The following is a 114,788-nucleotide window of genomic DNA, read 5'->3' on the forward strand; positions in this document are numbered from 1 at the left end:
GCCGGGCCGCTCGCCCGCGGGCGTGGCCGCAGGCGGCGAGCCGGGTGTGTCGGACATCACTGCACCTGCTCCATCAGCGTGAAGATCGGCAGGTACATCAACACCACGATGCCGCCGATCAGCACGCCCATCACCAACATCAGCAGCGGGTTCACCAGCCGCGTCACCAGGTCGGCCAGCTGCGCGATCTCTTCGTCATGAAACGCCGCGGCGCGCTGCAGCATCACCGGCAGCGTGCCGCTGGACTCGCCCACCCGCAGCATGCGCTGGGCCACCGGCGTGGACAGGCCGGCGGCATCAAAGGCCTGCGACAGGCGCTGGCCGCTCAGCACCTGGGTCAGGGCCTGCGCGCCCGCGGCACGCAGCGGCGCGGCCAGCACACCGTCCAGCAAACGCAAGGCGGCCGGCGCCGGCACGCCGGCGCCCAGCAGCAGCCCCAGGCAGCGGTACAGCCGCGCCAGCGCAATGACCTGCAGCCGCGGCCCCAGTACCGGGCTGCGCCACATCAGCCGATCGAGCCAGCGCCGGGCGGCAGCGCTGCGCCACACCAGCAGGCCGCCCAGCGGCAGCGCCGCCGCCAGCGCGAGCGTGAGCGCAGGGTAGGCCGCGGCGTGCACGCCAAGCGCCATCAGCCAGCGCGAGGCCGCCGGCACATCGCCCGCGAGACTGTCAAACACCCCGGCAAAACGCGGCAGCACAAACAGCAGCAGGAACACGATCACCGCCAGCCCGGCCGCCAGCAGCATGGCGGGGTACACCAGCGCCGCGCGCAGCCGCGCCTGCAGCGCGCTGCTCCAGCCCAGAAACGCGGCATGGTCGCGCAGCGTGGCCGCCAGCTGGCCACTGCGCTCGCTGGCGGCCACCAGGGCGATGAACAGCGCGTCGAAGGCCTCGGGCACGCGCGCCAGCGCCGCCGACACCGGCTGGCCCTCGCGCAGCGCGGCCATCACGCTGTCCAGCGTGCGCCGGCCGCGCCCGGCGCTGTCCTTCTCGCGCAGCGTGGCCAGCGCATCCAGCAGCGGGATGCCGGCATCCAGCAGCACCGCCAGCTCCTGGCTGAACAGGCGCAGGTCAAAGGCCGGCCCACGCCGCCGCCACGGCCGGCCTGCCGTGGCCGTGGCCCCGGCCGTGGCCTCGGCCTGCACCGACAGCAGGCGCATCGGCGGCACGCCCAGCGCGGCGCTGACGCCGGCCGCATCGGCGGCCACCACGCGCACCTGGCGCACGCCACCGTCCAACTCGGCCAGCCTGACCCTGAACGCGGGCATGCCTGCGCTCACCAGCTGGTGATGTCGGCGTCTTCGCCGTCGCCACCGGGGCGGCCATCGCGGCCGTAGCTTTGCAGGTCGTAGTCGCCGTGTTCACCCGGCGCGCGATAGGCATAGGGCCGGCCCCAGGGATCGGCCGGCACCGTCTTGGCCAGATAGGGGCCTTGCCAGCGCGGCTCGTTGGCCGGCTGGGCCACCAGCGCGCCCAGGCCCGGCTCGCTGGCCGGGTAGCGGCCGGTGTCGATGCGGTAGTGGTCGAGCGCCTTGCCCAGCGCGTCAAGCTGTGCGCGGGCCACCTTTACTTCGCTCTTGCCGATCTGGCCAAACAGCTTGGGGCCCACATAGCCGGCCAGCAGCCCGATGATGACCATCACCACCAGCAACTCCAGCAGCGTGAAGCCGCGCCGCCGCTGCGTGCCGGCTGAAAGGACATTCGGGACACGCACGACAGCTGGCGACACAGGGAGCTCGGTTCATGATGACAACCGGCTCAGACTACGTGCCGCTGATGACTGGGGCGTGAAGAACCGTGATCGGGCCATGGCAAACATGAGCCGAACGGCTCACAGGCGGCGCCTGGTCAGGCAGCGGCCGCCTGCGCCAAGCACACGGCTTGGCCATGGCCCGGAAACGACAACGCCCGCGGGCCTGGCGGCTGCGGGCGTTGTCTGCGGCAGCCGGTTGAACCGGCTGCCAGGTCGCGCGGCTCAGGCCAGGCGACGGAACACGAAGTCGACGATCAAGCTTTCTTCGCTGGCGAGGGTGCGTTCCTCGATCACCTCGAGTTCACCGAACTCGCTGCCCGCAAACTTGATTTCGCGGGCCACCGAGTCGAACACGTAGGGGTTCTCGAGCGCGGTGCCGGCCTGGGGCAGGCGCACCGCTTCGCCCACCGGCGCTTGCGAGAAGATTTGTCGGGCGATGGAATGGTCATGCCACTGCATAAAGCCTCCGGACTGGGTACAACGAACGACTCGGAGTTTACCCGTAGCCCCGGCGTTGACCGCCATACCCCACGGCCATGTCGAACCGGCTTGACATCCGTGGTGTCCGGCTCATCCGGCCCGCTGAATGGGCGGCTTGGCTTGATCTGGCGCATGGCACGCCGCTGCTCGCCTGTCGCGTCACCGAAGCGTCACGAACGCGGCCAACACTGGGCCGGGTACCTACTCGCGCCACCCGCTGCGCCTGCGCCACCATGGAAAAGTCCGACGCCATTGAATCACTGGGCCAGACCTCGCTGCTGCAGCCCACACGCGTGCGCGCGGCGCTGCAGGCCAATGACCGGCTGAAGCTCTACCTCACCGTGCTGCAGGCCGCAGCCGCACAGGCCGGGCAAGCCGAACCCAGCCCGCTGGACCTGAGCCGCGAGATTGCAGCGGCCGGCGTGACGGCCGCCGCCGACGCCGACTGGCTGCACGACCTGCCGGCCACCGCCCGCAGCCGCGGCCAGGCCGTGCACCTGCCCGATCTGCCGCGCCTGGCCCGGGGCCTGCACGACGACCTGCTGACCATGGCCCGCCCGCTGCTCGACGACGCCACCGAGCAGGCGGTGTTTGCCCAGCGCGTGCAGCACTGGGCGCAGCGGCTGGCGGCCATCGACCGCCCGACCCTGGACGCCGAACTGCTCAAGGCCCTGACCCACGGCCACCGCGGCGGCCATGGTCAGCCCGGCAGCGACAGCCTGCACCTCACGGTGATGGACCTGCACAAGGCGCTCAACCGCCTGGCCGCGCGCCTGGCCGCCGAGACGGTGGACGGCGCGCATGTGTGGCAGCTCGATGCCGACGGCCCCGACCATGGCCGCGTGGCTGCCTTCATGCGCGGCCTGAACCGCACGCGCGGTCTCAAGCTCGAGCACCCGGGCCTCGACACCGCCGCCACGCGCGACGGTGAGCGGCTGCTGATCCAGAACGACATCGGCACCAACGACGCGCATGTGCTGGTGCTGCAGGTGCAGGGGCTGCACATCACGCTCACCTACTCCGACCTGCACCGCCAGCGCTTTGCGTTCTTCCAGAAGCTGCTGGCCGAGGTGGGCGCGCAGTGGAGCGGCGTGACCTCGCGCACCACCGAAGGCCTGAACCGTGGCGAGGCCTACCACCTGGGCACCGCCAGCTTCGAGGCGCCCGACGAGGCCGGCCTGCAGCAGCAGCTGGACGGCATTGGCGCGCGCATCGTGTTCCTCATCGACTGGAACCGCGCGCGCAAGCGCCTGCTGGCCTTTGTGGACGGCGAGGCCGCCGTGGCCGTGCTGACCGAAGGCGCGCGCCGCGAATGCGGCCACATGGCCTGGCTGCAGGCCGGTGGCGAGCGCCTGGTGTGGAACGCCATGAGTGCGCAGGGTGAAGGCGTGTTCCGCCTGGGCGACCGGCTCGACGACGTGATGGGCGCAGCGGCCGCCCAGGCCCTGCTGGTGGATCTGCTGGCCCTGGCCTGGCAGGCCGCGCAGCGCCGGCAGCCGGTGGCCCTGGTGGCCGACGAGGCGCGCTGGATGCTGGCGCGCAGACTGCAAGGCCGGCTGGGCCAGATGGACCTGCTGGAAGAGCATGCCGCGCTGTGCCACGCGCTGGCCCAGGCCGTGCGCGACGGCCTGACCCACGGCGTGCACCACGATGCCGACGCCGCGGCGCAACTGGCCGCGCGTGCCAAGACCTGGGAGCGCCAGGCCGACCACCTGGTGATGCGCGCACGCGCGCTGGCCGAGCGCCAGCCGCAGTGGCAGCCGCTGGCGCGCCTGCTGGAACGATCGGACGACGTGGCCGATGCGCTGGAAGAGGCCGCGTTCGTGTTGGGCATGGTGGCCGACGGCCATCACCATGGCTGGGGCGGGCCGGTGCTGGCCGAGCTGCAGGCGCTGGCCGGCGCGGTGCTCACCGCCACACAAGACCATGTGAAGGCGCTGGCCGTGGTGCGCAGCCTGGGCGGCCCTGCCGGGGCCGGCGATGGCGGCGAGGCCGCCGACCGCGACGAGTTTCTGGCCGCCTCATGGCGCGTGCTGCAGGCCGAACGCCAGTGCGACACCCTGCTGCGCAGCGTGCGCCGCGCACTGGCCCGCGAGGTGCGCGACGCCGCCTCGCTGCTGCTGGGCAACGAACTGGCCACCGCGCTCGAGCAGGCCAGCGATGCCCTGCTGGCGCTGGTGTACGGCCTGCGCGAGCAGGCCTTCCAGCGCGCGGGGGTGCCGGCATGAACGCCCCGGCCCATCCCGCGGCCCTGGCCGGCTCGCCCCCGGTGCTGCTGGGCTGCGGCCCGCAATCGGCCGCCAGCGTGCCACCGCCCGAGGCCATCGGCTTCAAGGCCCACAACCTGGCGCGCATGGCCGCGCTGGGCCTGCCGGTGCCACCGGCTTTTGTCATCGGCACCGACTGGTGCGCCCAGGCCCGGCAGCTGGGCCGCGCGCACTGGCGCGACGCGCTGGCCGCGCTCGCACAGGCCAGCGGCCTGCGCTTTGGTGATGCGCGGCGGCCGTTGCTGCTCTCGGTGCGCTCGGGTGCGCCGGTGTCCATGCCCGGCATGATGGAAACGCTGCTCAACATCGGCCTGTGTGATGCCACGCTGCCCGGCCTGGTGCGCCAGACCGGCAATCCGCGCCTGGCCTGGGACGCCTACCGCCGCCTGGTGGCCAGCTGGGGCGAGGTGGTGTGGGGCCTGCCCGCGGCGCTGTTCGAGGCCGATCTGGCGGCCGTGGCTGGCACCGACGCCGCGCAGGCCAGCGGCGCGGCCGAACGCGGGCTCGACTACGCCGAGTTGCGCGAGCTCACCCACCGCCATCTGGCCACGCTGCAGCGCCAGGCGGGCCGAGCGTTTCCGCAAGACCCGATGGCCCAGCTCGACGGTGCGATCCAGGCCGTGTTTGCCTCGTGGCAGGGCGACAAGGCCCGCCAGTACCGCCAGATCAAGGGCCTGCCCGAGACCCTGGGCACCGCAGTGACGGTGCAGCGCATGGTCTTCGGCAACGCTGGCGGCACCTCGGGCGCGGGCGTGGGCTTCACGCGGCATCCGTCCACCGGCGCGCCCGAGCCCTGGGTGGACTTTCTGTTCAACGCCCAGGGCGAGGATGTGGTCTCGGGCCGCCGCAGCGCCCGCGGCCACGATCAGCTGGCCAGCGTGGCCCCGCAGGTGTGGGCGAGCCTGGTCGAGGCCACGCAGGTGCTCGAGACCGAGTTCACCGACATGCAGGACTTCGAGTTCACGGTGGAGGAGGGCTGCCTGTACCTGCTGCAGACCCGCGCCGGCAAACGCACGCCGCAGGCCGCGGCGCGCATCGCGCTCGACCTGTTCGACGATGGCCGCCTGCCGCTGGCCACCGCGCTGCAACGCACCGAGGGCCTGGACGCCGACAGCCTGGCGCTGGCGCGCGTGGTCGGCGACGCAGGTGCCACGGCCGAGCCGCTGGCCCAGGCCGCCAGCGCCTGCACCGGCGTGGCCTGCGGCGAGATCGCGCTCGACGAGGCGCGCGCCCGCCAGCGCCAGGCGCAGGGCGTGCCGGTGCTGCTGCTGCGCGCCGAGGCCGAGACGGGCGACATCGCCGCGCTCGAGGTGGCGCAGGGCCTGCTCACGCAGCGCGGCGCGCGCACCTCGCATGCCGCGGTGGTGGCCCGTCAGCTGGGCAAGGTGTGCCTGGTGGGCTGCGAGGCCCTGCAGATCGACCTGCCACACCGGCGGGTGCTGATTGCCGGCCAGCACTTCGCCGAAGGCGATCCGCTCACGCTCGACGGCAACACGGGCCTGGTCTACGCCGGCACGCAGCGCACGGTGCGCGAGGCCGATGCCCTGCTGCTGGCGCGCCTGGCGGCACTGCGCGCCGCGGCACTGCGCCACTAGTCCAGTGAAACGGAGAAATCGGATGTGCGTGGGTACCTGTCAGGGGCGCCATCTAGGCGCCGGGCGCAGCCGGGTTGGTCACCCGGCGAGCACCGGCAACGACGAGGGCGCCCCTGACAGGTGCCCACCCTGCGGGCAGGGTCTGGCAGGGCATGCGCCGGCGTTGCAACCCTTGCCCAGGCGTTCAGCCTGGGCTGCGGGCCGCGCCTTGTCGCCTGCCCTGCCAAACCCCTGCGCACATCCGATTTCTCCGTTTCACTGGACTAGTTACAGCCCGGCTGCCGACATTCACGCGGGCGTCATGCCGGGGCGCCACCATACCCGGCCATGCACCCCGAGCAAGCGCGCATGCTGATCGATCCACAGGACGCCGCATCCGCCGGCGCCGGGGTGGGCGAGGACGAGCCGACGCTGCGCGTGCGCACCGTCTGGATCTCCGACCTGCACCTGGGCACGCCGGGCTGTCAGGCGCAGGCCCTGCTGGAGTTCCTGCGCACCACCGAATGCCAGACGCTGTACCTGGTGGGCGACATCATCGACGGCTGGCAGCTGCGGCGCAGCTGGTACTGGCCGCAGGCCCACAACGATGTGGTGCAGAAGCTGCTGCGCAAGGCGCGCAAGGGCACGCATGTGATCTTCGTGCCGGGCAACCACGACGAGTTCGCGCGCAAGTACGTGGCGCACAACTTCGGCGGAGTGGACGTGATGGACGAGTGCATCCACACCACGGCCGATGGCCGGCGCCTGTGGGTCACGCATGGCGACATGTTCGACGGCGTGATCCAGTGCGCCAAGTGGCTGGCCTATGTGGGCGATGCGGCCTACGAGTTCACGCTCAAGGTCAACCATTGGTTCAACAGTGCGCGGGCCCGGCTGGGCCTGCCGTACTGGAGCCTGTCGAAGTACCTCAAGCTCAAGGTCAAGCGCGCGGTCAGCTTCATCAGCGACTTCGAGCAGGCCGTCGCCCGCGAGGCGCGCAAACGCGGCGTGCACGGCGTGGTCTGCGGCCACATCCACCATGCCGAGATCCGCAGCATCGACGGCGTGCTGTACTGCAACGACGGCGACTGGGTTGAGAGCCTCACCGCGCTGGTGGAGCACCACGACGGCCGGCTCGAGATCATCGACCGCAGCGCCCAGCTGATGACGCAAGCGCTGGCACAACCGCTGCCGCAGCCGCAGCAGCTTGGCGGCACGCGCCCCGGGGTCACCCGTCCCGCGCCGGCACCCATGCCGACCCCGCTGCCGCAACCACAGCCCGGCGGCCTGGCGGCGCGCCGGTAGGCCGGCGCCCCCTCCCATTCGACGCTCCTCGACGCGCCGGCCGGCATGGCAGGCGGGGGCCTGACCGCCGGCCTGCGGCCTCAGGCCGGCAGACGCAGCAGCGCCTGGCCCATGCGCACGCGCGCGCCCGGCGCCACACCTTCGGCCAGCGTGAAGCCGGGCGGCACGAACACGATGATGGTCGAGCCATGCTCGAACCAGCCCATCTCCTGGCCCTTGCTGAAGACCTCCTGGCAGGCGATCTCGTTGGGGCCGCGGTAGCGCAGGTGCAGGCGCACGTCCAGGCAGTGCAGGCGGATGCTGGCCACCAGGATGGCCGCCACCGGCACCAGCGCCACGCGGTGCCCGCCCTGCTGCAGGCGCAGGTTCAGCACCGCGCGCTCGTTGCGACAGTAGAGCTTTTCCACCCGCTGCAGCGCCACCGGGTTGACGTTCCAGGTGTCGCCGCTGAGGTAGGTCACATGCTCCAGCGTGGCGTCCTGCGGCGCGTGAAAGCGGTGGTACATGGCCGAGGTCAGGCGCAGCGTCACGTAGTGGCCATCGTGGAAGGGCGTGGTGTCCTGGCTGGGCCCGAACAGCTCGCCCAGCTGGTACGCAAACCCCTTGGCCTGGAACACCTGCGTGCCCTGCACCGGGCCGCAGGCGCCCACGATGGCGTCGCAGGGGCTGGCAAACACCTCGGGGCGCACGTCCACATGCCGCGCGCCGGGCTTGAGCTCGCGGGTAAAGCAGTCGTGCAGGCTGTCGAACTGCGGCTTGCGCGCGTCGCGCAGGTCCAGCTCGGTGAAGCGCCGCCACAACCAGATCGACGCACGGGTCAGGCGCCGGCTGCGGATGCGGCTGTACCAGCCCACCAGGTGGGTCAGTGCCTGGCGCGGCACCCGGTTGGTGAGCAGGAAGTTCAGCTCCTCGTTGTGCACGAGGCGCTGCAGCAGACTGGGTTTCAGGGGGGGGCTGGTCGGGCTGGCTTTCATGGGCTTGTCTTGTGGGTCTGGTATCTCTTGGGGGTGTCTCAAACGCTGCCACCATGGACGAAACTCTGACGATCTCTGCCCTCGCCGCACTCGGCGCCCTGGGCCTGGCGCTGCCGCGCATCAAGCGCCGGCTCGAGCTCTCGCGGGCCAAGCACCGCTCGCTGGCCGGGCACTCGCGCATGGCCAAGCGCGTGGCCTCGCTGATTCCGGGTTATGCCTATGACGAGGCCCGCTTTTTCGACTCGGACGGCGCGCCGGCCGAGGTGCAGGCGCGGCGCCGCGCCGGCTTTGCCGCGCTGTGCGATCTGTACACGCGGCGCTACCCCAAGAGCGCGGCGCTCACCGCCCAGGCACGCGAGGGCATCTCCGACCTGCAGTTCACCGGCAGCTACCGTGTGCCCTTCCAGTACAGCCCCTACCTGCGCGCCCACCTCAAGCTGGGCGGCTTTGTGCAGGCCTCGTCGGGCGTGACGGTGCAAGACCTGGACGGCAACCACTTCTACGACCTCACCGGCTCCTACGGCGTCAACCTGCTGGGCTACGACGCCTACAAGGCATGCATTGCCGAGGGCGCCGCCCGCGTGGCCGAGCTGGGCCCGGTGCTGGGCGCCTACCACCCCTGCGTGGTGGACAACGTGCGCCGGCTCAAGGCCCTCTCGGGCCTCGACGAGGTGTCGTTCCACATGTCGGGCACCGAGGCTGTGATGCAGGCCGTGCGTCTGGCGCGTTATCACACCAAAAAGAAGTACCTGGTGCGCTTTTGCGGCGCCTATCACGGCTGGTGGGAGGACGTGCAGCCCGGCCCCGGAAACCCGCTGCCGCCGCGCGAGACCTACACCCTCAAGGAGATGGACGAGCGCACGCTGCAGGTGCTGCGCACCCGCCGCGACATCGCCTGCGTGCTGGTCAATCCGCTGCAGGCCCTGCACCCCAACAGCGGCGCACCGGGCGACACCAGCCTGGTGGACAGCGGCCGCAAGGCGCACTTCAACCGCGAGGCCTACAGCCGCTGGCTGCAGCGCCTGCGCGAGGTGTGCACCGAGCGCGGCATCGTGCTGATCCTCGACGAGATCTTTGTCGGCTTTCGCCTGGCCCCGGGCGGTGCGCAGCAGTACTTCAGCGTGCAGGCCGACATGGTGACCTATGGCAAGACCCTGGGCGGCGGCCTGCCGGTGGGCGTGGTGTGCGGCAAGGCGGCGCTGATGAAGCGCTGGCGCGACGACCGCCCGGCCGACATCTGCTTTGCGCGCGGCACCTTCAACGCCCACCCCTATGTGATGGGCGCGATGGCGGCGTTTCTCGACCGGCTCGAGCGGCCCGAGGTGCAGGCCCTGTACGAGGGGCTCGACGAGCGCTGGAACGCCCGTGCAGCGCAGCTCAACCAGCGCCTGCGCGGTGCCGGCGTGCCGGTGCAGGTGGCCAACCTCTCCAGCATCTGGACGGTGCTGTACACCCAGCCTTCGCGCTACAACTGGATGCTGCAGTTCTACCTGCGCGCGCATGGGCTGGCCTTGAGCTGGGTGGGCACGGGGCGCTTCATCTTCAGCCTGAACTATTCGGACGCCGACTTCGAGGCGGTGGTCGAGCGCTTTGTGGCCGCGGCGCAGCAGATGGCCACCGAAGGCTGGTGGTGGGACGATGTCTCGCTGACCAACCAGTCGATCCGGCGGGGGATCTTGCGGGAGATGCTGGCGCAGAGGTTCTGAGGGCCGGGGCGGGGGGTCAGTCTCCGGCTCCTGCGGATTGCGCGGCGTTTCTCTGGTGATCGGGTTCTTGTTCGGCTCGTGAGAGCGCGCCGGGGTTTCGCCCCGGCGGGCGACCTACTTTCTTTTCGCGAAAAGAAAGTAGGCAAAGAAAGCGCATTGAACTTTCCGACACCGCACTGCTGCTTCTCCAGCATCGGGGCGGGCGCCTCGCCCGCCCGGCGGGCTCGAACAGGCTGCCGACATGGGGCTTGGCAAGGGATACGTTGCCGCCGATGGCATGGACGCTCATCTGTGAAGGCTCTGGCAGCGGGCGTGCCGTGCCATTGCCGGAACGACTGGGCCATGAACACGAACACGAACACGAACACGAACACATGCACATGCACATGCACATGCACATGCACATGCACATGCACAGGCGCAGGCGCAGGCACAGGCACAGACCGGCCACACCACCCTGAGCCCGCAAGTCTTGACCGGGGGCCCGCGCGCGTGGACCGGCTACACCTGCATCCGGCTGGCTATGTTCGAGCCCGCGGGGCGGGCGAGGCGCCCGCCTCGATGCACCAAACAAAATGCTCAGTGGTGTCGGAAAGTCTGGAAGGCGCTTCTCTTTGCCTACTTTCTCTTTCGCCTGAAAGAGAAAGTAGGTCGCCCGCCGGGGCGAAATCCCGGCGCGGTACACCGATAGGTCAGCAAGGCCGGCAAACCGCACGGCGGCGCTTGAACACGAGCCCCCGGCCGCTGGAGCAATCAGTGCGACTGCACATGCTCCATCGGATCCAGCAGCTCTCCGCGCAGCAGGTGAAAAGGCGCGCGCCAGTACAGCATGATGTCGTGGAACGGGTCGGTGAGGATCTTGGTCATCCAGGCCACGCCGACGATCAGGCTCTCCTGCATCCACAGTTGAAGCACCCGAAACAGCATGCCGGTCACGCCCAGTGCCAGCCAGGCCATGCCCACATCGTGCAGCCAGGCGTCAAAGCCAAGGGCCGGCTCGATCAGGCCGCCCAGCGACGGCACGAACCACAGCACCAGGGGGATCGAGGCCCACACCGCCAGCAGCACCGTCTTGCGGTGCATGTTGTAGCCCACCTTGATCTCTTCCTTGTGCTCGTCGGAGACCTGGTTGACCTGGTCAAAGCCGCGCGGCTCGAAGAAGAAGTGGCCCGACTGGCGCGTGACCATCGAGATGCCCCAGCCGATCAGGGCCGAGATGGCCGGATCGATGAACAGCCACACATAGGCCACCAGAAAGCTGATCGCACTGACCAGATGCAGGCTCTGGTTGATGCGGCTCTGGTGGTAGAAGCGGTGGTCGTCCCAGCGCTGGGTGGCAAGCAGTTGCAGGAATCCCTTCACGGCGGTCCTCGGTGTGATGGTGACGGAAGAAGTGGCGCACAGGTGCACGGCAGCAGGCCGCAGCCCCCACGCGTGACCGGATGGTGACCGCGGCGCATGAAAAAGCCGTGACGTAGTCCGATTTGCCACGGCGCTTGCCGCACTGTCACATCACTGTTGCGCAGCACGCGCACATTGCCTGCATGGAACCCGCCGCGCTGCAGCAACTGCTCGTCGACGACTACCCGGCTGCGCGCCGTTCACTGCGCGTGGCCTGCGTCACCGAGACCTATCCGCCCGAGGTCAATGGCGTGGCCATGACCCTGGCCCGCGTGGTCGACGGCCTGCACCGCCGCAACCACGATGTGCAGCTGGTGCGCCCGCGGCAGGACAAGGCGCAGGCGCCCGAGGAAGGCGCGCGCTTTCACGAGGTGCTGATGCGCGGCCTGCCCATTCCGCGCTACCCCGATCTGCGCATGGGCGTGCCCAGCAAGCGCGCGCTGGTGCAGCTGTGGTCGACCCGCCGGCCCGATGTGGTGCACATCGCCACAGAAGGCCCGCTGGGCTGGTCGGCGCTGCAGGCCGCGCAGCACCTGAAGCTGCCGGTCAGCTCGGACTTCCGCACCAACTTCCATGCCTACAGCCGGCACTACGGCATCGGCTGGCTGCACAAGCCGATCATGGCCTACCTGCGCAAGTTTCATAACCGCACGCGCTGCACCATGGTGCCCACCGAGGCCCTGCGCCGCGATCTGGCCGCCGCGGGCTTCCAGCGCCTGGTGGTGGTGACCCGTGGCGTCGACACCCAGCTGTTCAACCCGCTGCGCCGCAGCCCCGCGCTGCGTGCCCAATGGGGCGTTGCGCCGCGCCAGCTGGTGGTGACCTGCGTGGGCCGGCTGGCCGCCGAGAAGAACCTCGGTGTGCTGCTCAGCGCCTTCGAGGCCATCCGCCAGCGCCAGCCCGACGCGCGCCTGCTGCTGGTGGGCCAGGGCCCGATGCAGGCCGAGCTGCAGCAGCGCTGCCCCGACGCCTTGTTTGCCGGCCAGCGCAGCGGCGACGACCTGGCCGCGCACTACGCCTCGGCCGACCTGTTCCTGTTTCCGAGCATGACCGAGACCTTTGGCAACGTCACTACCGAGGCCATGGCCAGCGGCCTGCCGGTGGTGGCCTTTGACCATGCCGGTGCCGGCCAGCTGATCAAGAGCGGCGACAACGGCCTGCTGGCGCCCTTTGGCGATGCCGAGTCCTTCGTGCGCCAGGCCGTGGCCCTGGCCGACGATGCGGCGCGCCGCCAGGCCATGGGCGCCCAGGCCTGCGCCACCGCCAGCGCACTCGACTGGCGCGACATCGTGGGCCGCTTCGAGGGCGTGCTGGAATCGGTGATGCGCGACACCGGCCCGCTGCTGCGCCAGCCGCTGGCCGGCGCGCTGGAGCGGCCGGCAGCCTGAGCCGGCCTCAGGCCGGCGCCAGATAGCGCTCCACCAGCCGCGTCCAGAACGCCGCGCCGGTGGTCAGGATGGCGTCGTTGAAGTCGTAGCGCGGGTTGTGCAGCATGGCGCCTTCTTCGCCATTGCCCAGGCGGAAGAAGCAGCCGGGCTTGTGCAGCAGGTAGTAGGCGAAGTCTTCGCTGCCGGTCACGGGCGGGAAGGGCGCGATCACGCGCTCGGGGCCCACCAGCTCCTCGGCCACCTGGCGCGCGAACTGGGTTTCGGCCTCGCTGTTGACCACCACCGGGTAGCCACGCTCGTAGTCGATGTCCACCGTGCCGCCGTAGCCGGCCACATGCGCGGTCACCAGCGCGCGGATGCGCTGCTCGAGCAGCTCGCGCACCTCGGGCGTGAAGCTGCGGATGCTCATCGCCAGCGTGGCCTCGTCGGGGATCACGTTGGGCGCTGATCCGGCGTGGATGGCGCCGATGGTGATGATGGCCGTTTGCCGCGGATCGATGTTGCGCGCCACGATGCTTTGCAGCGCCACCACCAGGCTGCCGGCAATCAGCACCGGATCCACCGCCTGGTGCGGGCGCGCGGCATGGCCGCCCTTGCCGTGGATGGTGACGCGCGCAGTGTCGGATGCCGACATGAACGGCCCGCTGCCAAAGCCGAAGTGCCCGGCCGCCACGCCCGGCGTGTTGTGCAGGCCGAAGATCGCGTCGCACGGAAAGCGCTCGAACAGGCCGTCGTCGATCATGCGCTGCGCGCCGCTCTTGCCGCCGCTGCCGCCATTGCTTTCTTCTGCCGGCTGGAACACCAGGTGCACCGTGCCGCTGAAGTTGCGCGTGGCCGCCAACTGCTGCGCGGCGCCCAGCAGCATGGTGGTGTGGCCGTCGTGGCCGCAGGCATGCATCACGCCGGCCCGGCGGCTTTGCCAGGGGCGGCCGCCGGCGTCGGCGATCTCGGTGATCGGCAGGGCGTCCATGTCGGCGCGCACCGCCACGCTGCGCGGGCCGTCGCCCACCTTGAGCGTGGCCACCACGCCATGGCCGCCGACATCGCGTGTCACCTGCCAGCCCCACTCACCCAGGTGGCCGGCCACCAGCGCGGCGGTCTCGGCCTCTTCGAACGACAGCTCGGGGTGGCGGTGCAGGTGCTGGCGCGTGCTGGCCAGAAAGCCGGCAGCGCCGTCCAGGTCAGCCAGCTGGCAGAAGCAGCGCAGGCGGTCGTTCATGGCATGGATCTCCTGGAAAGGTGGGGGCAGTGGAAGCAGGCGCAGTGCAATGGCCGATTCTGCCGGTGCGCGCCGAGGTGGCCGCCATCTTCCAGCAGTTCAACCTGGTGCCGCGCCTGGCAGGCGCTGCTGCGCGTGGGCATCGGCCACTGCGCCTGGCAGCGGGCCTGCACGCTGCCAGGCGGGCGGCAGCAGCGTGCGGCCAGCTCGCGCGCCCTGGTGCAGGGCGCGCGCCTGATCCTGGCCGATGAGCCCGTGGCCTCGCGCGACCCCGCCTCCAGCCGCCGCGTGATGGAGCTGCAGGCCGCCTGACGCTTCACCCTTTCCCTTCAAGCGACCGACCGCAAGGACACCCGAATTATGATCAAGCCCTGAATCCCCACCCTCGGCCCAGGTCAAGAAGCTGAACTTCAGCTTCATCGCCACCGAGTCGTCGTCCATCCTCAAGAACGCCTGGCAGCCGGTGCTGGACGACCTGGCCAAGGCCACCGGCATCCAGGTGAACGCCGTGTTCGTGCCCGATTACGCCGGCGTCATCGAGGCCCTGCGCTTCAACAAGGTGCAGGTGGCCTGGATGGGCAACAAGTCGGCCATGGAGGCGGTGGACCGCGCCGCTGCCGAGGTGTTTGCCAAGGTGTTTGCCAAGGTGGTGGGCAAGGACGGCACCGAGGGCTACTGCTCGCTGCGGGTGGTGCACAAGGACAGCCCGGTCAAGACCCTGGACGATGTGCTCAAGCAACGCGCCAGCCTGACCCCGGGCTTTGGCGACCCCAACTCCACCAGCGGCACCGCGGTGCCGGGCCTGTACGCCTTTGCGCAGAACGGCGTCGATGCCACCAAGGACTTCAAGCGCACCGTGCGCGCCAACCACGAGACCAAGCTGCTGGCCGTGGTGAACAAGCAGGAGGACGTGGCCACCAACAACACCGAGAACGTGCACCGCTTCAGCCAGACCCCTGCCGAGCAGGCCAAGAACTTGCGCGAAGTGTGGCAAGACCGCGCGCGAGCAGCAGAACCTGCCGGTCATCGGCTACAGCGCGTTCCGCCCGTCGAGCAACGCGCTACTGGTGCCAGTGCGCCAGATCGAGCTGACGCGCGAGCACGCCACGGTGAAGGCCAACACCGCGCTGGCCGAGATCGCCTTTGGCGTGATCCCGCAGGTGATGCCGCTGTGGATCTTGTACGGCCTGTACCGGCTGGAGTCGAACGTACGCTCGGCCTCGGTGGTGGTCATGGTGGGCATGGTGGGCGCCGGCGGCATCGGCATCGTGTAGTGGCACGTGATCCGCGGCTTCCAGTACGGCCCAACCGCCGCCGTGCTGCTGATGCTGGTGGTGACCGTGCGCTGATCGCCGTGCTGTCGTCGCAGATCCGCAAACGCCTGATCTGAGCGTACGGCGCGTCAGTAGTGATAGCGCAGCTGGGCGATCAGCAGCGCATCGCCATCCACGCGGTACACCATCCGATGTTCATCGGTGATCCGCCGTGACCAGAAGCCGGCCAGCGCGTGCTTCAGCGGCTCGGGCTTGCCCACGCCGGCAAAGGGCTCACGCTTCACCTCCTGGATCAGCCGGTTGATGCGCTCCACCCTCTTGCGATCGGGCTTCTGCCAGTGCAGATAGTCGTCCCAGGCTTCGTCGGCAAACACCAGCTTCATGGCTGAAGCTCAGAGCAGCTCGCGCTCCACGCCCTGGCCCGAGGCAAGCTGCGCTGCCGCCGACAGCAAGCGCCTGGCATTGGCCGGGTTGCGCAGCAGATAGGCCGTTTCTTCCAGCGCCTTGTAATCTTCGAGCGAGAGCATGACCACCGATTGCTGATCGCCATTGCGGGTGATGATCAGCGGCTCATGGTCATCGCACACCCGGTCCATGGTCTTGGCCAGATTGGCCCGTGCTGCGCTGTAGGTGATGGCGTCCATGGTGGGCTCCGTTTTGTACGGCTTTTTTGTACAACTTCGGCAGCGCTGTCAAGGCATCGCCACGCCGGGCGGTTCACCCTGGCGCAGCCACCGAAGCGCTACCGCCGATCCTGGGCTCGATCAACGGCCCGACGTATCAGGTGCAGATGACACTGCGCGACGGGCCTGGTCGAAGCCCGCTGGCGTTGGCCTTGTGGCTGGCGCAGACACCACTGAGCGAAATCGAATACTCATCACCGGATCGGGTGACGGTGACGGCGTTTGAGGCGAGGCGGGCATACAGGGGATGGTTGGGCGCTGAGTGACGTCGGGGCCTCAATGAATGACGGTATCGGCCTCTGTTTAGGCTTGTACGACACCTGCCCTCAGGTCGCAGCCGCTCGTTGCTGCGTTGCTTGCCCCAGCAAGATGTCCCACAACCCACACAGTGGCCGGCGGCCTGCAGCACAGGCGGGCCTCGCTGGAGCAGGCCGGGGCCTGTTTCGGACCTGCGGTGCCCCTCGGATTTGGCATTCAACACTTAAAATTCACTGCGGGTGAACTTTTACTTGCATTGCTCGCGAAATGAGCGTCCAATACGGTCACGGCGGAGCGACTCGCTCCGGTTGTTCTTTAAGACTGATGCGTTCCTGTACTCACAGAACTGGCTTGGGTAGTACCTGGCTTCGCTCTTGGGCGAGCCGCTTTGCAGGCACCTGTAGCAAAGCTCCTTAAGTCGGCAGTGCCCGAGGCGAAGGCCGGAGGCGCAGAGCATGGACCTCCGCGGGCCCCTGTCACAGGGAGGGCTGGGGGAGGGCTGAGCGGCCGGCACGACTGGTGATGAGCTTGGGGTATCGATTGGCTCCTTTTTCGGCCATTGCTTGTGAGGGCTGGGCAACGTCGCCCGGAAACAGGAGCTCCTATGGAGACGCACTCTCTTGAGAACTGCATCCGTGCCTTGAAAAAGGTACGCGATGCGTATAGCAGCCAATTCGATACCAGTGTCATGGCCGAACTGGATTTGGTGATTGAAGATCTTGAACGGGTCAACAACCAACAGATCAGCGGCGAAAAGTGGAAGGAACTCTCTATGAGGTCACTCCAAATGATTGCCACCATCCTGCGCCTGATCAGCGATGTTCGGGACTGGATGAAGTGAACACTGCCACGGTACACCAAGCTCATTCATTGTTCTTATGAACATCGGAAACGCAATTCAACTTTGCCGCGTCAAGCGGAAGCTCACTCAAGGGCAGCTCGCTAAGCGCGTAGGCTGCTCAGTTTCCTATCTGTCGATGCTCGAAAACTCCGCGCGGACAGATCCCACATTGTCCAAGATCGGCAAGATCGCAGAGGCGCTTAGTGTGCCGATGGAGATCCTGTTCTTCTTGGCCGCCGACAAGGGTCAGTTGGCTTCCGTTGACCGCGACCTGGCAGGGAAGTTGGCAATCGCCGCATTGGAACTGCTGGATGCTCCCGCCGCTGCTCAGGCCGACCTACCCCTTTAAGCCCATCGGCACGCTTGCGCTTCTTGCGCAGACGCTCGGCGTGTCTGTTGAGTATTTGCAATTGTTGGCGACCCAGGCAAATTCCCTCTATCGTCTGGCCAAACCCATCGTCAAGCCTGACGGCTCCATTCGGCAGCCACTGGATGCCAAGCCGCCTCTCAAGGAACTCCATCGGCGAATCACCGAGCGGATCTTGCTCAGAGTTGAATATCCGCCGTACCTGACGGGCAGCTTGAAGGGAACTGAAGCGAAGAAGAACGCAGAGATGCACACCGGAAAGTGCATCGTCATCTGCGAAGACATCAAGTCCTTCTTCCCGTCAATCACGCCTCAAGCCGTAAACGATGTTTGGCGTGGCTTCTTCGGATTCCCACCCCCAGTCGCCAGCTTGCTGACGTCGTTGACCACAAAGGACGGGCAGCTTCCTCAGGGCGCGATTCCAAGCTCGTATTTGGCAAATCTGATTCTCTGGCGACACGAGCCCGAGTTGCACTCACAGCTTGCCGTCCAGGGAATCACCTACTCTCGATATGTCGATGACATTTCTGTTTCGTCGGCGGTCTTCATGAGCAAAGCGGTACAGACCGAGGTCATCGGAAGGGTGTACGGGATGCTCGCCAAGGTGGGCCTCAAGCCAAAACGTGCCAAGCACGAGACCTACAGCCGTTCGATGCGCATGGTGACAACCAAGCTGGTGGTCAACAAAAAGCCAGCCTTGCCTCAGAAGAAGCGCTCTCAAATCCGCGCCGCCGTGCATCACCTTGAGACTGAAATTGCGTGAGCGGCTCGCCGTCCCACCTTGCTTACCGGGAACAGGCGCCTGAGGATGGTGTCCACCTATTCATTGGTGGACACCTATGCATCCCAATTCAAAGTCTCGGCGGCGCCACAGTACCGAGCTCAAGGCCAAGGTTCTGGCCGCCTGTGCCGAACCGGGTGCGTCGATATCCGGGGTCGCGCTGGCGCATGGGCTGAACGCCAATCTCGTTCGCAAGTGGCGCTCGGGTCGCGGCACCAAGCGTGACAGCATGCCCGCTACATCGGCGACGAGCGGCGCAGTGACCCCGGCACCGTCAGGCGCGGCCGCCGAATTCGTTGCCGTCGAGATGCCCGCACCGTCCAAGGCCGTGTCGCGTACCGCGGTCGCACCCAGGGAGCCGGCGCCGATCGCCGAGCCGTTGATCCTGGTCGAGCTTCGCCGCGGTCCGCTGCACCTGAACGTGCGCTGGCCGACCGCTGCGGCCGAGGACTGTCGGTCCTGGTTGCGCGAGCTGAGCTCGAGCCTGCTCAAGTGATCCGCATCGATCAGCTCTGGCTGTGCACGGCCCCGATGGACATGCGCGCTGGCGCCGAGCGGCTGATGAGCTGCGTCGTGCAGACCACCGGCGCGGCCCGCGCCCATCACGGCTACCTCTTCGCGAACGCGCGCGCCACGCGCATCAAGCTGCTGGTCCATGACGGCTTCGGCGTGTGGTGCGCAGCGCGGCGACTGAACGCAGGTCACTTCGCCTGGCCGCGCGAGGCGACGGCGGCGCCGCTGTCGTTGACGCAGAGCCAGTTCGACGCCTTGATCGTGGGCCTGCCCTGGCAGCGTCTGCCAGAGATGAGCGTGATCACGCGGATGTGAGGCTCGGGGCCCGGCGTTGACAGGACATCCGCCAGTGGCGCGGGCTCGCGCGTCTTGGCAAGATGCCTCGCATGCTCGGCATGCGTGACCTCAAGCCTCAGGACCTGCGGGACCTGTCCCCAGAGGCCCTCACGACACTGGCCGTGCAGATGCTGGGGCACATCCAGCAGCAGGCACAAGACCTCCAGGCCCAGCAAACGCTGATCCAGCGCAAGGACCGCGACATCGCCTGGCGCGACGCGAAGATCGAGAAGATCACGTTCGAGCTGGCACGGCTGAAGCGCTGGAAGTTCGGCGCCAAGAGCGAGGCGATGACCGCCGAGCAGCGTCAGATGTTCCAGGACACGCTGCTGGAGGACGAAGCCGACCTGGAGGCGCAACTCGCCGCCCTGCAGGCCGCGCTGCCCAAGACGCAGCCCAAGCCCAAGGACGCGCCCCGTCGTCCGCGGCGTCAGGCGCTGCCCGAGCATCTGCGGCGTGTCGAGCACCACCACGAGCCCGAGGACACGACCTGCACGACACCGGACTGCGGCCGGCCAATGACGCGCGTGGGCGAGGACGTGAGTGAACGCCTGGACATCGTGCCGGCGGAGTTCTTCGTGCACCGGCACATCTACGGCAAGTGGACCTGCCGCTGCTGCCAGCGTCAAGGCATCGAGCACCTGGTGCAGGAGCCGGCCGAGCCGCAGATCATCGACGGCGGCATCGCTGCCAGCGGGTTCGCGGCTCACATCCTCATCAGCCGCTTCGTCGACCACCTGCCGTACTACCGCCAGGAGACCATCAACGCCCGGTCCGGCGTGCACACGCCGCGCTCGACGCTGGCGCGCACCGCCGGCAATGCCGGTGCCGCGCTGTTCCCGCTGTTCGAAGCCCTCAAGCGCTTCGTGTTGAGCTGCCCCGTGCTGCATGCCGACGAGACGCCGGTGGCGATGCTGGACCCCGGCGCGGGCAAGACCAAGCGGGCCTACATCTGGGCCTACGCGCGCGGCGAATTCGATGCCCAGCAAGGTGTGGTCTACGAGTTCTGCCTGGGTCGAGGGTCGCAGTACCCGGTGGCCTTCCTGGGCCCATCGACACGACAGCAAGGTCCGCCGGGCTCGATGAAGGAGGACCAGCCGGCGTGGCAAGGCACGCTGGTGTGCGACCAGTACGGCGGGTACGACGCCGTGCTCGACAGGCGCGTGTACCCGCAGCGCATGGCTGCTCATTGCGCGGCGCATGCCAGGCGCAAGTTCGACGAGCTGATCGGCACCAGCGAGGTGGCCAAGGAGGCGATCAAGCGCATCGGCTGGATCTACCACGTCGAAGGCCAGTTCGAGGGGATGGACGCGCAGCAGCGCCAGGCAGCGCGGGAACAACTGACCCGGCCGCTGTGGAAGGAACTGCACGTCTGGCTCAGGCTGGAGCGCGGCCGCGTGCCCGACGGCGGCTCCATCGCCGCGGCGATCGACTACAGCCTGAACGCCTGGGATGCGCTGACGCGGCACCTCGAAGACGGTGCGGTGCCGATAGACAACAACTTCATCGAACGGCAGATCAAACCCTGGGCCATGGGCCGCAAGGCATGGCTGTTTTGCGGCAGCGAATTGGCCGGCCAACGCGCAGCGATCGTCATGAGCCTGGTGCAGTCCGCCAAGCTCAATGGGCATGACCCATGGGCCTACCTGCGCGCCGTGCTGGAGCGGCTTCCCAGGCATCAGAACAGCCGCATCGAAGAGTTGCTGCCGCACCGGTGGCGAAAACCAAACACATGATCGCTGGTCGGCGAGAACGCTGTCAGCTCAGCGGCTTGTCGTCACGGGGGACGGCGGGTCGCTCACGAAATTGCCGCTGCCGGCCATCTCGACGACCTGCCTAGGCTCGCAAGCGTGTCGGTGCAGGTGGGGCAGATGAATCGCCTCCATCCAACCCAAGCCGAGGCCTTAAAAGTCCGACTGAAGGATCTCCGCGCAATCAGATCCGAGGGCAATCCGCAAGGCCTGATTGCCCCAACCCAGGCGCTAGGCAAGTCGCGCGAAGAACTCGACTCCGCCGAGTTTCCGCCTTGGGAATAGAAGCGCCATCGGTTGTATGCAATAGCGCGTGCGTCTCTGATGTGGTCCCCCATTCCATCCGCGGCGAATGCCAACCGCAGCGGGCAAGCGCCGGCCAGCATGGGATTTCACAATGTGCGGTCGGTTCGGTCTGCCAGTATTAATCAATGGATACCGGCCCCGATTCGGCCGAATGGCAAACACAGTAGTGATGTCGCGCTCATCAACACGGTGCCCACGGCGTGGAGCGCCAGGCCGTAGACGGCGGCGCCCAGCGCACCATGCCGCATGATCACGCCCCGAGAACACCACCTGCTCCCCGAGCGCACCCATGACCGCCCCCCTTGAACCCACCGCCGCAGCCGACCGTTGCCTGGCCACCGACAAGATCGTGGCCGATGGCCAGCCGGTGCGATTCATGTACCGCGAGGCACCGATGTTCGCTGGCGACAGTGGCTGGCGCTTTCTGGCGGGCACCGAGACGGATGCCTACATGGAAGACCCGGGCCACCAGCGCGTGCACGCGCTGACGCGGGTGATGGAGCTCGATCCGACGGTGGCGCCGCTGCTGGATTCGCCGGTGGGGGCGGCCTTTCAGAGGCCGGAGCGCGGCGCGCCTTTCGAGGACGCGGGCGATTGGACGCCCGACGAAGACTGAGCCTGGCCGTGGCCGGATGCACCGGCGCCGAGCGGCCTCACGCCACGCGCCGGCCGCCCACAAACACCTCGCGCACAAACACCTCGCGCACCGCCGGGTGCGCGTGCGTCCACCTCACGCACGCACACCAGGTCAGCGCGCAAGCCGGGGGCGATCTCGCCGCGGTCGTGCAGGCCGGCGGCCTGGGCCGGGCCGCGGCTGGCCGCGCGCACGGCCTGGGGCAGGCTGAAGCCGCCGTCGCGGTGCAGCATCCAGGCGGCCTGCAGCAGGCTGCCGGGCACGTCGTCGGACGACAGGCCGCTCAGCACGCCCTGGCGCGCCAGATCGATGGCCGCCACGTTGCCTGAGTGCGAGCCGCTGCGCACCACGTTGGGCGCGCCGGCAATGGTGCTCCGGCCCTGGGCATGGGCGTGGCAGGCGGCGGCCAGGGTGGTGGGACATTCGCTCATCGTGGCGCCCAGGCCGCGGGCCTCGTCCACATGGGCCGGCGTGGTGTCGTCGTGGGTGGCCAGGGCCACGCCGTGGCTGCGGGCCAAGTCGGCAAACCAGCGGCGGTTGGGCTCGGCGAGGGCGGCCTGGCGCTGCGGGGCGATGGGCACCTCGTCGTCAAACTGCGCGCCGCTCCAGCCCTTCTTGCCGGTGTAGTCGGTGCGGGCCTGCTCGGGATGAGGTGCTGGCTGCGCAGCACCTGGGTCTGCTCCAGGGCGTCCAGCACGGTGGTGATGCCGGCGGCGGCAATCTCGGCGTCGTGCGCCTGCACGGCGGCGCGCCCTTTGAATGCCACGCCCGCGTGGCGCTGACACCATGACCCCACCGGCTTCCCATCCGTCCCGCCCGCGCATCCTGGTCACCTGGCCGGTGCATGCCGATGTGGCCCAGCGCCTGCAGGCCCTGGGCGACGTGGACATGCACCCCGGCCCCGCGCGGCTGAGCGCCGGCAACGCGCCGTTCAGGCCTGTCTCAGCGCCCCAGGCCCAGCTGCGCCCACAGCGCCGGCCCGGCCAGCGCCAGCCAGGCGCCGGCCAGCATCAGCAGGCTGATGAACACCGCCGCGCTGCCGCAGTCCTTGGCCTTGGCGGCCAGCACATGGATGTCGGGCGAGACCTTGTCAACGATGGCCTCCAGGCCCGAGTTCAGCAGCTCGGCCACCAGCACCAAGCCCATCAGGGCCAGCAGCAGCACGGTGTCGATGCGCGGCAGCGGCAGCCACAGCGTGAGCGGGGCCAGCAGCAGCACCAGCAGCAGCTCTTGCCGGAACGCGGCCTCGTCGCGCCAGGCGCTGCGGATGCCCTGCTCGGAATACTGCGCGGCGCGAAACACGCGCAGCAGGCTGAAGGCGGTGGTCGATTTCATGGTGTCGGCTTTCGGTCAGGCCGGTTCGAGGCGGCGCGCGGCTTGCGGTTGCGCGACCGCACGCGGGTGCAGCAGCCGCGCCGGCACGTGGATCAGGCCGATGCTCAGCCACACGGCCACGCTGAAGTAGGCCGTCATCCACACCACCTCCGATTGCCAGTGGGCCCAATCGTGCGTCACGACCCAGCGGCGTGAAGCGTCGAACAGCCCCTCGGCCAGCGACAGCGGCGCGTGGCCCTGCGCGCTTTCGGCCAGCCAGCGTGTCCAGTACATGGGCACATCGACCTGGAACATGTAGGCCACGTAGCACACGCCGATGGCGGCCACGGTGGCCAGCACCGGGCGCAGCCCGCGCTGGCAGCGCGGCCACATCAGCACCAGGCTGGCCACCAGCGCGGCGGCGCACAGGCCCCACAGCGTTTCTTCGATCACGTGGCCGAGGTTGGAGGTGGTGAGCACCGCATGCCAGGAGCAGATCTCGGCGGTGACGATCATCGGCATCACCATCTGCGCCACGCGCAGGCCCGGCCGGTGGCCGTTGGCGCGCGCCAGGTGGTGCATCAGCAGTGCCCACTGGGCGGCAAAGCACAGCTCGGCCACCGTGGCCACCGAGCGGCCGACCAGCACGCTGGACCACCACGAGTCCACCAGCACCTGGCGCGCCACGTCGTAGACCGGAAAGGCCGAGCGGTAGGCGCAACCCAGCACGTAGCCGGCCGACAGCAGCATCTGCAGCTGGATGGCACGCCGCGTGTGCTGCGGCAGGCCGGGCGCCTGGCGGCGCACCCACAGCACCGCGCCGGTCCAGGCCAGCACATTGAAAACGCTCACTGCGCACAGCAGCGTCCACCACAGCAGGGTCGTGTTGGCCATTCGGGTCTCCTGGGCCGGCCTGCGGCGCGGGGCGCAGGCATTGGTTTATACGGTATAAACAGTTTATACCTTTTGTGAGGCCCGCAGTAACCGGCAACACCCGAACAGGCCGCGTCTGACGCGGCATTTCGTGACGCCGTGGTGCACGTGGCGCAGCGCTGGCCGGGCGGCCTGCCTCACGGTGGAGGCCTCCCCACACCGCGGATCCAGGCCACCCGGCGTGCCGGGTTGCGGGGCAGGCGAGGGCCGCGCGCCCCGCTCAGCGTGGGTGCTCAGCGTGGGTGCTCAGCGTGAGCGCTCAGCGCGCGTACTTGGCGCGTACTTGGCGCGTACTCAGCGCAGGTGCTCAGCGCGTGCGTTCAGATCCGGGGCCCGCGCCGGTGCTCGCGCCAGGCCAGCGCACCGATGCTGGCGGCGATCAGCAGGCCGTACAGCGCCATCACCTGCACGATGGGCAGCTCGGCCTTCAGCAGCAGCGCATACAGCGCCAGCATCGCCAGCACGCTGGCGTTCTCGTTGAAGCCTTGCACGGCGATGGAGCGTCCGGGGCTCAGCAGCACATGGCCGCGGTGCTGCAGCAGCGCGTTCAGCGGCACCACCATCAGCCCGCCCACCGCGCCCACCACCAGCAGCAGCGCAGCGGCCAGTGCCAGCTGCTGCGTGGCCGCCACCAGCGGCATCATCAGGCCCAGCAGCACGCCGGCCCACAGCATGCGCCGCGCCGCCGCCAGCGGCACGTAGCGCCCGGCCACCGCGGCGCCCAGCACCACGCCCACGCCGATCACCGCCTGCAGCCCGGCCGATTGCGCCAGCGGCAGCGCCAGCACCTGCTCGGCCCAGCGCAGCACCGCAAACTGCAGCGTCGCGCCCAGGCCCCAGAACAGCGTGGTGACGGTGAGCGAGAGGCCGCCCTCGTGGTCGCGCCACAGCGTGCGGTTGGCGCAGCCGAAGTCGCGCAGCAGCGCGCGCGGATGCAGCGGCACGCGCTGCAGCGGGTGGCCGCTGTCGGGCACGCGGCGGTTGGTCAGGCCGGCCAGCGCGTAGATGGCCACCACCACCGCCAGCGACACGGCCAGCGGCCCGCAGGCCTGGGGCAGGGCGTCGTGCCAGGGTGCCAGCGCGGCATGGCCCAGCAGCCGCGGGCTGACCAGCAGGCCGCCCAGCACCGCGCCCAGCAGCGCCGCCCCCACCACCGAGACCTCGATCCAGCCATTGGCGCGCACCAGGCGCTCGGGGCCCACCAGCTCGGTCACCAGGCCGTACTTGGCCGGTGCATAGGCCGCGGCCCCCAGGCCCACCAGGCCGAAGGCCGCCACCGGGTGCAGGCCGGCCAGCAGGGCCAGGGCAGCCAGCAGCTTGAGGGCGTTCATCACCTCCATCAGCCGCGCCTTGGGCCAGGCATCGGCCAGCACGCCGACAAAGGGGGCCAGCACCACGTACGAGACCGTGGAGCCCAGCTTGAGCAGCGGCGCCCACCACGGCGGCAGGCCGCGCTGGGCCAGCAGCGCGATGGCCACGATCAGCAGCGCGTTGTCGGCCAGCGAGGAGCAGAACTGCGCCGCCATCAGGCGGTGAAAGCCGCGCGGCATGGGCGCCGCGCGCGGCAGCGGCGCAGGCGTGGCGGGCGGCAGGGATGGCGCGGTGCTGGGCAAGCCGCGCAGCTTGCCCGCCGGCTGTGGCGGGCGTGTGAACAGCGCGGCCGCGGCAGCAGCGCCGCCGCGGCCGCGGCCGATCAGACCGTGCCGCGCCCCAGCCGCATGCGGTTGGGCAGCGGCACCGAGCGGCGCAGCACGTCTTCGCCCAGCCATTCGGCCGAGGCGCGGGCGCGCTGGGCCACCAGCGGCAGCGGCATCTGCTGGTAGTCGTCGTTGAAGACCTCGAAGCTGTAGTCGCCGCGGTAGCCCAGTGCGGCCAGGCGCATCACCAGGTCGGCCACCTGCACGCTGTGCACGCCCTCGCCCGGAAACACCCGGAAGGTGCGCGCGGTGCTGATGCGCTCCTCCACCGTGCGGATCTCCTGCCACATGAAGTCGGCCAGCTGCACCAGGAAGATCTTGCGCGGGTCGAGCTGGTCCAGCGCGTCCAGCGGGGTCTGGGTGGCAAAGATGTGGAAGCTGTCGATGCCGATGCCCAGGTTGGGCGCGTCGGCGCGGCAGATCACGTCCCAGGCGGTGGTGAACTCGTTGATCGTGCGGCCCCAGCTGAGGCCCTCATACGCCACCTTGATGCCCAGCGGCACGGCCAGCATGGCCAGCTTGCGCAGATCGCGGGCGATGGCGTCGAGATCCTGCGTGGCGTGCTGGCTGGTCGACGAGCAGGCCAGCAGCACCGGCGCACCCAGCGCCCGCGCCATCTCGAGCATGGCCTTGGCCATGTCCACCTTGTAGTCGTGCAGGTGGCCCGACAGGCCTTCGAAGTCGCGCAGCACCTGAAAGCCGGTCACCCGCAGGCCACTGGCCTTGACCAGGCGCACCGCGGCGTCCACGCCGCCCTCGTGGCCGACGATGTCATTGGCCTTGAGCATCACCTGGCTGAAGCCGGCCTCGCGGATGGCCTGCAGCTTGGCCCCCAGCGAGCCCGCCAGGGTGATGGTGTCCATGCCGAAGTCGTCGATGTTGCCGGTGGTGCGCGACATCAGGCCGCCCTCGGGTCGTGCACCAGCTCAAACATCACGCCGCCCAGCCAGCTCTTGGTCAGCGCGCCGCGCTGCGCGGCCTGGGGCTCGGCGCCCGGGCCGTCGACAAACTCGACCCCGCGCGCACGCAGCGCCGCCACCGCCGCCGGCACATCGGGCGTGCCCAGGCCCATGCGCTGCAGCGATTCGTCGCCGTCCACGTCCACGATGCCGGGCTCGGGCTCGATCAGCTGCAGGTAGAAGCTGCGGCAGGGGCTGCGCAGGATGCGGCCCTTGGGCAGGATGCCGAAGCGCTCGCTGTCGGGCAGCTCGTCAAAGTCGAACAGCTCGCGGTAGAACTCGCACCAGTCGTCGATGCGGTCGGTGCCGATGTACTGCACGATGCCGAACCAGTGCAGGCCGGCCAGCGCCGGCGGCTGGCGCTCCACCGTGGGGATGGGCACGAAGTCGACGTCCCAGATGCTGAACTCCTGGTAGCGGTCGACAAAGTAGATGCGGCTGGCGCCCACGCCGTGGATGGCCGGGATGTTCAGCTCCATCACCTCCACGCGGGTGGGCACGGCCCAGGCGCCGCGGTCGAGCGCGCGCTGGAAGGCGGTGGCCGCATCGCGCACGCGCAGCGCCACCGCGGTGATCACCGGCGTGTCGGTGGGCGGGCTGTGCTGGGGCCGCGCGCTCACATGGGCGTTGATGACCACGTTCATCGGCCCCTGCCGGTACAGCAGCACCTCGCGCGAGCGGTGCCGCGCCACGGGTCGGAACCCCATCATCTCGAGCACCTGGCCCAGCGCCTGCGGGCGGCTGGTGGCGAACTCGACGAACTCGATGCCGTCCAGCCCCAGCGGGTTGGGCACCTCGTGCAGGGCTTCGCGGTCGTGGGGGTTGGGCTGCATCGTGCGCTTCCAGCGGGCCACGCCGCCAGCCGGGTGGCCGGCCCGGGCGGGCGCCCGCACGATAGGCATGCGCCGGCGGCGCGGCAATGCCTGCCGGCCGTAAATGCGCGATGATCGCGCATCCGGGGCGATCACTGATCGATTCCCGGGTTTTTGCGGAGACCCCACGCCATGACACCCGAGCCCAGCACGCCAGCACCGATCGCCCGCAAGGACCTGATCGAGGGCCTGAGCAAGGGCCTGCGGGTGATCGAGGCCTTCGACGACACGCATGTGCAGCTCACCCCCAGCGAGCTGGCGCGCCGCGCCGACCTGACCCGCACCGCGGCCCGGCGCTTTTTGCTGACCCTGGTGCACGACGGCTATGCCGACACCGACGGCAAGCACTTCTGGCTGACGCCGCGGGTGCTGCGCCTGGGCCACAGCTACCTGCAGGCGGCGCGGCTGCCGCGCCTGGTGCAGCCCTTCATCCAGCGGGTCTCGCTGCAGTCGGGCGAGACGGTCAATGTCAGCGTGCTCGACGGCCACGAGGTGGTGTACCTGGCGCGCAGCAACCCGCCGCGCTTCGTCACCATCGGCTACCACGTGGGCGTGCGCGTGCCGGCGCATGTGGTGACGCCCGGCGTGGCCATGCTGTCCACGCACGACGACGCCTTTCTGGCGCAGTGGATCGCCGAGCACAGCTTCAGCGCCTACACCCAGCACACGGTGGTGGACCCGCAGCGCTTTCTTGACAACGTGCAGCAGGCGCGCAGCCTGGGCTACTGGCTCACCGACCAGCAGCTCGACCTGGGCCTGCGCGGCATCGCCATGCCCCTGAAAGACCGCAAGGGCGAGTGCAAGGGTGCCATCGGCATGACCGTGCAGTCGCAGGCCTACGCGCCCGAGGCGCTGGTTGAACGCCTGCTGCCGCTGCTGCAGGAGGCCGCGCAGGCCCTGCGGTTGATCCTGTAGGCGCGGGCGCCACAGCGGCCGCCCCCGGCCCGGCACGGCGTGCGCTGGCCGCCACAGTGCGGCACCGGGATAACCCGCCAAGCGAACGCTGAGCGCGCGCGGTGCGCGATCAGCGCGCAAACGCAGAGGCCAGGCCTTGAGGGGCGCGAGTCGGCGTTGTGCAATCCGCGCCGCCACGGCCCCGGGCCGCGGTGCCTGCACGGCGGCCACCAGCGGCCGGGTGCGGGCTTTGCCACCACACCCACAACGGATGCGAGACATGACCCCCTTCTGCCAGACCCTGGGCGCCGCCGGCCTTGCCTTGTGCGCCACCGCCGCCACGGCGCAAAACGCCAGCGTGACGATCTACGGCTCGATGGACCAGTACTTCAACTACATGCGCAGCAGTTCGGGCACCACCCTCAAGGGCACCGAAGAAGGCGCCAGCATGCGCAGCCGGCTGGGCTTTCGGGTCAGCGAGGATCTGGGCGACGGCCTCACCGCCCGCGTGGTGCTGGAAGGCGGCCTGAACAGCAAGACCGGCACCTCGGCCGACAGCACGCGCTTCTTCGACCGCCAGGCCTTCGTGGCCCTGGCCTCGCCGAAGTGGGGCGAGTTCCGCCTGGGCCGCCAGAACGGCAGCATCTTCTTCCGCGGCGACTACATCGACTACAGCTCGCGCACGCTGGGCTCGATGATCAACAACTTCGGCGTGCCCTCGCGCTACAACAACGACATCGCCTACATCTCGCCGCGCATGCAGGGCCTGCAGATCGACGCCCACGTGGCGCTGGCCGAAACCCCGGCCGGCCTGTTCGACCAGGCGGTGTTCCAGGGCGGCTTTGACTACGTCACCGGCCCCTATCGCGTGGGTTACGCGGGCTTGCGCGCCAAGCCGGCCGACGGCGCGGCGCAGGGCGCCCAGGTGTTCTACGACAACCTGTACGCCAACTACGACCACGGCAAGGGCAAGGTCTACCTGGCCTATGTGCGCAGCAACAACAGCACCTCCACCGCGGTGAGCGCCAATGCCGGCAGCATTCTCGGCAACGTGGGCGGCCTGGTGGCCGGCACCAATGCCGACGTGAACCGCAGCTTCGACATCTGGCAGGTCTCGGCCGACTACCAGGTGAGCCCGCTGCTGCGCGTGGGCGCGCTGTGGGGCTGGATCAAGGACAACTCGGGCGGCGGCCAGGACGCCTCGGGCGGCTCGCTGGGCGCGTACTACAGCCTGTCCAAGCGCACCACGGTGTTCGCCATGGTCGACACGCTGCGCAACGGCCGCAACGCCGGCTTCCGCCCCTCGGGATCGGCCGGCCTGTCGCGCAACTTCACGCAGGCCGCCGACATCAACGGCCGCAGCATCACCGGCGTGCACAGCGGTCTGCTGGTGCGCTTCTGATGCGCGTGTGATGCGCGTTTGATGCGCCGGGGCCGGCCTCACTGCTTCTCGATGCCGGCCCGCTCGATCACCGCCCGCCACTTGGCCATGTCGGCGCGCATGCGCTGGCTCATCTGCTCGGGCGTGCCGGCCTGGGCCACCATGCCCGCGGCCTGCAGCTCGCGCTGCACCTCGGGCGTGGCCACCGCCTGCTGCACCGCGCGGTTCAGGCGCTCGATCACCGCCGCCGGCGTGCCGGCCGGTGCGCTGATGCCGTTCCACGACGCCGCCTCGTAGCCGGGCACGCCGCTCTCGGCCAGCGTGGGCAGCTGCGGCAGGCCGGCAAAGCGCGTGGCCGAGCTCACCGCCAGCGGCCGCACGCTGCGCGCGCGGATCTGGGTGAGCACCGGCGGCAGCATCTCGAACGCCACGTGCACATCGCCCGAGCGCAGCCCGGTCAGGATCTCGGCCGTGGTCTTGAAGGGCACGATCAGCGCATCGATGCCGGTCATGGCCTTGAACATCTCGGCGGCCAGGTTCTGCGTGCTGCCGATGCGCGCGCTGCCGATGGTCAGCGCCCCCGGCTTGCTGCGCGCCAGCGCCAGCACCTCGGCCACCGAGCGCAGCGGCGAGCCCTCGCCGGTGATCAGCACCAGGTCGAACGAGGCCAGCGTGGACACGTGCACGAAGTCCTTCATCAGGTCGTAGGGCAGGCTCTTGAACAGCGCGCTGCTCAGCGCCGTGCCGCTGCCGGCCACCATCAGCGTGTGGCCATCGGGCCGGGCGCGCTGGGTGCTCGTCACCGCCACCATCGGGGCGGGGCGGTTCTCCACCACCACCGGCTGGCCCAGGCTCTTGCCCATCTCCTTGCCCACCAGGCGCGCCACGATGTCGGCGGCCCCGCCCGGCGCAAACGCCACATACAGCGAGATGGGCTTGGCGGGATAAACCTCGGCCCGGGCCGGGGCCCACGGGCTGGTGGCCGCGCCCAGGGCCAGGGCCTGCTGCAGCGCGCTGCGTCTCGAAATCATCGTGTCTCCGTTGGTGTTGTTCGGGTGGCGCCGGCCAGGCTCAGCAGGCGCTCGGCCAGCTGCTCGAAGGCCTGGTCGCCACCGGGCTCGAATTGTGGATCGCCGTTGGCCTCGAACGCCGCCGCGATGGCCTGCCAGTCGTCGTCGTGCAGCCACTGCGCGGCGGCCGGCAGCACGAACTGCTCCTCGCAGCGGCGGTGCTGGGCCTGGTCCTCGGCAAACCGCGCCAGCGCCGCGCCGAACTGCGCCGCGGCATCGGGCTGGCCGGCCTGCAGCGCGGCCAGCAGGGCCTGCAGCGCCGCGAACTGCTGCGTGCCCTGGCGGTGCTGGGCCTGCAGCCGGTCGAGCAGCGCATTGCAGCTGTCGGTGCGCTGGCGCAGGCGGGCAAACAGCTGGGTGTCTTCTTTCGGGTGGTGGCGCCGCTCGGGAAACTGCGCCAGATAAAACAGCATCGCGCGCAGCAGCGGCAAATCGGGTGCGGCGCCGGCCTGCACCCGGGCCCAGTGCTGCTGCAGCGCCTGGATCACCGCCGCCAGCGAGCGGTGCTCGGCCCGCAGCACGCCCAGCGCGCGGGCCCGGGCATCGAGCGGCTGGTTGATCTCCACCGCGGCCACCAGCACCGGCAGCCGGGCCGCATCGAGCACGGCGCGGGTCACCCGGCCCAGGCCGCGGCCGCTGAGCCCGCGCCGGCCGTGGCTGGCCATGAACACCAGGTCGCAGCCCTGCGTGCCGGCCGCCGCCAGGATGGCCAACGCCGGCTGCTCATGCACCACGGCCAGGCAGTGGCAGGGCACGCCGGCCAGCCGCGCCGCGGCCTCGGCACGCGCCAGCACCAGGCCCGGGCGGCCGTGCGCGCCATCGGCCAGCAGGCCGGGCGACAGGGCCAGCAGCAGCGCGCCATCGGCCGTGGCGGCCACATCGGGCTGCACATGCAGGAAGTGGATCTGCGCCGCATGCACCCGGGCCAGGGCCAGCGCCTGCTCGATGCTGCGGTCGGCCAGCGGCGTGCCGTCCACCGGCACCAGGATGTGCTTGAACATGGCGGTGGGCTCCGGTTCAGCCGGCCGGGCCGCCAAAGGCCTCGTCCAGCAGCGGCGCCCGGGCGGCGGGCTTGAGCAGAAAGTGCGCCAGCGCCGGCAGCAGCACCAGCGCGCCGACCATGTTGACGATGAACATGAAGGCCAGCAGCAGGCCCATGTCGGCCTGGAACTTGATGGGCGAGAAGGCCCAGGTGGCCACGCCCACGGCCAGGGTCACGCCGGTGAGCATGACCACCCGGCCGGTGAACTGCAGCGAGCGCCGGTAGGCCTCGGCCAGCGACACGCCCTGGCGCAGCTGCACCAGCAGGATGCTCAGCACGTACAGCGCATAGTCGACGCCGATGCCCACGCCCAGCGCCACCACCGGCAGCGTGGCCACCTTCAGGCCGATGCCCAGCTGCACCATCAGCGCCTCGGCCAGCACCGAGGTCAGCACCAGCGGGATGACGGCGCAGGCCACCGCCCGCCAGGAGCGGAAGGTGACATAGGCCAGCAGCACCACCGCGGCATACACCCACAGCAGCATCTGGCGGTTGGCGCGCTCGACCACGGCATTGGTGGCGGCCTCGAAGCCGGCATTGCCCGCGCCCAGCAGGAAGCGGCCCGCCTCGCTGTCGTGCTCGGCCGCGAAGCGCTCGATCTCGCGAGTCACGCGGCGCAGGGTCTCGGCCTTGTGGTCGGCCAGGAACACCTGCACCTGCAGCAGCGAGAAGCCGGGGTCGACGATGTGGCGCGGCGCGCGCGAGCCCGCGGTGTTGAGCGCGCCCTGGTCGTTGAGCAGCTCGTACCAGCGCAGCTGGCCCTCGTTCATGCCCACCGCGTTCTGGCGTGCCAGCGTGGCCAGCGACTGGGTCGACTCCACGCCGTCGAGCTGGCGCAGCCGCCACTCCAGCTCGTCCACCCGCTCCAGCACGGCCTGGCGCATGGCGCCCTGCGGCGGCGTGCGCACCAGCACGGTCAGCACATCGCTGCTGGTGGCGTAGTGGCTGGTGAGGTAGGCGTTGTCGAGGTTGTAGCGCGACTGCGGCCGCAGCTCGGGGGCGCCGGCGTCCAGGTCGCCGATCTGCAGCCCGCGGGCCGCGTGCAGGCCCCAGCCGGCCAGCGCCAGCGCCAGGGCCAGCGTCACCAGCGCCGGGCCGCGCGCGGTCAGGCGCACCAGCAGCGCCCACAGCCCGGCACTGGCCTCGGCCTCGCGCAGCGCGCGGGCCGCGGCCCGCGCGCTGACGCCGGTGTGGCTGAGCATCACCGGCAGCAGGATCAGGTTGGTGAACACCAGCACCGCCACGCCCAGGCTGGCCATCAGCGCCAGCTGGCGGATGGCCGAGATCTCGATCAGCAGCAGCACCGCAAAGCCCACCGCATCGCAGGCCAGTGCGGTGAAGCCGGCGATGAACAGGCGCCGGAAGGTCAGGCGCGCAGCCACCTCGCGGTGCAGGCCGCGGCCGATGTCCTGCATCACGCCGTTCATCTTCTGTGCGCCATGGCTCATGCCGATGGCAAACACCAGAAAGGGCACCAGCACCGCGTAGGGGTCGAGCGCAAAACCCAGCAGCGGCAGCAGGCCCAGCTGCCACACCACGGCCACCAGCGAGCAGGCCATCACCAGCGCGGTGCTGCGCAGGCAGCGCGTGTACCAGAGCACCACCACGGTGGCGATGGCCGCGGCCAGCGCGAAGAACAGCGCCACCTGGGCCATGCCGTCGATCAGGTCACCCACCACCTTGGCAAAGCCGGTGATGCGGATCTGGATGCGCTCGTTGCCGTGGCGCGCGCGCAGCGCCTCGAGCTGCTGCTGCAGCGCGGTGTAGTCGAGCCCGGCGGCGCTGCTGCCGCCGGGCGTGCCGGGCGCGGCCTCGCCACGCTCGGCCCGCTCGGCCAGCGGCACCAGGATGGCCGTCGAGCGGAAGTCGCGCGCCACCAGCTGCCCGACCTCGCCCGAGCGCTCGATGTTCAGGCGCACGCGCTCGAGTGCGCGCGCCGAGCCGTCGTAGTCGTCGGGCATCACCGTGCCGCCCTCGAAGCCGGCCTCGGTGACGGCTGTCCAGCGGGTTGACGGCGTCCACAGCGACTTCATCTGCCCGCGCACCACGCCGGGCAGCAGGAACAGCTCGTCGTTGACGCGGCGCAGCGCCTCGAGGTAATCCTTGTCGAGGATGCTGCCGCCGTCGCGGCGCTCGACCACGATGCGCAGCTGGTTGGCCTGGGCCGCGAGCTTGCCGCGCTCGGCCAGGTAGTTCTGCAGATAGGGGTGCTGCAGGGGCAGCATGCCCTCGAAGCTGGCGTTCAGGCTGACCCGCGTGGCCAGCAGGCCCAGCAGCAGGGTCAGCAGGGCGGCCACGCCCAGCACCCAGCGGCGGTGGTTGAACACCAGCCGCTCGAGGCGCGAGCCGGAATCGGCATCGAAGCCGGGCAAGGCCTCGGCCGGGGCCGCCGGCGCAGTGGCGCCGGCCACGGACAGAACGGCGTTGGCGCCGGTGGACATCATTTCTGCAGACTCCGGGGTTCCAGGGCGGACGGCTCCACACGCAGCAGGCCGCGCTGGCCGGCCAGCAGCAGCGCGCCATCGGGTGCGGCGGCCACGGCGGCAAAGGGAAATCGGGTGTTCAGCGGCACCGGCACGAAGCGCTGGCCGGCATCACGCGAGGCCAGCAGCTGGCCGGCCGCACCGGCCAGCAGCACCGTGCCGTCGGCCAGCTGCGCGGCCCCCAGCAGCGAGGCATCCACCGGCGTGGCCACGCTCTCGAAAGCCGCACCGGGCGCGGCACTGCGCAGCAGCCGCCCGCGCAGGCCGCCGATCAGCAGCGTGCCGTCGCGCAGCGCCAGGCCGCTGAACAGGGTGGCCGCCTGCGGCGCCGCATGGGCGCGAAAGCGCGGGTTGGCGGCATCGGCGCGCAGCAGCAGGCCCTGCTCGCCAAACAGCCACTGCTCGCCATCGCGCTCGACATGGCCGTACAGGCTCAGGCCCTCGGGATTGGGCAGCTCGTCGCCCAGCATCGCCCACTGGCGGCCGCCGTCGCGGCTGGTCTGCACCAGGCCGTAGGCGCCGCTGGCGATCAGCGTGCCGTCGCGGCGCAGCGCCAGGTGCAGCAGCGGCCGGTCGCCGCCCTCGGCGGCCAGGCGCTGCCAGCGGCGGCCGCCGTCGTCGGTGCGCAGCACCACGCCCTGGTGGCCCACGGCCCAGCCCAGGCGCTCGTCGGCAAAGGCCAGCGCGGTGAGGGTGACGCTGGTCGGCACCTCGGCCTGCTGCCAGCTGCGCCCGCCATCGTCAGAGCCCACCACCACGCCGCGTTCACCGGCCGCCAGCAGGCGCTTGCCGGCGCGCGCCGCGGCCAGCAGCACGCATTGCGTGGGCCGGCGCAGCGCCAGCGCCGGGCGCTCGCTGACCGGCAGCCGCGCCGCGGCCGGGGCCTGCAGCGGTGCGGCCGCGCGCACGCCGGCCGCGGCCAGCAGCGCCAGCCCGCTGGCGCCCAGGCCCGCGGCCCCCAGCACCTGGCGGCGGCGCAGGCCGCCGCCCTGCATGTGCCCGGCCACGCTCAGCGCACCCCGCTGCTGGCCAGCGCGTTGGGCGAGAAGCTGTTGAGCTGCTTGGCGTCGTAGGGCGCGTAGTTGACGCCGCCGGTGTCGTTGATGGCCGCCGCATACACCCAGCCGCCGGCCAGCAGGTCGAAGATGGCATAGCTCAGCGTGGTGGCCAGCGGCTGGTCACCGGCCAGCAGCGTGAAGGCCTGGCCGGTCTTCCACAGCTTGCCCTGCGCGTCCCAGGTGTCGGACAGCACGGCCTGCCAGGTGTCTTCCTGCAGGTACAGGCGGCGGCGTGCGGCCACGTTGCGCTTGCCGTCGCGCAGCACGCCTTCCACCACCCACACGCGCTGCAGCTCCCAGCGCACGGCCTCGGGTGCCAGCGCGCCCTTGCCGATGGCCTGGTCGACGCTCTTGAGCATCAGGCCGTTGTTGTTGAAGGGCACGTACATCTCGCGCTTGCCCACCAGCCTGAACTGGTAGCGGTCCTGCGCGCCGATGAACAGGTTGACCTCGTCGAAGTTGGCCAGGCCGGCGGTCGACGGATCGGGCGTGTCGTAGGCCACCGAGGGCGACTTGCGCACCCGGCGCTGGCCCGGCACGTACTGCCAGCCGTCCTTGGGCTTGCCGAAGTTGTCAACGTAGTCGATGGTCATCAGCGACTGGCCGGCATTGGCCGGCGGCTCGGTGATGCCGATGCGCGCGCGTGCCCATTCACCGCTGAACTTGTCGGCCGGGCTGGCCAGGTCGTAGTAGGGGTAGAGCAGGGCGGTCTGCTGGCGGCTGGTGAGCACGCGCTGGCCGGCCGAGGTCATGACGTACTTGTCGGCCACGAACTGGGTGAGCTGGCCGCGGTAGCTGAGCATGTGGTTCCACACCGCCTCGTGGCCGTTGCGCGGCACCGGGAAGGGCACGCCGCCATAGGCATCGTCCACCGCCACGCCGTCGTGCGCCAGCTTGGCGCGCGCGGCATTGCGCGCCACCTGCTCGTAGACGGCGGGCGCAAACACCGCGGCGCGGTGCGAGGGGTAGACGTCGATGCGCCAGTCGGGGTTGCGCGCCAGCAGGGCCTTGGTGCCGTCGCTGAGCTTGTCGCCCTGGGCGGCGGCATTGGCGGCGTTGATGCTGAGCCGCGGCTTCTCGGCGGCATAGGGGTCGGCGCGGCGGCCCTTGGCGTCCAGCGGCGTGGCGGCGGGCTTGCCGTCCCACGCGGGGATGGTGCCCTCGCGGTTGCCTGCACGCTCGGCGCCATAGGGCGTGAGCGTGCCCGACTTCAGCGCCGCGGCGCTGTCCTGGGCGGCGGCACCGATGGCCACGGTGACCAGCAAGGTGGCCAGAAGCCACGAGGCGGCGTGGCAGCGCAGGTTGGCATGCATGGGAAGGGTCTCCTGGGTTCTCATCGATTCGGATCCTTGCGGCGCGCGCAGCGGGTGCACCGGCGTCATCAGAACGTGGCCTGCAGCGACAGGCGCAGGTAGTTGCGGTCGAACACCGGCTGGGTGGCGGCCTTGCCGATGTAGTGGATGTACGAGAGGTTGGCGTTCCAGCGGCTGAGGTACACGCCGGTCAGGCCCAGGATCAGCTCGCCGGCGTGGTCGGGGCTGCCGCTGAACGGGAACGAGTTGTCGATCATCGAGGTGCCGCGCAGCGACCAGCCCAGGTTCACCGGCGCGCTCAGGTCCAGGCCCGGCAGCACCTGGTACCAGGTGGGCGTGAAGATCACGCGCAGGCCCGAGGCATGGCGGTGGCGCTCGCGGTTGAGCTTCTCGGTGCCCAGCGGCAGGCGGCCGGCCACGCTGGTCTTGACCGGGTCGATGTCGAGCACGGTGTTGGCCGCCAGCTCGCCCAGCAGGCTGGCGCCTTCCCAGAAGCCGGCCTTGGGCAGCAGCAGCGTCCACGACAGGTTCAGGTGCGCGGTGCGGCCCTTGGCGTAGCTGGGGTCGGCGGCGGTGACCACGCCTTCCTTGGCGATCAGCGGCTGGTCTTCGCGCACCGACAGCTCCAGGCCCACGTTGGCCTCGCCGATCTGCCGCGCCAGGCTCAGGCCCACGGCCTCGATCGGATCGGCCGGCACGATCAGGCGGTAGCTGCCGCCGCCGGTGTTGGTCTGGATCAGCGTGGAGGTGTCGCGGTAGCGCACCGCGTACAGGCCCAGGTCGGCGTCGAGCCGCTCGATGCGCGTGTTCAGCGCCAGGCCCAGGTTGCGCGCCTTGGCCCCTTCATCGAGGCCCAGGAAGTTGAGGTAGCAGTTGTTGAAGCGCTGCGACACCGGCACCGTGCTGCTGCCGCAGCGGTTGGCCGTGGCATTGCCGATGAACATGCGCTCGGCGCCATCGCCCAGCATGTCGGTGCTGCTGAGGTAGCTGCCGGCCGGGTGCAGCCGGGTGGGCTTGTAGCCGAACTGCAGGTAGCCCTCGAGGCTGGTGTCGGCGCCGAGCTGCAGCGTGGCCGACAGCTGCGGCACCGGCATCGTGGTTTCCTTGGCCTGGGTACCCGGCAGGCTGAGCTTGTAGACATCGATCGGCGCCATGCCCTTGGCCATGCCGTTCATGCCGAAGAACAGGCTGGTGCCCCAGATCAGCGAGTGCCGGCCCAGGCGGGCCGACAGCACCGGGCCGCCGAAATCGTGGCGGCCGAAGACGAAGGCATCCAGCAGCTCGGCCTTGCGCCCGGCCAGCTCGCGCGTGCCCGCCGAGAAGCTGTTGCCGGGGCCGCTGGAGCGGCTGGCGCTCAGCGGCGAGTCGTGGTCGTTGCTGCGGTTGTAGACACCGTCGTACCAGGCCGCGCCCGACAGGCGCAGGCCGAAGCCGCCGCGCTGCGCATCGAACTCGCTCAGCAGGTCGGCGCGGGCCGACACCAGGCCCTTGCCGAAGTTGCGGTTGCCGTCGTCGGTGTTGGGGCTGGCGGCGGCCAGGTCGGCGCCCTTGACCCGCAGCGCGCTGCTCAGGCGCACGGTGTTGTCCCAGCGCACCTGCCAGTCGCCGCCGGGGTTCAGGTCCACCGCCTGCGCCGGCATGGCCGCCGCCGCTGCGACCAGGGCCGCGGCCAGTGCCACGGGCTGCGCCGATCGTGCCGCAGGCGCACGCCTGCCGAACTCATGCATCACGTTTGTCTCCTTGTTCTGATGGACCGGGGCATGCCCGCCGGCGCGGGGCCTCACCGGTCACGGACGCTGGCGCGGCAGGCCGGGCCGCGCTGGCTCAGCCGGGCGCCGCGGGCGCGCCGAACAAGGATCTGGACGATGCGGCAGCCCGGGCGGCAGGGGCCGGTGGCCCGCCGTGGCTGCGCATCACGCTGTCTCCGTGTGTCGTTGTGATTCGATGAACGCGTCGAAATCTTGCCGACGACTCACGGCCCAGTCGATTGACAAAAAAGGCCAGGGGTTTGAGGCAATGGTTAAGGCGCGCGCTGCGCCTCGAACTCGGCCTGCAGCTGCTGCGCAGCCTCCTCCAGGCAGGTCACCATCAGCCGCGCGCCGGGGGTCAGGCGGCGGTTGCCGTTCCACAGCACACCGGCCGGCCGCAGCATCTTGGGCAGCGCCAGCGGCAGCTTGTGCAGCGGGTGCACCAGGTCGTTGGCCGCCCCGCCGGCCAGCACCGCGATCGCATCCGACACCTGCAGGTAGGCGCGTGCCAGATGGGTGGACAGGGTCTCGATGTAGTTGTTGGACAGCGGCACCTCGTGGGCCTCGAGGGCGCGCTCGAGCGGGTCGCGCAGGATCGAGCCCAGCGGCGGCAGGATCCAGGGGTAGTCGCGCAGGTCCGACCAGTCCACCCGGGTCTTGCGGGCCAGCGGATGGTGCAGGCCGGTGAACAGCTTGACCGGCTCCTCCAGCAGCTCTTTTTCCTTGAAGCTGCTCAGCGCGCTGGGCGGCGGCAGACGGCCCACCACCAGGTCGAGCCGGCCCTGCCACAGCTCGGGCAGCAGCAGCGCCGACGAGGCCTCGGTGACCTGCACATTGGTGCCCGGCGAGCGCTGCTTGAGCACCGCCAGCGCGCGTGGCAGCAGCACGTAGGTGGAGGCCGGCAGCACGCCGATGTTGATCTTGCCCTCGGTGCCCGAGCTCAGGGCCTTGAGTTCGTCGCGCGCGGCATGCAGGTTGGTGAGCATGGTGCGGGCATGGCGCACCAGGCACTCGCCATAGGGCGTGGGCCGCAGGCCCTGCGTGGTGCGCGTGAACAGCTCGAGCCCGAGGCCGCGCTCGAGCTCGGACAAGGCCTTCGAGACGGCCGGCACGGTCACATGGGTGACATCGGCCACCTGCGTGAGGTTGCGGTAGGTGTCGATGGTGACCAGCAGGCGCAGGTGGCGGGCCTTCAGGTTGATCTGCAAATACCAGTCCAGCTCGGCCATACATCCCGTCAGAAAAACAGACTTGAGCGTTTGCTCAAGCCTCGGGAAATTTTACTCAATCGACTGCCTGCATGGCGCTGGGCAACATGCAGCGCACACAACGAAGAACGACAAGCCGGAGACAACCTGAACCCCCTGCGCCGCACGCGGCGCGGCCCGGGCGCCCTGGTGCCGGTGGCCCGCGGCACGGCCCGCCGGGCACCGCCCGCCAGCCCTGGCCACCGCCCCCCGCCCACGGCAGGCCCGCCACCCGGCCACGGCCGCCAGCCAGCCCGTGCGGCCGCCATGCGCGCCGCCTCCACACCCCAGACCGAGACCCTTCATGACAGGCCCAGTCAAACTCAAGATCGCCGTCGCCGAACACCCGCACACCTCGGCCATCCGCAGCGGTGCCATCCCCATCGAGGGCGTGGACGCCGAGTTCGTCACCGTGCAGCCGCAGATCGGCGCGTTCCGCCGCATGGTGCGCGATGTCGAGTTCGACGTCTGCGAGATCGCGCCCACCACCTACATCATTGCCCGCGCCCACGGGGCGCCCTTCGTGGCGCTGCCGATCTTCGTGGTGCGGCGCTTCCACCATGCCGGCCTGCTGGTGCGCCCCGATGCGGGCATCCAGCACCCGCGGGACCTGGAAGGCAAGAAGGTCGGCGTGCGGGCCTACTCGGTGACCACCGGCGTGTGGACGCGCCAGGTGCTGATCGACGAGTTCGGCCTCGACGCGTCCAAGGTCACCTGGGTGGTCGACGACGAGGAGCATGTCACCCAGCTGCAGCTGCCGGGCAACGTGGTGCATGCACCGGCCGGCCGCTCGCTGGCCGAAATGATGGCCAGCGGTGAACTGGTGGCCGGCTTTGCCGCCGCCGCCGGCATCGGCCGCACCGGTGCGCCCACCGGCGGCTGGAAGGAAGTGGAGGCCGACTACCCCGACCTGCTGCCCAACGCCGCGCAGCTGGAGGCCGAGTACTACGCCCGCAGCGGCGTGTACCCGATGCACGGCACCATCGTGGTCAAGGACTCGGTGCTGGCCCAGCACCCGTGGGTGGCGCAGTCGATCTACAAGGCCTTCGACCAGGCCAAGCGCGAATGGCTGGCGCGGCTGGATGCCGGCCAGGCCACCACCGCCGGCGACAAGAAGTACCAGGCCCTGCGCGCCATCGTCGGCCACGACCCGCTGCCCTACGGCCTGCAGGCCAACCTGAAGACCATCGAGACGCTGGAAGCCACCGCCTTCCGCCAGCAGCTCACGCCGCGCCGCATGGCCATCGGCGAGCTCTTCGTCGACCCGCAGGCCTGACCGGCCGAGCGCCTTTCGCCCACGCCGACCGCCCCTGCGCACCACCCCCCCCGGAAACCGCCCGATGATCATCGACTGCCACGGTCACTTCACCACCGTCCCGAAGTCCTTCCGCGACTGGCGCGCCGCCCAGGTGGCGGCGGCCAACGAGCCGGCCCAGGCCCCGCCGCGCAGCGGGGCCCATGTCAGCGACGACGAGATCCGCGAGGGCGTGGGCCAGGGCCAGCTGCGCCTGCAGCAAGAGCGCGGCAGCGACCTGACGCTGTTCTCGCCCATCGCCGGCCTGATGAGCCACCACCTGGGCAACGAGCGCACGGCCATCGAATGGGCCGAGGTCAGCAACGACCTGGTGCGCCGGGTGTGCGATCTCTACCCCGACAACTTCGCGCCGGTGTGCCAGCTGCCGCAGTCACCCTACGCGCCGCCGGCCAACTCGATTGCCGAGCTGCGCCGCTGCGTCGAGCAGATGGGCTTCGTGGGCTGCAACCTCAACCCCGATCCCACTGGCGGCTACTGGACCGGCAAGGCCATGACCGACCGCGACTGGTACCCGCTGTACGAGGTGCTGTGCGAGCTGGACGTGCCGGCCATGATCCACGTCGCGGCCTCGTGCAACCCCTGCTTCCACGGCACCGGCGCGCACTACCTCAACGCCGACACCTCGGTGTTCATGCAGCTGGTGCAGGGCGACCTGTTCAAGGACTTCCCGACACTGCGCTTCGTGATCCCGCATGGCGGCGGCGCCGTGCCCTACCACTGGGGGCGCTACCGCGGCATGTCGCTGGAGATGGCCAATCGCCCGCTCGAAGGCCTGCTGGACAACGTGTTCTTCGACACCTGCGTGTACCACCAGCCCGGCGTGGAGCTGCTGACCAAGGTGGTGCCGGCCAGCAACGTGCTGTTCGGCTCCGAGATGATCGGCGCGGTGCGTGGCCGCGACCCCAACAACGGCCAGTACTTCGACGACACCAAGCGCTACCTCGATGCCTGCCCGGCCCTCAGCGACGCCGAGCGCCAGGCCATCTTCGAGGGCAACGCACGCCGGGTGTACCCGCGGCTCGACGCCCAGCTCAAGGCCAAGGGCCTGTGACCCCGGAGACCCCCATGGACATCATCGACATCCACCCCCACGTCATCTCCGACGACGAGACCCGCTACCCGCCGGCACCGCTGTTCGGCAAGCGCTCCGACTGGTCGCAGGAGCGCCCCTGCACGGTCGACACCCTGATCGCCGCGATGGACGAGGCCGACGTGAGCAAGGCCGCGGTGGTGCATTCGTCCACCACCTACGGCTTCGACAACGCCTATGTCGCCGACAGCTGCGCGATGTACCCCGCGCGCCTGGTGGCGGTGGGCTCGGTGGACATGCTGGACGAGGCCGTCGACCCGGTCATCCGCGGCTGGGTGGCGCGCGGCCTGGCCGGGCTGCGCATCTTCACCGGCGGCTCGACCAAGGACTTCGACCCCAGCGAGCTCGACAACCCGAAGGCCTTTCGCGCCTGGTCGGTGCTGGCCGAGCTGGGCCTGCCGATGTGCATCCAGACCGGCCCGGTCGGGCTGCCGCAGGTGAGCCTGCTGGCCCGGCGCTTTCCGGGCGTGAACATCATCCTCGACCACCTGGGCCGCCCCGATGTACTGGACGGCCCGCCCTATGCCGCCGCGGCCAGCCTGTTTGCGCTGGCCGACCTGCCCAACGTCTACCTCAAGCTCACGCCGCGCATCTTTGGCGACGTGAAGAAGGGCCAGGCCAGCGCCGCGAGCTTCTTCCCGCGCGTGGTGCAGGCCTTCGGCGCACAGCGCCTGGCCTGGGGCTCGAACTACCCCACCTCGCCCGGCACGCTGAGCGAGATCCTGGCCGACGCGCAGGCCGGCCTGGCCTGCCTGGGGCAGGCCGACCGCGAGTGGATCTTCGGCCGCACCGCACAGCAGCTCTACCCGGCCCTGCGCTGAAGGAGACCCGACCACCATGTCCGCCGTACCCGCCGTACCCGCCGTACCCGTCTCCCCTGCCGTGCCCGCCATGCCCACCGCCGGTGCCACCGCCAAGGTGCCCTGGGGCGTGCTGGCCCTGCTGATGCTGGGCCTGCTGATCTCCTTCGTCGACCGCACCAGCCTGTCGTCGGCGCTGGCCGACCAGAACTTCATCAAGGAGTTCGCGCTGACCAGCGTCGACCGCGGCTGGCTCAACTCGGCCTTCTTCTGGTCGTACGGGCTGATGCAGATGCCGATGGGCTGGCTGGTCGACCGTTACGGCGTCAAGTGGCCGTACACGGTGTGCTTTCTGCTGTGGTGCCTGGCCACGGCCCTGACCGGGGCGGTGACCGCGCTCACCGGCCTGATCCTGATGCGGCTGATCGTCGGGGCCACCGAGGCCATCGTGATCCCGGCCAGCTACCGCTGGATCGGCAACAACATGCCCGAGAGCCACAAGGGCCTGTCGGCCGGCATCCTGTCGATGGGCGGCAAGTTCGGCCCGGCCATCGGCGCGCCCATCGCCGCCTGGCTGATCGTCGCCTTCTCGTGGAAGTGGATGTTCGTGCTCACCGGCCTGGTGGGCCTGCTGTGGCTGGTGCCCTGGCTGCTGGCGGTGCGCAACGACATGCCCACGCAGGCCGAGCTGGTGGTCTCGAAGAAGGCTGCCGCCAGCGTCTCGCTGGGCAGCATCCTGCGCAGCCCGGTGATCTGGGGCGCCATGATCAACAACTTCTGCTACGGCTACTTCACCTTCTACTGCATGACCTGGATGCCGGCCTACCTGGTCGAGCAGCGCGGTCTCACGCTGGGCAAGAGCGGGCTCTACACCTTCTTCAGCTTTGCCGGCATCGCCATCATGGCCACGCTGGCCGGCTGGGTGGCCGACCGCATCATCGCCCGCGGCCACGACCCGGTGTTTGTGCGCAAGGCCTTCGTCATCGCCGGCTTCATCGGCGGCAGCACGGTGCTGATGGGCACCCAGGCGCAGACCCTGGAGCAGGCGCTGTTCTGGAACGTGCTGTCGCTCACCCTGCTGGGCCTGGCCACGGCCAACAACCTGGCGCTGTGCAAGCTGACGCTGATCCCCAAGCAGGCCATCGGCCTGGCCACCGGCGTGCAGCAGGTGGCCACCAGCCTGGCCGGCGGCGTGTCGGCCAGCCTGTCGGGCTGGCTGCTGCATGTCAGCGGCAGCTACGACCTGCCGATGCTGGTGATCTTCGGCTTCCTGCTGATCGGCGCCACCAACACCGCCATCCTGCTGCGACCCAAGTGGTCGCCCAAGGTCGCGGCCTGAGCCCCTCCCACTCCCCACGGATCTCCCCATGGCAAAGATCGTTTTCGGCATGGCCGTGCCCCACAGCGGCATGCTCGGCCAGGCCCCGGAAGACTGGCTGACCAACGGCGAGCGCGACCGCGCCAACCCCGAGCTGTGGTTTCGCAACCGCACCTGGACCTACCCCGAGCTCGAAGCCCACCGCGGCGCCGCCTTCGCGCCCTTTCTGACCCTGGCCGAGCGCAGCGCGCGCGCCGCACGCTGCCGCGCCGCGCTCGACGAGATGGCCGCCGCCTACCGCCGCGCCGAGATCGACGTGGCCATCATCCTGGGCAAGGACCAGAAGGAGATCTTCGTCCACCACTCGCCCTCGCTGGCCATCTTCAGCGGCGCCGAGGCGCACAACGGCCCGCCGCAGCGCAGCGTCTACGCCCCCGACCACCATGTGGTGCATGCCTGCCACCCGCAGCTGGCGCGCCACCTGATCGACCGCTTCCAGGCCAGCGGCTTCGACCTCACCGACCTGTTCGAGTGGCCCGAGAACGTGTGGATGGAGCGGCAGATGAAGCGCCGCGCCGACTACCCGGTGGTGCCGCATGCCTACAGCTTTGTGTACCACCAGATCATGGGCGACGCGCCGCCGCCGCACGTGCCGGTGCTGTTCAACCTGTTCTACCCGCCCACCCAGCCCTCGATGGCGCGCTGCATCCAGTTTGGCGACGTGCTGCGCGACGCCATCCTGGCCTGGCCCGACGACGTGCGCGTGGCCGTCATCGCCTCGGGCGGGCTGTCGCACTTCGTCAACGACGAGGACTTCGACCGCGACGTGCTCGACAAGCTGGCGCGCTACGACTACGAGGGCCTGGCGGCCATCCCCGACGGCTGGTTCCAGTCGGGCACCTCGGAAGTCAAGATCTATTCGGCGGTGATGAAGGCCCTGCAGCACACCGGCGCGCAGATGACCCTGGTGGACTACGTGCCCTGCTGGCGCACGCCCGCCGGCACCGGCGAAGGCATGGGCTTCATGTACTGGAACGCCGCGCGCTGAGCGCCGCCTTGCGCCACCCAAACCTGCATTCAACCCAATATCCATCATGAGCGACACCCGACTCAACAGCATCATCCGCGCCTTCGAGGCCGGCAAGCCCGCCTTCGCCGCCTTTGCCAAGCTCGACAAGCAGACGGCCATGGACATGAGCGACGCCCCCTACGACGGCATCGTGTTCGAGATGGAGCACAACCCGTACGACGTGTCGGCGCTGGGCGACGCGCTGCAGTACATGCTCAACCGCAAGCAGATCGCCGAAGGCGGCCTGGCGCCGCGCGTGACGCCGATCGCCCGCATCCCGGCCAATGGCGCCGAGATGAACCAGGCCTTTGCCAAGCAGGTGCTCGACCGCGGCTGCTACGGCGTGGTCTGGCCGCATGTGGCCACGGTGGCGCAGGCCTACAACGCCGTGGCCGCGTGCCGCTATGCGCGGCCCAAGGGCGCGCCGCTGTACGAGCCCAAGGGGCTGCGCGGCGACGGCCCGGCCACCGCGGCACGCTACTGGGGCCTGGACCTGCAGCAGTACTACGCCAAGGCTGACGTGTGGCCGCTGGCACCGCACGGCGAGATCCTGGTCGGCCTGATGTGCGAGAGCCCCGAGGCGATCGACAACCTCGACGACATCCTGGCCAATGTGCCGGGCATCGGCTTCATCCTGATCGGCGAGGGCGACCTCAGCCAGGCGCTCGGCCACCCGCGCCAGTACGAGCACCCCGAGGTGCTGGACGCCATGCGCCGCATCGTGGCCACCTGCCACAAGCACAAGGTGGTGGTGGGCAACCCGCATGTCACGGCCAAGAACCACAAGCGCCTGATGGACGAGGGCTACCGCTTCCTGATGGCGGCGCCGCAGCGCAGCTACGGCGTGGTGAGCCTGGCGCGCGAGGCCGCCGGCGGCAGTGCCGCCGCCGCCACCGGTGGCGCCAGCAACAGCACGAGCTACTGAGCATGAACGGCGCCCAGAGCCTGGTCTCGACCCTGGTGCAGCAGGGCGTGGACCTCTGCTTTGCCAACCCCGGCACCTCGGAGATGCACTTCCTGGCGGCGCTGGACGACCCGCGCATGCGCAGCGTGCTGTGCCTGTTCGAGGGCGTGGCCACCGGCGCCGCCGACGGCTACTACCGCATGCGCGGCACGCCGGCCAGCACGCTGCTGCACCTGGGCCCGGGCCTGGCCAATGGCCTGGCCAACATCCACAACGCACGGCGCGCGTCGTCGGGCATGGTCAACATCGTCGGCGAGCATTCCAGCGCCCACCTGCGCCACGACCCGCCGCTGACCAGCGACATCGAGGGCCTGGCGCGCCCGCTCAGCCACTGGGTGCGGCGCAGCGACTCGGCCGACAACATCGCCTGGGACACCACCCAGGCCGTGGCCCAGGCCAGCGCCCACCCGGGGCGCATCGCCACGCTGATCCTGCCGGGCGATGCCTCGTGGCAGACGCTGGGCGCGGGCGCGGCACAGGCGTCAGCACAAGCCGCCACGCCACCGGCGCCGGTGCCCGCCAGCACCGCCAAGGCGCCCAGCGCCGCGCGCGTGGCCCATGTGGCGCGGGTGCTGCGCTCGGGCGAGCCCACGCTGATCATCCTGGCCAACCAGGCCACGCGCGGCCTGGCGCTCGAGCGTGCCGGCCGGGTGGCCGCCGCCAGCGGCGCCCGCCTGGGCTCGCAGTTCTTCACCGCGCGCATCGAGCGTGGTGCCGGCCGCGTGCCGCTCGAGCGCATCCCGTATGCCGTGCCGCAGGCGCAGGCCTTTCTGCAGGGCTTTCGCCACCTCATCACGGTGGAGACGCGCGAGCCGGTGGCGTTTTTCGCCTACCCCGACAAGCCCAGCCTGCTCAAGGCCGAGGGCACCCTGGTGCACCCGCTGGTCGAGGCCGACGAGGACAGCGCGCTGGCCTTCGAGATGCTGCTGCACGAGCTGGGCGCCAGCGCCACGCCAGCGCGCCTGCAGCCGCGCATCGACACGCCGGTGCCCAGCGGCGCGCTCAACCCCGGCAGCATCGCGCTGGCGCTGGCGGCGGCCATTCCCGAGCACGGCATCGTCGTCGACGAGTCGCTGACCACCGGCCGCGAGACCATGGGCCACACCCAGGGCGCGCTGCCGCACGACCTGATCAACAACATGGGCGGCTCGATCGGCTATGCCACGCCGGTGGCCATTGGCGCGGCGCTGGCCTGCCCGGGCCGGCGCGTGTTCTGCATGGTGGGCGATGGCAGTGCCATGTACACCATCCAGTCGCTGTGGACCCAGGCGCGCGAGGGCCTGGACATCACCACCATCATCTTCGCCAACCACAGCTACGCGATCCTGAAGGCCGAGTTCGCCAACATGGGCGCCGGCACGCCGGGCGCCCGCGCGCTGGCCATGATCGACATCGACCGCCCGCGCATCGACTGGCAGGCCATGGCCCGCAGCATGGGCGTGCCTTCTGTGGCGGTGCACACGGCCGAAGCCTTCCACCGGGCGATGGTGGATTCCACCCGCACGCCCGGCCCGCAGCTGATCGAGGTCTGCCTCTGATCGGCCTTCTCTCCTCCATCCCGCCCCCCCACACGCCCATGAGCACTGCCCCTGCCGCGGCCCCAACGCTGCGCACCAACCTGGCCGACTACGCCGTCACCCGCGCCATGAAGGACGGCCGGGTGCGCTCGGACCTCGTCACGCTCGACTTCTGCGGCCCCACGCCGGCGCACAACGGCTTCAAGGCCATGGTGCGCGAGAACGCCTTCGACTGCGGCGAGCTGGCCATCGTCACGTACCTGCAGGCCAAGGCCTATGGCAAGCCCTATGTGCTGCTGCCGGCACCGATCTCGGGGCGCTTCCAGCACCACTGCGGCGGCTTCAACCTCGACTTCGGCCACCTCGACCCGAAGGACATCGAGGGCAAGCGCGTGGGCGTGCGCAGCTATGCCCAGACCACCGGGCTGTGGATTCGCGGCGTGCTGCGCCACGAGTACGGGGTCGACCTCGACAAGGTGACCTGGATGACGCTCAACGACGGCCACCTGGCCGAGTACAGCGACCCGGCCAACTGCATCCGCCTGCCCAAGGGCTCGTCGATCCCCGACATGATGATGGCCGGCGAGCTTGACGCCGCGCTGCTGGGCGAAGACATGCCCAAGGACCCGCGCGTGCGCACCCTGGTGCCCGACGCGCATGCCGCCGCCAAGGCCTGGTACGCGCGAGAAGGCTTCGTGCCGATCAACCACATGTTCGTGGTGCACGAGAGCCTGTCGCAGAACCGGCCCGACATCGTGCGCGAGATCTACCGCATGGTGGCCGACAGCCGCGCGCTGGCCGAGGGCGTGCCGGCGGTGTTTCCGCCGCTGGGCCTGGAGGCCAACCGCAAGGGCCTGCAGGCGGCCATCGACTGGGCGCTCGACCAGAAGATCATCCCCCAGCGCCTGAGCGTCGACCAGCTGTTCGACGACCTCACCGGCAGCCTCGGATGAACCTGCGCGCGTGCTCGCTGCTGCTCGGCGGCCTGGCCGTCGGCGCCGCGGCGCTGCTGCTGCCGGCCCGGGCCACCGCGGCACCTGCGAGCGCGCCACCTGCGAGCGCGGCATCTGCGACCGCGCCACCTGCGACCGCAGCACCTGCCACCCCGGCACAGCCCGCCGCCGCCTGTGGCGCCAACGGCCTGGTGCTGGTGGGCAGCGAGGGCGGCCAGCTGCACCGCCTGCGGCTCGATACCTGCAGCGGCGCACTGACGCCGCTGGGCGAGCCGCTGGCGCTGGCGCGGCCGCGCTGGATCACGCCGCACCCCACGCTGCCGGTGGTCTACGTGGCCAGCGACGCCGAGGGCCACGAGGGCCGCGTGGCCGCCTATGCGCTGGATGCCGACGGCGCTGCGCTGGCCGCGCTGGGCAGCGTGGGCAGCGGTGGCGCCGGCGCCACCCACCTGGCCGTGGTGCCCGGCGCCCGCGGCCTGCTGGTGGCCAACTTCGGCGCCGGCTCGGCCAGCAGCCTGGCCCTGCTGGCCGACGGCCGCCTGGGCGAGCGCACGGCCACGCTGCAGGCCACCGGTTCGGGCCCGCACCGCCGCCAGGCCAGCGCCCACGCGCATGGCGTCACGCCCGATCCCAGCGGCCGCTGGGCCCTGGTGGCCGACCTGGGCGCCGACCGCCTGTTCGTGCACGCCATCGAACCCGCCAGCCAGCGCCTGCTGGCCGACGAGGTGCAGCCGCCGCGCCACCTGGCCCTGGCGCCGGGCAGCGGCCCGCGCCGCACCCTGTTTGGCGCCGACGGGCGCAGCGTGTACCTGGTCAATGAACTGAGCGGCCAGCTGCAGGTGCTGCGCTGGCATGCCGACAGTGCCCGCCTGAGCCCGCTGCAGACCCTGCCGCTGGCCAGCCCCGGCTTCAGCGGCACGCCCAGCGGCTCGGAGCTGCTGCTGGCCCGCGACGGCCGCACGCTGTATGCCGGCCACCGCGGCGAGAACCAGCTGCTGGCCTGGCGCATCGACCCCGCCAGCGGCCAGCTGAGCCTGCTGCAGCGCCTGCCGCTGGCCGGCCAGGGCCCGTGGGCGGCCGATCTGCACCCGTCGGGCCGCTGGCTGCTCACCGCCAACCTGCGCAGCCACCAGGTGCAGGTGTTCGCGGTGGATGCCGCCAGCGGCAGCCTGCGCGAAGCCGGCCCGCCGCTGCCCCTGCCCGGCGCGATGAGCCTGAGCGCCGTGCGCTGAACCCCTTTGGCCCACCCGCCCGCGGCCTGTGCCTGGCCGCGGTGCCCCAACCCTCCCGAGGAGACCGGTCATGGACCGCCGCACCTTCCTGAGCCGCGCCGGCACCGCCGCCTGCGCCCTGTCGCCGCTGGCCCTGCCGCGCACCGCCCTGGCCACGGCCACAGCCACGAACGCAGCGCCGGCCGCCCCGGCCGCGCTGGGCCCGCTGCTGCTCAACCGCATCGGCCCGTCGGCCTCGGCCGTCTACATCGCCAACGCCGACGGCAGCGGCGAGCGCAAGCTGATCGACAGCGGCACGCTCGACTACAACGCCAGCTTCTCGGCCGATGGCCAGTGGCTGGTGTTCACCTCCGAGCGCGACGGCCTGGGCAACTCCAACCTCTACCGCATGCGGGTCGACGGCAGCCAGCTCGAACGCCTGACCGAGGGCCCGGCGGTCGAGGATGCCGGCGTGTTCTCGCCCGACGGCAGCCAGGTGGCCTTCGTCAGCACGCGCGACAGCCTGCTGGCCAACATCTGGGTGCTGGACCTGAAGACCCGCCGGCTGCGCAACCTGACCGGCGTGGCCGCGCTGCAGGGCCGGCCCGAGTCGCCCAACGGCTTCTTCCGCCCCAGCTGGTCGCCCGACGGCCAGTGGCTGGCCTTCTCGTCGGACCGCAACACCGACTGGAAGGGCCACCACGACGGCGCCGGCTGGGAGCACACCCAGGAGCTCAGCATCTACGTGATGCGCGCCGACGGCTCGGGCCTGCGCCAGGTGGCCAGCCGCAAGGCCCACTGCCAGGGCTCGCCCAAGTGGTCGCCCGACGGCCGGCGCATCGTGTTCTACGAAACCCTGGCCGAATACACCTACTGGGTGCTGCGGCCCGACCTGCTGCTGAAGATCGACTCGCAGATCGTCTCGGTGGACGTGGCCAGCGGCGCGCGCACCGTGCACACCAGCGGCCCGGGCTTCAAGATCAGCCCGCAGTACCGCGGCCAGGACGAGATCGTCTACCGCCGCAAGGGCGGCCCCGAGGACGGCCTGTACAGCACCGTGAGCGGCCAGCCCGTGGTCAGGCTGGCCGGCTTGCGCACGCCCAGCTGGTCGGCCGATGGCCGCCAGCTGGTGTACGAGAAGTTCACCTGGCGCGGCTGGAAGCAGAACCAGCCGCTGTACAGCTGGGACCCGCAGCGCGAGTACCGCTACACCGATGTGTGGCCGGCGTTCTCGAAGGACGGCTGGATGGTGCTCACCGCCAAGCACGAGGACGGCTCGGTCGACGTGATGCGGCCCGATGGCTCGCAGCGCCGCCGCGTCTACGACGTCACGCGGCAAAGCGGGCTCGACCCCACGCTGGTGCGGCGCGGCCTGGGCGGCGCGTTTTTTCCGGTGTGGTCGCCCGATGGCGAGTGGATCGTCTTCGGCGTGGGCCAGTGGTTCACCCAGCGCGGCAAGGGCCGGGCCCGGCTGATGCGCGTCAAACGCGACGGCACCGGCCTGGAGCAGCTCACCGACGACAGCATCTTCAACGCCGGCTTTCCCAGCTACTCGGCCGATGGCCAGGCGGTGGTGTTCCGCATCGCCAACGAAGACCCCAACAGCGCCTCGCTGGGCGGCCTGGCGGTGCTGGACCTGGCAACGCGCCAGGTGCGGCGCATCACCCAGGGCTACGACAACATGCCGATCTGGTCGCCCGACGGCAGCCGCATCCTGTTCAACCGCGGCGTGCGCATCCCGGGCAGCGTGTGGTCGAACTTCGACCTCTACACCGTGCGCCCCGACGGCAGCGACCTGCGCCGCCTGACCGATCACCCGGCCAGCGACGGCCATGCGGTGTGGACGCCCGACGGCCGGCAGATTCTCTACAACAGCGGCCAGGCCGGCTACCGCGACGAGGCCTGCCACTACGACCAGACCTTCCAGCCCTACGGCCAGCTGTTCGTGATGAACGCCGATGGCAGCGGCAAGCGCCAGATCACCGACAGCATCTGGGAGGACTCGACCCCGCAGTACGTGCCCAGCCGCTGAGCCCCAGCGCCCCCCCACCGTCCATGGTGCTGCCGCATCGGGCCACGGGCCCCCGCCCGCCAAGAGCCACCGAGCAGGCCAGCACCGCATCCCCCCCAGGAGACAAGATGACCCCGCTACCGCATTGGCTGATCTGCGGCGCCAGCACACTGGTGCTGCTCGAGCCCGCCGCCGCCCAGACTGCCACCGCGCCGACGCCCGCCGCGCCGACGCCCGCCGCCCAGGGCGAGCCCACCGCCGTCACCATCACCGGCTCGCGCGTGATCCGCAACGGCGACACCAGCCCCTCGCCGGTGACCGTGATCGCCGCCGACGACATGCTCACCGCCAAGCCCGGCGCCACGCTGGCCGAGGCGCTGAACGCGCTGCCGGTGTTTGCCGGCTCGCGCGGGGCCGGCAGCAACCCCACCACCTCGGGCAGCGCGGCCGGCGGCAACGGCTCGGCCAACCAGCTCAACCTGCGCAACATCGGGGCCACGCGCACCCTGGTGCTGATGGACGGCAAGCGCGTGCCGCCCACGCTGTTCAATGGCGTGGTCGATGTCGACCTGATCCCGCAGATGTTCGTCGAGCGGGTGGATGTGGTGACCGGCGGCGTGTCGGCGGTGTACGGCTCGGATGCCATGACCGGGGTGGTGAACTACGTCATCAACCGCAAGTTCAACGGCGTCAAGCTCGATGTCAGCACCGGCCTGTCGGAGCGCGGCGACGCGGCCAAGTACAACGCCGGCGTCGGCTGGGGCGCCAAGCTGGGCGGCGGCCTGCACGCCGAGGCCGGGGTGGAGTACCGCCGCGAGGACGGCATCGGCCGCCGCTCCGACCGCGAGTGGATGAACCAGTGGGGCGTGACCGGCGCCGGCACCAGCGCCAGCCCCTATGTGCTGCAGGGCGATCTGCGGCAGAAGGACTACCCCTTCGGCGGCCTGATCACGCGCGGGGCGCTGGCCGGCCAGGTGTTCAGCAGCAACGGCGTGCTGAGCCCCTTTGTGGCCGGCAGCGGCACCGGCACTGCCGCCATCCAGGTGGGTGGCGATGGCGGCTACTGGGATTCGGGCCTGCTGGCGCGGCTGGAGGGCACCCAGCTGTTCGGCCGCCTGGACTACGAGATGAGCGAACGCCTGCGCGCCCATGTGCAGCTGTCGGGCAACCTCAAGACCAACACCAGCTACGCCGAGACCAACCAGCTCAACAACGTCTCGCTGCGCCGCAGCAACGCCTTCCTGCCCGCCGATGTGCAGGCGCTGATGCCCAGCAGCCAGACCACCTTCGGCTTCAGCAAGTTCATGGCCGATGCGCCGCGCGTGCAGGCCGATGCCGACTCGCGGCAGTGGGTGCTGACCAGCGGCCTGGAGGGCCGGCAGGGCGGCCTGGGCTGGAACCTCGACTACACCTACGGCCGCTCCACGCTGGCCACCGGCCTGAGCCAGGTGCTCAACCGCCAGAAGCTGGCCGCCGCGCTGGACGCGGTGTCCAGCGGCGGGCGCGTCGTCTGCGCCATCACGCTCAGCCACCCCGGCCTGGCCGATGACTGCGTGCCGCTGAACGTGTTCGGCCCCACGGCCTCGTCGGCCCAGGCGCTCGACTACGTGACCGACACGGTGCAGTTCGGCTCCACCACCGAGATGCACGACATCGGCGCCGGCCTGCGCGGCAGCCCGTTCAGCAGCTGGGCCGGCCCGGTCAATGCGGCCGCCTCGGCCGGCTGGCGCAAGGTGTCGTTCGCGTCGACCAGCAGCGCGCGGCCGACCGACCTGGTCAACTGCACCGGCCTGTCGCTGAACTGCAGCACCGGTGCCGCCCGCAACGAGTTCGTGTTTGGCGAAACGCCGCAGGGCGTCAGCCAGACGGTGTGGGAGCTGGCCGCCGAGGTGGACGTGCCGCTGCTCAAGAACGCCGCCTTCGCCAAGGCCCTGCATGCCAACGCCGCCGCGCGCCACACCCACTACAACACCAGCGGCACCTATGCCACCTGGAAGGCGGGCCTGGACTGGCATGTCACCGACACGCTGCGCATGCGCGCCACGCGCTCGCGCGACATCCGCGCGCCCACGCTGTACGACCTGTTTGCACCCGCCTCCAGCGTGCAGGTGCGGCCCACCGACCTGCTCACCGGCGCCAGCCCCACGGTGCCGTCGATCGACGAGTCGAACGAGTCGCTCACCGCCGAGATCGGCAACACCCTGACCCTGGGCCTGGTGTGGAAGGCGGCGCCCAGGCTCAGCCTGGCGCTCGACGCCTACCGCATCCGCATCTCCGATGCCATCACCTCGGTCACCGGCTCGACCGCGGCCTTCCAGCGCGCCTGCTACAGCAGTGGCGGCAGCTCGCCCTACTGCGCGCTGCAGCAGCGCCCCAACGGCTTTGCCGACACCTCGGCGGCCAATGCCGTGACGGCCTGGTATGTGCGCAGCGTCAACATCTCCGAGATCGAGACCTACGGCCTGGACCTCGAGGCCAACTACGCCACCACGCTGTTCGGCCGGCCGGCGTCGATGCGCCTGCTCACCGCGTGGCAGCCGCATGTGGTGTACCGCCAGCCCGATCTGGCCACGGTCGACCAGGGCGGCGTGGCCTTCGGGCCCGGCGGCCTGGCGGCCACGCCGGCGGTGCGCGTGACCGGCTTCTTGCGCATGCGGCCGGTCGAGGCCCTCACGGTGGACATCATGCAGCGCTGGCGCAGCGCCATGAAGCTCAGCGGCGATGCCAGCCAGGTCTGGGTCAACAACCGCATGGCCTCGTTTGCCACCACCGGCATCAACCTGGCGTACGACCTCGACACCGGCGTCGGCGAGCCGCAGCTGTTCTTCAACGTCGAGAACCTGTTCAACGCCACGCCGCCGCCCGGCGCGTTCTCGGGCAACGGCACCCGTGCCGGCCTGCGCGACGGCTACGCACTGGGCGACGACGTGCGCGGCCGCTACTACAGCGCCGGTGTGCGCATGCGTTTCTAGACCCCTCCCCAACCCCCCGCGTCCACGATGTACAAGAACCTGATCGACGGCCAGTGGCTGGCCGGCCCTGCCAGCAGCGCCAACCTCAACCCCTCGGACACGCGCGACTGCATCGGCCAGTACGCCCAGGCCGATGCCGCACAGGCCCGGGCGGCCATTGCCGCGGCCACGGCCGCCGCGCCGGCCTGGGGCCTGAGCACGCCGCAGCAGCGCTTCGAGCTGCTGGACGCGGTGGGCCACGAGATCCTGGCGCGCAAGGCCGAGCTGGGCGACCTGCTGGCCCGCGAAGAGGGCAAGACCCTGGCCGAGGCCATTGGCGAGGTGGCGCGCGCCGGGCAGATCTTCAAGTTCTTCGCCGGCGAGGCGCTGCGCCCGGCCGGCGAGCTGCTGCCCTCGGTGCGCCCCGGCGTGGGCGTGGAGATCACGCGCGAGCCGGTGGGCGTGGTGGGCCTGATCACGCCCTGGAACTTTCCGCTCGCCATCCCGGCGTGGAAGGTGGCACCGGCGCTGGCCCACGGCAACGCGGTGGTGCTCAAGCCGGCCGATCTGGTGCCCGGCAGCGCCTGGGCGCTGGCCGACATCCTGCACCGCGCCGGCCTGCCGCCGGGCGTGTTCAACCTGGTGATGGGCCGCGGCGCGGTGGTTGGCCAGGCGCTGCTGCACGACGAGCGGGTCAACGCCATCAGCTTCACCGGCTCGGTGGGCACCGGCCGCCAGGTGGCCCAGGCCTGCGCGGCGCGCATGGCGCGCTGCCAGCTCGAGATGGGTGGCAAGAACCCCTTCATCGTGCTCGACGACGTCGATCTGGCGCTGGCCGTGAACTGCGCCGTCAACAGCGGCTTCTTCTCCACCGGGCAGCGCTGCACGGCCAGCAGCCGGGTCATCGTCACCGAGGGCATCCACGACCGCTTCGTGGCGGCCATGGTCGAGCGCATGCGCGGGCTGAAGGTGGGCGACGCGCGCAAGCCGGGCACCGACATCGGCCCGGTGGTCGACGCCCGCCAGCTCGAGCAGGACCTGGCCTACATCGACATCGGCCGCCAGGAGGGCGCCACGCTGGCCGCCGGCGGCCAGGCCCTGGCCTGCAACGAGGACGGCGCCCCCGGCCACTACCTGCAGCCGGCGCTGTTCACCGACACCACGCCCGGCATGCGCATCAACCGCGAGGAGATCTTCGGCCCGGTGGTCAGCGTGCAGCGCGCCAAGAGCTACGAAGACGCCCTGGCCCTGGCCAACGACACGCCCTTCGGCCTGGCCGCGGGCATTGCCACCAGCAGCCTGAAACACGCCACGCACTTCAAGCGCCATGCCCAGGCCGGCATGGTGATGGTGAACCTGCCGACGGCGGGCGTGGACTACCACGTGCCGTTCGGCGGCCGCAAGGGCTCGAGCCTGGGCCCGCGCGAGCAGGGCCGCCATGCGGCCGAGTTCTACACCACGGTGAAAACCGGCTACACGCTGGCCTGAGCCGCACCAGGTAACGCCGGGCCGCCCCAGGTTTTCTTGACCCCCTCGGGGGACCTGAGGGCGGTGCGCCGGCAGGTCTGGGGGCGCGCTCAGCCGGCGCGCGCCGCGCTCGACTCGCGCACCACCATCTCGGGCGCCGACAGCTCGGCGGTGGGCTTGCGCCCGGCGATCAGGTCAAGAATCGCCTCGGCCGAGCGGCGGCCCAGCTCCACCACCGGCTGGCGCACGCTGGACAGCGGCGGCAGCGTGTACTGCGAGGTGGTCACGTCGTCAAAGCCCACCAGCGACATGTGCTGCGGCACCTGCAGGCCGCGCCGATGCAGCGCCAGCGCCGCGCCATAGGCCATCTGGTCGTTGGCCGCAAACACCGCGCTGAACGGCCGGCCGCTGTCGAGCAGGCGCTCCATCGCACGCAGGCCGCCTTCCTCGATGTAGTGGCCGTGCTGCAGCAGGGCCTCGTCGGGGGCGATGCCGGCCGCCGCCAGCGCGCTGCGCCAGCCCTGCTCGCGCACCATTGCGTCGGGGTGCTCGGGGTCGCCGCCGATGAAGGCGATGCGGCGGTGGCCCAGCGCCAGCAGGTGCTCGGTGGCCAGGCGCGCGCCCTGCAGGTTGTCGAAGGCCAGCGAGCACAGGCCCGGCGCCTTCAGCGTGCGCCCGGTCACCACCACCGGCAGCTGGCGCGCCAGCGCCTTGACGGCGCTGTCGGTGATGCGGCCGTCCAGCAGGATCAGGCCATCCACCCGGCGCGCGCGCAGCATCTCGATGCAGCGCGCCTCGTCGCCGGCCGTCCAGTGGCCGCTGACGAACAGCGGGCTGTAGCCGGCCAGCTGCAGCACATCCTCGATGCCGCGCAGCGCGCCGCCGTAGAACGGCGAATCGATCACCTGCGTGACCACGCCGATGCTCAGCGTGCGCCCGCCGGCCAGGCCGCGCGCCACCGGGTTGGGCACGAAGCCCAGCGCCTCGATGGCATCGGCCACGGCCTGCTTCTTGGCATCGGCCACGATGGCCGTGCCGTTGATGATGCGCGACACGGTGCTGGGCGACACGCCGGCACGCTCGGCCACCTGTTGCAGCGTGACCACGCCGCCGGCCCTGGCGGCGCGGGCAGCGCGGGCGCCCTGCGGGGCGCGTGGCCGCGGGGTCGCGTCAGAGTCTCGGGCCATGGGCGGGGTAGCGACAGCAGCTGGGTTGGCGCGCAGTGTACGGGCCACCGCGGCGGCCCCGGGCCCTGGCTTGCCCGGGTAGTCGAAAGCGCTTTCAACAACACCAAGGGTGACTACTAGGTGGCAAGGCGCGGCGACCGGCTTACGCTCTTGCAAGCGCTTTCAAGCTGGTTTGCGCACCAGCAGCAGACCCGGGTGCGGTGCTGGCGTCCCACGCCGCAGCCCGATCGTCCACGAATGTCGGAGACAAGCCCATGAGCTCACAACGCCCCGCGATCCGCCCGGCCGGCCGGCCCCCTGCCTTCCGCGTCACGCGCCTGGCCGCCGCCTGCGGCATGCTGCTGGCCGGCGCCTCGGCCGCCCAGGCCCAGCAGGCCGCCGCTGCGCCCGCCGCCGCCGCCAGCCAGCCCACGCAGACCGTGGTGGTGAAGGGCATCCGCAAGAGCGTCGAATCGGCGCTGGCGCTCAAGCGCGAGGCCCATGGCATCGTCGACGGCATCGTGGCCGAGGACATCGGCCGCTTCCCCGATGCCAACCTGGCCGAGGCCATGCAGCGCATCAGCGGCGTGGCCATCGACCGCAACAGCCAGGGCGAGGGCTCCAAGATCACCGTGCGCGGCGTCGGCCCTGACTTCAACCTGGTGCTGTTCAACGGCCGCCAGATGCCGGCGTCCACCATCCAGGGCACCGGGCCGTCCAACTCGCGCGCCTTCGACTTTGCCAACCTGGCGGCCGAGTCCATCAGCGCGCTCGAGGTCTACAAGACCAGCCGCGCGGCCAGCCCCAGCGGCGGCATCGGCGCCACGATCAACGTCAAGACCACGCGGCCGCTCGAAGACCCGGGCCTGAAGGCCACCATCGGCCTCAAGACGATGTTCGACAAGTCGAACGAACGCCTGCCCAGCACGGTGAGTGGCGACTCCATGACGCCCGAGGTCTCGGGCCTGTACAGCAACACCTTTGCCGGCAACACGGTGGGCGTCGCCCTTGCCGCCAGCTACCAAAAGCGCAACGGCGGCTACAACCAGGTCTCGGTGAGCAACGGCTGGCGCAGCTTCAAGGGCGCCACCAACGACTGGGGCACGATCCCGCAGAACGGCAGCCCCGGCAGCGAGCGCATCACCAACCGCCCGGGCGCCACCGACACCTACTCGGTGCCGCAGAACATCGGCTACAGCACCACCGGCGTGCAGACCGAGCGCATCAACGGCCAGCTGACGCTGCAGTACAAGCCCGCCAGCAACATCACCACCACGCTCGACTACACGCTGTCGGACTACACCGTGCAGTCCAAGCGCAATGACCTGTCGGCCTGGTTCAACTTCGGGCCGACCACCAGCACCTGGACCAATGGCCCGGTGGCCGCACCGCTGCTCTACAAGGAGCTGATCCCCGCCGGCACCAGCGACGTGGCCATGGGCGCGGCGCAGTTCGCCACCAAGACCGAGCTGCGCTCGCTGGGCTTCAACCTCGAGTGGAAGCTCAGCGACCGCCTGCGCTTCGGCGCCGACCTGCACCAGTCGACCTCCACCACCCGGCCCGACAGCCCCTACGGCAGCGACGCGGTGCTGGGCAGCGCGGTGTTTCGCCGCGGCGACACCGCGGTGGACTTCTCCAGGGACTTCCCGGTGCTGATGCTGACCAACACCAGCGTCCCGGCCTCGGAGCAGCTGGTCACCGGTTCGTCGTTCCGCAGCAGCTACATGAAGGCCGAGATCGACCAGCTGCAGCTCAAGGGCCAGTACCGCTTCGAGGACGCCTCCAAGCTCGACTTCGGCCTGAGCATGACCACGGCCAACAACCGCACCGCCTACGGCAACGTCGACCGCGGCACCTGGGGCGGCACCGGCACGCCGGCCGACTACCCCGACAGCGCCTTCCAGTCCGACACCCTGGCCAAGTACTTCAGCCGCATCTCGGGCAGCAACGACCCGCGCATGTTCAACCAGTGGAACGTGTGGGACTTCAAGACCATCCGCGACGTGGCCGCCAAGGTGGTGGGCGACGAGTCGCAGTTCCTGGCCCCCACCACCTACACCACCGACCGCCGGGTGAAGGAAGAGTCGCAAAGCCTGTACCTGCAGTACGGCCGCGAGTTCGATCTCGGCACCCAGCCGGTGACCATGAACGTGGGCCTGCGCTACGAGAGCACCAAGGTCACCTCGTCGTCCAGGGTGCCCATCGCCACCAGCCTGAGCTGGGAGTCCAACAACGAGCTGCTGGTCAAGTACGGCGCCGCGGGCTTCACCACGCTGAAGGGCAAGTACAGCCATGTGCTGCCCAGCCTCGACTTCGACACCGACCTCAACGACAACCTCAAGCTGCGCCTGAGCTATGGCGAGACCATCGGCCGGCCCGGCTGGGGCGACATCCAGGGTGGCCAGACCTTGGCCAACCCGGTGCGCTTTGACGGCGGCACCGGTTCGTCGGGCGATCCCAGCCTCAAGCCGCTCAAGAGCAAGAACTCCGACATCTCGCTCGAGTACTACTACGGCAAGGCCAGCTTCGTGGCGGTGGGCCTGTTCGAGAAGCGGATCAACAACTACATCGGCGTCACCATCCAGAAGTCCACGCCCTTCAACCTGGCCACGCCGATCGGCGGCGCGATGTACCGCGAGGCCGTGGCCAGGGGCTGCGTCACCAGCGACGTGACCTGCATCCGCAACTACATCCTGCGCAACTTCAACGGCCAGAACGGCGTCGTCAAGAACGCCGCCGACGATGTCAACGGCAATGCCACCGGCGTGATCCCCGGCGTGGCGGGCGATCCGATCGCCAGCTTCAACATCACCATGCCGGCCAACCAGAAGGCGGCCGGGCTGCGCGGGCTGGAAGTCAATGTGCAGCACCGCTTCGGCAACAGCGGCTTCGGTCTGGGCGCCAACTACACCGTGGTGGCCTCGGGCCTGAAGTACGACGACGCCAGCCTGGGCGAGCAGTTCGCGCTGGAAGGCCTGGGCAACTCGGCCAACCTGGTGGGCTTCTGGGAGAACGACCAGTGGCATGTGCGCGCCGCCTACAACTGGCGCGGCAAGTTCCTGTCGGGGCGCTTCGACAGCGACCGGGCCAACCCGGTCTACACCCAGGCCTACGGCCAGCTCGACGTGAACTTCGGCTACAAGGTCAACAAGAACCTGTCGTTCCAGGTCGAGCTGCGCAACCTCAACGATGGTGTCATCCGTCTGCACAGCCGCAACGAGCACCAGCTCGAGTACGCCACCCAGACCGGCCGACGCTACCTGGCCGCCGCGCGCTACACCTTCTGACGGGCCACGCAGGAGCGCGCCTTGCGGGCGCCTCCTGCGCAGCGTGTCCGCGGTCCACCGGCTGCGTTTAAAGTGACTGCATGACGGTTCTCCGATGGGCCCGACCGTGAACGACGCCATCCGCCACGTGGTGGTGCTGGGGGGCGGCTCGGCCGGCTGGCTGGTGGCCGCTCTGATCGCCGCCGAGCATGGTGGTGCGCAGGCCGACGGCCTGCGCGTCACGCTGATCGAATCGGCCGAGCAGCCACCCATCGGCGTGGGCGAGGGCACCTGGCCCAGCATGCGCGACACGCTGCGCCGCATCGGCCTGCCCGAGACCACGCTGCTGCGCGACTGCGATGCCTCGTTCAAGCAGGGCTCGCGCTTCGATGGCTGGGCCAGCGGTGCGCCCGGCGATGTCTACCACCACCCGTTCTCGCTGCCGCAGGGCCATGGCGACGTCGACCTGGTCGCGCCCTGGCTGGCCGGCCATGGCGACCAGGCCTTTGCCACGCTGGTGAGCCACCAGCCGGCGCTGTGCGACGCCGGCCGCGCGCCCAAGCAGGCGGGCACGCCCGAGTACGCCGCCGTGGCCAACTACGGCTACCACTTCGACGCCGCCAAGTTCGGCCTGGCGCTGCGCACGCATGCGGTGCAGCGCCTGGGCGTGCGCCATGTGGTCGACGAGGTCACGGCCGTGCGCGCGCACACCGGCAACGGCCGCGCCGGCCAGGTGGCGGGCGACATCGCCGCGCTGATCACGCGCGGGCCGGGCGACCGGGCCGGCGACCAGGCAGGAGATGGGGCAGGCGACCGGGCAGGGCAGGGCCCGGGCGAGGTGGCGGGCGACCTGTTCATCGACTGCTCGGGCCTGGCCGCGCGCCTGATCGGCCAGCACTACGGCGTGCCGCTGTGCAGTGCGCGCGAGGTGCTGTTCAACGACCGTGCGCTGGCCGTGCAGCTGCCCTATGCGCAGCCCGACGCGCCGATCGCCTCGCAAACCATTGCCACCGCCTGCGCCAGCGGCTGGATCTGGGACATCGGCCTGCCCACGCGCCGCGGTGTGGGCCTGGTCTACAGCAGCGGCCACACCCGCGACGAGCTGGCCGCCGAGACCTTGCGGGCCCATGTGCAGCGCAGCGGCGGCCCGGCCGACATTGCGCCGCGCAGCATCCGCTTCGAGCCGGGCCACCGCGCCCGCTTCTGGCAGAACAACTGCGTGGCGGTGGGCCTGGCCTCGGGCTTCATCGAGCCGCTGGAGGCCTCGGCCCTGGCGCTGGTGGAGCTGTCGGCCGCGATGATCAGCGACGAGCTGCCGGCCACGCGGGCCGACATGGACATCGTGGCGCGGCGCTTCAACGCACGCTTTGCGCACCGCTGGCAGCGCGTGATCGAGTTCCTGAAGCTGCACTATGTGCTGAGCCGGCGCGTGGACGACACGGCCCACGGCTACTGGCGCAGCCACCGCGACGACGCCACCCAGCCCGAGCGCCTGCGCGAGCTGCTGCTGCTGTGGCGGCACCGCCCGCCCTACCGGCACGACTTTGAATGCGTGGACGAGGTGTTTCCGTCGGCCAGCTGGCAGTACGTGCTGTACGGCATGGGCTTTCGGCCGGCACCCGGTGGCCACACCCGGCGCGCCGGGCCGCCGGCGCTGGCCGAGCGCCGCTTTCAAGAGGCCGCCCAGCTGGCGCGCCGCATGCTGGCCGGCCTGCCCGACAACCGCGCGCTGATCAACCACATCCGCCAGCATGGCCTGGCGGCACTGCCCGCCGCCTGACCCGTCCACCGTCTCAACCGCCTCAACCGCTGCCCCCCCGCACCATGACCCACGCCGTCGCGCTCGACCCCGCCCAGCACCAGGCGCTGCGCATCCTCACCAGCCGTGGCGCCGCCTGGGGCGACGAGGCCATGTCGGCCCTGGTGGTGCCCAACGAGTTCCGCGCCGTGCAGGCCTGCTACCCGATCGTCTTCGAGCCCACCGCCAACGGCAGCTTCCAGCCGGTGGCGCTGTTCGGGCTGGAGCCCGGGCAGAACCTGTTCCTGGGCCTCAACGGCTGGGACGCGCCCTGCCTGCCGATGAGCGTGGAGCGCCAGCCCTTCCTGATCGGCCGGGCCGGCGATCAGCTCAGCGTGCATGTCGACCTGGCGCACCCGCGCATCAGCCAGACCCACGGCGAGCCGGTGTTCGACGCCATGGGCATGCCCGGCCCCTACCTCGAGCGCATCACCGCCCTGCTGGGCGCGCTGCACGAGGGCGTGCAGCAGTTGCCGGCCTTCATCGACGCGCTGCTGGCCCACGAGCTGCTCGAGTCCTTCGTGCTCGACATCACCGATGCCGATGGCAGCACCAGCCGCCTGGCCGGCTACTACACCCTGCACGAGGAGCGCCTGGCCGCGCTGGATGGACGCGCGCTCACCGCGCTGCACCATGCCGGCCACCTGGCGCTGATCTACATGGTGCTGGCCTCCACGGCGCAGTTTCCGGCGCTGATCGAGCGGCGCAAGCGCCGCCAGACCGGCCTGGCCTGAGCGGCTGAGGCCGTCCGCGCGCGCCGCCATGCCTGCCATGCCTGCCATGCCCGCGATGACCGCGATGACCGCGATGCGCGAGCTGCACGGCCTGCACGCCGATGCCCTGCCCGAGGCCGTGCTCACCAGCACCCAGCCGCTGCTGCTGCGCGGCCTGGTGGCGCACTGGCCGGTGGCCCGGGCCGGGCTGCAAGGCCCGCACGCGGTGGCCGACTACCTGCGCGGCTTTGGCGCCGATGCGGCGGTGGGCGTGCTGCTGGGCCCGCCCGAGATCGGCGGCCGCTTCTTCTACAACGACAGCCTCACCGGCATGAACTTCCGCCGCGAGGGCGGCCGCCTGGGCCGCGTGCTGGATGCGCTGCTGCAACTGGCGGCCGCGCCGCCCGGCGCACCACCGCCGCCCGCGCTGTACGTGGGCTCGACCTCGGTCGACAGCTGCCTGCCGGGCTTTCGCGCGGCCAACGATCTGGGCGACGCCGGCGTGCAGGCGCGCGAGCCGCTGGCCAGCCTCTGGCTGGGCAACCGCACGCGCATTGCCGCGCACTTCGACCTGCCCGACAACATCGCCTGCGTGGTGGCCGGGCGGCGTCGCTTCACGCTGTTTCCGCCCGAGGCGGTGGCCGATCTGTACGTGGGCCCGCTCGACCTCACGCCCGCCGGCCAGGCCATCAGCCTGGTGGACATGGCGGCGCCCGACTTCGAGCGCTTTCCGCGCTTTGCCAAGGCCTTGCAAGTGGCCCAGGTGGCCGAGCTGGCGCCGGGCGACGCGATCTTCATCCCCAGCCTGTGGTGGCACCAGGTCGAGGCGCTGGAGCCCTTCAACGTGCTGGTCAACTACTGGTGGCGGCAAAGCCCCGCGCAGATGGATTCACCGATGGCCACGCTGCTGATGGCCCTGCTGACCCTGCGCGACCTGCCGCCCGCGCAGCGCGAGGCCTGGCGCGCGCTGTTCTCGCACTATGTGTTCGATGCCGACGGCGACACGGCCGCGCACATTGCGCCGCATGCGCGCAGCGTGCTGGCGCCGCTGGATGCCGGCGGCGCGCAGGCCCTGCGCCAGCAGATCATCAAGCGGCTCACCCGTTGAGCCCGCGCGACGCCACCCGCCCCTGAAAACCCCGCCCATGAGCCCTGATACCCCCGCCGCAGCCAGCACGCAGCCCGTGCGCCGCATCGTCATCGCCGGCGGCGGCACCGCCGGCTGGATGGTGGCCGCCTGCATCTCCAAGACGCTGGGCCAGCTGCTCGACATCCGGCTGATCGAATCGGACGAGATCGGCACCGTGGGCGTGGGCGAGGCCACCATCCCCACGCTGCACACCTTTCACGAGCTGCTGGGCATCCACGAGCAGGAGTTCATGGCCGCCACCCAGGCCACCTTCAAGCTGGGCATCCGCTTCGAGGGCTGGCGCGATGTGGGCGAGGACTACATCCACTCCTTCGGCCTGACCGGGCAGGACCACTGGACTGCCGGCTTCCAGCACTTCTGGCTGAAGGGCCGCGCCCGCGGCCTGGCGGCCGACTACGGCGCCTACTGCCTGGAGCTGCGCGCCGCCGAGGAAAGCCGCTTCGCCCACCTGCCGCGCAACGGCCTGAACTACGCCTACCACCTGGACGCCACGCTGTACGCGCGCTTTCTGCGCCAGATGAGCCAGGCCCACGGCGTGCAGCGCATCGAGGGCAAGATCGTCGAGGTGCGCCAGGCGCCGCCCACGCACCCAGGCGAGCCGGGCGACATCCAGGCCCTGCGGCTGGACAACGGCGCGCTGATCGAGGGCGACCTGTTCATCGACTGCACCGGCATGCGCTCGCTGCTGCTGGGCCAGACGCTGGGCGTGGCCTACCAGGACTGGTCGCACTGGCTGCCCTGCGACAGCGCGGTGGCGGTGCAGACCGCCTCGGTGGCGCCGGCCGTGCCCTATACCCGCTCGATCGCGCACACCTTCGGCTGGCAGTGGCGCATTCCGCTGCAGCACCGCGTGGGCAACGGCCTGGTGTACGCCAGCCGCGACCTGCCCGACGACCAGGCCGGCGCGGCCCTGCTGCAGCGGGTGCAGGGCGAGGTGCTGACCCAGCCGCGCGTCATCAAGTTCACGCCCGGCCAGCGCGAGGTGGTGTGGCGGCGCAACTGCGTGGCCATCGGCCTGGCCAGCGGCTTTCTCGAACCGCTGGAATCGACCAGCATCCACCTGATCCAGCGCGGCGTGCTCAAGCTGATGCAGCTGTTTCCGCAGCACGGCATCCGCCAGACCGACATCGACGAATACAACCGCCAGTGCCGCGACGAGATGCAGCACATCCGCGACTTCATCATCCTGCACTACCACGTGACCCACCGCGACGACGTGGCCTTCTGGCGCCACTGCCGCACGATGGACGTGCCCGACTCGCTGCGCCACCGCATCGCGCTGTTCCGCGAGACGGCGCGGGTGTTCCGCGTGCCCAACGAGCTGTTTGCCGAGAACTCGTGGATCCAGGTGATGCTGGGCCAGGGCATCGTGCCGCAGCAGCACCACCCGGTGGCCGACCTGATGGGCGACGCCGAGCTTGACGGCTTTCTGCGCGAGATCCGCGGCCGTGTCGAGCGCAGCCTGGGCCAGCTGCCCGAGCATGCCGCGTACGTGGCGCGCTACAGCGGCACGCCGCAGCGCGGGCCGGTCAGCCCCGCGCACTGAGGGCCGCGGCCCCGGCGCCTGGCCGACAGCCAACGCCAGCCAGGTGGGCAGGCCGTGGCCTGAGTCTTCAGGCATTACGACCGCCGGAACCCCGGGCTTCGGGGGCGCGGGCCACCCGGTCGGCTTGAAACAAACCATCACAACTCAAGGCTGACAACCATTGGATTGAACATGACGTTTGCCTCTTGCCGCAGCCTTGTGCTGCTGGCCACTGCCACCTTGCTGGCCGCTGGCCAGGCCCAGGCCGCGTCCGCCGACACGCTTTGCAATACCCTGACCGGCACCAACGGCCTGGTGACCATCACCGAGTGCTCCGACGGCGCCAGCGGCTACTACAACGTTGCCAACGACTCCAGCGCAACGCTGTTCGGCTTCGCCGTCAGCACCCAGGCCGTCAACGCGCAGGTGCCCACGCAGGATTTCAGCCTGCTCTGGGCCACGCGCTACTTCTCGCAGGCCGAGTGGGACGGCAACCTGGATCTGTCGCAGTACTACGGCAGCTTCAGCCAGCTCTTCGGCACCGAGGACGCCGGCGTGTTCTTCTACGTCAACCCGAATCCGGCATCCACCGAAGGCATTGCCGCCGGCACATCGGTGATGGGCCGGTTCCAGTTCAGCGCGCCGATCGCATCCAACTTCCTGGCCATCGGCCGCAACGACGAAGGCGCGCCCTACGTGCTGTCCCAGAGCCTGGCCGCGGCCGTGCCAGAGCCGGCATCGGTGGCGTTGATGCTGGCCGGACTGGGCCTGCTGGGCGCCCTGCGCCAGCGCCGCCGCGGTGCCTGACCTTTCACGCGCCAGCGTGTTTTCGGGGAATTTCATTCTCCGAAGATAGGCAAATGCAGCCAAGATAAGAGACATGTTCTCGGTGCCGGAAGTCAAAATTCCGCGCCATGAACGCCGACCCTGTCCAGCCCTCTGCGGCGGCCGCGCCCCCCGCGCAGCCCCCGCAACCCGTGGCCGGGCAGCCCGCCGTGCTGGCCACGGGCTACCGGCTCGCCGACAGCCTGTGGGCGCCGGGTGGCACGGTGTTCATCACCGGCACCCAGGCCCTGGTGCGCCTGATGTGGATGCAGCGCCAAGCCGATGCGGCCGCCGGCCTGGCCACGCAGGGCTTCGTCAGCGGCTACCGCGGCTCGCCGCTGGGCATGGTAGATCAGGCCTTGTGGAAGGCCGGCCCACGCTGGGCCGAGGCCGGCCTGCACTTCCAGCCGGCCATCAATGAAGAACTGGCCGCCACCCAGGTGCTGGGCACCCAGCGCGTGGAGAGCGACCCCGAGCGCAGCACCGACGGCGTGTTTGCGCTGTGGTACGGCAAGGGCCCGGGGGTCGACCGCGCCGGCGATGCGCTCAAGCATGGCAACGCCTTCGGCTCGTCGCCGCACGGCGGCGTGCTGGTGGTGGCGGGCGACGACCATGGCTGCGTCTCGTCGTCGATGCCGCACCAGAGCGACCACGCCTTCATGGCCTGGGGCATGCCGGTGCTGCAGCCGGCCGATGTGGGCGAGATGCTCGAGTTCGGCCTGTACGGCTGGGCGCTGTCGCGCTTCTCGGGCGCGTGGGTGGGGCTGGCGGCCTTGTCCGAGGTGGTGGAAAGCGGCTGCACCGTCGATCTCGACCCGATTCAGCAGCGCGCCGCCGCCTGGGCCGATCCGCGGGCCGTGCGGCAGGCGGTGGGCGCCGCCACCGGCTACGCCGCGCCCGCCGACGGCCTGCACTACCGCTGGCCCGACCTGCCCAGCCTGCGCATCGAGTCGCGCATGGCCGACAAGCTGGCCGCCGTGGCCGCGTTCAGCCGCGTCTTCAGCATCGACCGCGAGCTGATCGCCTGCCCGCAGGCGCGGGTGGGCATCGTCACCTGCGGCAAGGCCCACCACGACCTGATGGAGGTGCTGCGCCGCCTGGCCATCAGCCCGGCCATGCTGGCCGCGGCCGGCGTGCGCCTGCTCAAGCTGGGCCTGGCCTTCCCGGTCGAGAGCACGCGCATGCAGGCCTTTGCCCACGGCCTGCACGAGCTGCTGGTGGTGGAAGAAAAAGGCGCCGTGGTCGAGACCCAGCTGCGTGCGCTGTTCTACAACGCACCGGCCGATGCCCGCCCGGCCATCGTCGGCAAGCACGACCGGCATGGCGCGCCGCTGATCTCGGCGCTGGGCGAGCTGCGCCCCTCGCGACTGATCGAGATCGTCGCGGCCTGGCTGCAGCGCCACGGCGCCGGCACGCCGGCCTTTGACGGCATCGAACAGCATGTGCGCGACTTCACCCCGCCGGCCCTGCTGAGCAACGCCGCCGATGGCGTCAAGCGCACGCCCTACTTCTGCGCCGGCTGCCCGCACAACACCAGCACCCGCGTGCCCGAAGGCAGCACCGCGCGCGCCGGCATCGGCTGCCACTTCATGGCCAACTGGATGGAGCGCAGCACCGCCGGCCTGATCCAGATGGGCGGCGAAGGCGTCGACTGGGTCTCGCAGGCGCGCTTCACGCGCACGCCGCACATCTTTCAGAACCTGGGCGACGGCACCTACTACCACTCGGGCTATCTGGCGGTGCGCCAGGCCGTGGCGGCGGGCGCCAACATCACCTACAAGATCCTGTTCAACGACGCCGTGGCCATGACCGGCGGCCAGCCGGTGGACGGCCAGATCAGCGTGGACGCCATCGCCCGCCAGGTGGAAAGCGAGGGCGTCAAGCTGGTGGTGGTGGTCAGCGACGACATCGCCAAGTACGACGGCCAGCGGCAGCATTTTCCGGCCGGCACGCAGTTCCACGACCGCGCCGAGCTCGACGCCGTGCAGCGCCGCCTGCGCGAGCTGCCCGGCGTCACCGTGCTGATCTACGAGCAGACCTGCGCCGCCGAGAAGCGCCGCCGCCGCAAGAAGGGCGAGCTGGCCGATCCGCCGCGCCGCCTGTTCATCAATGAAGCCGTGTGCGAGGGCTGCGGCGACTGCACGGTGCAGAGCAACTGCGTGGCCGTGCTGCCGCACGAAACCCCGCTGGGCCGCAAGCGCAAGATCGACCAGAGCAGCTGCAACAAGGACTACCGCTGCGCCGACGGCTTCTGCCCCAGCTTTGTCAGCGTGATCGGCGGCCAGCCGCGCCGGCGCGCCGGTGCGCTGGGGCAGGGCGCGGCCGGCGGGCTGGCGGCGCTGCACCAGCGCGTGGACCGGCTGCCGCAGCCCGCGCCGCATGTGTGGAACGCGCCCTACGACCTGCTGGTCACCGGCGTGGGCGGCACCGGCGTGGTGACCGTGGGCGCGGTGATCGCGATGGCCGCGCACCTGCAGGGTTGGCGCGCCAGCGTGCTCGACTTCATGGGCTTTGCCCAGAAGGGCGGCTCGGTGCTGAGCTTCGTGCGCCTGGCCGACCGGCCCGAGCGCCTGAACCAGGTGCGCATCGACACCCAGCAGGCCGACGCGCTGCTGGCCTGCGACCTGGTGGTGGGCGCCTCGCCCGAGGCGCTGCAGACCGTGCGCCATGGCCGCACCCGCGTGCTGGCCAACACCCGCCCGCAACCGGTGGCCGAAGCGCTGCGCAACCCCGATGCCAGCCTGCGCATCGACGATCTGCTGGCCAAGCTGCACCATGTGGCCGGCCGCGAGCAGGTGGAAACCTTCGACGCCCAGGCCCTGGCCGAGGAGTTTCTGGGCGACACCCTCACCAGCAACATCCTGGCGCTGGGCTATGCCTGGCAGCGCGGCCTGGTGCCGGTGGGCCTGGCGGCACTGACCCGCGCCATCGAGCTCAATGCCGTGGCCGTGCCGGCCAACCTGGCGGCACTGGCGCTGGGCCGCCTGGCCGCCGCCGACCCCGGCGCCCTGCAGGCCTTGCGCGAAGCCGACGCGGCCACGCCGCAGCCGAGCGACGCCGACGCCACGTTCGAGCAGCTGCTGCAGCACGGCATCAACCAGCTCACGGCCTGGCAGAACGCGGCCTGGGCGCAACGCTACGCCGCCACGCTGCAGCGCGTGGCCGCGGCCGAGCGCGCGCTGCTGCCGCAGGGCGGCGATGCCACGCTGCCACTGGCACGCACCGCCGCGCGCAGCCTGGCCAGGCTGATGAGCTACAAGGACGAGTACGAGGTTGCACGGCTCTACACCGACGGCAGCCTCCAGCGCCGCCTGCGCGAGCAGTTCGACGGCGATCTGCGCCTGGCCTTCCACATGGCCCCGCCGCTGCTCAGCCGCAGCCGCAGCGGCGAGCCGCCGCGCAAGCTCACGCTGGGTGCCTGGCTGCTGCCGGCGATGCGCCTGCTGGCCCACGGCAGGCACCTGCGCGGCACGGCCCTCGACCTGTTCGGCCGCACCGACGAGCGGCGCCTGGAGCGGGCGCTGATCGGGCAGTTCGAGGCCCGCCTGGCCGAGCTGGCCGCCGGCCTGAGCGTGCGCCAGCAGGCCCTGGCCACGCAGATTGCCGCCGTGCCGCTGGCCATGCGCGGCTTCGGCCATGTCAAGCTGGCCAACGTGGCCTTGGCCCGCGCGCGCGAGGCCGAACTGCTGCACCGCCTGGACCCGCAGCGCCACCCGCGGCCGCCGGCCGCCGCGCAAGCGGGCCAGATCCGCGGCATTGCGGTGACCAGCGCCTGAGCGCTGCCGCAAACCCGCGCCCGGGCGCCGGGGGCCCCGGTGCAGCAAGCCCGCAAATCCAACCGGGTTACTCAAGAATCCCGGGGCCGCTGTCGATAGCCCAGTCAGCCAAGCAGTACCGTCGGCGCGCCGAGTCCTGCATGACCGGTGCGCCTCTCGATCCCGCATCCTGAGGAGTGAACGCGTTGAACATCGGTCGCATGAGTCTGGCCAAGAAGCTGGGGGTGCTGGTGGTCAGCGCCCTGCTGGGCCTGAGCGCCGTGGTGGCGGTCTTCCTGTCCTCGGAACGCCGGCTGCTGATGGACGAGCGCCAGGCCGGCGTGCGCCAGACGGTGGAGCTGGCCCACGGCCTGGCCAGCCACTTCCACGAACTGGTCACCAAGGGCCAGCTCACCGAGGCCGAAGGCAAGCAGCGCGCCATGGCGGCCATCAAGGCCCTGCGCTACAGCGGCAACGAGTACTTCTGGATCAACGACATGCAGCCGCGCATGGTGATGCATGCGATCAAGGCCGAGCTCGACGGCAAGGACCTCACCCAGATCAAGGACCCCGCGGGCCAGTTCCTGTTCGTCGAGTTCGTCAAGACCGTGCGCGCCAGCGGCGCCGGCTTCGTGCCCTACCTGTGGCCCAAGCCCGGCAGTGCCGAGCCGGTGCCCAAGATCTCCTACGTCAAGGGCTTCGCCCCCTGGGGCTGGGTGATCGGCTCGGGGGTGTATGTCGACAACGTCAACGCCGCGCTCAACGGGCGCGTGCTGGCCTTCACGGCCGGCGCACTGGTGCTGGCACTGGCCCTCGCGGCCATCGGCTGGGGCATCGGGCGCAGCATCCTGACCCAGCTGGGCGCCGAGCCGGCCTATGCCACCGAGGTGGCCAACCGCCTGGCCCAGGGCGACCTGGGCGTGCAGATCACGCTGCGGCCCGATGACCGCTCGAGCCTGCTGCAGGCCATCGTGCTGATGCGCGACGGCCTGGCGGGCGTGGTGGGCCATGTGCGCCGGGGCTCGGAGTCGGTGGCCACGGCCAGCGGCGAGATTGCCAGCGGCAACCTCGATCTCAGCCAGCGCACCGAGCTGCAGGCCTCGGCCCTGCAGGAGACCGCGGGCTCGATGGCCCAACTGTCCAACACCGTGCGCCAGAACGCCGACAACGCCAGGCAGGCCAACCAGCTGGCGCACAAGGCCTCCGACGTGGCGGCCCGTGGTGGCGACGTGGTGGGCCAGGTGGTGGCCACGATGAAGCAGATCAACGACAGCTCGCGCAAGATCGCCGACATCCTGGGCGTCATCGACGGCATCGCGTTCCAGACCAACATCCTGGCGCTGAACGCCGCGGTGGAAGCCGCGCGCGCCGGCGAGCAGGGCCGCGGCTTCGCGGTGGTGGCCTCCGAGGTGCGCAGCCTGGCCGGCCGCTCGGCCGGCGCGGCGCGCGAGATCAAGAGCCTGATCGGCGAGAGCGTCGGCCGCGTCGAGCAGGGCAGCGCCCTGGTCGACCAGGCCGGCGAGACGATGACCGAGGTGGTGCGCTCGATCCGGCAGGTGACCGACATCATGGGCGAGATCAGCGCCGCCAGCACCGAGCAGAGCCAGGGCGTGGGCCAGGTGAGCGAGGCCGTGGCGCAGATGGACCGCGCCACCCAGCAGAACGCCGCCCTGGTGGAAGAAAGCGCCGCCGCAGCCGAGAGCCTGAAGTCGCAGGCGCGTGAGCTGGTGCAGGTGGTGGCCAAGTTCAGGCTCGCCGAGCACGCCTGAGCCGCCGGACACGCTGCCAACAGCCCAGAGACGCGACCGCGCCTGGCGCCTGGTGCCCGGTGTGTGGCCAGCGCGCAGCGGCGCCATCATCCGGGACAACCCGCGCGCGGGTTGTCCCCAGCCGCGCCCGGCACCCCGGTGACAGACACCGGCCGGCCGCCGCTCTCCCAATGGGGGTTCCCGCCAACGCAACGAGGAACCTGCCATGCCGTCTTCAACGCCGCACACCCGGCGCGCCCACCTCCAGGCCCTGGCCGCGGCCGGCGGCCTGGCCCTGCTGCCCGGCCTGGCGCGGGCGCAGAAGAAGTACGACCCCGGCGCCAGCGACAGCGAGATCCGCATCGGCCACACCATCCCCTACTCGGGCCCGGCCTCGGCCTATGGCGCGCAGGGCAAGGCGATTGCGGCCTGGTTCCAGAAGGTCAATGACGAGGGCGGTGTCAACGGCCGCAAGATCAAGCTGATCTCGATGGACGATGCCTACAACCCGGCCAAGACCGTGGAGGCGGTGCGCAAGCTGGTCGAGCAGGACGAGGTGCTGTTCATCGGCGGCGCGCTCGGCACGCCGCAGAACGCCGCGATCCAGAAGTACCTCAACGCCAGGAAGGTGCCGCAGCTGTTCGTCAGCAGCGGCGCCTCGCGCTGGAACGATCCCAAGAACTACCCCTACACCATGGGCATCGTGCCGTCGTACCACACCGAGGGCAGCATCTACGCCGAGCACATCCTGAAGAACAAGCCCAATGCCAAGGTGGCGGTGCTGTTCCAGAACGACGACTTCGGCAAGGATTACCTCAAGGGCTTTCTCGACGGCCTGGGCGACAAGGCCAAGGCCATGGTGGTGGGCCAGCAGAGCTACGAGGTCACCGACCCCACGGTCGACAGCCAGCTGGTGAGCCTGAAGGCCACCGGCGCCGACACCTTCTTCAACATCACCACGCCCAAGTTCGCGGCCCAGGCCATCCGCAAGCTGCCCGAGCTGGGCTGGAAGCCGGTGCACTACCTGGCCAGCGTGTCGGGCGCGGTGTCGTCCACGCTCAAGCCGGCGGGTCTGGAGAACTCGGTGGGCATCATCACCTGCACCTACCTGCGCGACCCGGCCGACCTGGAGCAGGCCAACACGCCCGAGGTGGCGGCCTTCACCGCCTGGATGAAGAAGTACAACCCCGGCGCCGACCCCACCGACATGCTGTATGTGAGCGGCCAGGTGATTGCCGCGGCCATGGTGGAGGTGCTCAAGCGCGCCGGCGACCACCTCACCCGCGACAACCTCATGAAGGTGGCCGCGTCAATGGACACCGCCCTGCCGATGCAGTACCCCGGCGTGAACCTCAAGACCTCGGCCGACGACTTTGCGCCGGTGGAACGCATGCGGCCGCAACGCTTCAACGGCACGCGCTACGAGACCTTCGGGCCGGTGATGGGGCGCTGAGGCCGGCCCGGCTGCCAGGTCGCCGTCCAAGCCTTCGGCCCAGGCCGAAGTTCAGCTTGCGCAGCCGTGCCGCGGCGGGCCCACGCGCGGCGGACACGCGGCGTGTCAGCTGCCGGGTGCAAAGCCCAGGAACACCGCCGCCTCGTCCACCGACTTGCGTTGCGACACCACCGCATTGGCGGGAAAGCTGTCGTCGGGCCAGCCCATGGCCACGCAGGTCTGGATCACCTGGTCGTCGGGGATGCCGGCCTCGGCGCGCACCACCGGCGACTGCATGATGCCCTGGCTGTTGATCACGCAGCCCAGGCCGCGCGACCAGGCCGCATTGACCAGGCAGTTGACGACGCCGCCGCAATCAAAGGGCGCGATGTCGCTGCCGTGGATGGCGCGGTCGTAGGTGACCACGATGGACACCGGCGCATCAAACTGGCGAAAGCCGCGCAGCACCCAGTCCTGCCGCGCCGGCTTGTCGTCGCGCGCGATGCCCATGGCCGCAAACAGCTGCTTGGCAATGCCGATCTGGCGCTCGCGGTGCACGCCCTCGTAGCCGGGGCCCATGCGGAACTCGCGTGAATCGGGCACGCCGGCCAGGTTGCGTTCGACATTGCCCTGGCGGATGCGGTCGAGCACCGCGCCGGTCACCACGTAGAAGTTCCAGGGCTGGGTGTTCAGCGAGGTGGGCGCGCGCATGGCGAGCGCCAGGATCTCGCGGATCAGCGCCTGCGGCACGGGCTTGTTCAGGTAGCCGCGGATGCTGCGGCGGCCCTGCACCACGTCGTCAAATTCCATCTTCACCTCGATTGGGCTTGTTGCGGCCTGGCGGCCAAAGCTCGAGCTTGTGCCGCAAGGGCCTGCCGCGGGCTGTCGCACCGCGGACACGCGCGGGTCAGCCCCAGGTGCCGGCCACGGCGGCGGCCGGCGGGCTCAGGCCCACAGCGCCTGCATCGCCCCCACAAAGCCTTCGGCCAGCGCCGCGGCCTGCACATGCCGGCCGTCGCGCACGCGGCATTGGCCGGCCACCCACACCTGGCGGAAGGCCGGCGCGTCGGCGGCAAACACCAGCCCATCCAGCGCCTGGCTGACCGGCACGCCCAGCAGGCCGGGGGCGGCGCCGTCGAGCACCAGCAGGTCGGCGCGCGCACCCGGCACCAGGCCCCAGGCCGCGAAGCCGGCCGCCGCCGCGCCACCGGCCAGGCTGTGGTTGAACAAACGCGCCGCGGTGGCCGGCTGCCCCTGCTCGGGCGCGGCCGCCACGTTGCGCTGGCGCAGGGCCAGGCGCTGGCTGGTTTCGAGCGCGCGCAGCTCGTGCGGCCAGTGTCGGGCCACATGGCTGTCGGAGCCGATGCTGGTGATGGTGTGGCGCGCCAGCCAGCCGGGCAGGTCGAGGATGCCGTCGCCCAGGTTGGCCTCGGTGCTGGGGCAGATCACCACGCCGGCGCCGGCGGCGGCCACGGCATCCATCTCGGCCGGCGTGGCATGCGTGGCATGCACCAGCTGCCAGCGCGCATCCAGCGCCACATGCCGGGCCAGCCACTCGATCGGCCGCCGGCCGGTGGCGGCCAGGCAGTCGCTCACTTCCGCCGTTTGCTCGGCGATGTGGATGTGGATCGGGCCGGCATCGCCCGCGCAGCCTTGCACCAGGGCGGTGATGGCATCGGGTTCGGCCGCGCGCAGCGAGTGGATGGCCACACCGGCCGTCACCCCCGGCAGGCCCCAGGCACGGATGCCCTCGCGCATGGCCGTGACGCCGGCCGGCGTGGTGGCAAAGCGGCACTGGTCGGGCCGCAGCGCCGGCTGGGCAAAACCGGCGCGCTGGTACAGCACCGGCAGCAGCGTGAGACCGATGCCGGTGGCCTGCGCCGCGGCGGCCAGGGCCTGCGCCATGGCCAGCGGCTCGGGATAGGGCCGGCCGTCGGGCTGGTGGTGCAGGTAGTGGAACTCGAGCACCTGGGTGTAGCCGCCCTGCAGCAGCTCGGCGTAGAGCTGGCTGGCCACGGCCTGCAGCTGCGCCGGCGAGATGCGGTTGGCCACCGCGTACATGCGGTCGCGCCAGCCCCAGAAATCGTCTTGCGCGGCCTCGCGCCGCTCGGCCAGGCCGGCAAAGGCGCGCTGGAAGGCATGGCTGTGGGCATTGACCAGGCCCGGCAGCACCGGGCCGGGCAGCACGGTGGCGGCCTCGGGCGGCTGCGCCACGCCGGCCTGCACCGCCTGCCAGCAGCCGTCGCGCCCGGGCGTGAGCAGCACGCCATCCACCCAGCCGCGCGCGGGCAGCCAGGCCTGCGGGGCCCAGAGTGCGGGGGTGCCCACGTCAGGCTCCGGGACGCCAGTCGATCAGCGCGCCCAGCAAGGCGCGCAGCACCGGCTGCACGGCGGCCGCGCGGTCTTCGCGGTAGGCAAAGGGCGGGTCTTCGGCATCGTCGTTCATGTAGCAGCTCCAGCACATCTCGAGCTGCAGCGCGTGCACGCCCTGCGCCGGCTGGCCGTAACAGCGCGTGATGTGCCCGCCCTTGAAGCGGCCGTTGGTGATGTGGGTGTAGCGCTGCTGGCCGGCCAGCACGGCCTGCGCCGCCGCCTGCAGGCCGGGCGCGCAGGCGCGGCCGTCGGCGGTGCCCAGGTTCAGGTCCCACAGCTTGCCTTCAAACAGCCAGGGCAGGCGGTCCTTGATGCTGTGGCCGTCCAGCAGCACCGCATGGCCGTGCAAGGCCCGCAGCCGCGCCAGCTCGGCCGCCAGGGCCTCGTGGTAGGGCTGCCAGCAGGTCTGCACGCGCTGGCGCACCTCGGCCTCGTCGGGCGCCTGGCCGGGCGGGTAGATCGCATCGCCGGTGAAGAAGCGGGTGGGGCACAGCTCGGTGTTGTTGACGCCGGCATACATCGGCGCGTTCTCGGGCGGGCGGTTCAGATCGACCACGATGCGGTTGAAGTGCGGCACCAGCACGCTGGCGCCCAGCGCCTGCGCAAAGCCGTACAGGCGCTCGAGGTGCCAGTCGGTGTCTTCCACGCGCAGCGCGCGGGGCACCAGGCGCGGCTGCAGGGCCGCGGGCAGGGCGGTGCCCACATGCGGCAGGCTCAGCAGCAGCGGCGTGCTGCCGCGGTGCAGGGTGAACACCGCAGGCTCGGCGAGGGTCATGGCGCGGTCTCCGGGGGGTGGGCGTCGGTGTCGGTGGTGCAGGTGGTGCCGGTGGCGCCGGTGGTGCCGGCCTCGCCGGCCAGGTGCACGGTGCGGCCGCCGGCCACCACGCGCTGTGCGGGCCGCTGGCCAAACCAGTAGGCCAGCTCGGCCGGGTGGTTCAGGTTCCAGGCCACGAAGTCGGCGCGGCAGCCGGCCGCCAGGCGGCCATGCGTGGCCTGCAGGCCCAGCGCGCGCGCGGCGTGCACGGTGGTGCCGGCCAGCGCCTCCTCGGGTGTCAGCCGGAACAGGGTGCAGGCCATGTTCATGGCCAGCAGCAGCGACAGGCCGGGCGACGAGCCGGGGTTGTGGTCACTGGCCACGGCCATCGGCACGCCGGCCTGGCGCAGCGCCTGCACCGGCGGCAGCCGGGTGTCGCGCAGAAAGTAGAACGCGGTGGGCAGCAGCATGGCCACCGTGCCGGCGCCGGCCATCGCGGCGATGCCGCGGTCCGACAGGTGCTCGATGTGGTCGCAGCTCAGCGCGCCATAGCCGGCGGCCAGCGCGGCGCCTTCCTGGTTGCTCAGCTGCTCGGCATGCAGCTTGACCGGCAGGCCCAGCGCCTGGGCGGCGTCGAACACGCGCCGGGTCTGCTCGGGCGTGAAGCCGATGGTGTCGCAGAAGGCGTCCACCGCATCCACCAGGCCGTCGGCGGCCTGGGCCGGCAGCCAGGCGGCCACTGCGGCGATGTAGTCGTCGGGCCGGCCGTCGAACTCGGGCGGCAGCGCATGCGCCCCCAGCGAGGTGGTGCGCACGGTGATGCCCAGCGCCTGGCCCACGCCGCGCGCCACGCGCAGGCAGCGCGCCTCGGTGGCGGCATCCAGGCCGTAGCCGCTCTTGATCTCGAGCGTGGTCACGCCCTCGGCCAGCAGCTGGCGCGCGCGGCCCAGCGCCAGCGCCAGCAGGCGCTGCTCGTCGGCGGCGCGGGTGGCGGCCACGGTGGACCGGATGCCGCCACCGGCGCGCGCGATCTGCTCGTAGCTGGCGCCCTGCAGGCGCTGCTCGAACTCGAGCGCGCGATCACCGGCATACACCAGGTGGGTGTGGGCGTCGATCAGGCCGGGCGTGACCAGGCGGCCGCCCAGGCTGATCTCGTGGCCGATGCGCGGCCGCAGCGCGGCGGGCAGCTCGGCCAGCGCGCCCACCCACCGCAGCGTGTCGCCCTGCGTGAGCAGCGCGCCATCGGGCTGCCAGCCATAGGGCGTGGCGCCGTCCATCGTGGCCAGGTGGGCGTGCTGCCAGAGGGTCAGCGGGGCCGGGGTGTTCATGCGGGGGCCTGTGCGGTCGCGCCAAGATCGGCCCACAGCCACCAGGCGCGGGCCTCGGCGGATGCGGGGGTCCATTGCCAGGGCTGTTGATCGGGCGGCGTGCCGGCAGCCGCCGGCAGCACCAGGCCCATGCCCGGCAAGGCCAGCCCATCATGCCCCGTTTGCAGATGCCCGGCGCCGGTGCAGAAGCAGGCGCGCCAGGCGCCCGGCGGCGCTTGCCAGGCCTCGTCGGGCCGCGCCTTGACCAGGCCGCCGGCCACGCCGCGCAGCATCAGGTTCAGGTCGCGCGTGGCGCCGCCGATCAGGCTGCAGCCGGGCGCCTGGGCGCCGTCAAAGCAGATCGGCGGGCTGCAGGGCGTGAGTGCCTGCGCCTGCTGCGGCCAGGCCAGGTTGACGCCGGCGCCCTGCACCACGGCAAACCAGCGCCGCACGCCGGCAAAGGGCGAGAACGGCCCGTCGCGCGTGATGTCGGCCAGGCTGATGCGCAGGCGCCAGTCGGCCGCCGCGGCGCCGGCCGGCCAGACCCACAGCGTGCGCGTGCTGCCGCCGCCATTGCGCCAGGGCTCGGCCGCCACCGCCTCGGCGGCCTGCCACTGCAGACCCAGGTCTTCGCTCATGGCGCGAACTCGCCCTGCAGGCGGTAGCGCGTGCCCGGGTGCACCAGGCGCGCCGCGGTGATGGCGTGCTGGGCATTGGTGGTGCGGCGCACCACCACCAGGCAGGGATCACCGGCGCCGATGCCCAGCAGGCGGGCCTCGCGCGCGGTGGGCAGCGCGGCCTCGATGCTGTAGCTGGCCTGCCACAGCGGCGCCACCTCCAGCAGGTAGTGGGTGGGCGTGGTCTGCGAAAAATCGACCCCCAGGTAGCCCGGCGCGGCGGCGGGGTTGACGTAGCGGTCTTCGCACTGCAGCGGCACCTCGTTTTCGAGGTGCACGATCAGCGTGTGGAACACCGGCTCGCCCTGGGCCAGGCCCAGCTGCGCGGCCACGCCGGGGCTGGCGGCCTCCTGCCGCGCCAGGTGCACCTGGGCGCGGTGGCGGTGGCCGCGCTGCGAGATCTCTTCGTGCAGGTCGCGGATCATCAGCTGCGAAGCCACCTTGCCCAGCTGCGCCGCGAAGGTGCCCACGCCCTGCACCCGGTCGACCAGGCCCTCGGCCGCCAGCTCGCGCAGCGCGCGGCCCACGGTCATGCGGCTGACGCCGAAGCGCTGCACCAGCTCGGCCTCGCTGGGCATCAGCGCGCCCGGGGGGTACTGGCCGCTGGCCAGCGCGTCGCGCAGGAACTGCTTGACCAGCGCATACGGCGCCTGGGCCCGCGCTGCACTGCGCGAAGGGATCGGACGGGTGGACATGCGGGAAAGCCTGGGGGCGCCCGGCGGGCCGGGCTGCTGGATGATCGGCGGCATGCTACTTGCCTTGGCTTGTCTAGACAAGTACATTGACGGCGCTCTGCACCCATCCCGCCAGCCGAGGGCCACCGCAAATGACCGATCTGTCCACCCCGCCCGCACCGCCTGCGCCCACCGCCGCCGCGCCGGGCTACCTGGGGGCCGGTCAAGGCGCCCACCGGCAGCACGCTGCACTGCCGCAACTGGCTGATCGAGGCCGCCTACCGCATGCTGCAGAACAACCTCGACCCCGCGGTGGCCGAGAACCCCGAGGCGCTGGTGGTCTACGGCGGTATCGGCAAGGCTGCGCGCAACTGGGATTGTTTCGAGGCCATCCTGAAAAGCCTGGAGCAGCTGCAGGAAGACGAGTCGCTGCTGATCCAGAGCGGCAAGCCGGTGGGCGTGTTCCGCACCCATGCCGATGCACCACGGGTGCTCATCGCCAACTCCAACCTGGTGCCCAAATGGGCCACCTGGGAGCATTTCAACCAGCTCGACCGCGCCGGGCTGATGATGTACGGCCAGATGACCGCCGGCAGCTGGATCTACATCGGCAGCCAGGGCATCGTGCAGGGCACCTACGAGACCTTTGTCGAGGCGGCACGCCAGCACTACGGTGGCCAAGCCCAAGGCAAGTGGATCCTGACGGCCGGCCTGGGTGGAATGGGCGGCGCGCAACCACTGGCCGCCACGTTTGCGGGTTTCTGCTCGCTGAACATCGAGTGCCAGCAGTCGCGCATCGACTTCCGCCTGCGCAGCCGCTATGTGGACGAGCAGGCCGCCGATCTGGACGACGCGCTGGCCCGCATCCAGCGCTACACCGCCGAGGGCCGCGCCGTCAGCATTGCGCTGCTGGGCAATGCCGCCGAGCTGCTGCCCGAGCTGGCCCGGCGTGCCCAGGCCGGCGGCCCCCGGCCCGATCTGGTGACCGACCAGACCAGCGCGCACGACCTGATCAACGGCTACCTGCCGCCGGGCTGGAGCGTGGCGCAATGGCTGGCCGCGCGCGCCGATGCTGCCCAGCATGCCGCGCTGAAGGCCGCCGCCGCCCAGGGCTGCGCCCGGCATGTGCAGGCCATGCTGGCCTTCCAGCAGATGGGCGTGCCCACGGTCGACTACGGCAACAACATCCGCCAGGTGGCCTTTGACGAAGGCGTGCAGAACGCGTTTGACTTCCCCGGCTTCGTGCCGGCCTACATCCGGCCGCTGTTCTGCCGCGGCAAGGGGCCGTTCCGCTGGGTGGCGCTGAGTGGTGACCCGGACGACATCCGCAAGACCGACGCCAAGATGAAGGAGCTGTTCCCCGCCGATGCCCACCTGCACCGCTGGCTCGACATGGCTGGCGAGCGCATCGCCTTCCAGGGCCTGCCGGCGCGCATCTGCTGGATCGGCCTGGGCGAGCGCCACCGCGCCGGCCTGGCCTTCAACGAGATGGTGCGCTCGGGCGAGCTGAAGGCGCCCATCGTCATCGGCCGCGACCACCTCGACAGCGGCAGCGTGGCCAGCCCCAACCGCGAGACCGAGGCCATGATGGACGGCAGCGACGCGGTGAGCGACTGGCCGCTGCTGAACGCGCTGCTCAACACCGCCGGCGGCGCCACCTGGGTGAGCCTGCACCATGGCGGCGGCGTGGGCATGGGCTACAGCCAACACAGCGGCGTGGTGATCGTGTGCGACGGCAGCGCGGCGGCCGACCAGCGCATCGCGCGCGTGCTGTGGAACGACCCCGCCACCGGCGTGATGCGCCATGCCGATGCCGGCTATGCCGAGGCCGTGGCCTGCGCGCATGAGCAGAACCTCAACCTGCCGATGGTCCAGTAAACATGCTGCTGCGCCCTGGAGAACTCACGCTGGATGTGCTGCAGGCCATCCACAGCGAAGGCCACCGTCCGTTGCGCCTGATGCTCGACCCCGCCGCGCTGCCGGCCATCCAGGCCAGCGCGGCGCTGGTGCAGGCGGCCGCGGCGGGCGATGCGCCGGTGTACGGTGTCAACACCGGCTTTGGCAAGCTGGCCAGCACGCGCATCAGCGCGGCCGATCTGGCCCAGCTGCAGCGCAACCTGATCCGCAGCCACAGCGTGGGCGTGGGCGAGCCGCTGCAGCCCGCCGTGGTGCGGCTGATGCTGGCGCTGAAGGCAGCCAGCCTGGGGCGTGGGCACAGCGGTGTGCGGCCGGTCGTCATCGACACGCTGCTCGCGGTGCACAACGCCGGCCTGGTGCCCCATGTGCCCAGCCAGGGCTCGGTGGGCGCCTCGGGCGACCTGGCGCCGCTGTCGCACATGACGCTGGCGCTGATGGGCGAGGGCGCCTTCCTGGGTGCCGATGGCCAACCGGTGCCGGCGGCGCAAGCCCTGGCCCAGGCCGGCATCACCCCGCTGGCACTCGAGGCCAAGGAAGGCCTGGCGCTGATCAACGGCACGCAGACCAGCACCGCACTGGCGCTGCATGCGCTGTTTGCCTTTCGGCCGGTGTTCGAGGCTGCGCTGGTGGTGGGCGCGCTCACGGTGGATGCCGCGCGCGGCAGCGATGGGCCGTTCGACCCGCGCATCCATGCACTGCGTGGCCAGCCGGGCCAGATCGACGTGGCACGCATCTACCGCGCGCTGCTGGCCGGCAGCGCCATCCGCGCCAGCCACAAGACCATGCGCCCCGAGACTGGCGCTGCGCGCCAGTCGCCCCCCGAGGGGGGTGTCCAGCACTGGCAAAGCCAGATGCCGGACGGCGACGATCGCGTGCAAGACCCCTACTGCCTGCGCTGCCAGCCGCAGGTGGTGGGCGCCTGCCTGGATCAGCTGCGCCATGCCGCCCAGGTGCTGCTGCGCGAAGCCAATGCCGTGACCGACAACCCGCTGGTGTTTGCCGACACGCAGGAGATGATCAGCGGTGGCAACTTCCACGCCGAGCCGGTGGCCCTGGCCGCCGATGGCATGGCGCTGGCCATTGCCGAGGTGGGGGCCATTGCCGAGCGCCGCATCGCGATGCTGATCGATGCCAGCGTGTCGCGGCTGCCGCCCTTTCTGACCGCCGATGCGGGCCTGAACAGCGGCTTCATGATCGCCCACGTCACGGCCGCCAGCCTGGCCAGCGAGAACAAGAGCCTGGCCCACCCGGCCAGCGTGGACAGCCTGCCCACCAGCGCCAACCAGGAAGACCATGTGAGCATGGCCACCTTCGCGGCACGGCGCTTGCAAGCCATGGTCAGCAACACCGCCCACATCCTCGGCATCGAGTGGCTGGCCGCGGCCCAGGGCATCGAGTTCCTGCGGCCGCTGGCCAGCAGCCCGGCGCTCGAGGAGATGCTGGCGCTGCTGCGCCAGCTTTGCCCGCCCATGCACCAGGACCGCTACCTCGCCCCCGACATCGCCCAGGCCACGGCCCTGCTGCGCTCAGGCCAGCTCAGCGCGCTGCTCGACCGCCAGACCGGCCTGCCCACGCTGTGGCCGCAGGCCGACCTGCGCGCCCAGATCGGTGGCGAGGCCGGCGAGCACGCCGATGGCCACGCGGGCGGCGGCGCCTGCGACCATCCCTCCCACCGCCACTGATCCCACCCGCAACCCCGCACGAGGAGCGCCTCCGATGATTTCCTTCCGTTCACGCATGGCCCTGGCCGCCACCACCCTGGCACTGGCCAGCGCCACCACCCAGGCCCAGGAGACCAAGCTGGCCATCGGCATCAGCGGCTGGACCGGCTTTGCGCCGCTCACGCTGGCCAGGGAGGCCGGCCTGTTCAAGAAGAACGGGCTCGACGTGAGCATCAAGAAGATCCCGCAGAAGGACCGCCACCTGGCCATTGCCAGCGGCGACATCCAGTGCGCCGCCACCACGGTGGAAACCTGGGTGGTGTGGAACGCCAACGGCGTGGCCACCACGCAGATCTTCCAGCTCGACAAGAGCTTTGGCGCCGACGGCATGGTGGTCAAGCCCGGCATCGGCAAGATCAGCGACCTGAAGGGCAAGACCGTGGCCGCCAGTGCCCCCGGCACCGCGCCCTACTTCACGCTGGCCTGGATGCTCAAGAAAAACGGCCTGAGCGTGAAGGACGTGAAGGTGGTCAACCTCGAGCCCCAGGCCGCCGCCAACGCGATGATCGCCGGCACCGATGGCGTCGACGCCGCCATGACCTACGAGCCCTACCTGGGTGCCGTGCGCGCCAAGCCCGAGGCCGGCAAGATCATCGCCACCACGCTCGACTACCCGATGATCATGGACACCTTTGGCTGCACGCCCAAGTTCCTGGCCGAGAACCCCAAGGCCGCCAAGGCCCTGGCCGACAGCTACTTCGACGCCGTGGCCATGATCAAGGCCGACCCGAAGAAGAGCTTCGAGATCATGGGCGCCGACGTCAAGCAAAGCGGCGAGGCCTTCGAGAAGAGCCAGGCCTACCTGCGCTGGCAAGACCGCGAGGCCAACCTGAAGTTCTTTGCCGGCGAGCATGCGCAGTTCAGCAAGGAGGCGGCCGAGCTGCTGCTGGAGGCCGGCATCATCAAGCAGATCCCCGATCTGTCGAAGCTGGCCACCACCCAGTTCCTGAAATGACCCACCCCCTACGCGCTTCGCGCGCCCCCTCAAGGGGGCAACGCCAGCGGCCCGGCAAAGCCGGTTCCGCGGCGTTCGCTGGGTTCTGTCACCACGTTCCGCGTCGGGTGCGTTGATGAAGCCTTTGGTTCCCGTCGCTGCCACGACCCGCGTGGCGCTGGGGGTGAGTTTCTTCGTGCTGTTCGTGGCGCTGTGGGCGCTGGCCACCTTTGGCGGCTTCGTGCAGAAGACCTTTCTGGCCGATCCGCTCACCATGGTGAAAAGCGGCGTCACGCTGCTCACCGAGATGGGTTTTGGCTGGGACATCCTGTGGACGGTGTGGCGCGTGCTGGGCGGCTTTCTGATCGCCGCGGCCATTGCGCTGCCGCTGGGCGTGGCGATGGGCGCCTACAAGCCGGTGGAGGCCTTCTTCGAGCCCTTCGTCAGCTTTGCGCGCTACCTGCCGGCCAGTGCCTTCATCCCGCTGCTGATCCTGTGGGCCGGCATCGGCGAGAAGCAGAAGCTGGCGGTCATCTTCATCGGCAGCTTCTTCCAGCTGGTATTGATGATCGCGGTGATCGTGGGCAACACCCGGCGCGATCTGGTGGAGGCCGCCTACACCCTGGGCGTGAATGACCGCGGCCTGATCCGCCGCGTCTTGATCCCCGGCGCAGCGCCCGAGATTGCCGAGGTGCTGCGCATGGTGCTGGGCTGGGCCTGGACCTATGTGATCGTGGCCGAGCTGATCGGCGCCAGCAGCGGCATCGGCCACATGATCACCGACAGCCAGGCGCTGCTGGCCACCGACCAGATCATCTTCGGCATCATCGTCATCGGCCTGATCGGCCTGGCCAGCGACCTGCTGTTCAAGTGGGCCAACCGCCGGCTGTTTCCGTGGGCTCAGCTGGGGCGATGAGGCCGGGTCGTCGCGCGGCTGCCGCGGCTTCACAATCCCCTCGCGGCGGGCCATCTCGGCCCGCCATGCCGATGCAGGGGAGACGAACATGAGCATGCGCTCACGCGGGGTGGCAGGCCTGGTGCTGGTGGTGGCGGTGGGCCTGGGCCTGTCGAGCTGCGGCACCATCGGATCGGGCAATGTGGGCGTGCGCACCACGCTGGGCAAGATCAACCCCGAGGAGCTGGAGCCCGGCGTCTACCTGGGGGTGCCGGCCATCAGCCAGGTGGCCGAGTTCTCGGGCAAGGAAATCGGCGTCGACCTGAGCGACCTCACGCCCAAGGCACGCGACAACCTCTCGCTGCGCGACCTGGACGTGACCCTGTACTACCGCGTGGCAACCGGCCAGATCGCCGACCTGACCGTCAAATACGCCGGCCAGCATGTGCGCGACGAAGGCAGCCGCGTCACCCTGCCGGCCCACGGCCTGCTCAGCCGCCTGGCGCGCAATGCCATCTACGAGCAGGCCGCACGCATCGACAGCCTGGTGATGCACACCCAGCGCGACGAGCTGGCCTCGGCCGTGCGCCGCGGCCTTCAGGCCGAACTGGATGCCAACGACAAGGGCGTGTTCACCATCACCCGCGTGGTGATCCGCGCGCTCACCACCGACCCGGCCATCGAGCGCACCATCCAGGAATCGGTGGCCGCGCAAAAGCAGCTCGAAACCACCAAGCAGCGCGTGGCCATCGCCGAGGCCGAGGCCCAGGTGGAGATCAAGCGCGCCGAGGGCGTGGCGCGTGCCAACCAGATCATCAACCAGAGCCTCACGCGCGAGTACCTGCAGCACGAATCCAACCTGGCGCTGATGAAGTTTGCCGAGAAGGGCGGGGCCACCACGGTGGTGATCCCCGCCAACATGCAGACCGCGCCCCTGATCAACATCGGCAAGTAGCCGCAGCCACCCCACCCATCGCCAGACGCCATGACCACCCCCCTGCTCACCGTGCGCGGCCTCGAACGCCGCTTCGACAAGACGCTGGCGCTGCAGGCCACCGACCTGGATGTGGCCGAGAACGACTTCATCACCATCCTGGGCCCCAGCGGCTGCGGCAAGAGCACGCTGCTGCGCATCGTGGCCGGGCTCGACCAGCCCACCGCCGGCCGCGCCGAGCTGGAAGGCCAGCGCATCACCGGCCCCGGCGCCGAGCGCGGCATGGTGTTCCAGAGCTACACGCTGTTTCCCTGGCTCACGGTGCTGGACAACGTGTGCTTCGGCCTGCGCGAGCGCGGCCTGCCGCGCGCCGAGCAGCTGGCCATCGCGCACGACTTTCTCGCCAAGGTGGGCCTGCGCGGCTTTGAGCAGCACTACCCCAAGCAGCTCTCGGGCGGCATGCAGCAGCGCACCGCGCTGGCCCGCGCGCTGGCCAACCGCCCGCGCATGCTGCTGATGGACGAGCCCTTCGGCGCGCTCGACCATCAAACCCGTGAGCTGATGCAGGAGCTGCTGCTGGGCATCTGGGAAGCTGAACGCACGACGGTCTTGTTCGTCACCCACGACATCGACGAAGCCGTGTTCATGGGCAGCCGCGTGGTGGTGATGAGCGCCCGGCCCGGCCGCATCGTGCTCGATGAACGGGTGCCGCTGCCGCACCCGCGCCACTACTCGGTGAAGACCACGCCCGAGTTTGCCGGCCTGAAGGCGCGGCTGACCGAGGCCGTGCGCGCGCAGGTGCTGGCGGCGCAGGCGCAGATGCAGGCGCAGGCGGCCGCAGCGGCCTGAGCACCGCCGCCCGGTCGCCCCGCAGGCGGCCCCTCAGTCGGCCCCGAGCGCCGCCCGCAGCGCGGCCATCGCCGCATCCAGCCGGGCCATCGGCTCGCTGCAGGGGTTGACGGGCAGCACCAGTCCGACGGCCTGGCGCGTGGCGGCTTCGATCGACAGCGTGAGCGCCGCCATCTCCACCAGGCCCAGCGTCAGCGCGGGGCCGCGCAGATCGTGGGCTTGCTGCTGCACCGCGGCGGCGTTGCGCGCGGCCAGCGCGGCGTGCAGCGCCTGCAGCCCCGAGCCCTGCGCAAACTGGCGCAGCAGGCGCTCGTACATCGCCTGGTTGCCAGCCACCGCGGCCAGGCCCTGGGCCAGGTCCAGCCCCGGCAGCTGCGCCAGCCGATCCTGCAGCGCCGGCCGGGCGGCCGGTGCAGGCGCCTGCGGGCCGGCCGCGGGGGCCGCGGTGTCTTCGGGCACGGCAGCCGGCAGCTGGGTGGCCGTCAGCCAGCGCAGCAGGGTGGCGTGGAAGGCATGCACGTCCAGCGGCTTGGTGATGAAGTCGTTCATGCCTGCGGCCAGGCAGGCCTGGCGGTCTTCATCGAAGGCATTGGCGGTGAGGGCCAGGATGGGCAGTGCGGCATGGCCGGGCATGGCGCGGATCAGGCGCGCGGCCTCGACGCCGCTCATCTCGGGCATCTGCATGTCCATCAGCACCAGCGCGTAGCCGCCGCCACGTGCCAGCGCCACGGCCTCGCGGCCGGTGGCCGCGCAGTCAGCGGCAAAACCCAGCCCGTGCAGCATGGCCAGCGCGACCTCGCGGTTGACCTCGTTGTCTTCGGCCAGCAGCACCCGTGCGCCGCGGTAGCCCTGGCGCAGCAGGCTCGAGGCACTGGCCGGCTGGGTGGCCGGGCTGGGTGGCAGCACGCCGTGGCCACGCTGCAGGCGAGCCGTGAACCAGAAGGTGCTGCCCACGCCCACCTCGCTGTGCGCCCCGGCTTCACCACCCATCAGCTCGGCCAGGCGCCGGGTGATCGCCAGGCCCAGGCCCGAGCCGCCGTAGCGGCGGGTGGTCGAGGCGTCGGCCTGCTCGAAGGCATCGAACAGGCGGGCCAGCACCGGCGGTGCAATGCCGATGCCGGTGTCACTGACGGCAAAACGCACCAGCAGCTCGTCGCCCTCCACCTGCAGCAGCTTGGCCTGCAGCAGCACGCGGCCCTGCTCGGTGAACTTCACCGCATTGGAGGCGAAGTTCAGCAGCGCCTGGCGCAGCCGGGTCGGGTCGCCGCGCAGCCAGTGCGGCACGGCGTTCGGGTCCATCTCGATGCGCAGCCCCTTGGCGCGCGCCGCCTCGCCGATGATGGACTGCACGTTGTCGAGCACCGCCGACAGATGGAAGCTGGTGCTCTCGATCTGCATGCGGCCGGCCTCGATCTTCGACAGGTCGAGGATGTCGTTGACGATGGACAGCAGGTGCTGGCCGGCGCGGTCGATCTTCTCCAGGCGGTCGGCCTGCGCCTGGGGCACGCCGTCGCGGCGCATCAGGTAGGCCAGGCCGAGGATGGCGTTGAGCGGCGTGCGGATCTCGTGGCTCATGTTGGCCAGGAAGGCGCTCTTGGCCTGGCTGGCCCCTTCGGCCTGGCGCCGCGCGGTCACATCGCGCGCCAGCACCACGAAGCGCTGCAGGGCATCGGCCGCCACCGGCTTGCGCGCCACCGACAGCTCGAACCAGCGCGGCGTCTCGCCCGGCGACAGGTTGCACAGGCCGCGGCCGCCGGGCTGGCCGGCGGCGGTGGCACGCACCGCCTGCATCAGCACGGCGGCCGCATCGGCGGGCAGCGCCTGCTCGATGCCGTGGTTCAGCAGCTGCGCGGCCGGTGGCAGCAAGGCGTCGTCGGGCGGGGCATGCAGGGCCAGCAGCCGGCCCTGCAGGTCAACCTCGAACAGCAGGTCGGGCAGCGCCGCCAGCGTGGCGGCCATGTCGTCGCGGGCCTCGCGCAGGCGCTGCTCGCTGAGGCCCAGCGCGATCTCGCGCTCGCGCGATTCGGTGATGTCCATGCGCGTGCCCAGCATGCGCAGCGGCGCGCCGGCGGCGTTGCGCTCGAGCACCCGCCCGCGGTCCAGCACCCACAACCAGCGGCCATCGGCATGGCGCATGCGGTAGGCCACGTCGAAGATCTGGCGCTGCCCGGCCAGGCTGGCCTCCAACTCGGCTTCGACACCGGCCAGGTCGTCGGGATGCACCAGCTGGCGCCAGGCCGACTTGTCGCCGAGCTCGCGCTGCGGTGGCAGCCCGAGCATGCCGTGCCAGCGCTCGTTGCAGGTGGCGCGGTTGTTCACCAGGTCAAAGTCCCACAGCGCGAGGTCGGCGCCGTCCAGGCCCAGGGCCAGGCGCTCGGCGCCTTCGCGCTCGAGGCGCCGCCGCTGCGCATCGGCGGCCTGCAGCTCCTGCCGGCGGCGCCGCAGCATGGCGTCGGACGCCAGGGTCAGCAGCACCAGCAGGGCGTACAGGCCCAGATAGGCATACAGGTGCTTGAACCAGGGCGCGTAGATCGCGTCGACCGTGCGGCTCAGCGCCAGCACCAGCGGCTGGTCGATGTCGGCGGCATCGGGCGTGACGCGGCGCTGCACCATCAGCTGCTCGGTGCTGTCGAGCTGCGCCCGACCGGTCAGCACGGTGAGCGATTGCCCGCTGTCGAGATGGCGCCGCAAAAACGAGCCGGCCGCGCCCAGCGGCTGTGACCAGACCACCGGCCTGGGCGCGTCCAGCGCCAGCAGCACGCCCTGCGCATGGGCCAGGGCCACGAAGGTGTCGGCGTTGTGGCGCACCGCGCGCAAGGCGGCGGCCAGCTGCGCCGTGTCGATCTGCGCCACCAGCATGCCCAGCGGTGCGCCATCGCTGCCGGCCAAGGCCAGGCCCAGCAGCAGCACGGCCTGCGCACCCGGCCCGTCCCACACCGGCAGCGTCAGCAACCGGCCCGGGTCTTGCGGCCCGGCCGCCTGGCGCAGCAGGGCCGGCAACGCCTGCCGCACCGCCGCACTGACGGGCCGGCTGCCGGCCACCACCGTGCCGCCGCGTTCAACCAGCAGCAGCGAACGCACCAGGCCCAGGCCCTGGCCCACGCCCTCGATCGGGCGCGTCCACAGCCCCGCCCACTGCGCCGGCGGGCTGCGCTGGATGTCGTCGCGCAGCGGCCGCATGCCGGCCACGGCACTGCCCAGCTCGCGCTGCAGCGTGTCGGCCACGGCATTGGCCTGGGCCACGATGAATTCGCGCTGGTTCTCGGTGACGGCCCGGTGATCCTCGTAGATCTGCCAGCCCACCAGCAGCCCCACCAGGGCCAGCAAACCCGCCGGCAGCCAGCGCTCCAGGCGTGACAGACGGGACAACGAGGCTGAGGTGTCGACAGCGGCGCGCATGAGCTACGCTAACACCAAGCCTCTGTGGCGGCCTCGGCAGCGGCCCTATCCTGGCCCTGTGCTGGCCCTGTGTTGCCCCTGTTGCGCTGGCCCTGACCTGGCCCGCTCGGGTGCGGGCAGGCGCGCCTCAGTGCGCCTCAGTGCATCTCAGCGCGGCTCGCGCCCGGTGGCCAGGTCGGCGTGGCGGGGCGAGAGGTTGTCCAGGATCTGGTGCAGCGACTCGTTGAGCTTGCGCATCTGCAGCGGCGTCAGGCCATGGAAGCTGCGCACGAAGATGTGGCGCGTGGCCAGCTGGCTGCGCTCGATCGCCTGGCGGCCCAGGTCGGTGAGGTGCACCACGGTGACGCGGGCGTCCTGATCGGAGGTGGAGGTGTCGACCAGGCCCTCGCCCTTCATGCGGTAGACCAGCTTGGTCACGGTGGACAGCTTGGCGATGGCGTGCAGCGAGATCTCGGACACGCTGCTGCTGCCGCGCTCGTTCAGGATCATCAGCGTGCGCCACGAGGGGATGTCCAGGCCCACCGGCTTGAGCGCCTTCTCCATCTCGAGGGTGTAGACGCCATGCACCCGCGCCAGCCAGTAGAACGGGAACTCCTCCTTGACGAACTCGGGCTGGGTGGGATCGAAGCGGAGCACCATGGGGCCGGGCGATGGCAGTCGCAAAAAAGGGGCTGGAGAAACGGGCGGCGGCGGCGGGCAGGCACCCGGCGGGCCGGGCGCAGCGCCATGTTAGCCGCCCGCCCGGCCGGCCAGGCGGCGCGGCCGCGATGGCGCGGCGGATCAGGTGGACAACAGCGCCTGGTGCTGGCCGTGCAGGCCCAGGTAGGCCTCGACGATGCGCGGGTCGCGCGCCAGCTCGTCGGCCGGGCCCGACATCGACACGCGGCCCAGCTCGAGCACATAGGCGCGGTCGGCCAGCTGCAGCGCGGCGCGCGCGTTCTGCTCGACCAGCAGGATCGACACGCCCTGGCGCCGCAGCTCGCCCAGGATGCGGAAGATGTCGCGCACGATCAGCGGCGCCAGGCCCAGGCTGGGTTCGTCGAGCATCAGCAGGCGCGGCCGGCCCATCAGGGCGCGGCCCAGGGCCAGCATCTGGCGCTCGCCGCCCGACAGCGTGGCCGCCTGCTGCGCGCGCCGCTCCTTCAGCCGCGGGAACAGGCCGTACACCCAGTCCAGCGTCTCGGCCTGGGTGCGCGCCGCCTCGCCGCGCAGGCGGTAGCCGCCCAGGCGCAGGTTGTCTTCCACGTTCATGCTGGCAAACAGCGCGCGGGTCTCGGGCACCAGGGCCACGGCGCGCGCCACGCGGTGGCCGACGCCCTGCGCAGCCAGGTCTTCACCGGCCACGCAGATGCGGCCGCGCCGCGGCGGCAACACGCCCATCGCGGCGCCCAGCAGCGTGCTCTTGCCGGCGCCATTGGGGCCGACCACGGTGACGATCTCGCCGGCATTCAGCGTCAGCGACACCTCGCTGACCGCCTCGATCTTGCCGTAGGCCACCGACAGGCCCTCGATGCTCAGCAGTGCGTTGGCGTTCACAGTCCGGCTCCCAGATAGGCTTCCAGCACCTGGGGATTGGCCTGCACCTCGGCCGGCAGGCCTTCGGCGATCTTCTCGCCGAACACCACCACGGCCACGCGGTCCACCAGGTTCATCACGAAGTCCATGTCGTGCTCCACCAGCAGCACGGCCATGCCCTCGGCACGCAGGCGGCGCAGCAGCTCGGCGAGCGCCTGCTTTTCCAGATGGCGCAGGCCGGCGGCGGGCTCGTCGAGCAGCAGCACCGCGGGGTCGGCGCACAGCGCGCGGGCAATCTCCAGCAGGCGCTGCTGGCCCAGCGCCAGGCTGCCTGCCTCGGCATCGGCCAAGGCGCCCAGGCCCACGCGCTCCAGCTGGCGGCGAGCCTCGGCCAGCAGGCGCGCCTCTTCGGCCCGGTCCAGCCGCAGCAGGCTGGCCAGCAGGCCGCGCCGGCCGCGCAGGTGGGCACCGATGGCCACGTTGTCGAGCACGCTCATCGTCGGCAGCAGCTTCACATGCTGGAAGGTGCGCGCCAGGCCGGCCGCGGCCACGCGCTGCGGCGTCCAGCCGGCCACGCTGCGGCCGAGAAAGCGCACCTCGCCGGCGCTGGGCCGGTCCACGCAGGAGAGCTGGTTGAACAGCGTGCTCTTGCCCGCGCCATTGGGGCCGATCACCGCCAGGATCTCGCCGGCATGCAGTGTCAGGCTGATGTCGCGGTTGGCCACCAGGCCGCCGAAGCGGCGGGTCAGGTCGCGCACCTCCAGCACGGCCTGGCCGGCGCCGGGCAGGCGGCGGCGGGTCAGGGGGCGGCGGGCAGGGCGGGCCGGCCGCCGGCCACGGCGCGTGGCGGGGCCACCGCCGCCGCCGCCGCCGCCGCGGCCACCGAGGCCATCTCGCCGGCCTCGGTGCCGTGGCCGGTGGCCCGGCCATCGGCCTGGGCAGTGCCTTGGGCGCCGGCCGCGCCGCGCGCCGCCTGGCGGCGTGCCAGCCGCCAGCGCCGCACGGCAGCCCACAGGCCACCCGGTGCACGCTGCATCAGCAGCACCACGCACAGCGCAAACACGATGGCCTCGTAGTTGCCGCTGCGGCCCAGCAGGCGCGGCAGCTGGTCTTGCAGCGCATCGCGTGCCAGCGTCACCACGGCGGCGCCGGCAATGGCGCCCCACAGCTGGCCCACGCCACCGATCAGCGCCATGAACAGGTAGTCGATGCCGGCGCCCAGGCTGAACGGCGCCGGGCTGACGAAACGCTGGTTGCAGGCATACAGCCAGCCCGACAGGCAGGCCAGCAGCGCCGACAGCGTGAAGGCCGCCATCTTCATGCGCAGCACCGGCACGCCCATCGAGGCCGCCATGGCCTGGCCGCCATTGAGCGCGCGAATGGCCCGGCCCGTGCGTGAATCGAGCAGGCAGTGCACGCCCAGCATGGTCACGAACAGCAGCGCCCAGATCAGCACGAACATCTGGCCCGGTTGATCGAGACGCCAGCCCAGCAGCTGCAGCGGCGGCAGGCCCGACAGGCCGGTGTGCGTGCCCAGCGCCTCGCTGGTGCCGAACAGCGCATACAGCGCCAGGCCCCAACAGATGGTGCCCAGCGGCAGGTAGTGGCCCGACAGCTTGAGCGTGACCGCGCCCAGCGCCAGCGACACCCCCAGCGTGACCACCAGGCCCAGGCCCAGCGCCGCCCAGTGCGAGCCGGCCAGCGGCGCCAGCCAGGCGGGCAGGCCCTGGCCCAGCGTGAGCCAGGCGCAGGCATAGGCGCCAATGCCCACGAAGGCCGCCTGGCCGAAACTGGTCATGCCGGCCACGCCGGTCAGCAGCACCAGGCCCAGCACCACCAGCGCGGCCAGGCCGATCTGGTTCAACAGCGTGAGCTGGAACACGCTGAGCCAGGGGCCCACGGACACAAAGGCCAGGATGGCCAGCACCGCCAGCGGCGCGCGCCACCCGGCCCGGCGCTGCAGCGCCTGCGGCAGGCCGGTGCCGGCCGCCACGGCGGTGGCCACCGCTTGCGGCGCCGCCAGGGTATTGCTCAGGTCGGTCATCACTCTTCCTCGTGGTGGTGGGTGGTCAGCGAGCGCCACAGCAGCACCGGCAGGATCAAGGTGAACACCAGCACCTCCTTGTAGGCGCTGGCCCAGAAGGTCGAGAACGACTCGACCAGGCCCACCGCCAGCGCGCCCGCGGCGCCCACCGGGTAGCTGGCCAGGCCGCCCACCACGGCGCCGACGAAACCCTTCAGGCTGATGATGAAGCCCGAGTCGTAGTACAGCGTGGTGATCGGTGCGATCAGCACACCCGACAGCGCACCGATGGCCGCCGCCAGGCCCATGCTGGCGCGGCCGGCGGTGGTGGGCGAGATGCCCATCAGCTCGGCGCCCAGGCGGCTGATGGCGGTGGCGCGCAGTGCCTTGCCCGACAGCGTGCGCTCGAAGAACAGCCACAGCCCGCCGATGATGGCCAGCGAGGCCGCCAGCACCCACAGCGTCTGGCTGTTGAGCATCACCGGGCCGATCTCGAAGCCGGCCTCGCTGAAGGGCTGGGTGCGCGCGCCCTCGGCGCCGAACATCAGCAGCGACAGGCCCACCAGCAGCACATGCACCGCGATCGACACGATCAGCAGCACCAGCGCATGCGCGCTGGCCACGGGCTTGAAGCACAGGTCGTACATCAGCGGCCCCATCGGCACGATCAGCGCCAGCGTGTAGAGCACCTGCAGCAGCGCCGGCTGCTGCGCACCGCTCACCAGCGGCGCCAGCGCCAGCAGGGCCAGGGCCCAGGCCGGCCACAGCAGCGCGCGCCAGCCCAAGGCGGCCGGCCAGCGCCGCGCACCATCGGGCCCGCGCTGGCGCCAGGCACTCACCAGGCCCAGCAGCCAATGCAGCGCCGCCGCACCCAGCAGCAGCCAGGCCAGCAGCGCCGGCTGGCCGGCCTGCAGCGCGGCCATGGTCATGGCGCCGAAGGTCACGAACTCGCCTTGCGGCACCAGCATCACGCGCGTGACGGTGAACACCAGCACGATGGCCAGCGCCAGCAGCGCGTAGATGGCGCCGCTGGTCAGGCCGTCCTGGCCCAGCAGCAGGGCAATCTGCAGGTTCACCGCATGCCCCTTACTTGACCAGCGTCCACTGACCGTTCTTCACGGTGATCAGCTCGCGGCCGCGGGTGTCGAAGCCGCTGTGGTCGGCCGCCGACAAGGTGTAGACGCCCTGCGTGGCCGGCAGCTCCTTGATGCCCTCCAGCGCATCGCGCAGGCCGGCCCGAAAGGCCGCCGTGCCCGGCTTGCCGGCCTTCAGCGCCTGCGGAATGGCGGCCTGCAGCAGCAGGCCGGCGTCATACACATTGGCGCCAAAAGTGGCCGGCTTGCTGCCATTGAGCTTCTCGTAGGCGGCGATGTAGGCGCTGGCGATCTTCTTGGTGGGGTGGCTGTCGGGCACCTGGTCGAGCACCAGCATCGCGCTGGCGGCCAGGATGGTGCCTTCCACCTTCTTGCCGCCCAGCTTCAAGAAGTCGGGCAGCGCGGCGCCGTGGGTCTGGTAGATCTGGCCCTTGTAGCCCTGGTCCACCAGCGTGGTGTGCGGCATCACCGCCGAGCTGCCGGGCGCGGCCACCAGCACCGCATCGGGCCGGGCCGCCAGCAGCTTGAGCGACTGCGCGGTGACCGAGGTGTCCTGCCGCGCAAAGCGCTCGGCCGCGATCAGCTTGATGCCGGCCTTGGCGGCCAGCTCTTCGGTCACCTTCTTCCAGTTGTCGCCATAGGGGTCGGCGGTGCCGATCAGGCCCAGGGTCTTCACGCCGGCCTTCTTCATGTGCTCGACCAGGGCGGCGCAGATGATGTCGTCGTTCTGCGTGGTCTTGAACACCCACTTCTTCTTGTCGTCCATCGGCAGCACCACGGCCGCGGTACCCACCGGCGCCAGCATCGGCACACCGGCCTCGGCGGCAAACTGGATCACGCCCATCGCATTGGGCGAGCCGCTGGGGCCGACGATGGCGTCGACCTTCTCCTCGTTGATCAGCTTCTTGAAGGCCGACACCGAGGCCGTGGGGTCGCTGCCGTCGTCCAGCGCGATGTAGGTCACCGTCTGGCCGGCCACCTGGGTGGGCAGCAGCGGCACGCTGTTTTTCTGCGGAATGCCGACCAGGGCCACCGGCCCGGTGGACGAGGACACGACACCGATCTTGATCTGGGCCTGGCTGGCGGTGGCGGCCAGCAGGCCGGCCAGCAGGGCCGTGGTGGCGAGGAAGGTGGGCTTGCGCATCGGGGCTACTCCAGGCGCGGAAGTCGCGCGGTTGGCGGGTGGACGTGGGGACATGGCGGCAGCGGGGCTGTTGTCGGCAGCACGCCAGGCCAGGCGGTGCCGCACCGCTCCGGCTTTGCAGACTTCATGCCAACTTCCATCATTCAAAGCGTTCACTTTCACGATTTGTCAGAGGAAGAACAAGCGCATCAAGCGGCCGAATCAGCGGGCACCATGAGCGCCCGATCTCCTCGCTTCAGCCGATTCTGCAGGGAAAACATTCACCAGCATGGTGTGGTTTGCCCCAAATCAAAGCCTTGCGTGCATTTCAGGCACCGGAATTGATCAGACAAAAGCCTCGGATATTTAGTTGACGTTTCACGTTTCTTCAGCCTATCGTCCGGCCCATGCCAGGTGCCCAGGGCGCCGCAACCTAATCCACCATGAACGCGTCCACGCCATCCACCCACCCGTTTCCGCCGCACTGCCTGGTGGCGGCCTTGCCGCCTGGCGCCAGGGCCAGCGCGGCCGCGGCCAGCGGCCCTGCCTTCGTGGTGAAGGACACGCTGGACGTGGCCGGCCAGCCCACCCGCGCCGGCAGCGCCGCACTGGCCGATGCCGCGCCCGCCACCCACCATGCCGAGGTGGTGCAGCGCCTGGTGGACGCCGGCTGGCAGCTGCTGGGCAAGACCACGCTGCATGAGCTGGCCTTCGGCACCACCGGCATCAACCACCATGCCGGCACGCCGCTGAACCCGGCCTGGCCCGAGCGCGTGCCGGGCGGCTCGTCCAGCGGCTCGGCCGTGGCGGTGGCCTCGGGCGCCGTGGCGCTGGCGCTGGGCACCGACACCGGCGGCTCGGTGCGCACGCCGGCCGCCTGCTGCGGCGTGTTCGGCCTGAAGCCCAGCTTCGGCCGCGTCAGCCGCGCCGGCGTGATGCCGGCCCGCAGCAGCCTGGACTGCGTGGGTCCCTTCGCCGCCGACATGGCCACGCTGGTGGCCGCGATGCAGGCGCTGTGCCCCGGCTTCGGTGACCTGCCCGCGCTGCCCGCCGATTGGCGCATCGGCCTGGTGGATGTGGCCGCCGACGCCGCCGCGCGCGATGCCGTCACCACCGCGCTGGCCCGCGCCGGCCAGCCGGTGCGGCCGGTGCAGCTGTCGGGCTTTGACGCCGCCTACGAGGCCGGGCTGAAGATCATCCAGCGCGAGACCTGGGCCGCCTGCCAGCACCTGTGGCGCAGCGGCCGCGTGGGCGCCGATGTGGCCTTGCGCCTGGAGCGCGCCAGCCACACCCGCGATGACGAGGTGGCCGCGGCCGAGGCGCTGCGACGCGTGTTCAGCGCCGAGGTCGACGCCGCGCTGCAGCACTGCACCGTGCTGGCCCTGCCCACGCTGGCCAGCCCGCCGCCGCGCCTGGCCGATGCCGCCGACACCCTGGCCGCCGTGGCCATGACCCGCCTGGTGCGGCCCTTCAACCTGACGGGCCATCCGGCCATCAGCCTGCCGCTGAACCGCGCCGACGGGCTGCCGGTGGGCCTGCAGCTGGTGGGCCGCCATGGCGATGACGAAACCCTGTGCGCCGCAGCGCAGGCGCTGACCGAGCGCCTGGGCCTGCGCGCCGTCTCTGGAGCCACCCAATGACCGCCACCACCCTGGCCCGCTCACCGCTCGACGATGCCGCCAGCGGGCCCGCACGCGCCGCCGCAGCAGCGCCCGCGCTCGCTGTCCACGCCAACGCCAACGCTGCGGCCGCGCCAGCGGCCGGCCACGGCGCGCCCGACGAGGCCTTGCTTGCCGCGCTGCTGGCCGAGCTGCGCACCCGCCGCGAAGAGTTCACCCGCGCGCACCAGATGCCCGAGGACATCGTGGCGCGCTTCAAGGCCCTGGGTGTCTACCGCGCGCTGGTGCCGCGGGCACTGGGCGGGCTGGAATGGGGCCCGCGCGCCTTTTGCGAGCTGATCGAGCGCATTGCCGGCGCCGATGGCTCGGCCGGCTGGGTGGCCAGCTTCGGCATGGGCGTGACCTACCTGGCGGCGCTGCCGCCCGACACCCTGGCCCAGGTGTACGCCAACGGCCCCGACGTGGTGTTTGCCGGCGGCATCTTCCCGCCGCAGAAGGCACCGCGCGTGGACGGCGGCTACGAGGTCAGCGGCCGCTGGGCCTGGAGCAGCGGCTGCACCGGCGCCGATGTCATCGGCGTGGGCATCGCCCCGCTGGAAGGCGACAAGACCGGCCTGCCGCGCATGGCCGTGATGCCGCGCGCCCAGGTGCAGATCGAGCGCACCTGGAACGTCACCGGCCTGGTGGGCACCGGCAGCCACGACATCGTGGTGCAGCGTGTGCAGGTGCCCGAGGCCTGGACCTTTGTGCGCGGCAGCCGCTCGCTGCGGCCCGAGCCGATGTTCCGCTACCCGACGCTGTCGTTCGCGGCGCAGGTGCTGGCGGTGGTGGGGCTGGGCATTGCCCGCGGCGCCATCGAAGAACTGCGCGCCATGGCCGCCGGCCGGGTCTCGGTGACCGGCGCGCCGCGCCTGGCCGACCGGCCGCAAACCCAGATCGAGCTGGCCCGCGCCGAGGCCCAGCTGCGCGCCGCGCGCGCCTTCTTCTACGAGGCCATCGACAGCGCCTGGGCCACGCTGCTGGCCGGCGGCGAGGTCAGTGCCGAGCAGACCAGCCTGCTGCGCCTGTCGGCCACGCACGCCGCGCGGGTGAGCGCCGAGGTGGCACGCGCCATCCAGATGCAGACCGGCATGACCGGCGTGTACCACGACTGCCCGATATCGCAGCAGGTGCGCGACGTGCAGGTGCTGACCCAGCACGCCTTCATGGGCGACATCACCTACCAGAACGCCGGGGCCATGTTGTTCGGTCTGCCGCCGCTGCCTGGCTATCTGTAGCCCACCCCCGGAAGCGGCTGCGCCGCTCCCCCTCAAGGGGGCGCCAGCAGCAGCCCGGCAAAGCCGGTTCTGCGCTTGCCGCTGGGCTGGGTTTCCGTCCTTCAACACCTTCTCGTTTCTCAAGGAAAGACGTCATGTCCATCCGCACGCTGTTCTGCATCGGCATCAACCAGAACTTCTTCAACGCCGCCCCCGACGAGGCCAAGGCCGTGTGGCTGGCCTTCGGCAGCATGATGAACGGCATTGCCGCGCTGCCCGGCGTCACGGTGCTGGGCAACATGGACGACGACCAGAGCATGGTCGGCCCCAGCACCGGCTGGCCCTGGACCTGCTATGTGCTGGCCGATGTGCCCGACCAGGCCACGGTGCATGCGGCCTGCAACCTGTTTCGCACCATCGTGGTGGGCGACGGGCCCTACAAGCTGTGGAAGTACGCCCGCATCGAGGCCCGCATGGGCCGCGAACTGGTGGTGCCGGCCAACCTGCTGCCGCCCGCCCCGGCTGCGGCCTGAGCGCCTGCGCAACGCTGGCGCCACAGCCACCATGCACACCCTGCCGCCCGACGATCTGCTGCAGCGCCTGGCCGACCTGGAAGCGCGACTGCAGCGCTTCGAGGATACCCAGGCCATCCGCGACTGCGTGCTGCGCTACATGGACCTGTGCGACCACCTCGACGCCCACACGCCGATGCACGCGCTGGGTGACTGCTTCACCGAGGATGCGCTGTGGGCCGGCAAGGGCGCGCGCTACGGCGCCAGCTTTGGCGGCCACCAGGGCCGCGACGCCATCGTGGCCATGCTGGGCCGCTACCGCGGCAGCCTGGCCGGCGAGCAGCCGGCGCGTGCGCCGCACTTCGCCTTCAACGCCCATTTCCTCACCAGCGAGCAGATCCGGCCCACCGGCCCGCACAGCGCCGAGGCCGCCTGGCTGATGCTGCAGACCTCCAGCTTCTCGGCCGGCGGCGCGCACCTCAACGCCGCGCGCCTGAGCCTGCAGATGCAGCGCGGCGCCGATGGCCGCTGGCGCATCGCCCGCTTCGAGACCGAGAACCTGCTCAGCCGCCCGGTGAGCACCTGGCACAGCGACGCCGCGCTGCCGGTGCCCGCGCCGGATGCCATGCGCGACTGACGCGACCGAGCCCATTTGACCGAACGCCCCCCACGGAAGCCCCACGCCATGAACGCCCCGACCGCCCCGATCCACTTCGTGCGCCCTGGCCGCGACCCCGCCGACCTGGTGCGCGACGACCGCGTGCACACCTCGCTGTACACCGACCCGGCGATCTTCGACGCCGAGATGGACAAGATCTTCCGCCACTGCTGGGTGTGGGTGGCGCACGAGAGCGAGCTGCCCGAGCCCGGCAGCTTCAAGACCCACTGGGTGGGCATGGAGCCGGTGATCGTCAGCCGCGACCGCAAGAACCAGATCCATGTGCTGCTCAACCGTTGCCGCCACCGTGCCGCCACCGTGTGCGAGCACAAGAAGGGCAAGGCCGCCAGCTTCGTGTGCCCGTACCACGGCTGGGCCTATGCGCTGGATGGCCAGTTGCGCGGCGTGCCGCACCCCGAGAGCTATGGCGACTGCCTCGACAAGGCCGAGCTGCCGCTGGTGAGCCTGCGCGTGGAAAGCTACAACGGCATGGTCTTCGCCACCTTCCGCGACGATCTCGAGCCCCTGGCCGACTGGCTGGGCCCGGCCAGGAAGTGGATCGACCTGTTCATGAAGCAGGCCGGCGGCTACCCGGTCAAGGTGGCCGGCGAGCACCGCTTCCGCTTCCCCGGCAACTGGAAGATCCAGCTCGAGAACACCACCGACGCCTACCACTTTCCGCTGGTGCACAAGAGCTTCCTGAGCTCCATCGACGAAGAGACCAAGCAGGTCTTCGACTTCGTCAAGGGCCCGGGCTATGTGGAAGACCTCGGCAACGGCCACAGCGTGATGGTGATGATTCCTTCGCTGGTGGATCTGGACGCCAATCTCGATGCGCCCATCCCCGAGCGCTTTGCCGAGCTGGCCCAGGCGCTGCGCGACGAAGGCCATGACGAGCCCGCCGTGCGCCGCCTGGTGCGCGCCGTGGGCGGCACCGGCTTCAACCTGAACCTGTTTCCCAACGTGGCCTGCTCGATGGCCTTCTTCCGGGTGCTGCAGCCGGTGTCGGTGACCGAGACCGAGATCCACCATGCGGCCATCGTGATGGACGGCGGCCCGGCCGTGTGCAACCAGGCGCGGCTGCGCCTGCACGAGCATTTCCAGGGCCCGATGGGCTTTGGCACGCCCGACGACAGCGAGGCCTGGGAGCGCGTGCAGCAGGGCGCCAAGGCCGGGCAAGACCTCTGGATCATGGTCAACCGCGGCCTGCCCGGCGAGCGCCTCACCGCCGACGGCAAGGCCAGCGACGTGAGCGCCGAGACCGGCATGCGCGCCGCCTACCGGCAGTGGAAAAAGCTGATGACAAACGGCGCATGACGCTGCTGCGCGAGCACAGGGCGGCCCTGCGCTGCTCGCCGTACGGGTGTACGGCTGCGCTGCTCGAAGCACCCTGAGCCCGCTCGCGACGCTTCCTGCAGCGTTTGTTCCCGCCGACACAACCCTCCGGATTCCCCTCATGAACCTGCCCCTCCTCCACAGCCTCACCGCCTTCGTCTGGGCCGAGGCCGACATGCTCGACCACGGCGAGTACGCCGCCTGGCTGGACCTCTGGGCGCCCGGCGGCCAGTACATCGTGCCGATCGACCCCGACACCACCGACTTCGACAACACCCTCAACTACGCCAACGACAACGACGCCATGCGCGCGGCCCGCGTGGCGCGGCTGGTGAGCGGCGAATCGGTGTCCACCCAGCCGATGGCGCGCACCGTGCGCAGCGTGTCGCGGCTGCGTGTGCTGGCCGAGCAGGGCGAGGTGGTCACGCTGCGCGGCGCGCAAGACCTGCGCGAGTTCCGCAAGACCGGCTTCCACCAGTACACCGCCGATGTCACCTGGACCCTGCTGCGCAACGGCGAGGGCTGGCGCATCCAGCGCAAGGTGCTGCGCCTGGTGAACGCCACCGATGCGCTGGCCGGCATCGGCTTCATCGTCTGAGCGGGGCCTTGCGATGAACACCGCCGCACCCACCGCTGCACCCACGGCGGCCACCGCCGCCCCGGTCGCCCTCGTCACCGGCGCTGCCGCCGGCCTGGGCCTGGCCATCGCCAGCGAGCTGCATGCCGCCGGCCACCGCGTGCTGCTGACCGACCGCGACGCGGCCGCCGCCCAGGCCGCCGCCGCCGCGCTGGATGCCAGCGGCCGCACGGCCCGCGGCCTGGCGCTGGATGTGCTGCACAAGGCGCACTTCGAGGCCGCGCTGGCCCATCTGCACGAAGGCGGCTGGGGCACGCCGCGCGTGCTGGTGAACAACGCCGCGCTGACCCTCACCACGCCGGTGATGCAGATCAGCCCCGAGGAATTCAGCCGCGTGAGCGATGTGAACCTGCGCGGCTGCTTCCTGGCTTGCCAGGTGCTGGGCGCGGCCATGGCGGCGGCGGGCTTCGGCCGCATCGTCAACGTGGCCTCGCTGGCCGGGCAGAACGGCGGCACGGCCTCGGGCGCGCACTACGCCGCCAGCAAGGCCGGCATCCTGGCGCTGACCAAGGTCTTTGCCCGTGCGCTGGCCGGGCAGGGCGTCACGGTGAACGCCGTGGCCCCGGGCCCGCTGGACCTGCCCTCGGTGCACGCCATGGTGCCGGCCGACCGGCTTGCCCAGATCGTGCAGACCATTCCCGTGCAGCGCCTGGGCGATGCGCGTTTCATCGCCCGCGCCGTGCTGCTGCTGGCCGACGAGGCCGCGGCCTCGGTCACCGGCGCCGCGTGGGATCTCAACGGCGGCCTGTTCATGCGCTGAAGGCACTGTCCATGATCCCCGAACTCCTCGATGTCATCGTGCGCCAGCCCAGCCTGCAGGGCCAGGGCGTGGCCGTCTTCACGCTGGAAGATGCCCAGGGCCGTGCGCTGCCGGCCTTCAGTGCCGGCGCCCATGTCGACCTGCACCTGCCCGGCGGCCTGGTGCGGCCCTACTCGCTGTGCAGCGACCCCGCCGACACCCGCCGCTACCGCCTGGGCGTGCTGAAAGACCCGGCCTCGCGCGGCGGCTCGGTGGCCGTGCACCAGCACCTGCTGGTGGACGGTGCGCGCCTGGCCATCGGCGCCCCGCGCAACCTGTTTGCGCTGGTGGAAGATGCGCCGCACAGCGTGCTGGTGGGTGGCGGCATCGGCATCACGCCGATGCTGGCCATGGCCTGGCGCCTGCATGCGCTGGGCGCCAGCTTCGAGCTGCACTACTGCGCCCGCAGCCGCGCCCAGGCCGCCTTTCTGCAGGATCTGGCCAGCGCGCCCTGGGCCGCGCGCGTGCAGCTGCATTTCGACGACGAGGGCGCGGCCGCGGCGCTGCAGCCGCGCGCCGTGCTGGCCGGCGCACCGGCCGGCCGCCATGTTTATGTGTGCGGCCCCTCAGGCTTCATGGACTGGGTGCTGGCCGAGGCCGCCGCCGCCGGCCTGAGCGAGGCCCAGCGCCACCGCGAGTACTTCGGTGCCCCGGCCACGGCCGCCCCGGCCGGCGGTGACCAGGCCTTCGAGATCGAGCTGCGCCGCAGCGGCAAGACGGTGCAGGTGGGCGCCACGCAAAGCCTGCTGGCGGCGCTGCGCGGCGTGGGCATCCACGTCAGCGTCTCGTGCGAGCAGGGCGTGTGCGGCACCTGCGCCTGCACCGTGCTGGCAGGCGAGCCCGAGCACCGCGACGCCTACCTCACCGACGAGGAGCGCGCCGCGAACGACCAGATCCTGGTGTGCTGCTCGCGGGCCCGCAGCCCGCGCCTGGTTCTCGATCTCTGATCGCCAAGAAAGCCTGCGATGAACCCGTCTTCCGCCGCGGCCGCTGCCGCCCACTTCAGCCCGGTGTCCAGCACCGCCTTCCGCGATGGCCTGGCGCGCCTGCCCGGCGCCGTCACCGTGATCACCACCAACGGCCCGGCCGGCGCCGCGGGCTTCACCGCCTCGGCGGTGTGCAGCGTCAGCGACTCGCCGCCCACGGTGCTGGTGTGCATGAACCGCAGCTCGTTTGCGCACCGCTTTTTTGCCGGCAATGGCGTGCTGTGCATCAACGTGCTCAGTGCGGCGCAGCAGGACTTGTCGGCGTTGTTCGCCAACCGCGAAGTGGCGATGGACCAGCGCTTCGCGCGCACGCCCTGGCAGGCCTGCGCCAGCGGCGCCCCGGGGCTCGATGGCGCGCTGGTGCAGCTCGACGGCCGCATCGCCGCCACCCACGAGGTGGGCACGCACAGCATCTTCATCGTCGAGCTGGGCGAGGTGCGCCTGGCCGATGCCGGCGCCAGCCACGAGGGCCTGGCCTACTTCGGCCGTCGCTATCACGCATTGGGCGCGTCCAGCCCCGCCACCCAGCCTGCCTGACTGACCCACCGGAGAAACCGCATGCCCGATCGTCGTCTTGCCCTGGCCGCCGGCCTGCTGGCCCTGGGCCCGCTGTGTGCCGGCGGCGCCAGCGCCCAGGCCACCCGCCACAGCACCCGGCTGCTGGTGGGATTTCCGCCCGGTGGCACGGCCGATGTGCTGGCGCGCGCGCTGCAGCAGCGCCTGCCGGCGGGCGCCGAGCCGCTGATCGTCGAGAACAAGCCCGGCGCCGGCGGCCGCCTGGCGGTGGCCGAGCTCAAGGCCGCGCCGGCCGATGGCCGCACCGTGATGGTCTCGGCCGACCCGATCCTCACGATCTACCCGCATGTCTTTCGCCACATCGCCTACAGCACCACCGCCGATGTGCTGCCGCTGCTGCCCATCGCCAGCGAGCCGGTGGGCCTGGCGGTGGGGCCGATGGTGCCGGCCAGCGTGAAGACCCTGGCCGACTTTCTGACCTGGTGCCGCCAGCACCCCAAGGACGCCAGCTACACCACGGCCGCCGCGGGCACCACCATGCACTTCGTCGGCAGCCAGCTGGCCCATGCCAGCCAGGTGGACCTGCTGCATGTGCCGCACCGCGGCGGCGCCGCAGCGGTGCAGGACGTGATGGGCGGGCAGATCGCCGCCACCGTCACCTCGATGAGCCTGGCCATGCCGCACCTGGGCGCCGGCAGCACCGGCAAGCTGCGCGTGCTGGCCATCGCCAGCGCCAGGCGCTCGCGCCGCCTGCCCGAGGTGCCCACGTTCACCGAGCTGGGCCACCCGCAGATTCGCGCCGATGTGTACTACGGCACCTACCTGAAGGCCGGCACGCCCGCGCCGCTGCTGGCGCAGTGGGTGCAGCAGATCGGCCAGGCCGCGCAATCGGCCGAGATGCTGGCGCTGCTGGACAAGCTCTCGCTCGACCCGATGGTGCTCGGCCAGCCGGCCTTTGCCGCGCTGGTGCGCGCCGACCTCGAGCGCTGGGGCCCGATCGTCAAGGCCAGCGGCTACTCGGCCGACGATTGAGAACCAGGCCCGCGATGAACGACACCCCGAACGACAAGCCCGGCCCCTGGCGCGTGATGGTGGCCGGCGCCGGCGCCATCGGCTGCCTGCTGGCCGCCCGCCTGGCCGCCGCCGGCCATGCGGTGGATCTGCTGGCCCGCGGCCGCGGCGCCCAGGCGCTGCGCGAGCACGGCATCACGCTGCACGACCTGGATGGCACCTGGCGCGTGACGGCCGGGCACCACAGCGCCGGCCTGCGCGTGCTGCACACACCGCTGAGCGCCGCGCCCGAAGGCGGCCCGCCCGACCTGCTGCTGCTGTGCAGCAAGTCGCAAGACCTGCTGGCCCTGGCCGAGGCCGTGGCGCCGGCCATCGGCCCGCACACGCTGGTGCTGCCCTTGGTCAACGGCGTGCCCTTCTGGTTCTTCCACGGCCAGGGCGGACGCTTCGACGGGCGCGCGGTGCAGGCGGTCGACCCCGGCGGCCGGCTGCTGCGCCTGCTGCCGCTGCCGCAGCTGCTGGGCGCGGTGGTGTTCATCACCGCCGAGTGCACATCGCCCGGCCAGGTGCAGGCCCGCAACCCGCACCTGCTGATGCTGGGCGAGCCCGCCGGCGGCCTGAGCCCGCGCCTGGCCCGCGTGGCCGCCATGCTGGAGGCGGCCGGCATCGCCACGCGGCCGCTGGAACGCATCCGCGACAAGCTGTGGACCAAGCTGGTGGCCAACCTCACCTCCAACCCGCTGTCGGTGGTGACGCGCACCACGCTGCACACGATCTACAGCGACCCCGTGCTGCTCGACACGGTGCGCGCGGTGATGCACGAGGCCTTGCTGGTGGCCGCCGCACATGGGGCGCGGCTGGAGATCGACCCGATCGAGTTCGTGCAGCTGGGCGCCGCGATGGGCGCGGTGCGCACCTCGATGCTGCAGGACTTCGAGCGTGGCCGGCCGCTGGAGCTGGCCGCCATTGGCGAGGCGGTGGTCGAGCTGGCCGGCCTCTACCAGCTGCCGATGCCGGCCACGCGCACCCTGCTGTCGCAGGCCGCCTGGCATGCGCAGCGCCGCCTGGCCGACGCGGCATGACGGCCACGCCCACGCCCACGCCCACGCCCACGCCCACGCCCACGCCACCGCCGCTGCTGCAGCAGCAGCCGGCACCACCGGCGCCGGCGTTGCCCGCGCGCCTGCAGCCGCACTCCATCCAAGACTTCTCCCCGCTTTGCGAGACCGCCGCCATGGACATGCTCATCCCCGACACCCAGCCCGCCCGCCCCGCCCAGATGGCCGATGCCGAATGGGCGCTGCGCTACCAGCTGGCCGACTGCTACCACCTGGTGGACCACTTCGGCTGGACCGAGACCATCTTCAACCACATCTCGGCCCGCCTGCCCGGCACCGCGCACTACCTGGTCAACCCCTTCGGCCTGAACTACGACGAGGTCACGCCGGCCAACCTGATCAAGGTGGATGTCGACGGCCACAAGGTCGAGCCCTCGCCGTATGACGGCAACCCCGCCGGCTTTGCGCTGCACGGCGCCATCCACGCCGCGCGCGACGACATCCACTGCGTGATCCACACCCACACCACCGCGGTGTCGGCCATCGCGCTCAAGCGCCAGGGCTTTGCGCACGACGATTTCTACGGCGCCCAGCTCAGCGGCCGCGTGGGCTACCACGCCTTCGAGGGCATCACGCTGTTTGCCGACGAGCGCCCGCGCATGCTGCACAGCCTGGGCAGCAAGCACATCCTGGTGCTGCGCAACCACGGCGTGGCGGTGGGCGAGCTGGACATCCCGCGCGCCTTCTTCCTGCTGTGGACGGTGCAGCGCGCGGCCGAGATCCAGGTGGCGGCCGGCGCCATTCCGGGCGACAACGTGGCCCTGCCCGAGACCATTGGCCAGCGCTGCGCCGAACTCACTGCGCAGCTGATCCGCGAAGACGGCTTTGCCGAGAAGTTCTTTGCCGCCATGGTGCGCCGCATGCGCTCGCGCCGCGCGCACTGAGCCGCCGCCGCCACACGACGCCCCCAGCACCACCACCACAACACCGCCAGCGCCCACGCCACGCCACGCCACGCCATGCCCCTGAGCCCCGAAGCCACCGCCCTGTGCGCGGCCCTGCTCGACGCCCGCCGCAGCGGCCGCCCGCTGCCCCCCGACGCCGCCGCGCTGGCCGCCGTGCCCGACGACGAAACCGCCTGCGCGCTGCAGCAGGCCCAGGGCGTGGCCCTGGGTGCCTGGGCGGCCGAGGCGCTGCCGCGCTTCTGGAAGTCGGGCGGCCCGCGCCGCGACGGCCCGCTGGCCCATGCGCCGCTGCTGCCTGCCGGCGTGCAGCCGGTGGCAGATGGCGACTGCGCCGACCTGCGCGCCCAGCCCTTCCTGCAGCCCATGGTCGAGGCCGAGGTGGCGCTGCGCCTGGGCCGCGAGGTCAGCCCCGCGCTGGCCGCCACGCTGGGCGTGGCCGAGGCCGAATCGCTGATCGATGCGCTGGCCGTGGCGGTGGAGGTGGTGGACACGCGCTGGGCCAGCCTGGCCGATGCACCGCCACGCCTGAAGCTGGCCGACTTCCAGGTGCATGGCGCCCTGGTGCTGGGCCCCTGGCAGGCCTGGGACGGCTGGCGCGGCCACGACTGGGCGGCCCAGCGCGGCCAGCTGCGGCTGGGCGATGCCGCGCCCATCAACTTCCAGGGCACGCACACCCTGGGTACGCCGGGCTGGCTGCTGCCGATCTGGCTGCGCCACCTCACCCGCCACGGCCACAGCGTGCCGGCCGGCACCGTGGTCACCACCGGCAGCTGGTCAGGCTGCCGCCCGGTGGCACGCGGCAGCCGCGTGGCGGTGCAGTTTCAGGGCCTGGGCGGCTTCACGCTGCAGGTCTGAACAGCCCCCACATCGCTGCGCGCCTGCCCCCTGAGGGGGCGCTCAGCCCGTGGGGCAGCCCGGCGCAACGGGGCCCGTTCAGCCTTCGACCGTGAAGCGCAGGCCGGCATGGGCCTGCAGCCGCGCCACCAGCGCCGCGCCCATGGCCGGCGCGGTGGTCCAGATGCCGCCGGGCAGGGCGCCGGCATCTTTCAGCAGGCACACCGCGCTCTCGGCAATCATCTTGCTGGTGGAGCCGTAGCCGGGGTCCTTGTCGCCGCTCACGCCCACCGCCAGGCGCTGGCCCTGAGCGTCTTCACCGAGAAACAGCAGGTCGTAGAAGCCGGCCTCGCGCTCGGCCTTCGACGGCCCTTCGCCCGGCTTGGGGCCGCCTTCGCCGCCCAGCGACTTGTCAGCCGCCACGGCCAGGGCGATCTGCTCGCCGCGCGCGCCGGGGCCGGTGACCAGCATCTCGTCGTAGGCAAAGTCGGTGCCCCAGGCATGGCCCAGCAGCGCGTTGGAGCGGTGCACGTTCTTGGTGTTGATGGCCGCCATCACGAAGGGCGCCACCCACACGCCTTCACCGTTCACCTGGCCCAGGGCTTCGTCGACCATCGGCTTGTGGCCCACCGGCTGCTTGGGCCCCTCGAAGCCCGGCGTCAAGGCAAAGGGGTCGCGCATCCAGGCCTGCACCTGCGGGTTCTCGGCCGCGGCGGCCAGCGTGGCGGTCAGGCTGGCCGCGGTGCCGCCCGAGAACGTGCCCTTCATCTTGCGCACCCGGCCGCGCACCCGGTTGGCGGCATGGCCGTGCCGGGCGGCAAAGGCCTGCTGCAGGTAGAACACGCCCAGGTCGAAGGGGATGGAATCGAAGCCGCACGAGAACACGATGCGCGCGCCGCTGGCCTGGGCCGTGGCCTGGTGCGCGTCGATCATCTGGCGCATCCAGGCCGGCTCGCCGCACAGGTCGACATAGTGCACGCCGCGGGCCGCGCAGGCGGCCACCAGTGCGTTGCCATACAGCTGGTACGGGCCCACGGTGGTGAGCACCAGGCGCGTGCAGTCCATCAGCGCCGCCAGCGAGGCGGGGTCGGCCAGATCGGTCACCACCAGCGGCGTGTCGGCCGGCGCGCCGATCTCGTCGCGCACCGCGGCCAGCTTGTCGGCACTGCGCCCGCCCATCGCCCAGCGGATGCCTTCGGGGTTGCCGGCATTGGGGTAGCGCTGGGCCATGTACTCGGCCACCAGCCGGCCGGTGAAGCCGGTGGCGCCATGGATCACGATGTCAAAGTCGGCAGGCATGGGGCAACTCGCAAGGGTCAAGGGGCAGGGGAGGGCCGGCCGGTGCCGGCCGGGCGCAGGCGCGGATTCTGCGCGTGCCCGTCGGCGCCAGCCGTCGCCTGCGTGGCAGCGGCCCACGGCCCGGGCATGCCACGGCCGGGCATGGCAGGATGCGCCAACCCACTCTCCAGCCCACCCGCCAGCCCACCCGCCAGGAGCCCCGCCATGCCTGTCGCCGCCTTGCCCCGATGCCAGCCGCACCCCCGCCCGCCACGCGCAGCCGGCCTGGGCCCTGCGCCGGGGCTGTGCCGGGTGCGCCAAACGCGCCGCGGTCTGCTGTGGTGCGCCACGCTGGCCGCCGCGCTGGCCTGCGCCACGGCTTGGCCGGTGCGCGCGCAGGGCGGCGCGGCCGCGCCCGCCGCAGCCACCCAAGCCGGCGGCGACGGCGTGAGCGACAGCTCCTACCGCAGCGCCGATGGCGAGCGCGTGCTCGAGCTCAGCGCCGAGGTGGCGGCCCCGCTCGAGGCGGTGTGGGCCGCATTCACCACCGATGCCGGCTTTCGCCGCTGGGCCGCGCCGTTTGCGCGCATCGATCTGCGCGTGGACGGCGAGTACGAGGCCAGCTACGACCCGCAGGCCCAGGCCGGCGCGCCGGGCAACATCCGCAACCGCATCCTGGCCCTGGTGCCACTGCGCCTGGTGGTGATGCGCAATGTGCAGGCGCCACCCAGGCTGCCCTTCGACGCGGCCGCGTTCCAGCAGACGCACACCGCCATCCACTTTGCCGCGCTGGACGGGCAGCGCACCCGCGTGACCCTGCAAAGCGCCGGCTACCGCGACGGCGAGGCCTTCGACGGCGTGTACCGCCACTTCGCCGCCGGCAACCGCTGGACCCTGGTGCAGCTGCGCAAGCTGTTCACGACAACGGCCCCGGCTCCAGCGGCCAGGCCCTGAGCCCTGAGCCCTGAGCCCTGACCCTTGATCGCCGGTGCCGGTGCCGGTGCCGGTGCCGGCGCCTACCCGCCGTGCCGCTCAGCCGGCGCTGGGGTCGATCAGCACCTTGGTGCCGGTGCTGCGCGGCCCGTACACCCCGATCGCCTCCAGGCTCAGCGCCTGGGCCAGCGACACGCTGCGCGTGTAGTGGCTGGCAAAGGTGGTGTGCAGCTCGTCGGCCACGCGCTGCTTCATGCGCGCCGTGGTCTCGGCACCCACGCGCTGCAGAAACGGAAACATCAGCCAGCCGCCCACGCCCCAGCTCATGCCGAAGCTGCGCGTGATCTCGGTGGCGCCGGTGTCGAGCCCGCCATAGATGTAGACCTGCTTGTGCACCGCGCTGCCGTAGCGGCTGTACTCGGTGGCCTGGCGCGCGATGGCGGCCTCCATGGCCTGCAGGATCTGCCCGGCCAGCCGGCCGCCACCGATGGCGTCGAAGGCCAGCGTGGCGCCGGTGGCGGCCACCGCCTCGGTCAGCGCGGCCATGAACTCCGGCGCGCTGCTGTCGACCACATGCTGCGCGCCCAGGCCACGCAGCAGCGCCACCTGGGCCGGGCTGCGCACGATGTTGACCAGGCCCACGCCATCGGCCTGGCAGATGCGGTTGAGCATCTGGCCCAGGTTGGACGCCGCCGCGGTGTGCACCAGGGCCGTGTGGCCTTCGCGCCTCAGGGTCTCCACCATGCCCAGCGCGGTGAGCGGATTGACAAAACACGAGGCGCCCTGCGCGGCCGTGGCGTCAGGCGGCAGCAGCAGGCAGGCGCTGGCCGGCACGCTGCGGTACTGGCTGTACATCGCGCCGCCCAGCACCGCCACGCGGCGGCCCAGCAGGGCCTGCGCGGCCGGGGCATCACCGGCGGCCAGCACGGTGCCGGCGCCTTCATTGCCCACCGGCAGCGACTGGCCCACGCGCCCGGCCATGGCCGCCATCGCGCGCTCGGGCACCGGGGCGCTGATCACCGGCCGGGCCGGCGTGCCGCTGGCGCGTGCGCTGCGCATGTCGGCCGCGCCGAACAGCAGGCCGATGTCGGACGGGTTGATCGGCGCCGCCTCGACGCGCAGCAGCACCTCGTCGGGCTGCAGCGACGCCACCGGCTGCTCGATCAGCGAGAGCTGCAGCTCGCCGCTGGCGCTGATCAGCGAGCGCAGCTGCAGGCCGTGGGTGGGGATGCTCATGGGGGTCTCCTGTTCTGGTCTGGAGACCCAGCGTAGCAGGCGCTCAGGCGCTGATCGGCAGCGGCACGGTCGAAGGCGGATGCGGTGGCGCGGCGATCGGTGCAGCAGTCGTTGCGGCGATCGGTGCAGCAGTCGTTGCGGCAGTCGTGGCCTGCGACGGCGGGCGGCGGCGCCACACCATGCGCCCGTGCTGCAGCACCAGCAGCTCGCCGGCCTGCATCGCCTGCCAGGGTTCGTCGTGGGTCAGCGGCTCGGTGGCCAGCAGCACCATGCGGTCGCCGTGGCCGTTGACGCGCGCCAGGTCGAGGGTCAACGCCTCGTCCACCAGCCGCGCCTGGGCAAAAGGATGGCGGCGCTCCAGCCAGTGCAGCCGGGTGCTGCAGTGCGCGTACACCGCCTCGCCATCGCTGAGCACAAAGTTGAACGGGCCGTGCCGCGCCGCCTCGCCGGCCAGCTCGGCCAGCAGCGGCGCCAGCTCGGCCCAGCCCGGCACCTGCGGCCCGGCAAAGCGTTGCTGCAGGCGCTGCAGCATCCAGCAGAACGCGGCCTCGCTGTCGGTGCTGCCCACCGGGCGATGGGCCGCATCCAGCGCGGGATGAAAGTCGGCCAGGTGGCCGTTGTGGCAGAACACCCATTGCCGGCCCAGCCACTGGCGCTGGAACGGATGGCAGTTGGTCAGCTGCACGGCCCCCTGCGTGGCCTTGCGGATATGGGCCAGCACCGCCGTGGCGCGGATCGGGTGCTGGCGCAGAAACGCCGCCAGCGGCGAGCGGCAGGCCGGCGCGTCGTCGATGAACACGCGGCATCCCCCATCGCCATGAAACGCGATGCCCCAGCCATCGGCATGCTCGCCGGTGCGGCCACCGCGCGCCGAGAAGCCGGTGAACGAGAAGGTCACCTCGGTGGGCGAATTGCTGTTGAGGGCAAACAGCTGGCACATGGGCAAGGCGGCCGGCGGCGGGCAGCAAGTCATCGGGTTGACGGTTTGTCGGCCGCAGGTGCCGCCACTGCAGGGGCCGCCCCGGCCGCGGCGTGACCAAATGGACAAAGGGCCGCGGCGCGCGCTGCGGTGGCTGGGTCGGCACATGGCATCGGCCGTCAACCCGGTCAGCAAGCCCCGGCGCCGCAGGCGCGGCTCGTCGCGATCACGCCTGGTGTCTCGTCACCTGTGCGGGCCCTGGCTCGGGCCGCTGTCAGTCGCGGCTGATGCCCGATTCCTTGACGATGCGCACCATCAGCTCGCGGTCAGTCAGGAAGATCTGGTTGAACTCGGCCGGGCTCACCGGCGACGGCTCGATGCCCAGCGCCAGCAGGCGCTCGCGCACCGGCGGCATCACCAGCACCTTGTTCACCGCAGCGTTGAGGCGCGCGACCAGCGCGGCCGGCGTGCGCGCCGGGGCCAGCAGGCCGAACCAGGAGTCGTACTCGTAGCGCGGCAGGCCCGACTCGGCCACCGTTGGCAGCTTGGGCAGCATCGGCGAGCGCCGGGCACCGGTGGTGGCCAGCACACGCGCCCGGCCGTCCTTCAGGTACACGCCGGCCCCGGCGGTGGGCACGAAGGTGAGGTGGCCGCGGCTGCCCATCACGTCGTTGGCGGCCTCCTGCGTGCTCTTGAACGGGATGTGCACCAAGTGCTGCGGTCGCACCGCGCCGTTGCCCGCCACGGGCTGGCCCGACTGACGCCCGAGGCCCGCGCCCAGATCCATTCGGACAACGCCCGGCGCGACTGCAGCCGACTCCTGGTTTGAAGGAAGCCACCATGGACATCATCGACATCCACCCCCACATCATCTCCGACGATCCCGCGCGCTACCCGGTGACGCCGCTGTTCGGCAAGCGCTCCGAGTGGTCGAAGGAACGGCCCAGCACCGTGCAGGCGCTGATCGCCGCGATGGACGCGGCCGGCGTGGCCAAGGCCGCCGTGGTGCATTCATCCACCACCTACGGCTTCGACAACAGCTATGTCACCGACGGCTGCGCCAGCCACCCAGGCCGCCTGGTGCCCGTGTGCTCGGTGGACATGGTGGCGCCCGATGCAGTGGCCACCACGCGCGGCTGGGTGGCGCGCGGCCTGGCCGGCCTGCGCATCTTCACCGGCGGCTCGACCAAGGACTTCGACCCCGCCGAGCTGGAAGACCCGCGCGCCCATCCGGTGTGGGAGCTGCTGGCCGAGCTGGGCCTGCCGATGTGTCTGCAGACCGGCGTCGTCGGTCTGCCTCAGGTCACGATGCTGGCACGTCGCTTCCCGGGCGTGAACATCGTGCTCGACCACCTGGCGCGGCCGGAGCTGGCCGACGGCCCGCCCTATGCGCAGGCAGCCAGCCTGTTTGCGCTGGCCGACCTGCCCAACGTCTACCTGAAGCTCTCGCCGCGCATCTTCGCCGAGGTGCAGAAGGGCCAGGCCAGTGCCAGCACCTTCTTCCCGACGCTGGTGGCAGCCTTCGGCGTCGAGCGCCTGGCCTGGGGTTCGAACTACCCGACCTCGCCAGGCACGCTGGCCGAGATCCTGGCCGCCGCGCAGGCCGGCCTGGCCGGCCTGGACGAAAGCCAGCGCGCCTGGATCTTCGGCAAGACCGCGCAGAAGCTGTACAAGGCCCTGCGTTGAGCGGCGAGGCCGGCGCGGTGATGCAGATGCCGCCAGGCAGCGCGCCGGCATCCTTCAGCAGGCACACCGCGCTCTCGGCAATCATGTCGAGCCGACCGGCTCGCACACGAGCTTCGTAGGAGTACATGAAAGGCACACACCCTTCAGGCCCTACCCGCCGGTAGGGCGTTCAGCGCGCCGGGCCGGCCATCGATTAACCTCGTTGGTTGGCGGCTTGCCGGGCAGATGCCAGCAGGCCTTGGGTGCGATCGATGGCGTCAGCATGCATCGTTGAAGATCGCCCGTTTCAGCAAACGAAGCGAGTCTTGCGTGGTACGTTCAATGGGTGTGGGTGGTATGGCGCGCGCAGCTGTCGCGTGTGGGGCCGGGGTTTTGAGTCTGGCGGCGGCCTGGCCGGTGCAGGCCCAGATGTTCCGCGATCCGGTTCTGCAGCGGCTGGCCGATGGCGAGCGCATGGCCGAGATGCAGCAACTGTCCTTGAGCCGTCTGGCGGCA

General features: G+C 71.0%; 97 protein-coding genes and 2 pseudogenes (2 of these 99 cut by a window edge). 59 read left to right on the top strand and 40 right to left on the bottom strand.

Annotated elements, in window-relative coordinates; translation table 11 throughout:
• The 4 genes from N4G63_RS27490 to N4G63_RS27505 form a co-directional block, all read right to left on the bottom strand.
• Positions 1-57, bottom strand: partial view of a GspE/PulE family protein gene (locus N4G63_RS27490; RefSeq protein WP_314600489.1) — the 5' end (the start) only. Its footprint begins 1,545 nt before the window's first position; 57 of the gene's 1,602 nt are visible here — the first part of the coding sequence; the start codon lies at positions 55-57; the stop codon falls past the left edge of the window.
• The gene (locus N4G63_RS27495; protein ID WP_314600490.1) at positions 57-1,268 is read right to left on the bottom strand and encodes a type II secretion system F family protein; all 1,212 of its coding nucleotides are present in this window, start codon (positions 1,266-1,268) and stop codon (positions 57-59) included. Before N4G63_RS27495 ends, N4G63_RS27490 begins: the two co-directional genes overlap by 1 nt.
• 8 nt (positions 1,269-1,276) lie before the next feature.
• Positions 1,277-1,729 (bottom strand): type II secretion system major pseudopilin GspG, encoded by a 453-nt coding sequence (gene gspG, locus N4G63_RS27500; protein WP_314600491.1) that lies wholly within the window; start codon positions 1,727-1,729, stop codon positions 1,277-1,279.
• Between the two features lie 246 nt (positions 1,730-1,975).
• Entirely contained in the window at positions 1,976-2,212 is a 237-nt protein-coding gene (locus tag N4G63_RS27505; RefSeq protein ID WP_314600492.1) for a hypothetical protein, read from the bottom strand.
• Between the two features lie 254 nt (positions 2,213-2,466).
• Between N4G63_RS27505 and N4G63_RS27510 the strand changes: the two genes are divergently transcribed.
• The 3 genes from N4G63_RS27510 (at position 2,467) to N4G63_RS27520 (ending at position 7,379) form a co-directional block, all read left to right on the top strand.
• Complete coding sequence (locus N4G63_RS27510) at positions 2,467-4,461, top strand: phosphate transport regulator (RefSeq protein WP_314600493.1); 1,995 nt, start codon at positions 2,467-2,469, stop codon at positions 4,459-4,461.
• On the top strand, positions 4,458-6,095 hold the full coding sequence (locus N4G63_RS27515; protein WP_314600494.1) for a PEP/pyruvate-binding domain-containing protein: 1,638 nt from the start codon (positions 4,458-4,460) through the stop codon (positions 6,093-6,095). Before N4G63_RS27510 ends, N4G63_RS27515 begins: the two co-directional genes overlap by 4 nt.
• A gap of 348 nt (positions 6,096-6,443) precedes the next feature.
• Positions 6,444-7,379, top strand: coding sequence for a UDP-2,3-diacylglucosamine diphosphatase (locus N4G63_RS27520; RefSeq protein ID WP_314600807.1), 936 nt, complete (start codon positions 6,444-6,446; stop codon positions 7,377-7,379).
• Between the two features lie 80 nt (positions 7,380-7,459).
• On the opposite strand, the gene asd is transcribed toward N4G63_RS27520, so the two are convergent.
• Positions 7,460-8,353, bottom strand: a complete 894-nt coding sequence (gene asd, locus N4G63_RS27525; protein ID WP_314600495.1) for an archaetidylserine decarboxylase — start codon at positions 8,351-8,353, stop codon at positions 7,460-7,462.
• A 53-nt stretch (positions 8,354-8,406) separates the two neighbouring features.
• On the opposite strand from asd, the gene N4G63_RS27530 reads away from it, so the two are divergent.
• A complete protein-coding gene (locus tag N4G63_RS27530; RefSeq protein ID WP_314600496.1) occupies positions 8,407-10,059 on the top strand; it encodes an aminotransferase class III-fold pyridoxal phosphate-dependent enzyme in 1,653 nt (550 codons plus the stop codon).
• Positions 10,060-10,812: 753 nt separating this feature from the next.
• Here N4G63_RS27530 and N4G63_RS27535 read toward each other — a convergent pair.
• Entirely contained in the window at positions 10,813-11,421 is a 609-nt protein-coding gene (locus tag N4G63_RS27535; protein ID WP_314600497.1) for a hypothetical protein, read from the bottom strand.
• A gap of 182 nt (positions 11,422-11,603) precedes the next feature.
• On the opposite strand from N4G63_RS27535, the gene N4G63_RS27540 reads away from it, so the two are divergent.
• Entirely contained in the window at positions 11,604-12,848 is a 1,245-nt protein-coding gene (locus tag N4G63_RS27540; protein ID WP_314600498.1) for a glycosyltransferase family 4 protein, read from the top strand.
• A gap of 7 nt (positions 12,849-12,855) precedes the next feature.
• Here N4G63_RS27540 and N4G63_RS27545 read toward each other — a convergent pair whose 3' ends face one another.
• Positions 12,856-14,067, bottom strand: a complete 1,212-nt coding sequence (locus N4G63_RS27545; protein WP_314600499.1) for a M20 aminoacylase family protein — start codon at positions 14,065-14,067, stop codon at positions 12,856-12,858.
• Between the two features lie 135 nt (positions 14,068-14,202).
• On the opposite strand from N4G63_RS27545, the gene N4G63_RS28365 reads away from it, so the two are divergent.
• On the top strand, positions 14,203-14,379 hold the full coding sequence (locus tag N4G63_RS28365; protein ID WP_443112108.1) for an ATP-binding cassette domain-containing protein: 177 nt from the start codon (positions 14,203-14,205) through the stop codon (positions 14,377-14,379).
• 85 nt (positions 14,380-14,464) lie between these two features.
• Positions 14,465-15,457 (top strand): annotated as a pseudogene (locus tag N4G63_RS28370) (hypothetical protein); the annotation flags it as partial.
• A 12-nt stretch (positions 15,458-15,469) separates the two neighbouring features.
• Here the strand turns inward: N4G63_RS28370 and N4G63_RS27565 are convergent.
• Both N4G63_RS27565 and N4G63_RS27570 read right to left on the bottom strand, forming a co-directional pair.
• Positions 15,470-15,724 (bottom strand): Txe/YoeB family addiction module toxin, encoded by a 255-nt coding sequence (locus N4G63_RS27565; RefSeq protein ID WP_314600500.1) that lies wholly within the window; start codon positions 15,722-15,724, stop codon positions 15,470-15,472.
• 9 nt (positions 15,725-15,733) lie between these two features.
• Positions 15,734-15,985, bottom strand: coding sequence for a type II toxin-antitoxin system Phd/YefM family antitoxin (locus N4G63_RS27570; protein WP_314600501.1), 252 nt, complete (start codon positions 15,983-15,985; stop codon positions 15,734-15,736).
• A 901-nt stretch (positions 15,986-16,886) separates the two neighbouring features.
• Between N4G63_RS27570 and N4G63_RS27575 the strand changes: the two genes are divergently transcribed.
• The 7 genes from N4G63_RS27575 to N4G63_RS27605 all read left to right on the top strand — a co-directional run bounded on the left by N4G63_RS27575 (position 16,887) and on the right by N4G63_RS27605 (position 21,793).
• Positions 16,887-17,123 (top strand): hypothetical protein, encoded by a 237-nt coding sequence (locus tag N4G63_RS27575; protein WP_314600502.1) that lies wholly within the window; start codon positions 16,887-16,889, stop codon positions 17,121-17,123.
• A 37-nt stretch (positions 17,124-17,160) separates the two neighbouring features.
• Positions 17,161-17,472, top strand: coding sequence for a helix-turn-helix transcriptional regulator (locus N4G63_RS27580; protein WP_314600503.1), 312 nt, complete (start codon positions 17,161-17,163; stop codon positions 17,470-17,472).
• Positions 17,435-18,253, top strand: coding sequence for a reverse transcriptase family protein (locus N4G63_RS27585; RefSeq protein WP_314600504.1), 819 nt, complete (start codon positions 17,435-17,437; stop codon positions 18,251-18,253). The genes N4G63_RS27580 and N4G63_RS27585 overlap by 38 nt, the downstream gene beginning before the upstream one ends.
• A gap of 76 nt (positions 18,254-18,329) precedes the next feature.
• Positions 18,330-18,767 carry an IS66-like element accessory protein TnpA gene (tnpA, locus tag N4G63_RS27590; protein ID WP_314599393.1) on the top strand — a complete coding sequence of 146 codons (438 nt, stop codon included), beginning with the start codon at positions 18,330-18,332 and terminating at the stop codon, positions 18,765-18,767.
• Positions 18,764-19,099, top strand: coding sequence for an IS66 family insertion sequence element accessory protein TnpB (gene tnpB, locus N4G63_RS27595; protein WP_260786059.1), 336 nt, complete (start codon positions 18,764-18,766; stop codon positions 19,097-19,099). Before tnpA ends, tnpB begins: the two co-directional genes overlap by 4 nt.
• Positions 19,100-19,170: 71 nt before the next feature.
• On the top strand, positions 19,171-20,856 hold the full coding sequence (gene tnpC / locus N4G63_RS27600) for an IS66 family transposase (protein ID WP_260790381.1): 1,686 nt from the start codon (positions 19,171-19,173) through the stop codon (positions 20,854-20,856).
• A gap of 610 nt (positions 20,857-21,466) precedes the next feature.
• A complete protein-coding gene (locus tag N4G63_RS27605) occupies positions 21,467-21,793 on the top strand; it encodes a DUF2185 domain-containing protein (RefSeq protein ID WP_314600505.1) in 327 nt (108 codons plus the stop codon).
• Here N4G63_RS27605 and N4G63_RS27610 read toward each other — a convergent pair.
• The 6 genes from N4G63_RS27610 to N4G63_RS27635 all read right to left on the bottom strand — a co-directional run bounded on the left by N4G63_RS27610 (position 21,730) and on the right by N4G63_RS27635 (position 27,547).
• On the bottom strand, positions 21,730-22,392 hold the full coding sequence (locus N4G63_RS27610) for an amidohydrolase family protein (RefSeq protein WP_314600506.1): 663 nt from the start codon (positions 22,390-22,392) through the stop codon (positions 21,730-21,732). The two genes, N4G63_RS27605 and N4G63_RS27610, sit on opposite strands and share 64 nt — an antisense overlap.
• A 361-nt stretch (positions 22,393-22,753) precedes the next feature.
• Positions 22,754-23,146, bottom strand: coding sequence for a diacylglycerol kinase (locus tag N4G63_RS27615; protein ID WP_314600507.1), 393 nt, complete (start codon positions 23,144-23,146; stop codon positions 22,754-22,756).
• A 15-nt stretch (positions 23,147-23,161) separates the two neighbouring features.
• Entirely contained in the window at positions 23,162-24,019 is an 858-nt protein-coding gene (locus N4G63_RS27620) for a hypothetical protein (protein ID WP_314600508.1), read from the bottom strand.
• A 359-nt stretch (positions 24,020-24,378) separates the two neighbouring features.
• On the bottom strand, positions 24,379-25,608 hold the full coding sequence (lplT, locus tag N4G63_RS27625) for a lysophospholipid transporter LplT (protein WP_314600509.1): 1,230 nt from the start codon (positions 25,606-25,608) through the stop codon (positions 24,379-24,381).
• A 143-nt stretch (positions 25,609-25,751) separates the two neighbouring features.
• Positions 25,752-26,654 carry a sugar phosphate isomerase/epimerase family protein gene (locus N4G63_RS27630; RefSeq protein ID WP_314600510.1) on the bottom strand — a complete coding sequence of 301 codons (903 nt, stop codon included), beginning with the start codon at positions 26,652-26,654 and terminating at the stop codon, positions 25,752-25,754.
• Positions 26,654-27,547: a VOC family protein gene (locus tag N4G63_RS27635; RefSeq protein ID WP_314600511.1), complete on the bottom strand. Its 894-nt coding sequence runs from the start codon at positions 27,545-27,547 to the stop codon at positions 26,654-26,656. Before N4G63_RS27635 ends, N4G63_RS27630 begins: the two co-directional genes overlap by 1 nt.
• A gap of 171 nt (positions 27,548-27,718) precedes the next feature.
• Here N4G63_RS27635 and N4G63_RS27640 point away from each other — a divergent pair, with 171 nt between their 5' ends.
• Both N4G63_RS27640 and N4G63_RS27645 read left to right on the top strand, forming a co-directional pair.
• Positions 27,719-28,501, top strand: a complete 783-nt coding sequence (locus N4G63_RS27640) for an IclR family transcriptional regulator domain-containing protein (RefSeq protein ID WP_314600512.1) — start codon at positions 27,719-27,721, stop codon at positions 28,499-28,501.
• A gap of 259 nt (positions 28,502-28,760) precedes the next feature.
• A complete protein-coding gene (locus N4G63_RS27645) occupies positions 28,761-29,882 on the top strand; it encodes a porin (RefSeq protein WP_314600513.1) in 1,122 nt (373 codons plus the stop codon).
• A gap of 38 nt (positions 29,883-29,920) precedes the next feature.
• Here N4G63_RS27645 and N4G63_RS27650 read toward each other — a convergent pair whose 3' ends face one another.
• From N4G63_RS27650 to N4G63_RS27680, 7 genes are all read right to left on the bottom strand, one after another.
• Positions 29,921-30,892 (bottom strand): Bug family tripartite tricarboxylate transporter substrate binding protein, encoded by a 972-nt coding sequence (locus N4G63_RS27650; RefSeq protein ID WP_314600514.1) that lies wholly within the window; start codon positions 30,890-30,892, stop codon positions 29,921-29,923.
• A complete protein-coding gene (locus N4G63_RS27655; protein ID WP_314600515.1) occupies positions 30,889-31,932 on the bottom strand; it encodes a universal stress protein in 1,044 nt (347 codons plus the stop codon). Before N4G63_RS27655 ends, N4G63_RS27650 begins: the two co-directional genes overlap by 4 nt.
• Before the next feature lie 16 nt (positions 31,933-31,948).
• A complete protein-coding gene (locus N4G63_RS27660; protein WP_314600516.1) occupies positions 31,949-34,417 on the bottom strand; it encodes an efflux RND transporter permease subunit in 2,469 nt (822 codons plus the stop codon).
• Positions 34,414-35,463, bottom strand: coding sequence for a WD40/YVTN/BNR-like repeat-containing protein (locus N4G63_RS27665; RefSeq protein ID WP_314600517.1), 1,050 nt, complete (start codon positions 35,461-35,463; stop codon positions 34,414-34,416). Before N4G63_RS27665 ends, N4G63_RS27660 begins: the two co-directional genes overlap by 4 nt.
• A gap of 2 nt (positions 35,464-35,465) precedes the next feature.
• Positions 35,466-36,827, bottom strand: a complete 1,362-nt coding sequence (locus N4G63_RS27670; protein WP_314600518.1) for a DUF1329 domain-containing protein — start codon at positions 36,825-36,827, stop codon at positions 35,466-35,468.
• A gap of 68 nt (positions 36,828-36,895) precedes the next feature.
• A complete protein-coding gene (locus tag N4G63_RS27675) occupies positions 36,896-38,554 on the bottom strand; it encodes a DUF1302 domain-containing protein (protein WP_314600808.1) in 1,659 nt (552 codons plus the stop codon).
• Between the two features lie 293 nt (positions 38,555-38,847).
• Positions 38,848-39,804, bottom strand: a complete 957-nt coding sequence (locus N4G63_RS27680) for a LysR substrate-binding domain-containing protein (RefSeq protein ID WP_314600519.1) — start codon at positions 39,802-39,804, stop codon at positions 38,848-38,850.
• A 322-nt stretch (positions 39,805-40,126) separates the two neighbouring features.
• Here N4G63_RS27680 and N4G63_RS27685 point away from each other — a divergent pair, with 322 nt between their 5' ends.
• The 12 genes from N4G63_RS27685 (at position 40,127) to N4G63_RS27740 (ending at position 56,509) form a co-directional block, all read left to right on the top strand.
• Positions 40,127-41,098, top strand: coding sequence for a PhnD/SsuA/transferrin family substrate-binding protein (locus N4G63_RS27685; RefSeq protein ID WP_260791402.1), 972 nt, complete (start codon positions 40,127-40,129; stop codon positions 41,096-41,098).
• Positions 41,099-41,162: 64 nt separating this feature from the next.
• A complete protein-coding gene (locus tag N4G63_RS27690) occupies positions 41,163-42,188 on the top strand; it encodes an amidohydrolase family protein (RefSeq protein WP_314600520.1) in 1,026 nt (341 codons plus the stop codon).
• A gap of 14 nt (positions 42,189-42,202) precedes the next feature.
• Positions 42,203-43,048 carry an amidohydrolase family protein gene (locus N4G63_RS27695; protein WP_314600521.1) on the top strand — a complete coding sequence of 282 codons (846 nt, stop codon included), beginning with the start codon at positions 42,203-42,205 and terminating at the stop codon, positions 43,046-43,048.
• 70 nt (positions 43,049-43,118) lie between these two features.
• Positions 43,119-44,366: an MFS transporter gene (locus tag N4G63_RS27700; protein ID WP_314600809.1), complete on the top strand. Its 1,248-nt coding sequence runs from the start codon at positions 43,119-43,121 to the stop codon at positions 44,364-44,366.
• Positions 44,367-44,394: 28 nt separating this feature from the next.
• Positions 44,395-45,393: a DODA-type extradiol aromatic ring-opening family dioxygenase gene (locus N4G63_RS27705; RefSeq protein WP_314600522.1), complete on the top strand. Its 999-nt coding sequence runs from the start codon at positions 44,395-44,397 to the stop codon at positions 45,391-45,393.
• Between the two features lie 46 nt (positions 45,394-45,439).
• Positions 45,440-46,339: an HpcH/HpaI aldolase family protein gene (locus tag N4G63_RS27710; protein ID WP_314600523.1), complete on the top strand. Its 900-nt coding sequence runs from the start codon at positions 45,440-45,442 to the stop codon at positions 46,337-46,339.
• Positions 46,340-46,341: 2 nt separating this feature from the next.
• Entirely contained in the window at positions 46,342-47,916 is a 1,575-nt protein-coding gene (locus N4G63_RS27715; protein WP_314600524.1) for an acetolactate synthase large subunit, read from the top strand.
• Between the two features lie 38 nt (positions 47,917-47,954).
• The gene (locus N4G63_RS27720) at positions 47,955-48,848 is read left to right on the top strand and encodes a substrate-binding domain-containing protein (protein ID WP_314600525.1); all 894 of its coding nucleotides are present in this window, start codon (positions 47,955-47,957) and stop codon (positions 48,846-48,848) included.
• The gene (locus N4G63_RS27725; protein WP_314600526.1) at positions 48,845-50,080 is read left to right on the top strand and encodes a lactonase family protein; all 1,236 of its coding nucleotides are present in this window, start codon (positions 48,845-48,847) and stop codon (positions 50,078-50,080) included. Before N4G63_RS27720 ends, N4G63_RS27725 begins: the two co-directional genes overlap by 4 nt.
• A 70-nt stretch (positions 50,081-50,150) precedes the next feature.
• Complete coding sequence (locus N4G63_RS27730) at positions 50,151-52,091, top strand: hypothetical protein (RefSeq protein ID WP_314600527.1); 1,941 nt, start codon at positions 50,151-50,153, stop codon at positions 52,089-52,091.
• 107 nt (positions 52,092-52,198) lie between these two features.
• Positions 52,199-55,042 (top strand): TonB-dependent receptor domain-containing protein, encoded by a 2,844-nt coding sequence (locus tag N4G63_RS27735; RefSeq protein WP_314600528.1) that lies wholly within the window; start codon positions 52,199-52,201, stop codon positions 55,040-55,042.
• A gap of 27 nt (positions 55,043-55,069) precedes the next feature.
• Positions 55,070-56,509, top strand: a complete 1,440-nt coding sequence (locus N4G63_RS27740; protein ID WP_314600529.1) for an aldehyde dehydrogenase family protein — start codon at positions 55,070-55,072, stop codon at positions 56,507-56,509.
• An 89-nt stretch (positions 56,510-56,598) separates the two neighbouring features.
• Here N4G63_RS27740 and N4G63_RS27745 read toward each other — a convergent pair whose 3' ends face one another.
• Positions 56,599-57,675, bottom strand: a complete 1,077-nt coding sequence (locus N4G63_RS27745; RefSeq protein WP_314600530.1) for a LacI family DNA-binding transcriptional regulator — start codon at positions 57,673-57,675, stop codon at positions 56,599-56,601.
• Positions 57,676-57,929: 254 nt separating this feature from the next.
• Between N4G63_RS27745 and N4G63_RS27750 the strand changes: the two genes are divergently transcribed.
• The 9 genes from N4G63_RS27750 (at position 57,930) to N4G63_RS27790 (ending at position 73,887) form a co-directional block, all read left to right on the top strand.
• Positions 57,930-60,941 carry a TonB-dependent receptor gene (locus tag N4G63_RS27750; RefSeq protein WP_314600531.1) on the top strand — a complete coding sequence of 1,004 codons (3,012 nt, stop codon included), beginning with the start codon at positions 57,930-57,932 and terminating at the stop codon, positions 60,939-60,941.
• Between the two features lie 94 nt (positions 60,942-61,035).
• Positions 61,036-62,700 (top strand): tryptophan halogenase family protein, encoded by a 1,665-nt coding sequence (locus N4G63_RS27755; protein WP_314600532.1) that lies wholly within the window; start codon positions 61,036-61,038, stop codon positions 62,698-62,700.
• A 44-nt stretch (positions 62,701-62,744) separates the two neighbouring features.
• On the top strand, positions 62,745-63,452 hold the full coding sequence (locus tag N4G63_RS27760; protein ID WP_314600533.1) for a SapC family protein: 708 nt from the start codon (positions 62,745-62,747) through the stop codon (positions 63,450-63,452).
• A gap of 37 nt (positions 63,453-63,489) precedes the next feature.
• Complete coding sequence (locus N4G63_RS27765) at positions 63,490-64,539, top strand: cupin-like domain-containing protein (RefSeq protein ID WP_443112109.1); 1,050 nt, start codon at positions 63,490-63,492, stop codon at positions 64,537-64,539.
• A gap of 37 nt (positions 64,540-64,576) precedes the next feature.
• Positions 64,577-66,127, top strand: coding sequence for a tryptophan halogenase family protein (locus N4G63_RS27770; RefSeq protein ID WP_314600534.1), 1,551 nt, complete (start codon positions 64,577-64,579; stop codon positions 66,125-66,127).
• Positions 66,128-66,298: 171 nt separating this feature from the next.
• A complete protein-coding gene (locus tag N4G63_RS27775) occupies positions 66,299-66,913 on the top strand; it encodes a PEP-CTERM sorting domain-containing protein (RefSeq protein WP_314600535.1) in 615 nt (204 codons plus the stop codon).
• Between the two features lie 107 nt (positions 66,914-67,020).
• Positions 67,021-70,707, top strand: a complete 3,687-nt coding sequence (locus N4G63_RS27780; RefSeq protein WP_314600536.1) for an indolepyruvate ferredoxin oxidoreductase family protein — start codon at positions 67,021-67,023, stop codon at positions 70,705-70,707.
• Positions 70,708-70,883: 176 nt separating this feature from the next.
• Positions 70,884-72,455, top strand: a complete 1,572-nt coding sequence (locus tag N4G63_RS27785; protein ID WP_443112110.1) for a methyl-accepting chemotaxis protein — start codon at positions 70,884-70,886, stop codon at positions 72,453-72,455.
• Positions 72,456-72,660: 205 nt separating this feature from the next.
• Entirely contained in the window at positions 72,661-73,887 is a 1,227-nt protein-coding gene (locus tag N4G63_RS27790) for an ABC transporter substrate-binding protein (protein ID WP_260791465.1), read from the top strand.
• Between the two features lie 105 nt (positions 73,888-73,992).
• Here the strand turns inward: N4G63_RS27790 and N4G63_RS27795 are convergent, their stop codons facing one another.
• The 6 genes from N4G63_RS27795 to hutC all read right to left on the bottom strand — a co-directional run bounded on the left by N4G63_RS27795 (position 73,993) and on the right by hutC (position 79,672).
• Positions 73,993-74,676, bottom strand: a complete 684-nt coding sequence (locus tag N4G63_RS27795; protein WP_260791463.1) for a nitroreductase — start codon at positions 74,674-74,676, stop codon at positions 73,993-73,995.
• 135 nt (positions 74,677-74,811) lie between these two features.
• Positions 74,812-76,194: a formimidoylglutamate deiminase gene (locus N4G63_RS27800; protein WP_260791461.1), complete on the bottom strand. Its 1,383-nt coding sequence runs from the start codon at positions 76,192-76,194 to the stop codon at positions 74,812-74,814.
• Position 76,195: 1 nt separating this feature from the next.
• A complete protein-coding gene (hutG, locus tag N4G63_RS27805; RefSeq protein ID WP_314600537.1) occupies positions 76,196-77,014 on the bottom strand; it encodes an N-formylglutamate deformylase in 819 nt (272 codons plus the stop codon).
• Positions 77,011-78,321, bottom strand: a complete 1,311-nt coding sequence (gene hutI / locus N4G63_RS27810; protein WP_314600538.1) for an imidazolonepropionase — start codon at positions 78,319-78,321, stop codon at positions 77,011-77,013. Before hutI ends, hutG begins: the two co-directional genes overlap by 4 nt.
• On the bottom strand, positions 78,318-78,938 hold the full coding sequence (locus N4G63_RS27815; protein ID WP_314600539.1) for a HutD/Ves family protein: 621 nt from the start codon (positions 78,936-78,938) through the stop codon (positions 78,318-78,320). The genes hutI and N4G63_RS27815 overlap by 4 nt, the downstream gene beginning before the upstream one ends.
• Positions 78,935-79,672: a histidine utilization transcriptional repressor HutC gene (hutC, locus tag N4G63_RS27820; RefSeq protein ID WP_314600540.1), complete on the bottom strand. Its 738-nt coding sequence runs from the start codon at positions 79,670-79,672 to the stop codon at positions 78,935-78,937. Before hutC ends, N4G63_RS27815 begins: the two co-directional genes overlap by 4 nt.
• Before the next feature lie 162 nt (positions 79,673-79,834).
• On the opposite strand from hutC, the gene hutU reads away from it, so the two are divergent.
• The 6 genes from hutU (at position 79,835) to N4G63_RS27850 (ending at position 86,901) form a co-directional block, all read left to right on the top strand.
• On the top strand, positions 79,835-81,529 hold the full coding sequence (gene hutU / locus N4G63_RS27825) for a urocanate hydratase (protein WP_314600812.1): 1,695 nt from the start codon (positions 79,835-79,837) through the stop codon (positions 81,527-81,529).
• A gap of 2 nt (positions 81,530-81,531) precedes the next feature.
• A complete protein-coding gene (gene hutH, locus N4G63_RS27830) occupies positions 81,532-83,250 on the top strand; it encodes a histidine ammonia-lyase (protein WP_314600541.1) in 1,719 nt (572 codons plus the stop codon).
• Positions 83,251-83,305: 55 nt separating this feature from the next.
• Positions 83,306-84,244: an ABC transporter substrate-binding protein gene (locus N4G63_RS27835; RefSeq protein WP_314600813.1), complete on the top strand. Its 939-nt coding sequence runs from the start codon at positions 83,306-83,308 to the stop codon at positions 84,242-84,244.
• 115 nt (positions 84,245-84,359) lie between these two features.
• Complete coding sequence (locus tag N4G63_RS27840; RefSeq protein ID WP_314600542.1) at positions 84,360-85,139, top strand: ABC transporter permease; 780 nt, start codon at positions 84,360-84,362, stop codon at positions 85,137-85,139.
• Positions 85,140-85,227: 88 nt separating this feature from the next.
• Positions 85,228-86,073 (top strand): SPFH domain-containing protein, encoded by an 846-nt coding sequence (locus N4G63_RS27845; protein WP_314600543.1) that lies wholly within the window; start codon positions 85,228-85,230, stop codon positions 86,071-86,073.
• Positions 86,074-86,103: 30 nt separating this feature from the next.
• Positions 86,104-86,901 (top strand): ABC transporter ATP-binding protein, encoded by a 798-nt coding sequence (locus tag N4G63_RS27850; RefSeq protein WP_314600544.1) that lies wholly within the window; start codon positions 86,104-86,106, stop codon positions 86,899-86,901.
• 33 nt (positions 86,902-86,934) lie between these two features.
• Here N4G63_RS27850 and N4G63_RS27855 read toward each other — a convergent pair whose 3' ends face one another.
• The 7 genes and pseudogenes from N4G63_RS27855 to N4G63_RS27885 all read right to left on the bottom strand — a co-directional run bounded on the left by N4G63_RS27855 (position 86,935) and on the right by N4G63_RS27885 (position 96,076).
• Positions 86,935-90,270 carry an ATP-binding protein gene (locus N4G63_RS27855; protein WP_314600545.1) on the bottom strand — a complete coding sequence of 1,112 codons (3,336 nt, stop codon included), beginning with the start codon at positions 90,268-90,270 and terminating at the stop codon, positions 86,935-86,937.
• 177 nt (positions 90,271-90,447) lie between these two features.
• The gene (locus N4G63_RS27860; RefSeq protein WP_314600546.1) at positions 90,448-90,939 is read right to left on the bottom strand and encodes a MarR family winged helix-turn-helix transcriptional regulator; all 492 of its coding nucleotides are present in this window, start codon (positions 90,937-90,939) and stop codon (positions 90,448-90,450) included.
• A gap of 141 nt (positions 90,940-91,080) precedes the next feature.
• Positions 91,081-91,836: an ABC transporter ATP-binding protein gene (locus N4G63_RS27865; RefSeq protein WP_314600547.1), complete on the bottom strand. Its 756-nt coding sequence runs from the start codon at positions 91,834-91,836 to the stop codon at positions 91,081-91,083.
• Positions 91,833-92,645: pseudogene (locus tag N4G63_RS27870) on the bottom strand (ABC transporter ATP-binding protein); the annotation flags it as partial. The gene N4G63_RS27865 and the pseudogene N4G63_RS27870, both read right to left, overlap by 4 nt.
• Complete coding sequence (locus tag N4G63_RS27875; protein ID WP_314600548.1) at positions 92,615-93,859, bottom strand: branched-chain amino acid ABC transporter permease; 1,245 nt, start codon at positions 93,857-93,859, stop codon at positions 92,615-92,617. The gene N4G63_RS27875 and the pseudogene N4G63_RS27870, both read right to left, overlap by 31 nt.
• Positions 93,859-94,914, bottom strand: coding sequence for a branched-chain amino acid ABC transporter permease (locus N4G63_RS27880; protein WP_314600549.1), 1,056 nt, complete (start codon positions 94,912-94,914; stop codon positions 93,859-93,861). Before N4G63_RS27880 ends, N4G63_RS27875 begins: the two co-directional genes overlap by 1 nt.
• Before the next feature lie 10 nt (positions 94,915-94,924).
• Positions 94,925-96,076, bottom strand: coding sequence for an ABC transporter substrate-binding protein (locus N4G63_RS27885; RefSeq protein ID WP_314600550.1), 1,152 nt, complete (start codon positions 96,074-96,076; stop codon positions 94,925-94,927).
• A gap of 422 nt (positions 96,077-96,498) precedes the next feature.
• Here N4G63_RS27885 and N4G63_RS27890 point away from each other — a divergent pair, with 422 nt between their 5' ends.
• The 13 genes from N4G63_RS27890 to N4G63_RS27950 all read left to right on the top strand — a co-directional run bounded on the left by N4G63_RS27890 (position 96,499) and on the right by N4G63_RS27950 (position 108,262).
• Entirely contained in the window at positions 96,499-97,695 is a 1,197-nt protein-coding gene (locus tag N4G63_RS27890) for an amidase (RefSeq protein ID WP_314600551.1), read from the top strand.
• Positions 97,692-98,951, top strand: coding sequence for an acyl-CoA dehydrogenase family protein (locus N4G63_RS27895; RefSeq protein ID WP_314600552.1), 1,260 nt, complete (start codon positions 97,692-97,694; stop codon positions 98,949-98,951). The genes N4G63_RS27890 and N4G63_RS27895 overlap by 4 nt, the downstream gene beginning before the upstream one ends.
• Positions 98,952-99,085: 134 nt before the next feature.
• Complete coding sequence (locus N4G63_RS27900; RefSeq protein ID WP_314600553.1) at positions 99,086-99,463, top strand: IacB protein; 378 nt, start codon at positions 99,086-99,088, stop codon at positions 99,461-99,463.
• Between the two features lie 31 nt (positions 99,464-99,494).
• The gene (locus N4G63_RS27905; protein WP_314600554.1) at positions 99,495-100,079 is read left to right on the top strand and encodes a nuclear transport factor 2 family protein; all 585 of its coding nucleotides are present in this window, start codon (positions 99,495-99,497) and stop codon (positions 100,077-100,079) included.
• 48 nt (positions 100,080-100,127) lie between these two features.
• Positions 100,128-101,417, top strand: a complete 1,290-nt coding sequence (locus N4G63_RS27910) for an aromatic ring-hydroxylating oxygenase subunit alpha (protein WP_314600555.1) — start codon at positions 100,128-100,130, stop codon at positions 101,415-101,417.
• A gap of 139 nt (positions 101,418-101,556) precedes the next feature.
• Positions 101,557-102,033 carry an aromatic-ring-hydroxylating dioxygenase subunit beta gene (locus tag N4G63_RS27915; protein ID WP_314600556.1) on the top strand — a complete coding sequence of 159 codons (477 nt, stop codon included), beginning with the start codon at positions 101,557-101,559 and terminating at the stop codon, positions 102,031-102,033.
• 13 nt (positions 102,034-102,046) lie between these two features.
• Positions 102,047-102,832: an SDR family NAD(P)-dependent oxidoreductase gene (locus N4G63_RS27920; protein ID WP_314600557.1), complete on the top strand. Its 786-nt coding sequence runs from the start codon at positions 102,047-102,049 to the stop codon at positions 102,830-102,832.
• 11 nt (positions 102,833-102,843) lie between these two features.
• Positions 102,844-103,818 carry a PDR/VanB family oxidoreductase gene (locus N4G63_RS27925; protein WP_314600558.1) on the top strand — a complete coding sequence of 325 codons (975 nt, stop codon included), beginning with the start codon at positions 102,844-102,846 and terminating at the stop codon, positions 103,816-103,818.
• 18 nt (positions 103,819-103,836) lie between these two features.
• Positions 103,837-104,394 carry a flavin reductase gene (locus N4G63_RS27930; RefSeq protein WP_314600559.1) on the top strand — a complete coding sequence of 186 codons (558 nt, stop codon included), beginning with the start codon at positions 103,837-103,839 and terminating at the stop codon, positions 104,392-104,394.
• A gap of 21 nt (positions 104,395-104,415) precedes the next feature.
• Positions 104,416-105,405 (top strand): tripartite tricarboxylate transporter substrate-binding protein, encoded by a 990-nt coding sequence (locus tag N4G63_RS27935; RefSeq protein WP_314600560.1) that lies wholly within the window; start codon positions 104,416-104,418, stop codon positions 105,403-105,405.
• A 14-nt stretch (positions 105,406-105,419) separates the two neighbouring features.
• Positions 105,420-106,466, top strand: a complete 1,047-nt coding sequence (locus tag N4G63_RS27940; protein ID WP_314600561.1) for a ketopantoate reductase family protein — start codon at positions 105,420-105,422, stop codon at positions 106,464-106,466.
• Between the two features lie 158 nt (positions 106,467-106,624).
• On the top strand, positions 106,625-107,386 hold the full coding sequence (locus tag N4G63_RS27945; RefSeq protein WP_443112121.1) for a class II aldolase/adducin family protein: 762 nt from the start codon (positions 106,625-106,627) through the stop codon (positions 107,384-107,386).
• A gap of 75 nt (positions 107,387-107,461) precedes the next feature.
• On the top strand, positions 107,462-108,262 hold the full coding sequence (locus tag N4G63_RS27950; protein WP_314600562.1) for a fumarylacetoacetate hydrolase family protein: 801 nt from the start codon (positions 107,462-107,464) through the stop codon (positions 108,260-108,262).
• Between the two features lie 78 nt (positions 108,263-108,340).
• Here the strand turns inward: N4G63_RS27950 and N4G63_RS27955 are convergent, their stop codons facing one another.
• Positions 108,341-109,540 carry a saccharopine dehydrogenase family protein gene (locus tag N4G63_RS27955; protein ID WP_314600563.1) on the bottom strand — a complete coding sequence of 400 codons (1,200 nt, stop codon included), beginning with the start codon at positions 109,538-109,540 and terminating at the stop codon, positions 108,341-108,343.
• Positions 109,541-109,744: 204 nt separating this feature from the next.
• Between N4G63_RS27955 and N4G63_RS27960 the strand changes: the two genes are divergently transcribed.
• A complete protein-coding gene (locus N4G63_RS27960) occupies positions 109,745-110,473 on the top strand; it encodes an SRPBCC family protein (RefSeq protein WP_314600564.1) in 729 nt (242 codons plus the stop codon).
• A gap of 78 nt (positions 110,474-110,551) precedes the next feature.
• On the opposite strand, the gene N4G63_RS27965 is transcribed toward N4G63_RS27960, so the two are convergent.
• From N4G63_RS27965 to N4G63_RS27975, 3 genes are all read right to left on the bottom strand, one after another.
• Positions 110,552-111,688, bottom strand: a complete 1,137-nt coding sequence (locus tag N4G63_RS27965) for a zinc-binding dehydrogenase (protein WP_314600565.1) — start codon at positions 111,686-111,688, stop codon at positions 110,552-110,554.
• 43 nt (positions 111,689-111,731) lie between these two features.
• A complete protein-coding gene (locus tag N4G63_RS27970) occupies positions 111,732-112,628 on the bottom strand; it encodes a class II glutamine amidotransferase (protein ID WP_314600566.1) in 897 nt (298 codons plus the stop codon).
• A 253-nt stretch (positions 112,629-112,881) separates the two neighbouring features.
• The gene (locus N4G63_RS27975; protein ID WP_314600567.1) at positions 112,882-113,316 is read right to left on the bottom strand and encodes a tripartite tricarboxylate transporter substrate-binding protein; all 435 of its coding nucleotides are present in this window, start codon (positions 113,314-113,316) and stop codon (positions 112,882-112,884) included.
• A 131-nt stretch (positions 113,317-113,447) separates the two neighbouring features.
• On the opposite strand from N4G63_RS27975, the gene N4G63_RS27980 reads away from it, so the two are divergent.
• Entirely contained in the window at positions 113,448-114,293 is an 846-nt protein-coding gene (locus tag N4G63_RS27980; RefSeq protein ID WP_314600568.1) for an amidohydrolase family protein, read from the top strand.
• A gap of 408 nt (positions 114,294-114,701) precedes the next feature.
• Positions 114,702-114,788 carry the beginning of a tetratricopeptide repeat protein gene (locus N4G63_RS27985; protein WP_314600569.1) on the top strand. It continues 834 nt past the right edge of the window, so the window shows 87 of its 921 coding nt (coding positions 1-87); the start codon lies at positions 114,702-114,704; its stop codon lies beyond the right edge, outside the window.

Source organism: Aquabacterium sp. OR-4, from assembly GCF_025290835.2.
In the GTDB taxonomy this organism is placed as follows: Bacteria; Pseudomonadota; Gammaproteobacteria; order Burkholderiales; family Burkholderiaceae_C; genus Pseudaquabacterium.

Bases quoted from the DNA above. Each gene is read 5' to 3' on its own strand.
- N4G63_RS27725 (WP_314600526.1), top strand. From the start codon at position 48,845: ATGAACCTGCGCGCGTGCTCGCTGCTGCTCGGCGGCCTGGCCGTCGGC.
- lplT (WP_314600509.1), bottom strand. From the start codon at position 25,608: ATGCCGCGCGGCTTTCACCGCCTGATGGCGGCGCAGTTCTGCTCCTCG.
- N4G63_RS27960 (WP_314600564.1), top strand. From the start codon at position 109,745: ATGCCTGTCGCCGCCTTGCCCCGATGCCAGCCGCACCCCCGCCCGCCA.
- N4G63_RS27720 (WP_314600525.1), top strand. From the start codon at position 47,955: ATGAGCACTGCCCCTGCCGCGGCCCCAACGCTGCGCACCAACCTGGCC.
- N4G63_RS27585 (WP_314600504.1), top strand. From the start codon at position 17,435: ATGCTCCCGCCGCTGCTCAGGCCGACCTACCCCTTTAAGCCCATCGGC.
- N4G63_RS27620 (WP_314600508.1), bottom strand. From the start codon at position 24,019: ATGGCCAACACGACCCTGCTGTGGTGGACGCTGCTGTGCGCAGTGAGC.
- N4G63_RS27895 (WP_314600552.1), top strand. From the start codon at position 97,692: ATGACCGCCACCACCCTGGCCCGCTCACCGCTCGACGATGCCGCCAGC.
- N4G63_RS27875 (WP_314600548.1), bottom strand. From the start codon at position 93,859: ATGACCGACCTGAGCAATACCCTGGCGGCGCCGCAAGCGGTGGCCACC.
- N4G63_RS27505 (WP_314600492.1), bottom strand. From the start codon at position 2,212: ATGCAGTGGCATGACCATTCCATCGCCCGACAAATCTTCTCGCAAGCG.
- N4G63_RS27705 (WP_314600522.1), top strand. From the start codon at position 44,395: ATGGCAAAGATCGTTTTCGGCATGGCCGTGCCCCACAGCGGCATGCTC.
- N4G63_RS27645 (WP_314600513.1), top strand. From the start codon at position 28,761: ATGACCCCCTTCTGCCAGACCCTGGGCGCCGCCGGCCTTGCCTTGTGC.
- N4G63_RS27730 (WP_314600527.1), top strand. From the start codon at position 50,151: ATGGACCGCCGCACCTTCCTGAGCCGCGCCGGCACCGCCGCCTGCGCC.
- N4G63_RS27815 (WP_314600539.1), bottom strand. From the start codon at position 78,938: ATGAGCGAAGACCTGGGTCTGCAGTGGCAGGCCGCCGAGGCGGTGGCG.
- N4G63_RS27955 (WP_314600563.1), bottom strand. From the start codon at position 109,540: ATGCCTGCCGACTTTGACATCGTGATCCATGGCGCCACCGGCTTCACC.
- N4G63_RS27905 (WP_314600554.1), top strand. From the start codon at position 99,495: ATGCACACCCTGCCGCCCGACGATCTGCTGCAGCGCCTGGCCGACCTG.
- N4G63_RS27860 (WP_314600546.1), bottom strand. From the start codon at position 90,939: ATGGTGCTCCGCTTCGATCCCACCCAGCCCGAGTTCGTCAAGGAGGAG.
- hutG (WP_314600537.1), bottom strand. From the start codon at position 77,014: ATGACCCTCGCCGAGCCTGCGGTGTTCACCCTGCACCGCGGCAGCACG.
- N4G63_RS27640 (WP_314600512.1), top strand. From the start codon at position 27,719: ATGACACCCGAGCCCAGCACGCCAGCACCGATCGCCCGCAAGGACCTG.
- N4G63_RS27970 (WP_314600566.1), bottom strand. From the start codon at position 112,628: ATGTGCCAGCTGTTTGCCCTCAACAGCAATTCGCCCACCGAGGTGACC.
- N4G63_RS27575 (WP_314600502.1), top strand. From the start codon at position 16,887: ATGGAGACGCACTCTCTTGAGAACTGCATCCGTGCCTTGAAAAAGGTA.
- N4G63_RS27795 (WP_260791463.1), bottom strand. From the start codon at position 74,676: ATGGAATTTGACGACGTGGTGCAGGGCCGCCGCAGCATCCGCGGCTAC.
- N4G63_RS27580 (WP_314600503.1), top strand. From the start codon at position 17,161: ATGAACATCGGAAACGCAATTCAACTTTGCCGCGTCAAGCGGAAGCTC.
- N4G63_RS27740 (WP_314600529.1), top strand. From the start codon at position 55,070: ATGTACAAGAACCTGATCGACGGCCAGTGGCTGGCCGGCCCTGCCAGC.
- N4G63_RS27615 (WP_314600507.1), bottom strand. From the start codon at position 23,146: ATGAAATCGACCACCGCCTTCAGCCTGCTGCGCGTGTTTCGCGCCGCG.
- N4G63_RS27885 (WP_314600550.1), bottom strand. From the start codon at position 96,076: ATGCGCAAGCCCACCTTCCTCGCCACCACGGCCCTGCTGGCCGGCCTG.
- N4G63_RS27530 (WP_314600496.1), top strand. From the start codon at position 8,407: ATGGACGAAACTCTGACGATCTCTGCCCTCGCCGCACTCGGCGCCCTG.
- N4G63_RS27765 (WP_443112109.1), top strand. From the start codon at position 63,490: ATGCCTGCCATGCCCGCGATGACCGCGATGACCGCGATGCGCGAGCTG.
- N4G63_RS27540 (WP_314600498.1), top strand. From the start codon at position 11,604: ATGGAACCCGCCGCGCTGCAGCAACTGCTCGTCGACGACTACCCGGCT.
- N4G63_RS27910 (WP_314600555.1), top strand. From the start codon at position 100,128: ATGAACGCCCCGACCGCCCCGATCCACTTCGTGCGCCCTGGCCGCGAC.
- N4G63_RS27940 (WP_314600561.1), top strand. From the start codon at position 105,420: ATGAACGACACCCCGAACGACAAGCCCGGCCCCTGGCGCGTGATGGTG.
- N4G63_RS27835 (WP_314600813.1), top strand. From the start codon at position 83,306: ATGGCCCTGGCCGCCACCACCCTGGCACTGGCCAGCGCCACCACCCAG.
- N4G63_RS27775 (WP_314600535.1), top strand. From the start codon at position 66,299: ATGACGTTTGCCTCTTGCCGCAGCCTTGTGCTGCTGGCCACTGCCACC.
- hutC (WP_314600540.1), bottom strand. From the start codon at position 79,672: ATGTCCACCCGTCCGATCCCTTCGCGCAGTGCAGCGCGGGCCCAGGCG.
- N4G63_RS27915 (WP_314600556.1), top strand. From the start codon at position 101,557: ATGAACCTGCCCCTCCTCCACAGCCTCACCGCCTTCGTCTGGGCCGAG.
- hutI (WP_314600538.1), bottom strand. From the start codon at position 78,321: ATGAACACCCCGGCCCCGCTGACCCTCTGGCAGCACGCCCACCTGGCC.
- N4G63_RS27760 (WP_314600533.1), top strand. From the start codon at position 62,745: ATGACCCACGCCGTCGCGCTCGACCCCGCCCAGCACCAGGCGCTGCGC.
- N4G63_RS27845 (WP_314600543.1), top strand. From the start codon at position 85,228: ATGAGCATGCGCTCACGCGGGGTGGCAGGCCTGGTGCTGGTGGTGGCG.
- N4G63_RS27780 (WP_314600536.1), top strand. From the start codon at position 67,021: ATGAACGCCGACCCTGTCCAGCCCTCTGCGGCGGCCGCGCCCCCCGCG.
- N4G63_RS27735 (WP_314600528.1), top strand. From the start codon at position 52,199: ATGACCCCGCTACCGCATTGGCTGATCTGCGGCGCCAGCACACTGGTG.
- hutH (WP_314600541.1), top strand. From the start codon at position 81,532: ATGCTGCTGCGCCCTGGAGAACTCACGCTGGATGTGCTGCAGGCCATC.
- N4G63_RS27700 (WP_314600809.1), top strand. From the start codon at position 43,119: ATGCCCACCGCCGGTGCCACCGCCAAGGTGCCCTGGGGCGTGCTGGCC.
- N4G63_RS27680 (WP_314600519.1), bottom strand. From the start codon at position 39,804: ATGGCCGAGCTGGACTGGTATTTGCAGATCAACCTGAAGGCCCGCCAC.
- N4G63_RS27920 (WP_314600557.1), top strand. From the start codon at position 102,047: ATGAACACCGCCGCACCCACCGCTGCACCCACGGCGGCCACCGCCGCC.
- N4G63_RS27840 (WP_314600542.1), top strand. From the start codon at position 84,360: ATGAAGCCTTTGGTTCCCGTCGCTGCCACGACCCGCGTGGCGCTGGGG.
- N4G63_RS27710 (WP_314600523.1), top strand. From the start codon at position 45,440: ATGAGCGACACCCGACTCAACAGCATCATCCGCGCCTTCGAGGCCGGC.
- N4G63_RS27570 (WP_314600501.1), bottom strand. From the start codon at position 15,985: ATGGACGCCATCACCTACAGCGCAGCACGGGCCAATCTGGCCAAGACC.
- N4G63_RS27675 (WP_314600808.1), bottom strand. From the start codon at position 38,554: ATGCATGAGTTCGGCAGGCGTGCGCCTGCGGCACGATCGGCGCAGCCC.
- tnpA (WP_314599393.1), top strand. From the start codon at position 18,330: ATGCATCCCAATTCAAAGTCTCGGCGGCGCCACAGTACCGAGCTCAAG.
- N4G63_RS27770 (WP_314600534.1), top strand. From the start codon at position 64,577: ATGAGCCCTGATACCCCCGCCGCAGCCAGCACGCAGCCCGTGCGCCGC.
- N4G63_RS27690 (WP_314600520.1), top strand. From the start codon at position 41,163: ATGATCATCGACTGCCACGGTCACTTCACCACCGTCCCGAAGTCCTTC.
- N4G63_RS27790 (WP_260791465.1), top strand. From the start codon at position 72,661: ATGCCGTCTTCAACGCCGCACACCCGGCGCGCCCACCTCCAGGCCCTG.
- N4G63_RS27520 (WP_314600807.1), top strand. From the start codon at position 6,444: ATGCTGATCGATCCACAGGACGCCGCATCCGCCGGCGCCGGGGTGGGC.
- N4G63_RS27890 (WP_314600551.1), top strand. From the start codon at position 96,499: ATGAACGCGTCCACGCCATCCACCCACCCGTTTCCGCCGCACTGCCTG.
- N4G63_RS27545 (WP_314600499.1), bottom strand. From the start codon at position 14,067: ATGAACGACCGCCTGCGCTGCTTCTGCCAGCTGGCTGACCTGGACGGC.
- N4G63_RS27900 (WP_314600553.1), top strand. From the start codon at position 99,086: ATGTCCATCCGCACGCTGTTCTGCATCGGCATCAACCAGAACTTCTTC.
- N4G63_RS27925 (WP_314600558.1), top strand. From the start codon at position 102,844: ATGATCCCCGAACTCCTCGATGTCATCGTGCGCCAGCCCAGCCTGCAG.
- asd (WP_314600495.1), bottom strand. From the start codon at position 8,353: ATGAAAGCCAGCCCGACCAGCCCCCCCCTGAAACCCAGTCTGCTGCAG.
- N4G63_RS27670 (WP_314600518.1), bottom strand. From the start codon at position 36,827: ATGCATGCCAACCTGCGCTGCCACGCCGCCTCGTGGCTTCTGGCCACC.
- N4G63_RS27850 (WP_314600544.1), top strand. From the start codon at position 86,104: ATGACCACCCCCCTGCTCACCGTGCGCGGCCTCGAACGCCGCTTCGAC.
- N4G63_RS27935 (WP_314600560.1), top strand. From the start codon at position 104,416: ATGCCCGATCGTCGTCTTGCCCTGGCCGCCGGCCTGCTGGCCCTGGGC.
- N4G63_RS27980 (WP_314600568.1), top strand. From the start codon at position 113,448: ATGGACATCATCGACATCCACCCCCACATCATCTCCGACGATCCCGCG.
- N4G63_RS27495 (WP_314600490.1), bottom strand. From the start codon at position 1,268: ATGCCCGCGTTCAGGGTCAGGCTGGCCGAGTTGGACGGTGGCGTGCGC.
- N4G63_RS27510 (WP_314600493.1), top strand. From the start codon at position 2,467: ATGGAAAAGTCCGACGCCATTGAATCACTGGGCCAGACCTCGCTGCTG.
- N4G63_RS27965 (WP_314600565.1), bottom strand. From the start codon at position 111,688: ATGAGCATCCCCACCCACGGCCTGCAGCTGCGCTCGCTGATCAGCGCC.
- N4G63_RS27630 (WP_314600510.1), bottom strand. From the start codon at position 26,654: ATGTCGCGCACCACCGGCAACATCGACGACTTCGGCATGGACACCATC.
- N4G63_RS27950 (WP_314600562.1), top strand. From the start codon at position 107,462: ATGCCCCTGAGCCCCGAAGCCACCGCCCTGTGCGCGGCCCTGCTCGAC.
- N4G63_RS27750 (WP_314600531.1), top strand. From the start codon at position 57,930: ATGAGCTCACAACGCCCCGCGATCCGCCCGGCCGGCCGGCCCCCTGCC.
- N4G63_RS27650 (WP_314600514.1), bottom strand. From the start codon at position 30,892: ATGATTTCGAGACGCAGCGCGCTGCAGCAGGCCCTGGCCCTGGGCGCG.
- tnpC (WP_260790381.1), top strand. From the start codon at position 19,171: ATGCTCGGCATGCGTGACCTCAAGCCTCAGGACCTGCGGGACCTGTCC.
- N4G63_RS27655 (WP_314600515.1), bottom strand. From the start codon at position 31,932: ATGTTCAAGCACATCCTGGTGCCGGTGGACGGCACGCCGCTGGCCGAC.
- N4G63_RS27605 (WP_314600505.1), top strand. From the start codon at position 21,467: ATGACCGCCCCCCTTGAACCCACCGCCGCAGCCGACCGTTGCCTGGCC.
- N4G63_RS27565 (WP_314600500.1), bottom strand. From the start codon at position 15,724: ATGAAGCTGGTGTTTGCCGACGAAGCCTGGGACGACTATCTGCACTGG.
- N4G63_RS27685 (WP_260791402.1), top strand. From the start codon at position 40,127: ATGACAGGCCCAGTCAAACTCAAGATCGCCGTCGCCGAACACCCGCAC.
- N4G63_RS27515 (WP_314600494.1), top strand. From the start codon at position 4,458: ATGAACGCCCCGGCCCATCCCGCGGCCCTGGCCGGCTCGCCCCCGGTG.
- N4G63_RS27945 (WP_443112121.1), top strand. From the start codon at position 106,625: ATGCTCATCCCCGACACCCAGCCCGCCCGCCCCGCCCAGATGGCCGAT.
- N4G63_RS27635 (WP_314600511.1), bottom strand. From the start codon at position 27,547: ATGCAGCCCAACCCCCACGACCGCGAAGCCCTGCACGAGGTGCCCAAC.
- N4G63_RS27745 (WP_314600530.1), bottom strand. From the start codon at position 57,675: ATGGCCCGAGACTCTGACGCGACCCCGCGGCCACGCGCCCCGCAGGGC.
- N4G63_RS27695 (WP_314600521.1), top strand. From the start codon at position 42,203: ATGGACATCATCGACATCCACCCCCACGTCATCTCCGACGACGAGACC.
- N4G63_RS27660 (WP_314600516.1), bottom strand. From the start codon at position 34,417: ATGATGTCCACCGGCGCCAACGCCGTTCTGTCCGTGGCCGGCGCCACT.
- N4G63_RS27930 (WP_314600559.1), top strand. From the start codon at position 103,837: ATGAACCCGTCTTCCGCCGCGGCCGCTGCCGCCCACTTCAGCCCGGTG.
- N4G63_RS27715 (WP_314600524.1), top strand. From the start codon at position 46,342: ATGAACGGCGCCCAGAGCCTGGTCTCGACCCTGGTGCAGCAGGGCGTG.
- N4G63_RS27755 (WP_314600532.1), top strand. From the start codon at position 61,036: ATGGGCCCGACCGTGAACGACGCCATCCGCCACGTGGTGGTGCTGGGG.